Source organism: Streptomyces sp. NPDC037273 (assembly GCF_055603625.1).
Window position 1 is genome coordinate 38,778 of record NZ_JBVJVO010000001.1, and the last position, 111,160, is coordinate 149,937.

A 111,160-nucleotide genomic window follows, 5' to 3' on the forward strand; every position below is an offset into this window, starting at 1 on the left:
GCGGCGGCACCGGCGGGTGCTCGGCCGCGCCCGCCGGTGCCGCCGTGCCCGCCGGTGCCGCCGGGGAGAGGCCGTCCCGCTGGCGGGGCACGCCGGGGGCCGGTGCCGGGGTGGGGCGGCCGGCCTGGTGGGTGGGGAGGGGCGGGTCGGGGTGGTGGCGGTGGACGAGGGAGTGGAGGGCGGAGTCGAGGTCGAGGTGGGCGGCCTGGACCCAGTCGGCGAGCTCCTCGTGGGCGAAGCGGTAGCCGGAGCCCGCGGGGACCAGGAGGCCCTCGGTGAGGACGGCGGAGGCCCAGCCTTCCCGCCACGGGAAGAGCTCCTCGAAGGAGGCCCGGTCGAGGAGGCCGTGCCCCGGGCCGAGACAGCGGCGGGCCGCCTCGTGGACCTGGCCGGTGACCCGGGCGGCGAGCCGGCGTACGGCCGTGCCGCGGAGGAGGGGCCGGGAGCCCGCGGCGATCCGGACGGCGACCCGGAGGCACATCAGGTCCAGATGGGCGGTGAAGATCTCCTCGCGGCCGGGCCGCCCCGGTACGCCTCCGGGCAGCGCCGCGCGGACCTCGGCGAGCAGCCGGAGGGCGAGCGGGTGGCGGGCGTCCGCCTCGGCGAGGTCCGTCTCGCCGATCCCGTACGCCTGCCGTACGGCCCTGGCCTCGGTCTCCGAGTACGGGCCGAGGGTGACGGCGGCGGGCAGTCCGCCCACGGGGCCATCGGCTGGCCGGTGGAGCGCGCCGGGGCCGTAGAGGGCGCCCGCCTGCTCCCAGTGCTCGGGGCGGCAGGCCGTGATGAGGCGGGTCTGATGGGTGCGGAGCCATCGCTCGGTGGCCTCGGTCCAGTCGGCGAGGCGGTGGGCGAGGAGCGGGGGCATCTCCTCGGGGCCGTCGAGGACGACGAGCAGCGGGCGTCCCGCCTCGCGGGCGAGCGCGGCGGCCCGCTCCGGGGTGGCGGTCGTGGTGTCGCCGAGGGCTCCGGAGGCGGCGACGATACGGCCCGCCTGGTGGAGGGCGCGGCCGACGGCGTCGGCGAGGGAGCCGTCGTCGGCGCGCAGGTCCGCGCCGCGAAGCCGGACGGTGGGGGCGGGCGCCTCGCCGCGGGCCCGGTGGGCGCAGAGCGAGGCGAGGGCGGTGGTGCGGCCGGTCCCCGGGCCGCCGACGAGGGCGAGCACGGGTACGTCCCCGGCGGTGAAGCGGGCGAACTCGCGGGCGCAGTCGGGGCGTTCGACGGGTTCGGGCCAGGGTCCCGGTTCGCGTACGGGTCCGGTGGAGGTGGCGGTGAGCTCCAGGATGCCGGCGAGGTTGAGGTCGGGACCGTAGGCGGGGACGGTGGCCGCGTTGCGGCGGAGCAGGGCGGTGAGGGGGCCTTCGGGGCGGAGCGGCACCGCGTATCCGGCGGCCTGGCGGTCGCCGTGCAGGGCGGTGCCGAGGACGGCGAGGACGGTGCCGGTGGCCGTGTCGAGGACGGGCCCGCCGGCGGCCTGGCCGCCGAGCCTCAGCGCCTCGGCGCCCTCGGTGCCGATGGCGAGTTCGAGGGCGTCGTCGAGGGCGTGGAAGCGGTCGGTGGCCGTGTACGTGACGCTGGCGGGGCCGAGGACGCGCGCCTCCCGCCAGCCGTGGGCGGCGATCCGGACGTAGGTGCCGGGTTCGATCGCGGCGCGGGTCGCGAAGGGCAGCGGGCGGCCGCCGAGCCCTTCGGTCCGTACCAGGGCGAGGCCGCTCTCCGGTAGTGGGATGACGGCCTCGGCCTCGGCGAGCCAGGTGCGGTCGCCGGGGGCGTGCAGGACGACACGGCTGAGCCCGTCGACGGCTTCGTGACTGGTGACGACCGTTCCGTGGTGGTCGGCGAGGAATCCGGTGCCGCGCGGCCGGCCCGCCAGATCGCAGATCCGCACCAGCGTCGCCAGGTCCCCGCGTCCCATGGTGACGACGGTAGGTCGCCGGTGATCACCGCACGGCGCTCGCCGGGAAACGCGCCCCCCGGCACTCCCCCGTTCACTCCGAGCGCCTCCCTGATGGGGTGAATTTCCGCGGTCCCGCCGGACAGACACTCCCTGGGGGAAACAGTGGGGGAAAACCGTGGGGGGGGGGGGGGGGGGGGGGCGACACCCCCCCCCCCACCCCCCCCCCCCCCCCCCCCCCCCCCCCCCCCCCCCCCACGACAAGACGTCGGTTCAGCCGAAGACGGCCAGGCTCTTCGCCTTGCCGCGCTGGTCCTCGACCAGCGCGAGCAGCCTGCCGTCCGGCCCGAAGACCGCCACCGCGCCCTTCGGGTACTCGGGCATCTCCAGGCGCACGCCGTTGAGCAGCAGCTTGGCCCGCTTCTCGTCGACGTCCCAGCGGGGGAACGCCGCCGCGGCCGCGTCGGCGACCGGCATGACCGTGAGGTCCTCCTGGAGCTGGTCCAGGGTCTTGGCCGAGTCCAGCTTGTACGGCCCGACCCGGGTGCGCCGCAGCGCGGTCAGGTGACCGCCCACGCCGAGCCCGGCGCCGAGGTCCCGGGCGAGCGCCCGGATGTACGTACCGGAGGAACAGACGACCGAGACGACCAGGTCGACGACCGGGGTGCCGTCCTCGGCGGTCGCCTCGCGGACGTCGTACACCCGGAAGGAGGAGACGGTGACCGGGCGGGCCGGGATCTCGAACTCCTCGCCGCCGCGCACGCGCGCGTACGACCGCTTGCCGTCGATCTTGATCGCGGAGACCTTCGACGGCACCTGCATGATGTCGCCGGTCAGCTCGGCCACGCCCGCGTCGATCTGCTCCCGGGTGACCTTCGAAGCGTCGACCGACGCCGTGATCTCGCCCTCGGCGTCGTCGGTGATCGTCGTCTGGCCCAGCCGGATGGTGCCCAGGTACTCCTTCTCGGTCAGCGCGAGGTGACCGAGGAGCTTGGTCGCCCGCTCCACGCCGAGGACGAGGACGCCGGTGGCCATGGGGTCGAGCGTGCCGGCGTGGCCGACCCGGCGGGTCCTGGCGATCCCGCGCATCTTGGCCACGACGTCGTGCGAAGTGAAGCCCGACGGCTTGTCGACAATGACAAGACCGTCGGGCGTCTTCTGTTCGGTGCTCATTCGGCGGCTTCGTCCTCGCCCGGCTTCTTGTAGGGGTCGGCGTCACCCGCGAAGGTGGCGCCCGAGGAGGACTGCCGCACCTGGGCGTCGGAGGCGCGCGCCTTGTCGAGGAGGTCCTCGATGGTGCGGGCGTTCTCCGGGAGGGCGTCGGCCACGAAGGTCAGGGTGGGGGTGAACTTGGTCCCCGCCGCCCGGCCCACGGCCGAACGGAGGATGCCCTTGGCGCTCTCCAGGCCGGCCGCCGCGCTCGCCCGGTCCTCGTCGTCGCCGTAGACCGTGTAGAAGACCGTGGCCTCCCGCAGGTCACCGGTGACGCGGGTGTCCGTGATGGTCACGTGCGTACCCAGGCGGGGGTCCTTGATGCCGCGCTGCAGCTTCTCGGCGACCACCTCCCGGATGAGGTCCGCCAGCTTCTTCGCCCGCGCGTTGTCGGCCACTGGTCCTTCTCCTTCTTTGCCTTGCTCAATCAGTCTTCATCAGTGTGGAGCCTTCGGCGCACCGAAAGGAGTTCCACCTCGGGACGCGCGGCGACGAGCCGCTCACAGCGGTCGAGCACGTCCGATACGAATCCGTGGTCCCCGGACACCAGCGCCACGCCGAGACGGGCCCTGCGGTGGAGGTCCTGGTCGCCCACCTCGGCCGCGCTCACGGAGAACTTGCGCTGGAGCTCGGCGACGATGGGCCGGACGACGGAGCGTTTTTCCTTCAGCGAGTGGACGTCGCCGAGGAGCAGATCGAAGGACAGAGTCCCCACGTACATGCGGTGCCGGATGTCCCGCCGGTTCGGGTTCGGTGGCCTGCCGGGCCGTCGCTCGGCAGGGACACCAGAACCGTACACGCAACGGCCGGGGCCGATCGACGGAAATAACTTCCGCCGACCGGCCCCGGACGCAGCTCACGCGTTACGCGCGCGGCTTCTCGCGCATCTCGTACGTCGCGATGACGTCGTCGATCTTGATGTCGTTGAAGTTTCCGAGGTTGATACCACCCTCGAAGCCTTCGCGGATCTCGGTGACGTCGTCCTTGAAGCGGCGCAGACCGTGGATCGTGAGGTCCTCGGCGATGACCTTGCCGTCGCGGACCAGACGCGCCTTGGTGTTGCGCTTGACCTCGCCGGAGCGGATGAGGACACCGGCGATGTTGCCCAGCTTGGACGAGCGGAAGACCTCGCGGATCTCCGCCGTACCGAGCTCGACCTCTTCGTACTCCGGCTTGAGGAGGCCCTTGAGCGCCGCCTCGATCTCCTCGATCGCCTGGTAGATGACCGAGTAGTACCGGACGTCGACGCCCTCGCGCTCCGCCATCTGCGCGGCACGGCCGGCCGCACGGACGTTGTAGCCGATGACGATGGCGTCGGAGCCCATGGCCAGGTCGATGTCCGACTCGGTGACCGCACCCACACCGCGGTGCAGGACACGGATGTCGACCTCTTCGCCGACGTCGAGCTGGAGCAGCGAGGCTTCGAGGGCCTCGACCGCACCGGACGCGTCGCCCTTGATGATGAGGTTGAGTTCCTGGACCAGACCGGCCTTGAGCACCTTGTCGAGGTCCTCGAGGGACACCCGGCGGACGCGCTTGGCGAAGGCGGCGTTGCGCTCACGCGCGGCGCGCTTCTCGGCGATCTGACGGGCCGTACGGTCCTCGTCGACAACGATGAGGTTGTCGCCGGCACCCGGCACGTTGGTGAGACCGAGCACCAGGACGGGAGTCGACGGGGTCGCCTCCTCGACGTTGTTGCCCTTGTCGTCGAGCATCGCCCGGACACGGCCGTACGCGTCGCCGACCACCACGGTGTCGCCGATGCGCAGCGTTCCGCGCTGAACGAGGACGGTGGAGACGGCACCGCGACCACGGTCGAGGTGGGACTCGATCGCAATACCCTGCGCGTCCTGGTTCGGGTTGGCCCGCAGGTCGAGCGAGGCGTCGGCGGTGAGGATGACGGCCTCGAGCAGGGAGTCGATGTGCAGACCCTGCTTGGCGGAGATGTCGACGAACATCGTGTCGCCGCCGTACTCCTCGGCCACCAGACCGAACTCGGTCAGCTGACCGCGGACCTTGGTCGGGTCGGCACCCTCGACGTCGATCTTGTTGACCGCGACGACGATCGGGACGCCGGCGGCCTTGGCGTGGTTGAGCGCCTCGATCGTCTGCGGCATGACGCCGTCGTTGGCCGCGACCACGAGGATCGCGATGTCGGTCGACTTCGCACCACGGGCACGCATGGCGGTGAACGCCTCGTGACCCGGGGTGTCGATGAAGGTGATCTTGCGGTCCTCGCCGTTGACCTCGGTGCCCACCTGGTAGGCACCGATGCCCTGCGTGATGCCACCGGCCTCGCCCGCGACGACGTTCGTCTTGCGGATCGCGTCGAGCAGTCGGGTCTTACCGTGGTCGACGTGACCCATGACGGTGACGACCGGCGGACGGGAGACCAGAGCCTCTTCGCCGCCCTCGTCCTCGCCGAACTCGATGTCGAAGGACTCGAGGAGCTCGCGGTCCTCCTCCTCCGGCGAGACGATCTGAACGACGTAGTTCATCTCTTCGCCGAGCATGGTCAGCGTGTCGTCGGAGACCGACTGCGTGGCCGTGACCATCTCACCGAGGTTCATCATCACCGCGACGAGCGACGCCGGGTTGGCGCCGATCTTCTCGGCGAAGTCGGTGAGGGAGGCACCGCGCGACAGGCGAATGGTGTCGCCGTTGCCGCGAGGCAGCATCACGCCGCCCACGGACGGGGCCTGCATGGCCTCGTACTCCTGGCGCCTCTGACGCTTCGACTTGCGGCCACGACGCGCGGGACCACCGGGACGGCCGAAGGCGCCCTGCGTGCCACCACGGGCACCCGGACCACCGGGACGACCGCCGAAGCCACCGGGACGACCGCCGAAGCCGCCGCCACCGCCGGGACCACCCGGACGACCGCCGCCGCCACCGGGACCACCGGGACGACCGGCGAAGCCGCCGCCGCCACCGCCGGGACCGGCCGGACGACCGGCGAAGCCGGGACGACCGCCGCCGCCGCCACCGGGACCACCGGGACGACCGCCGGGGCCACCGGGACCACGGCCGCCAGGACCGGGACGCGGGCCGGCAGCGGGACGCTGCGGCATCATGCCCGGGTTCGGACGGTTACCGCCGGGCGCGCCGCCCGGACGGGGAGCCTGCGGACGCGGCATGCCACCGGGGGTGGGACGCGCGCCGCCCTGGCCCTGCGGGCGCGGGGCGCCACCGGGGCCACCCTGCGGACGCGGGGCGCCCGGAACGGCACCGGGGCCGCCGGGACGCGGGGCACCGCCACCGGGACGGGGCGCCTGCGGGCGCGCCATGCCGGTGGAGCCACCCGAGGTGAACGGGTTGTTGCCCGGACGCGGGCCGGCCGGACGGGCACCGCCCGGACGGGGAGCGCCCTGGCCCTGCGGGCGCGGAGCACCCTGACCCTGCGGGCGCGGGGCACCCTGACCCGGGCGGGCGGGACGCTCGCCAGCGGGACGGGGACCCGGGGCGGCACCGCCGGGGCGCGGACCGGCGGCGGGAGCCGACGGAGGCGCGGTGAACTCGGGCGCGGCCGGAGCCGGGGTGACCGGCTTGGGCGCGGGCTTCGGGCCCGGGCGGGGGCCCGAGGCGGCCGGAGCCGTAGAGGGGGTGCTGCTCGCGGGCGCGGCCGGCGTGACCGGGGCCGGCGCCGCAGGCGCGGCGGGGGCCGGCTTGGGGGCCGGGGCGCCGGGCTTGGGGGCAGCGGGACGAGCCGCGGCGGCCGGAGACGGCGCCGCGGGGGAGGGCGCCGCCTTGCGGGGCGCGCCGGGCTTGGCAGCGGTCTTGCCGGCGTTGCCGCCGGGACCCTGCAAAGCGTCAGTCAACTTGCGCACGACCGGCGCCTCGATCGTCGAGGACGCCGAACGGACGAATTCACCGAGTTCTTGGAGCTTGGCCATGACGACCTTGCTCTCCACGCCGAACTCCTTGGCGAGTTCGTATACCCGGACCTTAGCCACATCGCTCCTTTTAGGTCCGGTTACCGCCGGACCGTCGCTACTTCATGGGCGTACTCATCGCGTACTCATCGAGTGCTCATCGCAATCTCGACCTACTTCCAACTCGCGAGGTACCTGACCGCACGGTGATCCGTGCCGTACTTCTTCATCACTGCGGTGCCGACCGCTCGACGTGGTGACGCAGTTCCGCCGTGTCGAGCGGGCCCTGGACCTTGAAGGCCCTCGGGAACGCCCGGCGGCGGACCGCAAGGTCGAGACAGACCACGGCGGGGTGCACGTACGCACCCCGGCCGGGCAGCGTACCGCGATCATCCGGAACACACTCGTCCTTGATCACCACGATCCGCAGCAGATCGCTCTTGGCCGCTCGCTCCCGACATCCCACACAGGTTCGTTCAGGGCATACGCGGGCTTGCGTCCGGCCAGACACGATTAAGTCTACCTCCCCGTACCGACCCCACCCGTTTGGGGCAAGAATCGAACAGTTGTTGGCCAAAAACGGTCTCAGTCCTGCGGACCGGCCGGCTCCGTGTCGGGACGGATGTCGATGCGCCAGCCGGTGAGGCGGGCGGCGAGGCGGGCGTTCTGGCCCTCCTTGCCGATGGCGAGCGACAGCTGGTAGTCCGGGACCGTCACCCGGGCGGACCGGGCGGCCAGGTCGACGACCTCGACCTTGGAGACCCGCGCCGGGGAGAGCGCGTTCGCCACCATCTCGGCCGGGTCGTCCGACCAGTCGACGATGTCGATCTTCTCGCCGTGCAGCTCCGCCATCACGTTGCGGACGCGGCTGCCCATCGGGCCGATGCAGGCGCCCTTCGGGTTCAGGCCCGAACGGGTGGAACGGACGGCGATCTTGGTGCGGTGACCGGCCTCACGGGCGATCGCCGAGATCTCGACCGAGCCGTCGGCGATCTCCGGCACCTCCAGGGCGAAGAGCTTCTTCACCAGATTGGGGTGGGTGCGCGAAAGGGTGACGGACGGACCGCGGACACCCTTGGCCACCCGGACGACGTACGTCCGCAGGCGCAGACCGTGCGTGTACTCCTCGCCCGGCACCTGCTCCTGGACCGGGAGGATGGCCTCCAGCTTGTCGTCCAGACGGACCAGGACGTTCTTCGGATCCTTGCCCTGCTGCACCACGCCGGCGACGACATCGCCCTCGCGGCGCGCGTACTCGCCGAACGTCACGTCGTTCTCGGCGTCACGCAGTCGCTGCTGGATCACCTGGCGGGCGGTGCTCGCCGCGATCCGGCCGAAGTCCGACGGCGTGTCGTCGAAGTCCTTGGGCTCCTGGCCCTCCTCCAGCTCGGAGGGGTCTTCCTTCGCCCACACCGTCACGTGACCGGTCTGCCGGTTCAGCTCCACGCGCGCGTGGCGACGGGCGTCGGGGGTGCGGTGGTAGGCGATGAGGAGGGCCGACTCGATCGCCTCGACCAGCATCTCGAAGGAGATTTCCTTCTCCTGTGCCAAGCCCTTCAGGAGCTTTACGTCGATGTCCACGGCTACGCCTCCTCTTCCTTCTTGTCCTTGCGGTTGAACTCGATCTCGACACGCGCCTTGACGATCTCGGCGAACTCGACCCGGCGGGCGGTGGGCTTGCGCCCCTTCACGCCCGGAACCTCCATGTCCATGCCGTCCTCGTCCACGGCGAGGATGCGCGCGACCAGGTCGCCGCCCTCGGCGAGCGTGAGCTTGGCCAGCCGGCCGACGGCGCGCACGTAGTGGCGGTGCTCGGTGAGGGGGCGCTCGGCGCCGGGAGAGCTGACTTCGAGGACGTACTCGCCGTCGCCCATCGCGTCGGTCTCGTCGAGCTTCTCGGAGATCTCGCGGCTCAGCTCGGCGCAGACGTCCAGCTCCACGCCCTCGTCCGAATCGACGACGATCCGCAGCAGTCCGCGGCGGCCGGCCCGGGACACCTCGATCTCTTCCAGATCCAGGTCCTTCGCGGCGACGAGCGGCTCCACGAGTCCGCGCAGCCTGTCGCTCTGGGTGGTGCTCATCCGGGTGACTCCTCGGCCGCGTGTGCTGTTGTGGGTTCGTCGCGTGTCAGACCAAAGGGTATCCGGTCCCGGAGGGTGTTGCCGTCCACCGCCCCGGGCCCCGCGGGTACGCTCGCCTGCGGTGATCTCGACGATCTTCGACGACGGACGACAGCCGAGGGAGTTGGCGTGACGACGACGGGCAGGCGCGCGCTCCTGGTGGCGGGCGTGACGGCGGGCGCGGCGGCCCTCGCGGGCTGCGACTCCCCCTCCGGAGGCGGGACGCGCCCGCGTACCGCCGCCGAACTGGAGGCCGAACGGGTGGCCCGCGCCGAGGCCGCCCTGCGGCTGCGCGCCGTGACCTCGGCGCGCGCCCTGCTGGAACGTTACGACGCCGTCCTCGCCGCCCACCCGTCCCTCGCCTCCCGCCTCACGCCCCTCCGCCGCTCGGCGGCGGCCCACGCGACCGCGCTGGGCGAGGGGAGCACGGCGACCGCCCCGCCCACGGGCACGCCCACGGGCACCCCCTCCGGCTCCCTCTCCCCGGCGGCGAGGCCCACGGCGTCGGCCACGGCCCCGCCGGTGCCCGCCGATCCGAAGGCGGCGCTGAAGGAGCTGGCCGCGGTGGTACGGGCGACGGCGGACCGGCACACGGAAGCGCTGGTCACGGCCCCGGCCGAATACGCCAGGCTGCTCGCCTCGGTGGCGGCGGCGGGCGCCGCGCACGCCTATCTGCTGACCGAAGGAGCACGGGCATGACCGCCCTCGCGGCGACCCAGGCCGCCCTGGCCGCCGAGCACGCGGCGGTGTACGGGTATGGGGTCGTCGGCGGCCGGATCGGCGCGGACCGGCGAGCCGAGGCGACGGCGGCGTTCGAGGCGCACCGGGCGCGGCGGGACGCGCTGCGCCGCACCGTCCGTGACCTCGGCGGCACCCCGGTGGCCTCGGGGGCCGCGTACGAGCTGCCGTTCCGGGTCGTCGACGCGGCCGGCGCGGTGCGTCTCGCGGCGATCCTGGAGGACCGGGTGGCCGGGGTGTACTCCGATCTCGTCCGGGCCGCGGAGGGCCCGCTGCGCCGCGAGGGGGCCGCCGCGCTCCGGGAGGCGGCGGTACGGGCGGTCCGCTGGCGCGGCAGCGACGTAACCTTTCCTGGGCTCGCCGAGCGGGTGTGAGTCCGGCACCGACCGAAGGAACAACGTACGCATGGGTTTCGAACCGCCGCAGCGACTGGCCAGGACGCTCGGCGAGACGTACGGGGACGCCAAGGCGGCCGAGTGGCTCGGGAAGCTGCCCGAGCTGGCCGACGAGGCGCTCGGGCACGCCTCCCTTGAAGCCGAACGGGTGATGGCCCCCGGCGGCCGGAGCAGCCTCGTCGCGCTCGTCCGGCGGTCCGACGGCTCCCCCGCCGCGCTGAAGATCGCGCCGCCGTTCGCCCGGCCCGAGCTGGAGCGGGACGCGCTGGCGCACTGGAACGGCTGGGGCGCGGTCCAGCTCCTCGACGAGGCCGGGCAGGGCGCGCTCGTCCTGGAACGGCTGCACCCCGAGGTGTCGCTGCGTTCGCTCCCCGAGGCCAAGTCGCTCCTCGAAGCCGCCGGGACCGTGCGGAAGCTGTGGGTCGAGCCGCCGGCCGGGCACGGCTTCGAGACGGTGGCCGGGCGGACCGGCCTGCAGGCCGAGGCGATGCGCCCCTACCTCTCCGGGGCCGCGACGGCCGAGCTGACGGCGGCGGCGCTCGGCGCCCGCGAGGAGCTGCTGGCCGCGTCCTCCGAGTCCCTGCTCCTGCACGGGAACTTCCGCCAGGGCAAGGTGCTCGCCGGCGACCGGGCGCCCTGGCTCGCCGTCGGCCCCGAGCCGCTGGTCGGCGAGCGGGCCTACGACCTCGCCCGGCTCGTACGGGACCGGGTCGAGGACCTGGTGGCCGCCTCCTCCGGCGCCTCGGCGGCCCGGCGGCGGGTCAACAAGCTGGCCGACTCGCTGGACCTCGACCGGGAGCGGCTGCGGGGCTGGACGCTCTTCCGCGCCGTCGAGTCCGGGACGCGGGCGCTGACCGCGGGGCGGCGGCAGGATGCCGAGCTGCTTCTGGAGTTCGCGAGCTGGCTGTAGGGGAATACCCTTTTTGTACCCTTCGGCTTGACTCCGGGCTCGATTCCAGGGGGCCGTGATGATCCAAGAGCTGCTGATGGCGGCGGCCGGCGCGGGTGCGGCGGTCGCGGTGTACGCGGGCGCGGCGGCGCGGGTGATCAAGCAGTACGAGCGCGGCGTCGTCTTCCGCTTCGGCCGGCTGCGCGACGACGTCCGCTCCCCCGGCTTCACGATGATCGTCCCGCTCGTCGACCGGCTCCACAAGGTCAACATGCAGATCGTCACGATGCCCGTGCCCGCGCAGGAGGGCATCACCCGGGACAACGTCACCGTCCGGGTCGACGCGGTCGTCTACTTCAAGGTCGTCGACGCCGCCGACGCGCTGGTCCGCGTCGAGGACTACAAGTTCGCCGTCTCCCAGATGGCCCAGACCTCGCTCCGGTCCATCATCGGCAAGAGCGACCTCGACGATCTGCTGTCCAACCGCGAGAAGCTCAACCAGGGCCTCGAGCTCATGCTCGACTCCCCCGCCATGGGCTGGGGAGTCGCCATCGACCGGGTCGAGATCAAGGACGTCTCCCTCCCCGAGACCATGAAGCGCTCCATGGCCCGGCAGGCGGAGGCGGACCGCGAGCGGCGCGCGCGGGTCATCAACGCGGACGCCGAGCTCCAGGCCTCCAAGAAGCTCGCCGAGGCGGCGGGGGTCATGTCGGACCAGCCCGCGGCGCTTCAGCTGCGGCTGCTCCAGACGGTGATGGCGGTGTCCGCGGAGAAGAACTCGACGCTGGTCCTGCCGATCCCGGTGGAGCTGCTGCGCTTCCTGGAGCGGGCCACCCCCGCCGAGGCGACCGGGACGAGCGCGGCGACGCCGTCGCCGCCGGCCGTGTCGCAGCCGCTGCCGCCGCCGCTGAGCGAGGCGTACCTGAAGGGCCGGGCGGCCGCCGAGGAGGCGATCGAGGACCTCACGGGCTCCTCGGTGGAGCCCACGCGGCAGGAGACCGAGGCATGACGCGGCGGGGGCACACGGGACACGGTCCCGTGTGCCCCCGCCGGGTGGGTCAGGTCAGGCCGTGAGGCGGGCGATGGCCTCGTCGACCGTCAGCTCCTCGCGCTCGCCGGTCCGGCGGTCCTTCAGCTCCACGACTCCCTCGCCCGCGCGGCGGCCGGCGACGAGGATCTTCGGGACGCCGATGAGCTCGGAGTCGGTGAACTTGACGCCCGGGGAGACGCCCGCGCGGTCGTCGACCAGGACGCGCAGGCCGGCGGCGGACAGCTTGTCGGAGACCTCAAGGGCCAGCTCGGTCTGGAGGGCCTTGCCGGCGGCGACGACGTGGACGTCGGCCGGGGCGACCTCGGAGGCCCAGCAGAGGCCCTTCTCGTCGGCGGTCTGCTCGGCGAGCGCGGCCACGGCGCGGGTGACGCCGATGCCGTACGAGCCCATGGTCACGCGGACCGGCTTGCCGTTCTGGCCGAGGACGTCGAGCTTGAGGGCGTCGGCGTACTTGCGGCCCAGCTGGAAGATGTGGCCGATCTCGATCGCGCGGTCCAGCTTGAGGCCGGTGCCGCACTTGGGGCACGGGTCGCCCTCCTGGACGACGACCACGTCGACGTACTCGGAGACCTCGAAGTCACGGCCCGCGACGACGTTCTTCGTGTGCGTGCCCGCCTTGTTGGCGCCGGTGATCCACGCGGTGCCGGGCGCGACGCGCGGGTCGGCGAGGTACGTGACCTTCTCCAGGCCCTGCGGACCGACGTAGCCGCGGACGAGGTCGGCGCGCTGCGCGAAGTCCTCCTCGGTCACCAGCTCGACCGTGGCGGTGGGGCCGAAGTGATCCTCGACCTTGCCCATGTCGACCTCGCGGTCGCCGGGGACGCCGATGGCGACGATCTCGCCGTCGACCTTCACCAGGAGGTTCTTGAGCGTGGCGGAGGCCGGCACGCCCAGCGAGGCGGCGAGCGTCTCGATGGTGGGGGTGTCGGGGGTCGGGATGTCCTCGGCGGCGGGGACACCGGTGGCGTCGACCGGCTTCACGGCCTGGTAGACGGCCTCGGTGTTCGCGGCGAAGTCGCAGTTCGGGCAGTCGGCGAAGGTGTCCTCGCCGGCGCCGGCCGGGGCGAGGAACTCCTCGGACTTCGAGCCGCCCATCGCGCCGGCGGTGGCGGCGACGATCCGGTAGTCGAGGCCGAGGCGCTCGAAGATCCGCTGGTAGGCCTGGCGGTGCAGGGCGTAGGACTCGGCGAGGCCCTCGTCCTCCGTGTCGAAGGAGTAGGAGTCCTTCATGAGGAACTCGCGGCCGCGCAGGACGCCGGCGCGCGGACGGGCCTCGTCGCGGTACTTGTTCTGGATCTGGTAGAGGATCACCGGCAGGTCCTTGTAGGACGAGCACTGGTCCTTGACCAGGAGGGTGAAGATCTCCTCGTGCGTGGGGCCGAGGAGGTAGTCGGTGCCCTTGCGGTCCTGGAGGCGGAACAGCTCGGCGCCGTACTCCTCCCAGCGGCCGGTCGCCTCGTAGGGCTCGCGGGGCAGCAGGGCGGGGAGCAGGACCTCCTGCGCGCCGATGGCGTCCATCTCCTCGCGGACGACGCGCTCGACGTTGGCGAGAACCTTGAGGCCGAGGGGCAGCCAGCTCCAGATGCCGGCGGCGGTGCGGCGGACGTAGCCCGCGCGGACGAGGAGCTTGTGGCTGAGGACCTCGGCGTCCGCCGGGTCGTCGCGCAGCGTCTTCGCCATCAACTTCGACATGCGCTGGACCGGTGCGTTGGCCATGGTTCTCGTACTCCCGACGGGTAAGGATGGTAGGGCCGAGGTTAGCCGGGCCATCCCTGGCAGGAGAAATCAGTTCCGGCGCTTGAGCGGCAGGGGCGCGCCCATCACCGCGTACGGGCGGGCCGCGCTCGGGAAGTGGACCTGGCGGGCGAGATCCTCGTATCCGAGGGCGCGGTAGAGGCCGCGCGCCGGGGAGTCCGTGTCGATCGCGGAGAGGATCGAGCGCGGTTCGGCGGCGCCGTCGGTGATCGTGGTGATCAGCTGCCGGCCCACCCCGCGGCCCTGGAAGTCCGGGTGGACGTGGAGTTCGGTGATGACGAAGGAGTCGTCGAGCCAGTCGGCGGTGCCGGTGGCGCGCAGATAGGCCTCGACGACGGTGGACCACCAGTGGGTGCGGTCGTTGGGCATGCCGTACACGAAGCCGACGAGCCGCCCGTCGGGCGTGGTGGCGCCGTAGGCGCGGGCGCCCGGGCAGAGCAGGTGGCGCAGCACGATGTGGCGGCGTACGGCGACCTCGCCCGCGTCCAGGCCGAAGGCGACCGCCTGAACGGCGAGGGCCTCGTCCACCCGGGCGGCGAGATTGACCGGTCCGATCACGACCTCTGCGTCATCCATGCGGCGCACCCTACAAGCGGCCGGGGCCTCAGAACAGCACGCTCATGAAGGCGCCCGTCTCCTGGAAGCCGACACGGCGGTACGCGGCCCTGGCGGGGGCGTTGTAGTCGTTCACGTACAGGCTCACCACGGGTGCGACGTCGGCGAGCGCGTACCGGAGCACGGCGGCCATGCCCGTCTCCGACAGGCCCTTGCCGCGGTGCTCGGGCGCGACCCAGACGCCCTGGATCTGGCAGGCCTGCCGGGTCGCGGCGCCGATCTCCGCCTTGAAGAGGACCTTGCCGTCCTCGATGCGGGCGAAGGAGCGGCCCGCTCCGACGAGCTCGGCCACCCGGGCCTGGTAGAGCAGCCCGCCGTCGTTGGCGAGCGGCGAGATGCCGACCTCCTCGGTGAACATGGCCACGCAGGCGGGCATGATCACCTCCATCTCGTCCTTGCGGACGCGGCGCACCAGCGGGTCGGGCGTGACGGTCGCGGAGGGCTCCTCGGTGACCATCAGCGGCTGGTGGGCCCGCACGTCCCGCGCCGGGCCCCAGCTGGGCTCCAGGAGCCGCCACAGTTCGGCGGTGGGCTCGGCCGGGCCGACGATCGACGAGCAGCGGCGGCCGATCCGGCGCGCCCGGTCGGCGAAGGCCCGTACGGCCTCCGGGGTCGCGCAGATCGGCACCAGGTTCGCGCCCGAGTAGCACAGCGACCGCAGTCTGCCCTCGGTGTACCAGCCCCACATCTCGCCGCCGAGACGCCACGGGTCGAGCCCCGCGACCTGGACGCGCGCGGCCACGAAGGCGTTCTCGACGGGTGCGCTCTCCAGGACGGCGAGCGCGGCGCCGAGGTCGGCGGGTTCGAGGACCCGGGTAGTCGTCTGTGTCAACACGAGGGGGCCTCACGGTGCGATTCGCTGGTCTCCGCACTTTACCCCTGTGGTTGTTTTCGGGGCTCTGTTCTTCCCCGGGGCGCTCGCCCCGGTACGCACGCCGAAGCCCCTCCGGCCTCTGGGGCTGGAGGGGCTTCGGGTGGTGCGGGGGGTGTCAGACGCCGATGGCGACGGACGGTTCGCCGCTGGCGACGCCGTCCTTCTCCATCTGCTCGGCGATCTTGAGGGCTTCCTCGATGAGGGTCTCGACGATCTTGGACTCGGGGACGGTCTTGATGACCTCGCCCTTGACGAAGATCTGGCCCTTGCCGTTGCCGGAGGCGACGCCGAGGTCGGCCTCGCGGGCCTCGCCGGGGCCGTTGACGACGCAGCCCATGACGGCGACGCGGAGCGGGACGGTCATGCCGTCGAGGCCGGCGGTGACCTCCTCGGCGAGCTTGTAGACGTCGACCTGGGCGCGGCCGCAGGACGGGCAGGAGACGATCTCCAGGCGGCGCTGGCGCAGGTTGAGCGACTCCAGGATCTGGATGCCGACCTTGATCTCCTCGACCGGCGGGGCGGAGAGCGAGACGCGGATGGTGTCGCCGATGCCCTGGGAGAGCAGCGCGCCGAAGGCGACGGCCGACTTGATGGTGCCCTGGAAAGCGGGGCCGGCCTCGGTGACGCCGAGGTGCAGCGGGTAGTCGGACTGGGCGGCGAGCTGGCGGTAGGCCTCGACCATGACGACCGGGTCGTTGTGCTTGACCGAGATCTTGATGTCGCGGAAGCCGTGCTCCTCGAAGAGGGACGCCTCCCAGAGGGCGGACTCGACGAGCGCCTCGGGGGTGGCCTTGCCGTACTTCTTCAGGAGCCGCGCGTCGAGCGAACCGGCGTTGACGCCGATGCGGATCGGGGTGCCGGCGTCGCCGGCCGCCTTGGCGATCTCCTTGACCTTGTCGTCGAACTGCTTGATGTTGCCCGGGTTGACGCGGACGGCCGCGCAGCCGGCGTCGATCGCGGCGAAGACGTACTTCGGCTGGAAGTGGATGTCGGCGATGACGGGGATCGACGACTTCCGGGCGATGGTGGCGAGCGCGTCGGCGTCGTCCTGGGTCGGGCACGCGACCCGCACGATCTGGCAGCCGGAGGCGGTGAGCTCGGCGATCTGCTGGAGCGTGGCGCCGATGTCGGACGTGCGGGTCGTGGTCATCGACTGCACGGAGACGGGGGCGTCACCGCCGACGGCCACGCTGCCGACCTGGATCTGGCGGCTCTTGCGCCGCTCGGCGAGCCGGGTCGGAACGGTCGGGATACCGAGAGAAATCGCGGTCATCTGAAGTGCAACCTCAAGGTTGTGCGTCGGCGGGCTCAGGTCTCCGAGGTTACCGCCCCGGGGGCGGGAGGCCGGACACGAGCGGGTCCGGCCCCCCTGGGAGCTACGTGATCTTCACCGGGTTGACGATGTCGGCGGCGAGGACGAGCAGCGTGAAGCAGACGAAGACGCCGGCCACCACGTAGGCGGCGGGCATCAGCTTGGCCACGTCGAACGGGCCGGGGTCGGGGCGCTTGAAGAGCCGGGCCGTGTGGCGGCGCACGGACTCCCACAGGGCGCCCGCGATGTGGCCGCCGTCGAGCGGCAGCAGCGGGAGCATGTTGAACAGGAACAGCGAGACGTTGAACATGACCAGCAGGTTCATGAACATCACGAGGATCGTCGTCGGCGGTGCCTCGACGGTCATCAGCTCGCCGGTGATCCTGGCGGCGCCGAGCACGCCCACCGGGGAGTCCTCGGCGCGCTCGCCGTCTCCGAAGGTGGCGTCCCACAGGCCGGGGATCTTGCCGGGGAGGGCGATGACCGACTGGACGCCGTTCTCCATGAGGTCGGTCATGCGTTCGGTGGTCTCGCCGAAGCTGAGCGGCGCGACCACGGACTTCGGCTGGAAGCCGAGGTAGCCGGCATCGACGTATTCGACGGGCCGGACGACGTTGCCGTCGGCGTCCTTCTTCTCGACCTTGTTGGTGACGAGGGTGGGGTGCAGGTCGATCCGCTGGCCGGCCCGCTCGACGGTGAGCGTGGCGGGGCCGATGGGGGCGTTGCGGATGCTGTCGGAGAGGGCGTCCCAGTCGGCGACCGCCTTCCCGTTCAGGGCGAGGATCTTGTCGCCGTCCTTGAGCCCGCCCGCGAACGCCGGGGACACCGGGTCGCCGGCGCGGCACTCCTTGCGCTCGTCGCTCAGCTTGAGGACGCACTTCTGGACGCCGGCGACCTCGGTGGTCGGGCCGGCGACGCCCAGGGTCATCATCGAGCCGAAGAACAGCGCCGCCGCGAGGACCAGGTTCATGAACGGTCCGGCGAACATGACGATGACGCGCTTCCACGGCTTGCGCGTGTAGAAGAGCCGGGTCTCGTCGCCGGGCTGGAGCTCCTCGTACGAGGCCTCGCGGGCGTCCTCGATCATCGAGCGCCACGGCGAGGTCGAGCGGGCCTCGATCTTGCCGTCCTCGCCGGGCGGGAACATGCCGATCATGCGGATGTAGCCGCCGGCCGGGATGGCCTTGATGCCGTACTCGGTCTCGCCGCGCTTCTTCGACCAGATGGTGGGGCCGAAGCCGACCATGTACTGCGGCACGCGGATGCCGAAGAGCTTGGCCGTGGAGAGGTGGCCGAGCTCGTGCCAGGCGATGGAGACGAGGAGGCCGAGGGCGAACAGCACGATGCCCAGGGCGTACAGGAGCATTTCGGTCATGCGCGGGCCTCCGCTGTTGCCTTCGCTGCGAGCTCTCGGGCCCGGGCGCGCGCCCAGGTCTCCGCTTCGAGGACGTCCGACACGGTGAGCGAGGTTCCCGTACGGGGAACCCCATGCTCCGTGACGACCGCAGTGACCGTATCCATGATTCCGTTGAACGGCAGCCGTCCGGCGAGAAACGCCTCGACGCACTCCTCGTTCGCCGCGTTGAAGACGGCGGGGGCCGTGCCGCCCAGCGTGCCGACGTGCCTGGCGAGGCCGACGGACGGGAAGGCCTCGGTGTCGAGCGGGAAGAACTCCCAGGTGGAGGCCTTGCTCCAGTCGAAGGCGGGGGCCGCGTCCGGGACCCGCTCGGGCCAGCCGATGCCGATGGCGATGGGGCCGCGCATGTCCGGCGGGGTGGCCTGGGCGAGCGTGGAGCCGTCCGAGAACTCGACCATCGAGTGGACGTACGACTGAGGGTGGACGACGACCTCGATGCGGTCGAAGGGGATGTCGTAGAGCAGGTGGGCCTCGATGACCTCAAGGCCCTTGTTCACCAGGGTGGCGCTGTTGACCGTGATCACCGGGCCCATCGCCCAGGTGGGGTGGGCGAGCGCGTCCTCGCGGGTCACATGGGCCAGCTGCTCCCTCGTACGGCCGCGGAACGGGCCGCCGGAGGCCGTGACGACCAGCTTGCGGACGTCGGCGCGGGTGCCGGCGGCGAGCGCCTGGAAGAGGGCCGCGTGCTCGGAGTCGACCGGGATGATCTGGCCGGGCTTGGCGAGCGCCTTCACCAGCGGGCCGCCGACGATCAGCGACTCCTTGTTGGCGAGGGCGAGCGTCCGGCCGGCCTCCAGGGCGGCGAGGGTCGGCGCGAGGCCGATGGAGCCCGTGATGCCGTTGAGCACCGTGTGGCACGGGGACGCGGCGAGCTGGGTGGCCGCGTCGGGGCCCGCGAGGAGCTCCGGCAGCGGCTCGGAGCCGTACAGCGCCTTCAGCGCCTCGCGCAGCTCAGGCAGCGCCTCCTCGCGGGCGACGGCGACCGCGGCGACCTGCAGCCGGTGCGCCTGCTCGGCGAGCAGTCCGACCCGGCCGCCGGACGCGGCCAGGGCGGTGACCCGGAAGCGGTCGGGGTTGCGCAGCACCAGGTCGATGGCCTGGGTGCCGATGGACCCGGTCGAGCCGAGGACGACGATGTCCCGGCGTCCTTCGGATACGTCGAAGGCGATGTGCGGGTCGGCGAGAGGAGAGGGGCGGTCGCTCATGCCCCCTATTCTTGCCGCAAACACTGTGGGGTCTTCACGGGGTGTGGACGAACGTGTCGAAGGCCCGGTGGAAATCGGGGAACGTCTTCTTCACGCAGCCGGGGTCGTCGAAGGTGATCCCGGGGGTGCGGAGCGCCGTGACCGCGAAGGACATGACGATCCGGTGGTCGCCGTGGGTGGCGATCTCGACGGGTCCGGCCGGGGTGCCGGGGTGGATCTCGATCCAGTCCGGGCCGGTCTCGACGGTGATGCCGAGACGGCGGAGGTTCTCCGCGCAGGCGTCGAGCCGGTCGCACTCCTTGACCCGGGTGTTCGCCACGTCCTCGATGCGCACCGGGCCGTCGGCGAACGGCGCGATCGCGGCCAGCGTCGGCATGGTGTCCGAGATGTCCCGCATGTTGACCGTGAGCCCGCGCAGGGTGCCCGTCGAGCGGACGGTGGTGCCCTCCGCGGTGATCTCGACGTCGGCGCCCATCCGGCGCAGCACGTCCACGAAGGCCAGGTCGCCCTGGAGCGCCCCGGTGCCCAGGCCGGGGACGGTCACCGAGCGGCCGGGTTCGAGGGCCGCGGCGGCGAAGAAGTAGCTCGCGGTGGAGGCGTCGGGCTCGATGCCGTAGGTGAGGGCGCGGTAGCCGGTGGGAGCGACCTGGTACGTACGGCCCTCCTGGACGACCTCCGCGCCGAACGCCCGCATCATCGCCAGCGTGATCTCGACGTACGGCTCCGACACCAGGTCCGTGACGGTGATGTCGAGGCCCTCGGCGGTCAGCGGGCCCAGCATCAGCAGGGCCGTCAGGTACTGCGAGGACTGCCCCGCGTCCAGCGTCAGCGCGCCGCCCTTCACACCGGAGGCGTGCACGGCGAGCGGGTGGTGGCCCTCCTTCTCCAGGTGCCGCAGATCCACGCCGAGCGTGCGCAGACCCGACGTCAGGGGGCCGAGCGGACGGGCTCGCATCTGCGCGGAGGCGTCGAAGCGGTAGGTGCCGTGGCCGGCGGCGGCGAGCGTCGGCAGGAAGCGGGCGGTGGTGGCGCCGTCCCGGCAGTAGACGTCCGCGGACTCCGCGCCCGGCCCCGCGGGCCGGCCCTCGATGTGCCAGGCGTCGGCCTCGCGGCGGACGCCGTAGCCGAGGGCGGTCAGCCCCTCGGCGAAGCCCTCCGTGTCGTCGGAGACGAGCGGGCGCAGCAGGGTCGTGGTGCCCTCGGCCGCGGCGGCCAGGAACAGCGCGCGAGCGGTGACGGACTTGGAGCCGGGAATGTCGATGACGGTCACGCCCCTATCCTGCCGCCCCGCCCGCCCCGGCGGCCCCGCGTTCCGCATGGCGGAACGCGGCGGATCGGCGGTGGGGGTCGCGGTGGTCAGGGGACGCGGCGGTGGACGTTCGCCTCGGTCGAGGGGCCGGGGGTGGCGTCGGCGATCCAGGGGCCGTCGTCGCCGGGGTCGACGATGCCCGCCTCCAGCCAGGTGTACCGGTCGGCGAGGACGGCGTCGGCGACCCGGCGGTCGAGGTCGTCGGTGTTGGACCAGAGGCGGGTGAAGAGCTCGTCGGCGCGGAGACGGGCCTGCCGGCAGAAGGCGTCGGCGAGCTGGTGGGCCTCGCGGCCGTGGTCGGTGGTGGTGCGCAGGAGTTCGGCCCGTACGCAGACGGCGCTCATCGCGAAGAGCTCGGCGCCGATGTCGACGATCCGTCCGAGGAAGGCCTGCTTGAGCTCCATGCGGCCCTGCCAGCGGGACATGGCGTAGAAGGTGGAGCGGGCGAGCTTGCGGGAGGTGCGCTCGACGTACCTGAGGTGACCGGCGAGCTCGCCGAACTCCCCGTACGCCCCGGGCAGCTGCCCGGGTCCGGTGACGAGTCCCGGCAGCCAGCGGGCGTAGAAGCCGCCGGCCCGCGCGCCGGCCCTGGCCTTGTCGCCGAGCGACTTCCCGGGGTCGATGAGGTCACCGGCGACGGAGAGGTGGGCGTCGACGGCCTCCCGGGCGATGAGCAGGTGCATGATCTCCGTCGAGCCCTCGAAGATCCGGTTGATCCGCAGGTCGCGCAGGAGCTGCTCGGCGGGGACGGCCCGCTCGCCGCGGGCGGCGAGGGAGTCGGCGGTCTCGTAGCCGCGTCCGCCGCGGATCTGGACGAGTTCGTCGGCGATCAGCCAGGCCTTCTCGGAGCCGTACAGCTTGGCGAGGGCGGCTTCGATGCGGATGTCGTTGCGGTCCTCGTCGGCCATCTGGGAGGCGAGGTCGACGACGGCCTCCAGGGCGAAGGCGGTGGCCGCGATGAAGGAGATCTTGGTGGCGACGGCCTCGTGCCGGCCGACGGGCTTGCCCCACTGCTCGCGGACGCCGGACCATTCGCGGGCGATCCGCAGGCACCACTTGGCGGCGCCCGCGCAGGCGGCGGGGAGGGAGAGGCGGCCGGTGTTGAGGGTGGTGAGGGCGATCTTGAGGCCGGCGCCCTCGGGGCCGATGCGGTGGGCCGCCGGGACCCGGACCCCGTGGAAGCGCGTGACGCCGTTCTCCAGGCCGCGCAGGCCCATGAAGGCGTTGCGGTGCTCGACGGTGATGCCGGGGGCGTCCGCCTCCACCACGAAGGCGGTGATGCCGCCGGTGTGGCCCTCGGACGCGGGCACCCGGGCCATGACGACGAGCAGGTCGGCGACGACGCCGTTGGTGGTCCAGAGCTTCACCCCGTCGAGGACGTAGTCGTCGCCGTCGGGGACGGCGGTGGTGGCGAGCCGGGCGGGGTCGGAGCCGACGTCGGGTTCGGTCAGCAGGAACGCCGAGAGGTCGGTACGGGCGAGGCGCGGCAGGAAGGCGTCCTTCTGCTCCTGCGTGCCGAACAGTTTCAGCGGCTGCGGTACGCCGATCGACTGGTGCGCGGAGAGCAGGGCGCCGACGGCGGGGCTCGCGGAGCCGACGAGCGCGAGCGCCCGGTTGTAGTACAGCTGGGTGAGGCCGAGTCCGCCGTACGCGGGGTCGATCTTCATGCCGAGCGCGCCGATCTCCTTGAGGCCGGCGATCGTCTCGTCGGGGATGCGGGCCTCGCGCTCGATGCGGGCGCCGTCGATCCGGGTCTCGCAGAAGTCGCGGAGCACCGCGAGGAAGGCCTCCCCGCGCCGGACGTCCTCGCCGGCGGGGAGCGGGTGGGGGTGGATGAGGTCGAGTCTGAAGCGGCCGAGGAAGAGCTCCTTGGCGAAGCTGGGCTTGTGCCAGTCCCGCTCGCGTGCCGCCTCGGCCGTCTGCCGGGCCTCGTGCTCGGTGACCTTGGGCCGCTGGATGGGTGCGGTCATGGACGCCTCCTGGGGGCTTCCCGTCCCTCGTACCCCCGTCGTACCCGATAACCGCGGGTTCGGAAAGACGGCGGGCGCGGGGTGTCCCCCTGGTGGAATTCCCCGGCGTCGCGGGCGGGGCCCGCGTAGGGTCCGCGCCATGCCGAAGACGATCAAGCTCATCATCCACATCACCACCCTGCCCGGCCGGGGCGCGGAGCAGGTGGCCGCCTTCGAGGCGCTCGCTCCGCTCGTCCGGGCCGAGGAGGGGTGCCTCCAGTACGACCTGCACGCGGTGGCGGACGACTCCGACCGGTTCGTCCTGATCGAGCGCTGGGCCTCGGCCGAGGCGCTCGCCGCGCACGACGCGGCCCCGCACATGGCGGCGGCCGGCGCGGCGAACAAGGCGTTCCGTGCCGGGCCCGCCGAGGTCTTCCGGCTCGTCGACGCGCCCGTGGCATGACGAAAAGGCGGTCCGAGCCCCCGCACAGTGGGCTCGGACCGCCTGGTCCGGTGGGGCGTACCCCTTAGAGGGCGAGGCCCGTCAGGACGAGCACGCGCTCGTACGTGTAGTCGTCCATCGCGTACTTGACGCCCTCGCGGCCGACGCCGGAGCGCTTGGCACCGCCGTACGGCATCTGGTCGGCGCGGTAGGACGGGACGTCGCCGACGATCACGCCGCCGACCTCCAGCGCGCGGTGGGCGCGGAAGGCGGTCTGCAGGTCGTGGGTGAAGACACCGGCCTGGAGGCCGAAGTCCGAGTCGTTGACCGCGGCGAAGGCCTCGGCCTCGCCGTCGACCTTGGTGATGGTCAGGACCGGGCCGAAGACCTCGGCGCGGGCCAGGGTGACGTCCGCCGGGAGCTCGGTGAGGACGGTCGGGGCGTAGGTCGCGCCCTCGCGCTTGCCGCCGGTGAGCAGCTTGGCGCCGGCCGCGACGGCCTCGTCGACCCAGGACTCGACGCGCTGGGCGGCGGCCTCGTCGACGAGCGGGCCGACGTCGGTGGCGTCGCTCGCCGGGTCGCCGGTGACCTGCGCCTCGACGGCCGCGACGATCTTCGGCACCAGGCGGTCGTAGACCGAGGCGTCGGCGATCACGCGCTGCACGGAGATGCAGGACTGGCCGCCCTGGTAGTTGGAGAAGGTCGCGATGCGGGTCGCGGCCCAGTCCAGGTCGGCCTCGGAGGACCAGTCGGGCAGGACGACGGCCGCGGCGTTGCCGCCGAGCTCCAGGGTGCAGTGCTTGTGCGGCACCGACTGCTGGATGGCGTAGCCGACCTTGTCGGAGCCCGTGAAGGAGATGACCGGGAGGCGCTCGTCCTGGACGAGGGCCGGCATGCGGTCGTTCGGCACGGTCAGGATCGACCAGGAGCCGGCCGGCAGGTCCGTCTCGGCCAGGATCTCGCCCAGGATCAGGGAGGAGATCGGGGTCGACGGGGCCGGCTTGAGGATGATCGGGGCGCCGACGGCGATGGCCGGGGCGACCTTGTGGGCGCTGAGGTTCAGCGGGAAGTTGAACGGCGCGATGCCGAGCACGACGCCGGTCGGGATGCGGCGGGTCAGGGCCAGGCGGCCGGCGCCGCCGGCCTCGGTGTCCAGGCGCTGGGCCTCGCCGGCGTTCCAGCGGCGGGCCTCCTCGGCGGCGAAACGGAAGACGGAGACGGCACGGCCGACCTCGCCGCGGGCCCACTTGATCGGCTTGCCGTTCTCGGCGGAGATCAGCAGCGCGATCTCCTCCGTGCGCTCGGCGAGCCGCTTCGACACGTGGTCGAGGGCGGCGGCGCGGACGTGCGCCGGGGTCGCGGCGAACTCGTCGACGACGGCGTGCGCGGCGGCGACGGCCTCCTCGACCTGGGCCTCGGTGGGCACGCTGACCTTGCCGACCAGACGTCCGTCGTACGAGTTCGTGACGTCGAAGGTGGCGTCGCCGGTGGCCTCGCGGCCGGCGAGCCAGAAGGCGTGGGTGGTCGTCATTGCGTCCCGGCCCTTTCCGTTGCGGATGGTGCGAGCGATTGCTCTCGTGACACGTTAGGGCCGGGGCGGCGAGCGTGGGCTTGTCCGGTGTGGAGTGGTGGGACCCGAACTCTGTCCGAATTGGCCGAAGGGGCCCGCGGGGTGCCGGTAGGAGCCCTACGACGCCGGGCCCCCGGCCCCGGGTGTCAGTTTCTGCGTTCGGTGGAGACGATCAGGCAGACGCCGCCGACGACGACCGCGCCGCCGAGCAGCAGCGGCCAGGTCAGGGCCTCGTTCAGGACCAGGGCGCCGAGGAGCACGGCGACGACCGGGTTGACGTAGGCGTAGGTGGCGACGAGGGAGAGCGGGGCGGCCTGGAGGAGCCAGGCGTACGCGGTGAACGCGAGGAGCGAGCCGAAGAGGATCAGATAGGCGAGGGCCACCCACGAGCGGCCCGAGATCGCGGTGACGTCGAGGCCGTGGTGCTCGCCCCGGGCGACGCCGATCACCAGGCCCGCGATGCCGCCGACGACCATCTCGTACGCGCTCGCCGTGAACGGGTTCTTCGGCATCGGCAGCCGCGAGGAGGAGAACGAGCCGACCGACCACAGCAGGGTCGCCGCGACGACCAGCACCACGCCGCCGATCTTCACCTCGCCGCTGATGCCGGGCACCGTGAGGATCGCGAGGCCGCCGAGGCCGAGCAGGACGCCGCCGACCGCGCCGATGCCGGGGCGCTCGCCGGTGGCGGTGCGCAGGATGACGACCCAGGCGGGGACGACGGCGATGAGGAGCGCGGCGAGGCTGGAGGGGATGGAGGTCTCGGCGAGGACCACCAGGCCGTTGCCGCCGGGTATGAGCAGCAGACCGACCAGGACCGCGGAGCCGAGCTGCCTGCGGTCGACCTTGAGGGCGGCGGGGCCCTGGCGCCAGGCGATGATCCCGGCGAGGAGCAGGCCCGCGGTGATGAAGCGGGTGCCCGAGGACAGGAAGGGCGGCATCGTGTCGACGGCGATCCGGATGCCGAGGTAGGTCGACCCCCATACGACGTACACGATGCCGAGCGCCGCCCACACCGCGCCGGTGATCCGGCGGGCGGGCACGGCGGTCGCGGCGGGTGCGGCGGTACGGGATCCGGGGGCGGCCTTGTGTTCCTCGGGTGCCGGTTCGACGGCGGGGCTTGTCATGCTCAGGAGACTAGGGAGTTACGGTCCCCCAGTCCAAGAAAATTGCCCGGATCCGGGCAGGGACACCGGAGCACGGACGCCGCAGGCCCGCGCGACGCCCGTTCCCGCGGCTGACAGGCGGATGACAGGATGACCGGGACCGCGGGACCACAAGGGGGAAGACCATGATCCTTTACGTACTCATCGGCGTCCTGGTGCTCGCCGTCGCCGGCTGCGGCTGCGTGGTGTGGGCCGCCCGCGGCGGCCCCCGCTGGGTCCGCGCGGTGGCCACCGTGACCCTCCTCGGCGGCGAGGTCGTACGCGACGGGCGACGGCGGAGCCTGCGGGGCGGCGGCAACGGGAGCGACAACAGCGACGGCTGACCGCCGCCCGCCCGCCCGGCCACCGGCCCGGCTACTCGGCGTCCTCGCCCGTGGCCTTCAGCGCGAGCCACAGCTCCATGCGGACGTCCGGATCGTCGAGGGAGCGGCCGAGGATCTCCTCCACGCGGCGCATGCGGTAGCGGAGCGTGTGCCGGTGGACGCCCAGGTCCGCCGCGGCCGCGTCCCACTGGCCGTGCCGCGAGAGCCAGGCCCGCAGGGAGGCCACCAGGTCCCCGCGGCCCGTGGCGTCGTGCTCGCGCAGGGCCCGCAGCATTCCGTCGGCGAAGGCGCGCACGGCGTCGTCGGCCAGCAGCGGCAGGACCGAGCCCGCCGCCAGGTCCTCGTGCTCGACGAGCGCACGGCCACGCCGACGGGCCACCGACAGCGCCTGCTCGGCCTGCTTGTACGCGGTCGCCGCCGCGCTCGCCCCGGCCGGCGCCGACAGCCCGATGACGACACCCGCCTCGTCCGCCTCACGGTCCGCGTACCCCTCACAGGCGGCGACGACCGCGCCGCCCTCCCCGGCCAGCACCACGAGCCGCCGCTCCCCCTCGGGCACGGCGAGGACCGCCTCGCCCGCGCGGGCCGCGGCCGCCTCCAGGGCCTCCGCGAGCACCGGCAGCGGGGGCTCGACCGCGGCCTCTCCCCCGGCCGGCTCCGCGACCAGTACGCGGAACGGCGCGTCGAGCAGCCCGCCGTACACCTCGCCCGCCACCGCGCGCGCGTGCTCCTGCTGCCCGGCGAGCATCATGCGCAGCACCGCCGCGCCGAGCCGCTGCTCGGCGGCCTGGAGCGAACGGGAACGTTCCGTCGTGAGGGTGAGCAGGGCGATCGCCGAGTGCACCGCGTACCGCTCGGCCGTCCCGAGCGGCGCGCCCGTCCCGACCGCCAGCGCGCCCCTGACCCGCCGCCCGGTACCCAGCGACTGCAGCTCCACCCGGTCGTCCGTACCGCCGACCACCGCGCTCGCCGGCGCCGGCCGGTCCCGCAGCCGCTCCACGTCCGCCGTCAGCCGCGCGGCCCTGCGCGCCGCCCACTCCGGCGACACCGCGACCACCGTGCCCGACGTGTCGTACAGCGCCACCCAGCCGTCCACATGCGCCGCCAGCCGGGCCACCACCGCCTCCGGCCCCTCCGCCAGCGCCGCCCTCGTCAGCTCCCGCTGGGCCTCGAACCCCGCCGTCACCGCCCGGTACTGATCGGCCGAGATCGCCGCCGACACCGCCTTGCTGATGGCCAGGAACGGCGTCCTGCGCGGCACCTCCAGAAGCGGCAGATGCTCCTCGCGCGCCGCGTCCAGCAGCGCCGGCGGAATCTCCTCGTAGTTCACCCCCACGGCGAACCCCAGCCCCACCACCCCCGCCCCCAGCAACCGCCGCACATACCGGCGCATCGCCTCCAGGTCCTCCGCGTCGAGCGTCAGCGCCGTCGTCAACAACAGCTCCCCGCCCTCCATGTACGGCACCGGATCGGCGAGCTCGCTCACATGAGCCCACCTCACCGGCGTATCGAGCCGGTCCTCACCGGCACGGACGATGAGCTTCAGAGCGGAGTGCTGCACAAGCGAAGCGAGGGTGGGCGGCATCGGCGAACCGTCGGACCTTTGAGCGAGGGGGCACCGCCCAGCCGAGCGGCGCCCCCGATTGTGCCAGGACGAAGGGGTGGCCGCTCAGCCACACGGAGGCGATCACTCCCGGCCGGCACGGCGGCCCCCGCCGCCCGCGCTCCGCGATCAGCCGCGCAGGTCGACCAGGACGGGGGGCGTGTGGGCGCCCCGGACGGTCGTGAGGGAGACGACGGCGTGGCCGGGCGGCACCGAGTGGGCCAGCTCCGAGGCGGACCAGCGCTCGCGCTCGACCTTCCGGGTCGTGACGGCGTCGGTGGTCACGGCCTTGCCCGTGACCCTCTTGCGCAGGGCGTGGATGAAACGGGTCATCGGCTGGTCGGCGAAGACCGTGTGGTGGGCAACCTCGGTGGTCTCCACCCACTCCTTGCCCCAGGTCTCGGCGAAGCCCCGGCCGTCCCAGGTGGTGATCCCGGAGAGCGCCACCCGGCAGCCGACCGCGCCGAACAGCGGGCCGTGCAGGACCTCCGGCACGTCGCCGAGGGTGCGCAGGCCGAGGACCACGCCCGCGTTCTGCGGGCGCAGCCGCTGGAGGGAGCGGACGGTGCCCTGGGTGAGCGTCCCGGTGGCGTCGTCGAGCACCAGGCACACGAAGTGGGTACGGCCTCCGACGGTCCTCGCGGCCGCGAGGAACTGGGCGAGGAGCAGCCGGGCGAGGAGCTTCGAGGCCTCCTCGTGGCCGCGCTCGGGGAGCTTCACGCGGACCCGCAGGGGGTGGTGGACGACGGACTTCAGGGAGAAGGGCCGCAGGGCCCCGGTGTCGGCACCGAAGAACTCGGCGAACGCCGGCCGGTCGAGCAGCGCGAGCCGGTCGGCGAGGAGCGGCCCGGCGTCGGCGGCCGTCCCCGCCTGCCGGATGCGTGCCTCGAGCTCGCGGCGCATCGTCGCCGGGCCGTCGGACGGCAGCCGGTCGAGCAGTGCGGCGAGCGTCTCCGGGCCCGCTTCGAGGAGTTCGCGGAGCACGGGTACGGAGGGGAAGCGGGCGTGCACGGCCCGGTAGGGGCCGATCAGCTGGGCGAGGACGGTGGCGGCGCGGCGGGCGTCGAGGTTCTCGACGTCGCCCGCCAGGCCCTCGGCGAGCAGGGCCGCCGCCTCGTCGGGGTCGGTGAGCCCGGCGTACAGGTCGAGGTCGTACGGCGAGGCCGGGTCGCCCGGGGTGACCACCACGTCGTAGGCGTCGTCGGGGCCGAGCTGGGCGTCCGCGGTGCCGACGGCGACGACCGCGCACCCGCCGGTCAGGGCCTGGAGGGTGAGCGACTCGACGACCGGGCGGGTCAGCCGGGCGGTCTTCCCGGCTCCGGAGGGCCCCACGGCTAGCAGCGAGGTGCCGAGCACGGACGGGTCGAGGGCGAGGCCCGCGCCCCGGTACGCGGCGGGGTTCCGTTCCTCGGCGACACAGCGGCCGATGCGGACCTGTCCGACGAGCAGGTCGTGGGTGGCGGCCCGCTCGGGCAGGTCGCGGGCGCCCGAGGGGTGCGTCCAGGCGGCCCCGCCCTGGCGCAGCACGGTCTCGGCCGACGCGGTGAGGCCGCCGGCGGTCCCGCGGCCCCGCTCGTCGAGGTGCCGGCGCACGCGCGCGCAGTCCACGTCGTTCATGCGTCCGGCGTACACCTCGGCGGCGAGCAGCTCGGCGGCCCGCCGCTCCCCCGCGGCCCGCAGCTCGGGCCACTGCGAGGACGGCACGGGCACGGCCGCGTCGAGCGGTGCGGCGGGGCCTCCGGCGGCGTCGGCGGCGCGCTGGGCGCGGGCCTTGAGCCGGCCCCTGATCAGGCCGGGCCAGTCGCCGAGGCGGGCGAAGGGCCACAGCACGGCCGCGGTGATCACGGTGTAGACGGTGTAGACGAGGAACGGTGAGGCGAGGACGTCGTAGCCGCCGCCGATGAGCACCACGAGGGAGAGCACGGGTCCGACGACCGGCAGCGGCTCCCAGCCGACACCAGGGAAGGCGTCCGGCCAGACGAAGGTGAGGGCGATCAGCGCCGCTCCGGCCGCGAGCGCGGCACGCACCGGGGGCCGCCGGTCGGCGAGCAGGTGGCGGGCGAGTTCCGCCCAGGCGCCGAGGCGGGCGATGGCGTAGAGGAGGCCGGCGAAGAAGACCCCGTCGTAGACGACGTGCGCCTCGGCGCCGTGCCAGTCGCGGGGCGAGGTCCCTCCGGCGTACCACCAGTCGCCCGGGGTGAAGGTGGCGAGCGGGATCCACTGGTAGGGGACGACCCCGCGCCGCCAGGCCGACCACAGCAGCAGCCCCACCACCAGCGGGATCAGCAGGCCGACGACGGTCACGGGCGCGAGCCGCCGCACTTCCCCGGCCACCCGCGGAGCCACGTACCGCAGCCGCCACACCCCCGGCGGCGTCTCGGGCCTCGGCGCGTCGAGCCATGCGACGACGGGGGCACCCGGTGCACCCGGGGCGACCGGGGCCGTGGCGGGCCGGGGCGGGACAGTGGGTGCGGCAGGGTGGGCGGGGCCGGACGGCGGAGCCGGGTGCCCGCCTCCGGGTGGAGGAGCGGTCGGCGGGGCAGGGGTGGTCCGGCGGCTCACGGGTTCGACGGGAGAGGGCGGTGGCCCCGCTGGGCGGGGGACGGTGTTGCCCCGGGTGTTGGGTGAGTCGTGTGTGCCGTCGGTCTCCATGAACCCCTGCCCCCTGACCAGCCAGGTCGCCGCGTCTGTGCAAGCGTCAATCTAGTGGGCGGGGAGGACGGCGGAGGGGTTTCGACCAGCCGTACGGCGAGGAGTGGAAGCGGAGGGGCCATGTCCATCCCGGACAACGACACACCCCCCACCACTCCCGATCGGCGCATGCCTCGCGGGGCCGCGCGGGCCTAGCCTGCGGAGGAAACCCGCAAGTGCGTCCAGAAACACCCCCAGGAGCCCCGCATGAACGCTGTCCCGCAGGAGCGGCGCGTCGTCACCGCCATTCCCGGTCCGAAGTCGCAGGAGCTTCAGGCTCGTCGGCTGGACACCGTCGCCGGGGGCGTCGGCTCCACGCTGCCCGTCTTCACGAAGCGGGCCGGCGGCGGCATCATCGAGGACGTCGACGGCAACCGTCTGATCGACTTCGGCTCCGGCATCGCCGTGACCTCGGTCGGCGCGTCCGCCGAGGCCGTCGTGCGCCGCGCGGCCGCGCAGCTGCAGGACTTCACCCACACCTGTTTCATGGTGACGCCGTACGAGGGTTACGTGGAGGTCTGCGAGGCGCTGGCCGAGCTGACCCCGGGCGACCACGCCAAGAAGTCCGCGCTGTTCAACTCGGGCGCCGAGGCCGTCGAGAACGCGGTGAAGATCGCCCGCTCGTACACCAAGCGCCAGGCCGTCGTCGTCTTCGACCACGGCTACCACGGCCGTACCAACCTCACCATGGGCATGACGGCGAAGAACATGCCGTACAAGCAGGGCTTCGGTCCGTTCGCCCCCGAGGTCTACCGCGTGCCGGTCGCCTACGGCTACCGCTGGGCCACCGGTGCCGAGAACTGCGGCCCCGAGGCCGCCGCCCAGGCGATCGACAACATCACGAAGCAGATCGGCGCCGAGAACGTCGCCGCGATCGTCATCGAGCCGGTCCTCGGCGAGGGTGGCTTCATCGAGCCGGCCAAGGGCTTCCTGCCGGCGATCGTGAAGTTCGCCAACGACAACGGCATCGTCTTCGTCGCCGACGAGATCCAGGCCGGTTTCTGCCGCACGGGCCAGTGGTTCGCGTGTGAGGACGAGGGCATCGTCCCGGACCTGATCACGACCGCCAAGGGCATCGCGGGCGGTCTGCCGCTCGCCGCCGTCACCGGCCGCGCCGAGATCATGGACTCCGTCCACGGCGGTGGCCTGGGCGGCACCTACGGTGGCAACCCGGTCGCCTGCGCCGGTGCGCTCGGTGCCATCGAGACGATGAAGGAGCTCGACCTCAACGGCAAGGCGAAGCGCATCGAGGAGGTCATGAAGGGCCGCCTCACCGCCATGCAGGAGAAGTTCCCGGTCATCGGTGACATCCGCGGCCGCGGCGCCATGATCGCCATCGAGCTCGTCAAGGACCCGGTGACGAAGGAGCCGCACGCCGAGGCCGCCGCCGCGCTCGCGAAGTTCTGCCACAACGAGGGTGTCCTGGTCCTGACCTGCGGCACCTACGGCAACGTGCTGCGTTTCCTGCCGCCGCTGGTCATCGGTGAGGACCTGCTCAACGAGGGTCTGGACGTCATCGAGAGCGCGCTCGCCACGATCTGAGGTCCGATCAGGCACACGGTGTGAAGACTCTGTGGGGGGCCGATGGCGGGATGCGCATCCCGCTGTCGGCCCCCTCTTCTCTGGCGTACGGTTTCTGCAGATGAGAGAAACACCCCGGGCGGAGCCTCCCCAGCCCCGCCCACACCGTGCCTTCTCGCACACCGCCGGTGCCTCGTGCTCCGGGACTCCTCACCGATCGGATGGCCGCACGCCCCATACCCCCCGGGGCGCGCGGCAGCCCGATCCCCTCGGCCGCCCTGGAACCACCCCCCCTGTTCCAGGGCGGCCGGCTCTCCTCTCGGCGCTCGTCGCCCTCGCCGTCGTGACCTGGCAGGTGCTCGTCCACGGCCCCTTGGCCAGGCTCGACGAGCGGGTGTCGCGCGCGGTGGTGGACTCGGTCCCCCGGCGCCTGAGCGAACTCGCCTCCGACCTCGGCAACATGACGGTCGCCCTCCCGGTCCTCGCCTGCGCGATGGGGTACGCCCTGTGGCGGGGCCGGCGTGCCGCCGCCCTCCACGCGGGCCTCGCGATGGCCGCCGTCCCGCTCCTGGTGATCCCGCTGAAGGAGTGGACCGCCCGCCCGGGCCCCCTGGAGCCCTGGGCCCACGGCTACTACCCCTCCGGTCACACCGCGACCGCGATGGTCGCCTACTTCGGCGCCGCCTTCCTCGTCTCGAACCGACTGATCCCCGTCGCCGCCGTGCTGACGGCGGTGACGGGGACCGGTCTGGTGCTGCGGGGGTATCACTGGCCGCTGGACGTGGTGGCCAGTCTGTGTCTTGGGGTGCTGGTCCTGGGGGTCAGTTCCAGGTGTACGCGTCGAAGTTCCGGCTGAACTGCCACTGGTTGTAGCGGTCCCAGTTGATGGACCAGGTCATGAGGCCGCGGAGGGCCGGCCAGGTGCCGTGGGTCTGGTAGCTGCCGCAGTCGGTCTTCTTCGTGAGGCAGTTGAGGGCCTTGTTGACCTCGACGGGGGCCGTGTGGCCGTTGCCGGCCTGGGTGGAGGCCGGGAGGCCGATGGCGACCTGCTCGGGGCGGAGGGCCGGGAAGAAGCGGTCCGTGTTCCCGGCCACCGGGAAGCCGGTGAGGAGCATGTCGGTCATGGCGATGTGGAAGTCGGCGCCGCCCATGGAGTGGTACTGGTTGTCGAGGCCCATGATGGAGCCCGAGTTGTAGTCCTGGACGTGCAGCAGGGTGAGGTCGTCGCGCAGGGCGTGGATGACCGGGAGGTAGGCGCCGGCGCGCGGGTCCTGGCCGCCCCAGGGGCCGGAGCCGTAGTACTGGTAGCCGAGCTGGACGAAGAAGGTCTCCGGGGCCATGGTCAGGACGAAGCCGGGGCCGTACTTGGCCTTGAGGGTCTTCACCGCCTGGATGAGGTTGACGATGACCGGGCTGGTGGGGTTCCGGAAGTCGGTGTCGCCGGTCTGGAGCGAGAGCGAGTGGCCTTCGAAGTCGATGTCGAGGCCGTCGAGGCCGTACTCGTCGATGATCTTCGAGACGGAGGAGACGAAGGTGTCGCGGGCGGCGGTGGTGGAGAGCTGGACCTGGCCGTTCTGGCCGCCGATGGAGATGAGGACCTTCTTGCCGGCGGCCTGCTTGGCCTTGATGGCGGCCTTGAAGTCGGCGGCGGACTCGACGTTCGGGCACTCGGTGGCCGGGCAGAGGCTGAAACGGATGTCGCCCGAGGTCACCGAGGTCGGTTCGCCGAAGGCGAGGTTGATGACGTCCCAGGAGTCGGGGACGTCGGCCATGCGGGTGTAGCCGGATCCGTTGGCGAAGCTCGCGTGGAGGTAGCCGACGAGGGCGTGCGCCGGGAGCCCTCCTCCGCCGCCGCCTCCTGAGGTGGTGCTCGCGGTCAGGGGCGCCGACTTCGGGGACTCGCCCGCGCTGTTCGCGGCGGTCACCTGGAAGGTGTACGGGGTGTTGGGCGCGAGTCCGGAGACGGTGGCCGAGGGGGCGGTGGTCGTGAGGACCTTGGCGGCCCCCACGTAGACGTTGTACGAGGTCGCGCCCGGGACGGCCGCCCAGGTCAGCGGGACGGAGGTGGAGGTCGCGGTGCCGGTCGCGAGGCCGGTGGGGGCCGCCGGGATCTGGACGGGGTCGCCGCCGGGGCCGTACAGCGAGAGGTCGTCGGCCTGGTAGGCGGGGGTGCCGTACCAGCCGTGGGTGTAGATCGTCACCGAGGTGGTGGAGGCGCCGGTGGTGAAGGTGGTGGCGAGGCGCTGCCAGGCGGGGGCGGAGGCCGTCCAGGTGGAGACGTCGGTGGTGCCGGTGCCGGTGGCGCCGAGGTAGACGTAGCTGCCGCGGACCCAACCACTCAGCGTGTACGAGGAGTTGGGCTTGACGGTGACGGTCTGGGAGCAGCGGGCGTTGTCGCTGCCGGCCGGGGTGGCCTGGAGCGCCTTCGCCCCGCTGTGTACGGGTGAGGTGACGGCGGCTCCGCTGCCCGCCGTACAGGTCCAGCCGTCGAGGCCGGCCTCGAAGCCGCCGTTGCGGGCGAGTTCGGCGTCGGCGGCCTGGGCCGCGGGGGTGAGCGCCAGGAGTCCGCCGGCGGCGAGGGCGCTCGCGAGGAGCAGGCTGAGAGGTCTGGTGCGGTCCACAACTGCCTCCGGGTGGGGGGAAATCGAGGGGAGCGCGCCACAGCATGGTCCAGACCAATCAAGTGGTCAAGACCTCTGTTCGTCGTTCGACCGCGACGGGCCGCCACCGACGCCCCCGCACCCGAGGCCGAACGGGCCGCCACCGGCTCCCCTTCACCCGAGGCCGAACGGCCCACCCGAACCCCCTTCACCCCTGGCCAGTTGCCCCGCTGCCTCGTGCATCGCCAGTTCGAGGAGCGAGGTGTCGTTGAGGGTGCCGACCCCGTCCGGGGCCACCAGCCAGCGCACTCCGCCGGTCGACCGGCCAGGGTACGGGACGACGATCCAGGTGCCGGTGCCGGCGCTGCGCACCCCGGTGCCGATCCAGCGGGCGGCGGTGCCGGGCGGGACGAAGAAGCCGATCCGGGAGTCGCCGAAGTCGGCGAGGACCGGTCCTGGCCGGTCGACGAGCCGGGTGAGGACGTCGAGGGTGGGGTAGCCGAGCTCGCCCGGCAGGATCAGCACGTCCCAGCGCCTGCCGGCGGGCAGCAGGGCGACCCCGTGCGGGTTGCGCTCCCACTCCCAGCGGCAGGCGTCGGGATCGGGCGCGACCGAGACCAGCCACTCCACCGCACTCTTGGCGCCAGAAGCCCCCGTACCAGTCATCACGACCGTCTCCTCTCCGTGTGGACGCGAGGTCCGTGGACGCGGTGTCCACACGGGAGAGAGCGGGTACGGGGGCTTCTCTTACGCGGGTTCGGCTACCCGCCGGTTGTGAGCTGCGTCACAACGGTCGTCTCAGCTGTCGAAACCGAGGCCGAGCTTGTCCATCGTCTTCAGCCACAGGTTGCGCCGGCCGCCGTTCTCGTCGGCGCGGGCCAGCGACCACTTGGTGATGCCGATGCCGGCCCAGGCGATCGGCTCGGGCGGGAACGGCAGCGGCTTGGAGCGGACCATGTCCAGCTCGGTGCGCTCGGTGCGCTCCCCCGCGAGCAGGTCGAGCATCACGTCACCGCCGAAGCGGGTGGCGCCGACGCCGAGGCCGGTGAAGCCGGCCGCGTACGCCACCTTGCCCTGGTACGCCGTGCCGAAGAAGGCCGAGAAGCGCGAGCAGGTGTCGATCGCACCGCCCCAGGCGTGGCTGAAGCGGAGCCCCTCCAGCTGCGGGAAGCAGCGGAAGAAGTGCTCGGCGAGCTTCAGGTACGTCTCCGGGCGGTGGTCCATCTCGGCGCTCAGCTTCCCGCCGAAGGGGTAGATCGCGTCGTAGCCGCCCCAGAGGATGCGGTTGTCGGCGGTGATCCGGAAGTAGTGGAACTGGTTGGCGGAGTCGCCGAGTCCCTGCCGGTTCTTCCAGCCCACCGAGGCGAGCTGCTCGGGGCTGAGCGGCTCGGTGACGAGCGCGTAGTCGTAGACCGGGACGGTGTACGGCCGGACGCGCTTGACCAGCGACGGGAAGACGTTGGTGCCGAGCGCGACCCGTTCGGCGACGACCCGGCCGTACGGGGTGCGCACGCCCATGCCGGCGCCGACGGAGACCAGTTCCAGACCGGGGGTGTTCTCGAAGATCCGGACGCCCAGGTCGAGGCAGGCGCGCTTCAGGCCCCAGGCCAGCTTGGCCGGGTGGAGCATGGCGACGCCGCGCTTGTCCCACATGCCGCCGTGGAAGGTCGGCGAGTCGACCTCGGCCCGTACGGCGTCCCGGTCGAGGAGCTCGATGCCGTCCGCGAGACCGAGTTTGTCGATCTCCTCGTACACCTCGTGCAGCTCGTCGACCTGGTACGGCTCGGTGGCCACGTCGATCTCGCCGGTGCGCTCGAAGTCGCAGTCGAGCGCGTATCGGTCGACCGCCGCCTCGATGGCGTCGAGGTTGCGCTCGCCGAGCTCCTCCAGCTTGGGCAGCTCGCCGGGCCAGCGGGCGAGGCCGTTGCCGAAGCCGTGGGTGAGGGAGGCCGCGCAGAAGCCTCCGTTGCGGCCCGAGGCGGCCCAGCCCACCTCGCGGCCTTCGATCAGTACGACATCCCGGGCGGGGTCGCGCTCCTTGGCGAGGAGCGCGGTCCACAGTCCGCTGTATCCGCCGCCGACCACGAGGAGATCGCACTTCTCGGTGCCGGTGAGGGCGGGCAGGGCGCCGGGCTTGCCGGGGTCTTCCAGCCAGAAGGGGACGGGCTGGGCGTCGGAGAGAGATTGTGCAGCGAGACGCATGGCGACTGGGGCCATGGTTTCCAACTCCTTCGGTGCCTGAGCGGCCTTCGCTCAGGCTGTTGCTGTTTTCTTGCGCCGGTTCGCGATGATCTGCCCGGCCACGACCATCAGTACCGCGAGGACGAACATCGCGGTGCCGATGACGTTGATCTGAACGGGGGTTCCGCGCTGCGCCGAGCCCCACACGAACATGGGGAAGGTGACGGTGTCGGGACCCGCGTTGAAGTTGGTGATGATGAAGTCGTCGAACGAGAGCGCGAAGGCGAGCAGCGCACCGGCGGCGATGCCGGGCGCGGCGATCGGCAGGGTCACGCGCAGGAAGGTCTGCGTCGGGCCCGCGTAGAGGTCGCGCGCGGCTTCCTCCAGGCGCGGGTCCATGGACATGACGCGCGCCTTGACCGCCGTCACGACGAACGACAGACAGAACATGATGTGGGCGATGAGGACCGTCCAGAAGCCCAGCTCGATCCCCATGTTGAGGAAGAGGGTGAGCAGCGAGGCGGCCATGACGACCTCGGGCATCGCCATCGGCAGGAAGATCAGCGAGTTGATCGCGCCGCGCGCCCGGAAGCGGTAGCGGACCAGCGCGAAGGCGATCATCGTGCCGAGGGCGACCGCGCCGATGGTGGCCCAGGCGGCGATCTGGAGCGACAGTGACAGCGACTGGCACATGTCGGCGACGCCGCAGGGGTCCTTCCAGGCGTCGAGCGAGAACCGCTGCCAGGAGTAGTTGAAGCGCCCGTTCGGCTTGTTGAACGAGAACACCATGACCACGACGTTCGGCACGATCATGTAGGCGAGCGTGAAGAGGCCCGCCAGGACGACGAGGTTCTTTCGGAGCCAGCGCATCAGACCAGGTCCTCCGTTCCCGCCTTGCGGATGTAGAGGCTGACGATCACCAGGACGATCGCCATGAGGATGAAGGAGAGCGCGGCCGCGGTCGGGTAGTCGAGGACGCGGAGGAACTGCGACTGGATGACGTTTCCGATCATCTTGGTGTCGGTCGAGCCGAGCAGTTCGGCGTTGACGTAGTCGCCGCTCGCCGGGATGAAGGTGAGCAGGGTGCCGGAGACGACGCCCGGCATCGACAGCGGGAACGTCACCTTGCGGAAGGTCGTGGACGGGGACGCGTACAGGTCCTGCGCGGCCTCGTGCAGCCGGCCGTCGATCCGCTCCAGGGAGGTGTAGAGCGGCAGGATCATGAACGGCAGGTAGTTGTACGTGAGACCGCAGACCACCGCCATCGGCGTGGCGAGCACCCGCTCGCCGTCGGTCCAGCCGAGCCAGCTGGTCACGTCGAGGACGTGCAGGGCGTTCAGCAGGTCCACGACGACGCTGTCGTCGGCCAGGATCGTCTTCCAGGCGAGCGTCCTGATCAGGAAGCTGGTGAAGAAGGGCGCGATGACGAGGACGAGGAGCAGGTTGCGCCAGCGGCCGGCCTTGAAGGCGATGAGGTACGCGAGCGGGTAGCCGAGCAGCAGGCAGAGCAGGGTCGCGGTGCCCGAGTAGAGGACCGAGCGGAGCAGCTGCGGCCAGTACTCGGTGAAGGCGTCCACATAGGTCTGGAAGTGCCAGGTGACCTTGAAGCCCTCTTCCAGGCTTCCCTGCTGGACCGAGGTGGAGGCCTGGTAGACCATCGGCAGCGCGAAGAAGACGAGCAGCCAGATGATGCCGGGAAGCAGCAGCAGGTACGGGACGAGCCGCTTGCGGGTGGAGGGCTTGCGCAGAACCGGTTCTTCTATCGGTGCGGCGTCCTGGGTGAGGGTCGCGGTCATGCGGCGTCCTCCACCGTCTCCACGCCCGCGTCGATGTCCTGCGTCGCGTCGAGCCCGAAGGTGTGGGCCGGGTTCCAGTGCAGGACGACCTCGGCGCCGGGGACGAGCCGGGTGTCGCGCTCGATGTTCTGCTCGTACACCTGGAGCTCCGCGCCGGCCGGGCTGTTCACCACGTACTGGGTGGAGACGCCGATGAAGGAGGAGTCGACGATCCGGCCGGTGACGCGGTTGCGGCCGTCGGCGATCGAGCCGGCCTCGTCGGCGTGCGCGAGCGAGATCTTCTCGGGGCGGACGCCGACGAGCACCTTGCCGCCCTGGCGGACGGCGGAGGTACAGCGGTCGCCGGGGACCCGGAGCTTGCCGCCGCCGGCCGTGACGACGACGTCCGCGCCGGTCTCGACGACCTCGGCCTCGATGAGGTTGGAGGTGCCGAGGAAGTTGGCGACGAAGGTGGTCTGCGGGTTCTCGTACAGGTCGGCGGGGGCGCCGAGCTGCTCGACCCGGCCGCCGTTCATCACCGCGACCTGGTCGGCCATCGTCATGGCCTCCTCCTGGTCGTGGGTGACGTGCACGAAGGTGATGCCGACCTCGGTCTGGATCCGCTTGAGCTCCAGCTGCATCTGGCGGCGCAGCTTGAGGTCGAGGGCGCCGAGCGGCTCGTCGAGGAGCAGCACCTGCGGGTGGTTGATGAGCGCGCGGGCCACGGCGACGCGCTGCTGCTGGCCGCCGGAGAGCTGGTGCGGCTTGTGGTGGGCCTTGTCGCCGAGCTGGACGAGCTCCAGCATGTCGTCGACCTGCTTCTTCACCGACTTGATGCCGCGCCGGCGCAGGCCGAAGGCGATGTTCTCGGTGATGTCCATGTGCGGGAAGAGCGCGTAGGACTGGAAGACGGTGTTGACCGGCCGCTTGTAGGGCGGGAGGTCGGTGACGTCCCGGTCGCCGAGGAAGACGGTGCCGGTGGTCGGGTCCTCCAGGCCGGCGATCATGCGCAGGGTGGTGGTCTTGCCGCAGCCGGAGGCGCCGAGCAGGGCGAAGAAGGAGCCCTGCGGGATGGTGAGGTCGAGCGGGTGGACGGCGGTGAAGGAGCCGTACGACTTGCTGATCCCGGTGAGACGGACGTCGCCGCCGGTGGTGTTGTCAGTCATGGGTTGCGGTCCCAGGGGAGTGAGTGAGGTGGACGACGTCGGGCTCAGGCGCCGATGAGCTTGGCGAACTTCTCCTCGTACGCCGTCTCCTCCGCGCTGCTGAGCGAGCGGAAGGCGTGGGACTTCTTGGCCATGGCCTTGTCCGGGAGGATCAGGGTGTTGTTCGCGAGTTCGGGGTCGATCTTGGCGAGCTCGTCCTTCACCCCGTCGACAGGGCAGACGTAGTTGATGTACGCGGCGAGCTGGGCGGCGACGGGAAGCTCGTAGTAGTAGTCGATGAGCTTCTCGGCGTTCGTCTTGTGCCGGGACTGGGCGGGGACGAGCAGGTTGTCGCTGGAGGTGATGTATCCGGCGGCCGGGATGGCGTACCTGATGTCCGGGTTGTCCGCCTGGAGCTGGATGACGTCGCCGGCCCAGGCGAGGCAGGCCGCGAGGTCGCCCTTGTCCAGGTCGGAGGTGTAGTCGTTGCCCGTGAAGCGGCGGATCTGCTTCTTGTCGACGCCCTTCTGGAGGCGCCCGATGGCCGCGTCGTAGTCGGCGTCGGTGAACTTGCCCGGGTCCTTGCCGAGGTCGAGCAGGGTCATGCCGACGCTGTCGCGCATCTCCGTGAGGAAGCCGACCCGGCCCTTGAGCGAGGGGTCGTCCAGGAGCTGGGTGACGGAGTCGACCTTCTTGCCGCCGGTCGCCTTGACGTTGTACGCGATGACGGTCGAGATGCCGGTCCACGGGTACGAGTAGGCGCGGCCCGGGTCCCAGTCGGGGCTGCGGAACTGGGCGGACAGGTTCGCGTACGCGTGGGGCAGGTTCGAGGCGTCGAGCTTCTGCGCCCAGCCGAGCCGGATGATCCGGGCGGCGAGCCAGTCGGTGACGCAGATCAGGTCGCGGCCGGTGTCCTGGCCGGCCGCGAGCTGCGGCTTGATCTTGCCGAAGAACTCGACGTTGTCGTTGATGTCCTCGGTGTACTTGACCTTGATCCCGGTGCGTTTGGCGAACGCCTCCAGGGTCGGGCGGGACTTCTCGTCCTCGCTGACGTCCATGTACTCGGTCCAGTTGGAGAAGGCGACGCTCTTCTCCTTGGCCGACACGTCGATGGACGCGGGGCCCTGGCCCTCCCGCTTGGCCGGCGGGATGCCACAGGCGCTCAGGCCGGCGAGGCCGCCGACCGTGAGCGCGCCGACGCCGCCCGCGCGCAGCATCGAACGACGGCTGAGGGCACCCCGGCCACTCGTCAGGCTCCGCTGTATCGCCGCCAGCTGCGCGGCGGACAGGCTGTCGGGCTCGTACTGCTCCATGCGCTGTGCCCTTTCGGGATGGGTGGGCCGCTGGTCGGGCGGCAGACTTCTATCGGTCCCCGAAGATCGTGCGGTGCCAATCCTTCGCCGCCACCGCGGTGTTGTCGAACATCACGTGCTTGACCTGCGTGTACTCCTCGAAGGAGTACACCGACATGTCCTTTCCGTAGCCGGAGGCCTTGGTGCCGCCGTGCGGCATCTCGCTGATGATCGGGATGTGGTCGTTGACCCACACGCAGCCGGCCTTGATCTCCCGCGTGGCGCGGTTGGCCCGGTAGACATCGCGGCTCCAGGCGGAGGCGGCGAGGCCGTACGGGGTGTCGTTGGCGAGCTCGATGCCCTCGTCGTCGGTGTCGAAGGGCAGGGCCACCAGGACGGGCCCGAAGATCTCCGACTGCACGACCTCGCTGTCCTGCGCGGCGCCGGTGATCAGGGTCGGACGATAGTACGCGCCGTCCTTGAGGTCGCCGCCGGGGACTTCGCCGCCGGTGACGACGGTGGCGTAGCCGCGGGCGCGCTCGACGAAACCGGCGACGCTGTCGCGGTGCCGGTGGCTGACCAGCGGGCCGAGGTCGGTGCCCGGCGCGAAGGGGTCGCCGACCCGGACGGTCTCCATCAGCTCGGCGACCCGGGCGACGAAGGCGTCGAAGAGCGGGCGCTGGACGTACGCGCGGGTGGCCGCGGTGCAGTCCTGGCCGCTGTTGATCAGGGAGGCGGCGACGGCGCCGTGGGCGGCGGCCTCCACGTCGGCGTCGTCGAAGACGACGAAGGGGGCCTTGCCGCCGAGCTCCAGGTGGAGCCGCTTCACGGTGGCGGTGGCCACCTCGGCGACCCGCTTGCCGACCGGCGTGGAGCCGGTGAAGGAGGTCATGACCACGTCGGGGTGGCCGACGAGGTGCTCGCCGACGACCCGGCCGGAGCCGCTGACGATGTTGATCACACCGTCGGGGATGCCGGCCTCCTTCGCCGCCTGCGCGAACATCAGCGAGGTCAGCGGGGTCAGCTCGGCGGGCTTCAGGACGATCGTGTTGCCGGCGGCGATCGCCGGGAGGATCTTCCAGGCGGCCATCTGGAGCGGGTAGTTCCAGGGAGCGATGGAGCCGATGACACCGATCGCCTCGCGCCGGATGTACGAGGTGTGGTCACCCTCGTACTCGGCGGCCGCCTGGCCCTGCAGGTGGCGGGCCGCGCCGGCGAAGAACGCCGTGTTGTCGATGGTGCCGGGCACGTCGAACTCGGTGGTGAGCTTGAGCGGCTTGCCGCACTGGAGGGACTCGACCCGCGCGATGTCGTCCGCCCACTCGGCGAGGACACCGGCGAGGCGGTGCAGCGCGTCGGAGCGCTCGCCCGGCGTCGCGCCGGACCAGCCGGGGAACGCGGCCTTCGCGGCGGCGACCGCCTCGTCCACGTCGTCGGTGGACGCCAGCGCGTAGGTGTACACGCTCTCGCCCGTCGCCGGGTCGATCACGCTGTGTTCCCGACCCGAGGTTCCGGCGCGGAGCCTTCCGCCGATGTACTGCGCGCCGTCCGCGAAGCGGTCCGTCACCTGGAAGCGGTTGCTCATGACGCTCTCCGTTGTCCCAGCTCGAATTGAGTGCCGATCCTGACATGGGGAAAGTGCCCCAACAAGTGATTCCGTTGTTGCCTTTTGGTTACGCGACGGAATCGGTCGACCATGTGTCGAGGCGACCGGAAAATCTCCGTACGGAGTGTCAGTGGCGGCTGCCACACTCCCATGCATGAACAAGATCGACGAGCTGACACAGCAGGTCAACCGGGGTGACCGTGTGAAGTGGCTGCTCTTCTGGGGCCACCGCCCGCACCCGGACGGACGGCTCTCGGCGAGCTGCCTGAGCCAGTGGTGGCCGGCGCCCTTCACGGTCGACGGCGTCGCGTACGCGACGGCGGAACACTGGATGATGGCGGCCAAGGCGCGCCTCTTCGGGGACGCCGAGGCGGAGCGGGCCGCGCTGGCCGCCCGCACCCCGGCGGAGGCCAAGAAGGCGGGCCGGCTGGTGCGCGGCTTCGACGACGCGGTCTGGGAGCGCGAGCGCTTCGGGATCGTCGTCGAGGGCAGCGTCCACAAGTTCGCCGCGGACGAGGCCCTGCGGGCCTACCTCCTGGGCACCGGCGAGCGGGTCCTGGTCGAGGCCAGCCCGGTGGACCGGATCTGGGGCATCGGGCTCGCGGCCGACGACCCCGCCGCCCACGACCCGGCGCGCTGGCGCGGACTCAACCTGCTGGGCTTCGCGCTGATGGAGGCGCGGGCGCGGCTGCGGGAGGGATAGACAGAAGGGGCCCCGCACCGGATGGTGCGGGGCCCCTTGTCCCTGACGGGTGCGCGTCCGGGTGTCAGCGCTCGATCTCGAGGATCTGGCTGGAGAACGGGTCGTCGTCGGAGTCGTAGGACGAGGAGTCCTGCTGGATGGCCCAGATGATGAAGCCGAGGAAGACCGCGCTGACGACGATGCCGATCGAGCCGAGGATGACGCCCGCGAGGGCCATGCCCCGGTTGGTCGCCTCGCCCCGCCCGGCCTTCTTCATGCCGATGATGCCGAAGATCAGCGCGAGGATGCCGAGGATCGCGCCCAGACCGTACATACAGAATCCGGCCACCGCGATGATGCCGAGCACCATCGCGGCCGTCCCCATGCCGTTGGACGGGGACTGCTGCCAGCCCGGCTGGCCGTAGCCGGAGGCGTATCCCGGGTAGCCGTATCCGGACGGAGCCGTCGGGGCGACGGGCTGCGGCGCCGGGGCCGCCGGATAGCCGTAGGCGCCCGGGGTGGCCGGCGGGTAGCCGTACGCGTCGGGCGTGGCCGCCGGGCCGCCGGGGGCGACCGGGGGCGGCGGGACGTCGCCGCCGGGGCCGGGCGCGGCGGGCATGGACGTCACGGTCTGCTGGTCGTGCACGGGCGGTGGCGTCGGGCTCGGCGACTTGCTCAGTTCCACCCCGTCGCGGTTCGGCGGAGCCCACGGGTCCGCCGGGTCGTACCCGCCCTGCGGCTGGTCTCGGTTGTCAGACATGGGCCTCCCCCATCGTGGTCACGCCATGTTACGGCCTCACCCCTGGGAGGGACCCGCCCGGCCTACGATGACCCGATGACCGATCTCCATCCCTTCATCGCCGGCCTGCCCAAGGCCGAGCTGCACGTCCACCACGTGGGCTCCGCCTCCCCGCGGATCGTCTCCGAGCTCGCGGCCCGCCACCCCGACTCCAAGGTCCCGACGGACCCGGAGGCGCTGGCCGACTACTTCACGTTCACCGACTTCGCGCACTTCATCGACGTCTACCTGTCGGTCGTCGACCTGGTCCGCACCCCCGAGGACGTCCGGCTCCTCACCTTCGAGGTCGCCCGGGACATGGCCCGGCAGAACATCCGGTACGCCGAGCTCACCATCACCCCGTACTCCTCCACCCGCCGGGGCATCGACGAGCGCGCCTTCATGGCGGCGATCGAGGACGCCCGCAAGGCGGCCGAGGCGGAGTTCGGCACGATCCTGCGCTGGTGCTTCGACATCCCGGGCGAGGCGGGTCTCGTCTCCGCCGAGGAGACCGCGCGGCTCGCGACCACGGACGGGCTGCGCCCCGAGGGCCTGGTCTCCTTCGGTCTGGGCGGCCCCGAGATCGGGGTGCCGCGTCCGCAGTTCAAGCCGTACTTCGACCGGGCGCGGGCGGCCGGTCTGCACTCCGTCCCGCACGCGGGCGAGACGACCGGCCCCGAGACCGTCTGGGACGCGATCCGGGAGCTGGGCGCCGAGCGCATCGGCCACGGCACGAGCTCCGCCCAGGACCCCGAGCTCCTCGCGTACCTCGCCGAGCACCGGATCGCCCTCGAGGTGTGCCCGACGTCGAACATCGCGACCCGGGCCGTCGCCACCCTGGAGGAGCACCCGATCCGGCAGTTCGTCGACGCCGGCGTCCTCGTCACGATCAACAGCGACGACCCGCCGATGTTCGGCTCGGACCTCAACAACGAGTACGCGGTCGCCGCCCGTCTCCTCGGCCTGGACGAGCGCGGGGTCGCCGCGCTCGCGAAGAACGCGGTGGAGGCCTCGTTCCTCGACGCGGCCGGCAAGGCCCGGATCGCGGCCGAGATCGACACGTACACGAACGACTGGCTGGCGCGCTGACCGCGACGAGAATGGGGCCATGCGCTCCGTCACTGTCGTAGGCCATCGCGGCGACCCGTACCGCGTCCGTGAGAACACGCTCCCCTCGATCGCGTCGGCGATCGAGCGGGGGGCGGACGCCGTGGAGATCGACGTCCGACTCACCAAGGACGACGTGCCCGTCCTCCTCCACGACGACACCCTGAAGCGGCTGTGGGGCCATGACCGGCCGCTCGTCTCGCTCACGCTCGCGGAGCTGCGCGAGCTGACGCACGACGGGGTGCCGACCCTGCGCGAGGCGCTGCTGGTCGCCGGGGACCACCGGCTGATGCTGGACCTGCCGGGTGGGAACGAGGACTCGGTCCGCAGGATCGTCGGCACGGTCCGCGAGTGCGGTGCCGGCGAGCGGGTGTACTACTGCGCGGGCGGCGTCGCCATGCTCCAGGTGCGGGCCGCCGACCCGGCCGCCGAGATCGCGCTGACCTGGACGACGCTCGCCCCGCCGCGCGCGGTGCTGCTCGACGCGGTGCGCCCCCGGTGGCTCAACTACCGCTTCGGCCTGGTGAGTCGGGAGCTGACGGAGCGCGTGCACCGGGACGGGCTGCTCGTCTCCTCCTGGACGGCGGACACCAAGCGCACCATGCGTAAGCTGATCGCCGGCGGGGTCGACGCCATCACCACCAACCGCGTCGACGCCCTCGCCTCCGTCCTGCGAAAGGCGCACGCGTGAACGACCGGACACGGACCGCCCCCGCGCGGTGCGACGCCGCGGACCGCCTGCCGTAATGGGCATACGGGGGGATCTGAGGAACCGCTGGGAGCGGGCACGCGGCTGGGGCGCGGCGAACCCGTGGCGGGTGGACATCGGGATCGCGCTGCTGGTGCAGGCGGCGATGACGATGCCGTTCGTGGTGCCGCGCGGGCCCGAGCTGGAGCCGGCGACCTGGCCGGCGTACGGCCTGACGACGCTCACGGTGCTGCCGCTCGTGTGGCGTCGGCGCGCTCCGCTCGCCGTGCTGTTCGCGATCCTGGCGGCGAGCGCGCTGTACAAGCTGGCGCTGGAGGGGCCGGGGCAGCCGCTGCCGTACACCGGCCTGGTCAGCGTCTACACGATCGCCGCGCTGGCGCCGTCCTGGCAGCGGCTGACGACGGCCGCGCTCCTGGTGGTCGCCGTGCCGGCCTCGGTGTGGCTCAACACCCAGTCGGCGCGCGAACTGACCTTCTCGCTCTTCGTGTTCGGCGCCGCGTACGTCTTCGGGCGGCTCCAGGACGCCCGGCAGCGGGCGCACCGGATCGAGGCGGAGCAGGCCGCCGCGCGCGAACGGGCCCGGATCGCGCGGGAGATGCACGACATCCTGTCGCACGCGGTGAGCCTGATGATCGTGCAGGCCGAGGCGGGGCCGGTGGCGGTACGGGCGGCGCCCGCGCGCGCGGAGGCCGCGTTCGAGGCGATCTCGGAGACCGGCCGCGAGGCGATGGCCCAGCTGCGCCACATGCTGGGGCTGCTGCGCGAGGGCGGGGACGGCGCGGCGCCCCGGGAGCCGCAGCCCGACCTCGGCGGCATCCCGGAGCTGGTGGACCGGGTGCGGGCCAGCGGCCTCGCCGTCGCGTACACGACGGAGGGCGGGGTACGGGCGCTGCCGCCGGCGACCGGCGCGAGCGTGTACCGGATCGTCCAGGAGGCGCTGACGAACGTGGTCAAGCACGCGCGGGCCCGCACGGCGGACGTCCGGCTCGTCCACGGCGACGGCGTGCTGCGGGTCACGGTGACCGACGACGGCCGCGGCCCGCGCCCCGGTTCCGGCGGTCACGGGCTCGTGGGCATCAGGGAGCGGGCCGCCGCGCACGGCGGGACGGCGGCGATGGGCCCGGGCCCGGCGGGCCGGGGCTTCGAGGTGCGGGTGCTGCTTCCCGTACCCCAGGGGACGGAGACGGGGGAGGCGGGGAGATGACGATCCGGGTGGTGGTCGCGGACGACCAGGAACTGGTCCGCAGCGGCTTCGCGATGATCCTGGACGCGCAGCCGGACATCGAGGTGGTCGCGGAGGCCGGGGACGGCGCGGAGGCGGTCGACGCGGTGCGCCGGCTCGCGCCGGACGTGGCGCTGCTCGACATCCGGATGCCGCGGACGGACGGCATCGAGGCGTGCCGGACGATCAGCGCGGAGTCCGCCTGCCGGACGGTGATCCTGACGACCTTCGACACCGACGCGTACGTGTACGAGGCGCTGCACGCGGGCGCGAGCGGCTTCCTCCTCAAGGACGTGCGCCGGGACGACCTGGTGCACGCGGTACGAGTGGTGGCGGCGGGCGATTCGCTGCTGGCGCCTTCGGTGGCCCGGCGGCTGGTGGAGCAGTACACGGCGGGCGGGCCGCGCCCGGCGGTCCCGGGCCCCGATCCGCGGCTCGACGTGCTGACCGGCCGCGAGCGGGAGACGCTGCTGCTCCTCGCGCGCGGCCTGTCCAACGCGGAGATCGCGGCGGAGCTGGTGGTCAGCGACCACACGGTGAAGACGCACGTGGGGAACGTCCTCGCGAAGCTGGGGCTGCGGGACCGGATCCAGGCGGTGATCTGCGCGTACGAGACGGGGCTCGTCTCGGCGGGCTCTCCCCCGCGCGGGGGAGGCGGCTAGCCGGGTACTCCCCCGCGTCGGCGAGGAACCGGTCGCCCGAAGACCGCCGGTGCGGGCGATCCGCCTTCCTGCCCTGGTCAGCAGGATGGAGCCATCGAGAACAACGGCTCACACCACCGGAGTTGACCATGAGGAAGTCCACCCGCACGCTGCTCGCCGCCACCCTGGTCCTGGGCGTCGCGGCCAGCCCGGCGCTCACCCCGGCCTTCGCGAGCGAGCGGCCGGCGGCCTCGGCGGCCCCGAGCGCCCCGACCGCCCCGACCGCCCCGACGGCCGCGGCGACCCCGTCCAGCCCCGACCTGAGCGCGGTGATCGCCGGTCTCCCGCGCGCCGACGCGACGGCGGCGCTGGTCCGGGTGGGCGGCAGCGAGGGCTCGTGGCAGGGCAGCGCGGGCGTCCACGACCTGGAGACGAACGCCCCGGCCGACCCGGCCGCCCGCTTCCGGGCCGGTTCGGTGACGAAGGTTTTCACGGCGGCGACCGTCCTGCAGCTGGCCGCCGAGGGCCGGATCGACCTGGACCGCACGGCCCGCTCGTACCTCCCGGACCTGATCCCCGGCCGGTACGCCCGGGTGACCGTACGCCAGCTCCTGAACCACACCCACGGCATCCCGGCCGCGGACATGCCGGGCGAGACGGTGGAGGAGTGGTACGCGAACCGGTTCGCCGTCCACACCCCGGAGGAGCTGGTCCGTTCGGCGACGGCGCAGCCGCGCGAGTTCCGGCCCGGCACGAAGCAGCACTATCTGAACATCGGCTACACGATCGCCGGACTGCTCGTGGAGCGGGTGACCGGCGACTCCTACGAGCACCAGGTGGAGCGCCGGATCCTGCGGCCGCTCGGTCTGCGCGACACGTACTTCCCCGGCGAGGCGGCCGAGATCTCGGGGCCGTACAACCACGGCTACCAGACCATGCGGCTCGACGACGGCACGACCGGGCTCCGTGACGTGTCGGTGTGGGGGACGACGGACGGCTGGGCGGCGGGCGATCTCGTCTCGACCACCGCCGACCTGGAGCGCTTCACCCGGGCCCTGTTCGCGGGCCGGGTGGTGCGCGGCCCGCTCCTGGAGGAGATGTTCACGCTGCCGAGGGTGGCGGACGTGAAGTCCGGCGACCCGGCCGCGTACTCCGCCGGTCTGTCCATGAAGCGTCTCGGCGGCCGCGAGGTGTGGGGCAAGACGGGTGGCCGCTGGGGGTACAACGCGGCCATCGCCTCCACCCGCGACGGCGCCCGCACCCTCGTCTACAGCGTCAACTCCACCGACGCCAAGGGCCAGGACATGAACCGCACCGCCCTGACCCTGATGGTCTCCGCCTACGGCCTCCCCGACTAGACGGGCACGGCCTCGGGCGCCCCCGCCGCCGCTTCGAGGCGCTTGATCAGCCGGCGGACGTGGAGCAGCGGCAGGATGCCGATCACGCCGAACGACATGTCGATGACCGACCACCAGAAGGGGATGTCCCGGAGGGGGCCGCAGATCAGGGCGAGGGGGATGATGCCGGCGCAGGCGATCATCCCGAACTCGACGACCCAGATGTTGCGGACCGGGTCGCGGTACACGCCGTAGAAGGCGACGGCGATGACCAGGTGCGCGAAGGCCAGCCAGTCGGTGCCGTAGAGGAGGTACGGGGCGTCCCGGTCGGCGGCGGCGACGCCGTCCCGCACCCGGTGGATCCACTCGGCGAGCCCGGGGAAGAGCTCGGCGACGGGCGCGGCCCAGCCGGTCAACGCGGAGTCGAGGAGGCGGAGTTCGGTCACGAGCGGGAAGGCGGTGGCCCCGCTCAGGACCAGGCAGACGACGAAGACGACCAGCCATGCGCGGATGCTCTTGAGAAGGGCTCTCGGCCCGTTCGTGTCGCTCACGGGAACAGCGTACGCCCCTGTTGAACGCGTTCAGAAACGGGGTGCGAGTCTCCGCGCGAGGCCATGCGCGACCACCGTCGCGCCCGCCGCCACCGCGAGCCCCAACGCCACGTCCCCGACTCCCGCGGACCGCAGGACACCGGCCCGGCGCAGCCGGCGGCGGGCCCAGAGGGAGAAGGGGATGACGACGAGCGGCGAGGTGACCGCCCCGGGAGTGGCGTCCCGCACGACGGCGGCCTGCGCGAGGTGGACGAGACCGTGCAGCCCGAAGCCGGTGACCGCGCCCTGGTAGAAGGCGGACCTGCCGCCCGTCCGGGCACCGGCCACGGCGGCCGCGCCGACGATCACCGCCATCGCCCCCACGGCCAGGGCGAATTCACGTTCGTCGACGCCCTCGACCGCCTTCCACACGGACTCCGGGACACCGGGGAAGCGCTCGCGCAGTCCGGGCAGGTTCTCCCGGAGCCAGCGCGGTCCGCGGGCGAGCTCCTCCAGGTCGTGGACGGCCCAGGCGAGGAACAGGCCGTAGGTGGCGAGGGGTTCGATGCGTGTATCGGTCATGCCTGTCCAACTCACAGGCCGACGATGGCGTTCCACCTCTTCGCGAACTCCGGGCGCTCCGAGGCGCTGACGTCCCGGGCGATGGCGAGCCGGCCGCGCATCGCGGAGTCGGGGAAGATCAGCGGGTCCTCGGCGAGGGCCACGAGTTCCTCGTCGCCGGAGTCGGCGAGGACGGTCTGCGCGGCGGGCACCGGGCAGACGTAGTTGACCCAGGCGGCGAGTTCGGCGGCGACCTCGGGCTCGTAGTAGTAGTCGACGAGCTTCTCGGCGTTGCTCTTGTGCTGCGCGAGGTTGGGGACCATCAGCGACTCGGCCCAGAGCTCCGCGCCCTCCTCGGGGACGACGAACTCGATGTCCGGGTTGTCGGCCTGGAGCTGGATGATGTCGCCCGAGTACGCCTGGCAGGCCACCACGTCGCCGGTGGAGAGGTCCTTGATGTAGTCGTTGCCGGTGAAGCGGCGGATGTGCCGGCTGCGGACGAGGCCCTCGATCTGCTCGCACAGCTCGTGGAAGTCGTCGCCGGTCCACTTCGTCACGTCGACGCCGTTGCCCATCATGAGCAGGCTGATGGACTCGTCGAGCCCGGAGAGCAGGGTGACCTTGCCGCGCAGGTCGTCGGCCCACAGCTCCTTGATGGAGCGCAGCTCGCGGCCGAGCTTCTTCCGGTTGTACGCGATGCCGGTGATGCCGGACTGCCAGGGCACGGCGTGCCGGCGGCCGGGGTCGAAGGCGGGCGAGGTCAGCTGGGGGTCGAGGTGCCGGGCGACGTTCGGCTGGGCGGCGCGGTCCATCTCCTGGACCCAGCCGAGGCGGACGAAGCGGGCGGCCATCCAGTCGCTGACGACGATCAGGTCACGGCCGGGCTCCTGGCCGTTCATCAGGGCCGGGCCGATCTTGCCGAAGAACTCGTCGTTGTCGTTGATCTCCTCGGTGTACCGGACGGAGATCCCGGTGCGCGCGCGGAAGGCGTCCAGGGTGGGGCGCTTCGACGTGTCGTCGTCATCGGTGTCGATGTAGAGCGGCCAGTTGGCGAAGTCGACCGTGCGGTCCCGCCGGGACAGGTCGCGCCCGGCGCGGTCGCGCTCGTCGACGTAGGCGGCGGGCACCCCGCAGGCGGCGAGCAGGGCCGCGGCCCCGACACCGCCGGCACCGCGCAGCAGGGACCGGCGGGACACGTTCTTGCTGACAGTCGCTCTCACTCGCCCAGCATCCCCGCGGCCCGTGGCCTGCGGCAATGGACGGTCCGTCGAGCGACGGGCCGCGGCCCCGACACCCTGTCGATCAGGGTGCCGGGGCCGCGGGGACGTGCGTGCGGGGCTCAGCCCAGGGAGGTCATGACGTGCTTGATGCGCGTGTAGTCCTCGAAGCCGTAGGCGGAGAGGTCCTTGCCGTAGCCGGACTTCTTGTAGCCGCCGTGGGGCATCTCGGCGACCAGCGGGATGTGGGTGTTGATCCACACACAGCCGAAGTCGAGGTTCTTGGACATGCGCATCGCGCGCGCGTGGTCCTTGGTCCAGACGGAGGAGGCGAGGGCGTACTCGACGCCGTTCGCGAACTCCAGGGCCTGGGCCTCGTCCGTGAAGGACTGGACGGTGATGACCGGGCCGAAGACCTCGTTCTGGATGATCTCGTCGTCCTGCTTGAGGCCGGAGACGACGGTCGGGGCCCAGAAGTAGCCCTTGTCGCCGACGCGGTGACCGCCGGCCTCGACCTTGGCGTGCGCGGGGAGGCGCTCGATGAAGCCGGCGACCTGCTTCAGCTGGTTGGCGTTGTTCAGCGGGCCGTAGAGCACGTCCTCGTCGTCCGGCTGGCCGGTCTTCGTCTCGGCGGCGGCCTTGGCCAGCGCGGCGACGAACTCGTCGTGGATCGACTCGTGGACGAGGACGCGGGTGGCGGCGGTGCAGTCCTGGCCGGCGTTGAAGAAGCCCGCGACGGAGATGTCGCCGACGGCGGCCTCGATGTCGGTGTCCTCGAAGACCACGACCGGGGCCTTGCCGCCCAGCTCCAGGTGGACGCGCTTGACGTCCTTGGCCGCCGACTCGGCGACCTGCATGCCGGCGCGGACCGAGCCGGTGATGGAGGCCATCGCCGGGGTCGGGTGCTCGACCATGGCCTTGCCGGTCTCGCGGTCGCCGCAGACGACGTTGAAGACGCCCTTGGGCACGATCTGCCCGATGATCTCGGCCATCAGGACGGTCGACGCGGGGGTCGTGTCCGAGGGCTTGAGGACGACGGTGTTGCCCGCCGCGAGGGCCGGGGCGAACTTCCACACGGCCATCATCATCGGGTAGTTCCACGGCGCGACCTGCGCGCAGACGCCGACCGGCTCGCGGCGGACGATGGAGGTCATGCCCTCCATGTACTCGCCGGCCGAGCGGCCCTCCAGGAGGCGGGCGGCACCGGCGAAGAAGCGGATCTGGTCCACCATCGGCGGGATCTCCTCGCTCGCGGTGATCCCGACCGGCTTGCCGGTGTTCTCGACCTCGGCGGCGATGAGCTCCTCGGCGCGCTCCTCGAAGGCGTCCGCGATCTTGAGGAGTACCTTCTGGCGCTCGGACGGGGTGCTGTCGCGCCAGGCGGGGAACGCGGCAGCGGCGGCCTCCATGGCGGCGTCGACGTCGGCCTGCCCGGAGAGCGGGGAGGTGGCGTACACCTCGCCGGTGGCCGGGTTGGTCACCTCGATGGTGCGGCCGTCGGCCGCGTCGCGGAACTCCCCGTTGATGTAGTTACGCAGCCGGCGCAGCTCGGTGGTCACTTGGCCACCCCTCCTGTCACGTTCTGTCGTCGCACGTCCCTGTGCGGTGTCCCGATGGGCGAGACACCTCAGCCTAATCGCTCGACAGACGCTTTCAACAGCCCTGACCCTCCCCAACTTCGGATTCGGTGAGATTCAGAGCTCGTCACAACGAATTTCATCGATCCGGGCTTGCACGACAGACAATCTCGGTGCACAGTGAAGGCGTGGCCAGTCGAAGCACAGACTCCAGAACCGGAACCGGTTCGTCCCCGACGATCGACGCCGTCTCCCTGGCGATCATCGAACAGCTCCAGCAGGACGGTCGCCGTCCGTACGCCTCCATCGGCAAGGCCGTAGGCCTTTCCGAAGCGGCCGTACGACAGCGCGTCCAGAAGCTGCTCGACCAGGGCGTCATGCAGATCGTCGCCGTCACCGACCCCCTCACCGTGGGTTTCCGACGGCAGGCGATGGTCGGCATCAACGTCGAGGGTGACCTGGATCCGGTAGCGGAGGCACTCACGGCCATGGCCGAGTGCGAGTACGTGGTGATGACCGCGGGCTCCTTCGACCTGATGGTGGAGGTCGTCTGCGAGGACGACGACCACCTGCTCGATGTGATCAACAAGCGGATCCGCACCCTCCCCGGCGTGCGGTCCACCGAGAGCTTCGTCTACCTCAAGCTCAAGAAGCAGACCTACATGTGGGGAACCCGATAACCGTGACCCAGGACCTCTCCAAGACTGCCTACGACCACCTGTGGATGCACTTCACCCGCATGTCGTCGTACGAGAACTCGCCCGTTCCCACCATCGTGCGTGGTGAAGGCACCTACATCTTCGACGACAAGGGCAAGCGCTACCTCGACGGTCTCGCGGGTCTCTTCGTCGTCAACGCCGGTCACGGCCGCAAGGAACTCGCCGAGGTCGCGTACAAGCAGGCCCAGGAGCTGGCGTTCTTCCCCGTGTGGTCGTACGCCCACCCGAAGGCCGTCGAGCTCGCCGAGCGCCTCGCGGACTACGCCCCCGGCGACCTCAACAAGGTCTTCTTCACCACCGGTGGCGGCGAGGCCGTCGAGACCGCGTGGAAGCTCGCCAAGCAGTACTTCAAGCTGCAGGGCAAGCACACCAAGTACAAGGTCATCTCGCGTGCGGTCGCCTACCACGGCACCCCGCAGGGCGCCCTGTCCATCACCGGCCTGCCGGCCCTGAAGGCCCCCTTCGAGCCGCTGGTCCCCGGCGCGCACAAGGTGCCGAACACCAACCTCTACCGCGCCCCGATCCACGCCGACGACCCGGAGGCCTTCGGCCGCTGGGCCGCCGACCAGATCGAGCAGCAGATCCTCTTCGAGGGCCCCGAGACCGTCGCGGCCGTCTTCCTGGAGCCGGTGCAGAACGCCGGTGGCTGCTTCCCGCCGCCGCCCGGCTACTTCCAGCGCGTCCGCGAGATCTGCGACCAGTACGACGTGCTGCTCGTCTCCGACGAGACGATCTGCGCCTTCGGCCGCCTCGGCACGATGTTCGCCTGTGACAAGTTCGGCTACGTGCCGGACATGATCACCTGCGCCAAGGGCATGACCTCGGGCTACTCCCCGATCGGCGCCTGCATCGTCTCGGACCGCATCGCGGAGCCGTTCTACAAGGGCGACAACACCTTCCTGCACGGCTACACCTTCGGTGGCCACCCGGTGTCCTCTGCGGTCGCGCTCGCCAACCTCGACATCTTCGACAAGGAAGGCCTCAACCAGCACGTGCTGGACAACGAGGGCGCCTTCTACTCGACCCTGTCGAAGCTGCACGACCTCCCGATCGTCGGCGACGTCCGCGGCAACGGCTTCTTCTACGGCATCGAGCTCGTCAAGGACAAGGCCACCAAGGAGTCCTTCAACGACGAGGAGGTGGAGCGCGTCCTGTACGGCTTCCTCTCCAAGGCGCTGTACGACGCCGGCCTCTACTGCCGCGCCGACGACCGTGGCGACCCGGTCATCCAGCTGGCCCCGCCGCTGATCGCCGACCAGGGCACCTTCGACGAGATCGAAGGCATCCTGCGCTCGGTGCTCACCGAGGCGTGGACCAAGCTGTAGGAACCGGCTGCCAGGACCGACCGACATCGGTCCCCCAGCATCACGCCGCCCTCACGGCGTGACCCCGGCCCGGGCATGCGGCCATCCGAGTGGATGGCGGCGGCCCGGGCCGCGTGCTGTCCGTATGAGCGGATCTGAATCCTTACGGTGCCGAGTGACCCACAGCCCCGTCTCCTCGTTCCCCCGTACGGGGGAACCGATCAGATCCGACATCGAGGTGTACGCGATGGCCCCACCGGACAACGACGTGCTCTGGGCGCGTTCCCTGCACTGCTCCCTGGGCGGCACGGAGGCGCTCACCGGCGTCTCCCTCGGCGTCCGCGAAGGCGAGATCCTCGCCCTCGCCGGCCCCCGCGGCAGCGGCAAGACCACCCTCATGCGCTGCCTCTCCGGCCAGCTCGTCGCCCAGCAGGGCGAGGTCTGGTTCAACAGCGCCCCCGTGCACACCCTGAGCCCGAGCCGGCGCGAACGGCTCCGCCGCGACCGCTTCGGCTGGATCGACCCCGAACCCGGACTCGTCCCCGAACTCACCGGCTGGGAGAACACCGCCCTGCCGCTGCTGCTCCGCGGGGTCTCCCACCGGGCCGCCAAGACCGCCGCGCTGGAGTGGCTCGACCGGCTCGACATCGGCGGCAGCGCCCGCAAACGGCCGCACGCCCTCACCCACTCCCAGCGCCAGCGGATCGCCATCGCCCGCGCGCTCGTCACCACCCCCTCGGTGCTCTTCGCCGACGAGCCCACCGCCTCTCTGCACCAGGCCGACGGCGCCCAGGTCCTGCGCACCCTCACGGCCGCCGCCCGCTCGCACGGCATCACGGTGCTCCTCGCCACCCACGACGGCGAGGTCGCGGCGCTCGCCGACCGCACGGTCGCCCTCCTTGACGGACGCCGGGTCTCCGCCGTACCCCCCGTGTCAGGGGCGGAGGGCGTCGCCGCGTGCTCGCTCTCCGTCTGACCCGGGGAACCCACCCCCTCGTCCTCACCCGGCGGCTGCTCGTCGCCGCGGCGGCCGCGGGGGTCGGCTTCCTCCTGCTCTGCACCCTCGGATACGCCGTCGGGCACCCGGCGCACTCCTCGGCCTCGGCGCTGCGGCTCCTCTGGTGCGTGCTGCCGCTCGCCGCCACCGTCCAGTTCGCCGTCGCGGTGGCCCGGACCGACCCCTCCACCCGGCCGCGCCCCGGCCTCTCGGCGGTCGGCCTCGGCCCCGCCCGGCTCACCGCCATCGCCGCCGCGTCCACGGCCGTCGCCTGCACCCTCGGCTCGATGGTCGCTCTCCTGTTCTACCTGCACCTGCGCGGCGACATCACCGGCCTGCCCTTCGACGGGGCGGCGGCCGACCTGCTCGCCGCCGACCAGCCGATGCCGCTCGCGGCGGCCCTCACCCTGCTCGCCGTCCTGCCGGTCGTCGCCGCCACCGCGGCGGGCCTGGCGCTCCGCCCCCGCGCCGCCGCCACGGGACCCGAGGGCGCGGAGCGGCCGGTCCCGACCGGCCTGCCGTGGGGCATCGCCCTGGTCGCGGTCGGCCTCGCGGTCGAGACGTACGCGGGCCGCGGCGGCGGGGACGGGGTCCCGATGCCCGGCCGCTTCGACGGCAGCCCGGCGGGCGTCCTCGCCGGCTGGGTCCTGACCGCCGTCGGCCTCGCGCTGGCCGGCCCCGGCCTCACCCACCTCAGCGGCCGCCTGCTCCAGGCCTTCCGGCCCGGCGCCACCCGGCTGCTGGCCGGCCGCGTCCTCATGGACGAGTCCCGCCGCATCGGCCGCCCCCTCGGCGTCGTCAGCGCGGTGATCTCAGGAACCCTCGCCGCTGCCACCCTGTACGAGGCGGACGCGGGCAGCGAGGCCTTCGGACCGCTCACCGGGCTCGGCGCGGCCCTCGTCCTCGCCTGCACCAGCGCCACGCTCCTCACGGCGGCCCTGGAGTCCAAGCAGTGCCGCACCCACACCACCGAGGCGCTCCTGCGCATCGGCGCGCCCCCCACGGTCCTGCGCACCGCGGCCCTGCTGCGCGCCGGCGCCCTGCTCGCCGTCTTCCTGCCCCTCACCTGGGCGGTCGCCGAACTCGCCGCCCTGCCGCTGGCCGGCTGACACCTCCTCGCGAGGGGCCGCCCCGCGCGGCGGCCCCTATCGTGGGCCCATGGCGACGCTTCCCCCGGCCCGCCGCCCGCGCGGGCGCGGCCACGAGATCCACACGCTCGACGAGTTCGACGCGGCGCTCGCCGGACCCGGCTCCCTCAGCGGCCTGCGGGTCCAGTCGGTCGACCTGACCGACCGCACCTTCGCCCTGCTCTCCGCCACCACCACGGACGCCGTCTTCCTCGGCTGCCCCATGCAGCCGGAGGCCGCCGCCAAGGTCCGCGCCGACGGCGCGCTCGTCTTCCCACCCGTCCCCGACCTGCCCTTCGATCCCTACCGCGCGCGGCTCTACAGCCCCGACGAGCTGTTCGAGGGCCTTGCGGAGCGGGGTTACGAAGCCACCCCGGACGCGCGCGCGTACGCCTGGTTCGGCCGGACCAGGGCCGACGGCGACATCCTCTCCTCGATGCTCCGCTCGCTCCACGACGACGCCGTCTCCGACGCCCTCGACGAACTCCTCGACGGGGCCCGCGTCGTCGGCGTCATGGGCGGCCACGCGATGGGCCGGGGCACGGAGGCGTACGCGGGCGCCGCCCGCCTCGGCAGGTCCCTCGCCCGCGCCGGTCTCACCGTCGCCACCGGCGGCGGACCGGGCGCGATGGAAGCCGCCAACCTCGGCGCCTACCTGGCCCCGCTCCCCGACCCGGCCCTGCCCGAGGCGCTCGCGCTGCTCGCCGGCGTCCCGTCCTTCGTCCCCTCGGTGACCGACTGGGCCCGCGCCGCCTTCCGCGTACGGGCCCTGCTCCCGCACGGCGGCGACTCGGTCGCCATCCCCACCTGGTTCTACGGCCACGAGCCGCCGAACCCCTTCGCCGCGCACATCGCCAAGTACTTCACCAACGCCCTGCGCGAGGACGGCCTGCTGGCCCGCTCCACCGCCGGCGTCGTCTTCCTCCCCGGCGCCGCGGGCACCGTCCAGGAGATCTTCGCCAACGCCACCCCGAACTACTACGAGTCCCTGGGCACCCCCACCCCCATGGTCCTCGTCGACCGCGACCACTGGACCCGGCACCTCCCCGCCTGGCCGCTCCTGGAGGCGCTCGCCGCCGACCGCCCGATGGCGGCCCGGATCACCCTGGTCGACTCGATCGACGAGGCCCCGGCGGCGCTGGAACAACTGGCGAAGGTCTAGGGCACGTCCGGCGCGGGCAGCCCCTCAGTCCTCCCCGGCCAGCACCACGACGTCCTCCACCCGGAACTCCACGCCCACCTCGGCGCCCTCGTCCGGCGCCTCCCGCGGCGGGAGCTCGACGTCGAGGGCGGGGCCGTCCGCCGGGCGGAGCCGTACGGCCACCCGGTCGCCGCGGAAGGTGCGGGACTCCACCGTCCAGCGCGGCCCCTCCCCCGCGAGCCGCACGCCGCCGGGACGGACGAGGAGCCGCCGCTCGCCCTGCGGCGAGCCGTCCGGGACCGGGACGGTGCCCCAGACGGTCTCGGCGGCCCGCCCTGTCACCCGCGCCGCCACCACGTTGTCGAAGCCGAGGAAGCGGGCGACGAACTCGGAGGCGGGCCGCGACCACACGTCGACGGGGGCGCCGGACTGGGCGATCCGCCCGTCGCGCATCACGACGACCCGGTCGGCGAGGGCGAAGGCCTCGCCCTGGTCGTGGGTGACGGCGAGGACCGTCGTACCGAGCCGCCCGAAGAGCTGCCGCAGCTCGACGACGAGCCGCTCGCGCAGCCCCCGGTCGAGCTGGCCGAGCGGCTCGTCCAGCATCAGCAGCCGGGGCCGGGGCGCGAGCGCGCGGGCGAGCGCCACCCGCTGCTGCTCGCCGCCGGAGAGCGCGGCCACCGAACGGCGCTCCGCCCCGGGAAGGCCCACCAGGTCGAGGAGTTCCGCCACCCGCCGCGCCTGCTCGGCCTTGCCGGCGCCCCGCATCCGCGGACCGAAGGCGACGTTGCCGCCGACGTCCCGCTGCGGGAAGAGCTGGTGGTCCTGGAACATCAGCCCGACGCCCCGCTTGTGCGTCGGCACCCCCGCCTGGTCGGCGCCGGCGAGCAGCACCCGGCCGCCGTCGAGCGCCTGGAGCCCGGCGACGGCCCGCAGCAGCGTGGACTTGCCGCTGCCAGAGGGGCCGAGGACACAGACGGTCTCGTGCTCGGCGACCTCCAGGTCGACGGCGTCGAGCACGGCCCGCTCCCCGAACCGTACGGTCGCGTCCTGGATCGACAGCATCAGAACTCCCCGGAGGTCCGGTCGGTGCGCAGCCGTTCGAGCAGCAGCAGGGACACCGCGCACACCACCATCAGAATCGTCGAGAGGGCCATGGCCTGGCCGTAGTTGAGCTCGCCCGGCCGGCCGAGCAGCCGGGCCACCGCCACCGGCAGCGTCGGGCTGTCGGGCCGGGCGATGAAGACGGTCGCGCCGAACTCGCCGAGCGAGACCGCGAAGGCGAACCCCGCGGCGATCAGCAGCGCCCGCCGCACCAGCGGCAGGTCCACCTCCCGCCAGGCCCGCCACGGCGAAGCCCCGAGCACGGCCGCCGCCTCCCGCAGCCGCTCGTCCACCGCCCGCAGGACCGGCAGCATCGTCCGTACGACGAAGGGCACGCCGACCAGCGCCTGCGCGAGGGGTACGAGGATCCAGCTGGCCCGCAGGTCGAACGGCGGCTCGTCGAGCGTGATGAGGAAACCGAAGCCGACGGTGACCGCCGAGACCCCGAGCGGCAGCATGAGCAGCGCGTCGAAGCCGCGCACCAGCCGTCCGGCCCGCCGGGTGAGGGCCGCCGCGGCGAGCCCGCCGACGAGCACCGCGATGGCGGTCGCGGCCAGCGCGTACCGCAGTGAGTTCCCGATGGCCTCAAGGGGCGGTACGAGGAAGGTGCCGGACTCGTCGAGCGAGCCGAGCGCCCGGTAGTAGCGCAGCCCGTAGCCGTCGGGCCCAGCGAAGGAGCGCTCCACGAGCACGCCGAGCGGAAGCAGGATCAGCAGCGCCACCGAGACGAGGACGCCGCCGAGCAGCGCCCACTGGCCGGCCCCGCGCGGCCTGCGCGCGGTCCGCTCCGGGGGGACGAGCCGCAGCGCGGTCTCCCGCCGCCGTACCGTCCACGCGTGCACGCCGAGGATCGCGCCGACCGCGACGAACTGCACGAGGGTGAGCACGGCGGCCGTGCGCAGGTCGAGCAGCCGGGCGGTCTGCCGGTAGATCTCCGCCTCCAGGGTGGAGTAGGCGTCTCCGCCCAGGATCTGCACGACGCCGAACGAGGTGAAGGTGAAGAGGAAGACCATCAGCGCGGCCGCCGACACCGCCGGCACGAGCGCGGGCAGCGTCACCGTCCGCCAGGCCGTCCAGCGGGAGGCGCCGAGGACCCGGGCGGCCTCCTCCTGGCGCGGGTCGAGCTGGGACCACAGGCCGCCGACGGTCCGCACGACGACGGCGTAGTTGAAGAAGACATGGGCGAGGAGGATCGCCCACACGCTGGTGTCGAGCCGCAGCCCCCACAGCTCGTCGGTGAGCCCGCCCCGCCCGACGACCGCCAGGAACGCGGTGCCGACGAGGACCGTCGGCAGCACGAACGGCACCGTGACCACGGCCCGCAGCACGTTCTTGCCGGGGAAGTCGAAGCGGGCGAAGACGTACGCCCCCGGCAGCGCCACGAGCAGCGTCAGCCCCGTCGACGCGAGGGCCTGCCACACGGTGAAGCCGAGCACGTCGAGGATGTCCGGCCGGCTCAGCGTCCCGCCGATCGGCCCGAGGTCCCAGGCGCCGTCGGGCCGCAGCCCGCGCTCCACGATGGACGCGACGGGCCAGGCGAAGAAGACCCCGAAGAACGCGACGGGCAGGGCCATCAGCCCCAGCCGCGCCGCGCTCCCCTTGAGGCCGCGCCTTACTTCAGGACGAGCGACGACCACTGCTGGATCCACGGGTCACGCTTCTCGGCGATCTTCTCGGGCGCCATGGTCTCGGGCTTGTCGACCACCACACCGTGCTTCGTGAACAGCTCCGGGAGCGCCGCGTCCTTCGCCACCGGGTTCACGAACATCTGCAGCGGCATGTCCTCCTGGAACTTCTTGGAGATCAGGAAGTCGATCAGCGCCTTGCCGCCCTCGGGGTTCTTCGCCCCGTTCAGCAGGCCCGCGAACTCCGTCTGCCGGAAGCAGGTGCCGGTGGAGACGCCGGTGGGCGCCACCTTCGGCTGCGGCTCGCCGTAGAGGACCTCGACCGGCGGGCTCGACGCGTACGAGACGACGAGCGGGCGGTCGCCCTTGGCCTGCTTGCCGCCGGCCGAGCCGGAGAACTCCTGGTTGTAGGCGAGCTCCCAGCTGTCGACGGTCTTCACGCCGTTGGCCTTGAGCTTCTTCCAGTAGTCCTGCCAGCCCTCGTCGCCGTACTTCGCGGCGGTGCCGAGGAGGAAGCCGAGGCCCGGGGAGGAGCGCTCGGGGTTCTCGACGACCAGCAGGTCCTTGTACTCCGGCTTCGCCAGGTCGTCGAAGGTCACCGGCGGCGCCAGCTTCTTGTCGGCGAAGTACTTCTTGTCGTAGTTGACGCAGATGTCACCGGAGTCGATCGGCGTGACCCGGTGCTCCTTGTCCAGCTGGTACGCGGCGGGGATCCGGTCCAGGCCCTTCGCCTCGTACGGGACGAAGATCCCGTTGTCGAGGGCGCGGGAGAGCAGCGTGTTGTCGACGCCGAAGAAGACGTCACCCTGCGGGGAGCCCTTGGTGAGGATCTCCTTGTTGACGGCCTCGCCCGCGTCGCCGCTCTTGAGGACCTTGACCGTGAAGCCGGTCTGCTTGGTGAAGTCGGCCAGCACCTCCTTGGAGGCGTTGAACGAGTCGTGGCTCACCAGCGTCACGGTCTTCGGGGCGGGCCGGTCGGTCTTGCCGGCCGCTTCCCTGGCGTCGTCGGTGCCGCACGCGGCGAGGCTGGTGACGCCGAGCGCCGCGACGAGCGCGACGGCGGCGGCCTTCTTCATGCTCACTGGATTTCCTCCTGGGTGTGACCAGGAAGAGACGCGGCCCCGCCCACGGCCGGCGGACCGGTCGCGGGCAGGGCGCAACAGCTTGAGTTACGACCGAACTTCCTACCCAGAATGACCTGGGCGAGGTTCAGAGGGTCTGCGGTCTACGGTTACCGCACTCTCAGCGCTGTGGCGCTCCCCTGTCGGAATATGGAGATGTGTTCGAGCTCAGACTACAAGGTCAGCGCTCGGCCGCCGCCAGCTGTCCACAGGCGCCGTCGATCTCCTGGCCGCGGGTGTCCCGCACGGTCACCGGCACGCCGTGGCGGGCGATGGCCTCGACGAACGCCTTCTCGTCCTCGGGACGGGAGGCGGTCCACTTCGAGCCGGGCGTCGGGTTCAGCGGGATCAGGTTGACGTGCACCCGCTTGCCCTTGAGCAGCCTGCCGAGCAGGTCGCCACGCCAGGCCTGGTCGTTGATGTCCCGGATCAGGGCGTACTCGATGGAGATCCGGCGCCCGGACTTCTCCGCGTACTCCCAGGCCGCGTCGAGGACCTCGCGGACCTTCCAGCGCGTGTTCACCGGCACCAGGGTGTCGCGCAGCTCGTCGTCCGGCGCGTGCAGCGAGACCGCGAGCCGGCACTTGAAGCCCTCGTCGGCGAAGCGCAGCATCGCCGGCACCAGGCCGACGGTGGACACGGTGATCCCGCGCTGGGAAAGGCCCAGACCGTCCGGCTCGGGGTCGGTGAGGCGGCGGATGGCGCCGACGACCCGCTTGTAGTTGGCCAGCGGCTCGCCCATGCCCATGAAGACGATGTTGGAGAGCCGCGCCGGGCCGCCGGGGACCTCGCCGTCGCGCAGCGACCGCATGCCGTCCACGATCTGGTGCACGATCTCGGCGGTCGACAGGTTCCGGTCCAGGCCCGCCTGCCCGGTCGCGCAGAACGGGCAGTTCATGCCGCAGCCCGCCTGCGAGGAGATGCACATCGTCACCCGGTCCGGGTAGCGCATGAGCACCGACTCGACGAGCGTGCCGTCGTGCAGCCGCCACAGCGTCTTACGGGTGGTGTCGTCGTCGCAGGAGATGTGCCGGACCACCGACATCAGGTCGGGCAGCAGCTCGCCGGCCAGCTTCTCCCGCGAGGCGGCCGGGATGTCGGTCCACTCGGCCGGGTCGTGCGCGTACCGCGCGAAGTAGTGGGTGGAGAGCTGCTTGGCGCGGAACGGCTTCTCGCCGATCGCGGCGACGGCCTCCTTGCGCTCGGCGGGCGACAGGTCGGCCAGGTGGCGCGGCGGCTTCTTGGCTCCGCGCGGGGCGACGAAAGTGAGTTCTCCGGGCACGGGACGGGCCACGATCGGGTGTCTCCTCAGAAAGCACGAGGTCTGGCACCCCCACGGCGGCGGGGACCGCGGCATCACGATGCCGAAGCCAGGAGACCTCACTGGGACATCCCCGCAGCGGCGAGGACGACGGAAGGGCCCGCGGCGCACGCGCCCCAGGCCCTTCCAGAGTACCCGCTGTCCGTCAACCCCTGTCGACGAACGAGACGGACCGGCCGGTCAGCCGGTACCGACGAACAGCGCCATCAGCAACCACACCACCGGCGCCGTCGGCAGCAGGGAGTCGAGCCGGTCCATGATGCCGCCGTGACCGGGCAGCAGCGTGCCCATGTCCTTGATGCCGAGGTCGCGCTTGATCATCGACTCGCCGAGGTCGCCGAGCGTCGCGCTCGCCGCCACCGCGAGACCGAGGACCAGGCCCTGCCACCAGGCGCCGTCGTCGATCATGAACTGCATGCACAGCGCGCCCGCCGCCATCGCGAACGTCACCGCTCCGACCAGACCCTCGCGGGTCTTGCCGGGGCTGATCCGCGGGGCCAGCTTGTGCTTGCCGAAGCGCCAGCCGATCGCGTACGCCCCGGTGTCGCTGACCACGGTCAGGATCAGGAAGGTCAGCACCCGCTGCGGGCCGTCGTCCGCGGTCAGCAGCAGCGCCACGAACGTCGCGAGGAACGGCACGTAGAAGGCGGCGAAGACACCCGCCGTGACGTCCTTCAGATACCCCTCGGGGGGCTCCGTCATCCGCCAGACGAGCACCGCGAGCGCCGTCAGGGCCATCGCCACCCAGGCGCCCTCGGCGCCCCGGACGTAACCGGCGACGACCATCGCCGCGCCACCGACCGCGAGCGGCACCAGCGGGGCCTTGATGGCCTTGCGCTCCTGGAGGCGGGAGGTGAGCTCCCAGAGCCCGACCACCACGGCGACCGCTATCACCCCGACGAACGCCGGCTTCCAGATGAACAGCGAGGCGATGATGACGGCGCCGAGACCGACTCCGACCCCTATGGCCGCGCCCAGGTCACGCCCCGCGCTCTTCTTCTGCCGTGGCGCCGTCGGCGCCGGCGGCGGAGGCGGGGTGGGGCTGGACATGGGCTCCTGCGGGTGCTCGTGCGGCGTCTCGTCACGGAACAGGGGACCGCTCTGGTGAGCGGCCCCCCGGCCGTGACCGTCCTGGAATCCGCCGGCGGGAACGTCGGGCACGATGGGCATGGGCCGAGTCTGCGCCGCCTGCTGCCGATCGTATGCGGGACCCGCCGGGGCGGGCCCCTGGTCGGGTCCGCCGAGGCCGGTGCCGGCCGCGGGCCCCCAGGAAGAGTCGTTCATCAGACCTCGAGGAGCTCGGCTTCCTTGTGCTTGAGCAGCTCGTCGACCTGCGCGACGTACTTCGCCGTGAGGTCGTCCAGCTCCTTCTCGGCGCGGCGGACCTCGTCCTCGCCGGCCTCCTTGTCCTTGACGAGCTTGTCGAGGGCGTCCTTGGCCTTGCGGCGCACGGCGCGGATGGAGACCTTCGAGTCCTCGGCCTTGGTCCGGGCGACCTTGATGTAGTCGCGGCGGCGCTCCTCGGTCAGCTCGGGGAAGTTCACCCGGATGATGCTGCCGTCGTTGCTGGGGTTCACGCCCAGGTCCGAGTCACGGATGGCCTGCTCGATGTTGCGCAGCGCGCTCTTGTCGAACGGCGTCACCACGGCCATGCGCGGCTCCGGCACGGAGAAGGACGCCAGCTGGTTGATGGGGGTGATGGCGCCGTAGTAGTCGGCCACGATCTTGTTGAACATCGCCGGGTGCGCACGGCCGGTGCGGATCGCGGCGAAGTCCTCCTTGGCGACCACGACGGCCTTCTCCATCTTCTCCTCGGCCTCGAGGAGGGTCTCTTCGATCACCACATGCTCCTGCGTGTCGTCGCGTTGTGTCCTGCACGGTGGGTACGACCGGCAGGGCTCTGTCCATCCCCTTGCGGGGCGGTTCCCGGTTCGGGTGTCAGGCCCGGGTGCCCTGGTCGCTCACGAGCGTGCCGATCTTCTCACCCTTCACCGCGCGAGCGATATTGCCCTCGGTGAGCAGTTCGAAGACGAGGATCGGGAGGTTGTTGTCCCGGCAGAGGGTGATGGCGGTGGCGTCGGCGACCTTGAGGTCGCGGGCGAGCACCTCGCCGTACTCGAGCGCGTCGAACTTGACCGCGTCGGGGTTGGCCTTCGGGTCGGAGTCGTAGACGCCGTCCACGCCGTTCTTGCCCATGAGCAGGGCCTCGGCGTCGATCTCCAGGGCACGCTGGGCGGCGGTGGTGTCCGTGGAGAAGTACGGCATGCCCATGCCCGCACCGAAGATGACCACACGGCCCTTCTCCAGGTGGCGCACGGCGCGCAGCGGGATGTACGGCTCGGCGACCTGGCCCATGGTGATGGCGGTCTGGACCCGGGAGTCGATGCCCTCCTTCTCCAGGAAGTCCTGGAGGGCGAGGCAGTTCATCACGGTGCCGAGCATGCCCATGTAGTCGGAGCGGGCCCGGTCCATGCCGCGCTGCTGGAGCTCGGCGCCGCGGAAGAAGTTGCCGCCGCCGATCACCACCGCGATCTCCGCGCCGTCGCGGACGACCGCCGCGATCTCACGCGCGATGGCGTGCACGACGTTGGGGTCGACGCCCAGGCCGGTACCGCCGGAGAACGCTTCTCCGGACAGCTTCAGCATGAAGCGGCCGACCTTTTTGCCGTTGTTGTCGTCGCCCTGTACGGCGCCCTGGTTCATGGAGATCTCCTCGTGCACATACGAAGGAGGCCATTGCCTTGGGTCCTCGCGGTATCCCGTGCGGCAATGGCCTCCTCGTCAGATCTGCGGTCGTCCTGCGCGGGCGCGGACGACTGCCTCAGACCCTACCGGGGTCCGGCGTCCGTCGCGTTCGCGGACGGACTCAGATGCCGACCTTGATGCGGGTGAAGCGCTTCAGGGTGACACCGGCCTCGTCCAGGACCTTCTGGACGGACTTCTTGTTGTCAAGGGCGTACGGCTGGCCGAGCAGCGTGGCGTCCTTGAAGAAGCCGTTGACGCGACCCTCGACGATCTTGGCGATCGCGGCCTCGGGCTTGCCCTCGGCGCGGGTGGTCTCCTCGGCGATGCGACGCTCGGACTCGACGACCTCGGCCGGAATGTCTTCCTTGGTGAGGTACTTCGGCGCGAAGGCGGCGATGTGCTGGGCGATGCCCTTGGCGACATCGGCGTCGGCCTTGTCGAACTCGACGAGGACACCGATCTGCGGGGGCAGGTCGGGCATCGTGCGGTGCATGTACGCGAAGACGAAGCCGTCGGCGTACTGCGCGAAGCGGTCGAGGACGATCTTCTCGCCGAGGTTGGCGTTGGCCTCGTCGACGAACGCCTGGACCGTCTTGCCGGCCTCGATCTCGGAGGCGAGCAGCGCGTCCAGGTCGGCCGGGGAGGTGGCGGCGACGTGCGCGGCCAGCTGGTTGGCGACGGCCTGGAACTTCTCGCCCTTGGCGACGAAGTCCGTCTCGCACTTCAGCTCGACGAGGACGCCGGAGGTGTTGTCGTCGGCGATGAGGGAGACCACGGCGCCGTTCTCGGCAGAGCGGCCCTCGCGCTTGGCGACGCCCTTCTGACCCTTGATACGGAGCGCCTCGACGGCCTTGTCGACGTTGCCGTCGGCCTCGTCCAGGGCCTTCTTGCAGTCCATCATGCCGGCGCCGGTGAGCTCGCGGAGCTTCTTGACGTCAGCGGCGGTGTAGTTCGCCATGAGTCTGTTTCTCTCTCGAAGTCTGAAAGATTCGGGCGGGTCCACGGGTCGACGGCGGGGGCTTCGTAGGCCCCCGCCGTCTCACCCGAAGGTCCTGAAGGGTCAGGCCTGCTCGGCGTCCGCGGCCGGAGCCTCGGTGACCTCGGCAGCGGCCTCGGCGGCGGGGGCCTCGACGGTCTCGTCGGCCTTCTTCTCGCCACCCTCGAGCAGGTCGCGCTCCCACTCGGCGAGGGGCTCGCCGGCGGCCTTCTCGCCCGGCTTCGAGTCGCCGGTCGCGGCGCCGGAGCGGGCGATGAGGCCCTCGGCGACGGCGTCGGCGATCACGCGGGTGAGCAGGGTGACGGAGCGGATCGCGTCGTCGTTGCCCGGGATCTTGTAGTCGACCTCGTCGGGGTCGCAGTTGGTGTCGAGGATCGCGACGACCGGGATGTGGAGCTTGCGCGCCTCACCGACGGCGATGTGCTCCTTCTTGGTGTCGACGATCCAGACGGCGCTCGGCACCTTCTGCATCTCGCGGATACCACCGAGGGTCTTCTCCAGCTTGGCCTTCTCGCGGGAGAGGACCAGGAGCTCCTTCTTGGTGAGGCCGGAGGCGGCCACGTCCTCGAAGTCGATCTGCTCGAGCTCCTTGAGGCGCTGCAGACGCTTGTAGACGGTGGAGAAGTTGGTGAGCATGCCACCGAGCCAACGCTGGTTGACGTACGGCATACCGACGCGGGTCGCCTGCTCGGCGATGGCCTCCTGGGCCTGCTTCTTGGTACCCACGAACATGATGGAGCCGCCGTGCGCGACGGTCTCCTTGACGAACTCGTAGGCGCGGTCGATGTACGACAGCGACTGGAGCAGGTCGATGATGTAGATGCCGTTGCGCTCGGTGAAGATGAAGCGCTTCATCTTCGGGTTCCAGCGACGGGTCTGGTGACCGAAGTGGACGCCGCTCTCCAGCAGCTCCCGCATCGTGACGACGGCCATGGCCATCTCCTTGGTTTTCTCGGTTTTGTATTCCTGACGCCCCGGCGCGCCATGCCCCAGAGGGACCGAAAGGCGCTGCCACGTCCCGTGAGGGTCGTGGCGGGGCGTGCGAAGTCGACCCGGTGACCCGAGTCGCCATAGGAAGTGTACGGGACCCCGGGAGCGACGGGTGACGGCCCTGTCCACAACCGGCGAGTAGTCCACAGAAACCGGCCGGGACCCGTACGAAGCGGGCGGCGCGGGGAGTCTGGCCCCATGCACCTGACGCCATTGATCATCGTCCTCGGGCTGCTCTGGCCGGTGGGTCCCCCGCCGCCGGAGATCCTCCGCGGCTGGCAGCCGCCGCCCGGTCCCTACGCGGCCGGCCACCGGGGCGTCGACCTCGCCGCCGCGCCGGGCGCCCCGGTCCGCGCGCCGACCGCCGGGACGGTCACCTTCGCGGGCCCGGTCGGCGGGCGCGGGGTCCTCACGCTGACCCTGCCGGACTCGGGCTCTCCCCCGCTGCGGACCACCTTCGCGCCGGTCGTGCCCCTGGTGAGGGCCGGCACCCGGGTCAGCGCGGGGACGCCGGTCGCCGAGGTCGCCGCCGGTACGCACTGCGCGGAGTCGTGCCTCCACTGGGGGCTGCTCCGGGGTGACGCCTATCTGAACCCGCTGCTGCTCACGGCCAGGCCGGCGTCGCGGCTGCTGCCGCCGCGGGGCGGGGACGTCCGGGTCAGACCGTGGGGCCGCTGACGCCGTCGGCGCCGTTGACTCCGTGGAGGGCCATCGAGACCGCCGCCTCGGCGATCTCCGTGGGGTCCTCGGCGGCGCCGAGCTCGATGCGGCGGACGGCCGCGTCGACGACGCCCTGGAGGAGCATGGCGCCGAGGCGGGGCTGGGGCTGGCCGAGCGCGGCGAGGGCCTCGACGATCATGGCGACGAGTCCGCCGTGGGCGGCGCGGATCTTCTCGCGGGCGCCGTCGTCGAGCTCGCTCGCCGAGATGGCGACGACGGCCCGGTGGCGCCGGTCGCCGACCAGTTCCAGCTGCTTGCGGACATAGGCCTCGACCTTGCCGCCGGGCGTCTCGGCACCGGCCATGGCGGCCTCGACCTCGGCGGCCCAGAGGGGGAAGTCGACGGCGCACAGCTCTTCGACTACTGCCGCGCGCGATCGGAAGTACTCGTACACCGAGGAACGGGCCAGGCCCGTGCGCTCGGCGAGCGCGGGGAAGGTCAGCGCCTCCGTCCCGCCCTCGGACAGCAGGGATCGCGCGGCGTCCAGGAGGGCGCCGCGCTGCATGGTCCGGTGCTCGGCCACGGAGGCCGCTCGAATCCTGGGCACGGCTCCACTGTACGGCCGGCCCCGGACGCTCAGCGTCCGACGTCGGCCAGCTTGGCCCGGAGCTGCAGCACCGATTTGGTGTGGATCTGGCTGACGCGGCTCTCGGTGACCCCGAGCACGTTGCCGATCTCGGCGAGGGTGAGGCCCTCGTAGTAGTAGAGCGTGACGACGGTCTTCTCCCGCTCGGGGAGGGTGTTGATGGCGCGGGCGAGCAGGCGGCGCAGCTCGCGGTCCTCGGCGACCTCGACGGGGTTGTCGGCGGCCGTGTCCTCCAGGGTGTCCATCAGGGAGAGCCGGTCGCCGCCCTCTCCGCCGACGTGCAGCAGCTCTTCCAGGGCCACCACGTTCGCCAGGGACAACTGGCTGAAAACCGCGTGCAGTTCCTCCAGCGTGACGTCCATCTCGGCGGCCACCTCGCTCTCCGAGGGGGTGCGCCGCAGCTGGGCTTCCAGGGTGGCGTAGGCCCGCTCGACGTTGCGCGCCTTCTGGCGGACGGAGCGGGGGATCCAGTCCAGGGCCCGGAGCTCGTCGATCATCGCGCCGCGGATCCGGGTGATGGCGTACGTCTCGAACTTGATCGCCCGCTCGACGTCGAACTTCTCGATGGCGTCGATGAGGCCGAAGACCCCGGAGGAGACGAAGTCGGCCTGCTCCACATTGGACGGCAGTCCCACACTGACGCGCCCGGCGACGTATTTGACGAGCGGCGAGTAGTGCAGGATCAGCTGCTCCCGCAGCCGCTCGTCGCCCGTGTCCTTGTACGACCGCCACAGTTCGTCGAGCGACGTCGGTGCGGACGGTCGCACGGTGCCCCGGGCTGCTGGGGGCACCGCAGCGCGGTCAGACCCGGAGGTGTGCTGGGGCATGCGTTGCCTTGAGCCGTTCTGCTGGCGGGTGTGTCGGTGTGGGTGTCCTGGGTGTCCTGGCGGGAATCCTGGTGAGCGTAGCGTGAGTGCGCGGTCGCGGTGCGCGTACATCGGCGGATCGCGCCGGTCCGGGTGGACGCCGTCGGTCGCATCTTCGAACCCGGGCCGTGGCGCGTGTCGGCCCCTCGGGTGCGGCCGAGAGAACTCGATTGTTCATCGCCTCAACCCTTTCACCCGAATGCTCCAGGTCAAGCACCGCCTCGCCGCGCGTTCGACGGCGGAGTCGCCGTGTTCGTCAACTGCCAGCCCTCCCCGTGACGTTCGACGAAGCCGAGCGAGTGGAGTTCGTACAGCTTGGCGAGCGTCTCGTCGGGGGTGGTGCCGGCCCGGCCCGCGATGACGCCGAGGGACGTCGGCCCCCCGGCCGGTACGGCTTCCAGGACCTGTGCCGTGGCGGGAGCGAGCAGGTCACGGGGCAGGACCGGGCCTCTGCGGACGGGGGCGAGCTGCCCCATCTCGCCGACGAGTTCGACGATCTCGTCGGCGTCGGTGACCAGGGTGGCGCCGCCGCGCAGCAGTTCGTGGACGCCCGCCGAGAGCGCGCTGGTGACCGGGCCGGGTACCCCCATGGTGTGACGGCCGAGCCGGGCGGCGGCGCGGGCGGTGACGAGCGAGCCGCTGCGGTGCTGGGCCTCGACGACCACGGTCCCCCGGGTGAGGGCGGCGATGACACGGTTGCGGAGGATGAACCGGCTGGGCGTCGGGTGGCTTTCGGGCGGCAGTTCGCCGATCACGAGCCCCTGCTCCGCCACCCGCCGGATGAGCCGGTCGTGCCCCCGGGGATAGGGGGTGTCGACGCCACAGGCGAGCACGGCGGCCGTCGCCCCGCCCGCGGCGAGCGCCCCGCGATGGGCCGCGCCGTCGATCCCGTACGCCGCCCCGGAGACGACGACCCAGCCGTGCCGGGCCAGCCCCGCGGCGAGCCCGGCCGCGGTGTGCGCCCCGTAGGGGGTGCAGGCCCGCGCACCGACCAGGGCGACGGATCGCAGCGCCCAGCTCCGCAGATCGGCCGGCCCTCTGACCCACAGCCCGAGCGGCCTGGCGTCCCCGAGGTCGTCCAGCTGCCGGGGCCATTCGGTGTCGCCCGGGATGACGAACCGCCCGCCGAGCCGGTGCACGGTCTCCAGGTCCCTCGCGGGCTCGGCCGCCCGGGCCCGCCGCCGCCACCCGTCGACCCGTCGCGCCCCTGTCCCCGTGAACAGCCCGTCACCGGGCCCTTCGGGACGCGCGTCCGGCACCTCGTCGGACGCATCCCACAGAGTGTCGTCCGGGTCCCGGCCCCGGCGGGCCCGGCGCCCGCGGTGCTCCTCCGGGTGGAGCAGGCGGTCGAGGAAGCCGGCGGCCCCGTGGTGGCGGATCCATCGGCCGGCGTGCTCGTCGCCGGGTTCGACGGCCCGGGTGAGCGCGGCGCGGGCGAGCCGCTCGTCCGTGGCGGTCATGCGTACTCCCCCGCTCCCACCGGCACACCGCGCGCGATGCCGGTGCGCAGTTCGAGCGCGAGCGCGATGTCCTGGCCGTCCGGCCGGTCGTGTCCGGCGAGGTCGGCGACGCTCCAGGCGACCCGGAGGACCCGGTCGAGCCCGCGGGCGGTGAGCAGTCCGCGCTCGATGTCGCGTTCGGCGGAGGCGAGGGCGCCGGGTGCGGCGAGGTAGCGCGTACGGAGTTCGTGTCCGGGGATCTCGCTGTTGACGTTCCAGGGGGTGTCCGCGAGGCGGGCCGCCGCGCGGGCCCTGGCCTCGCGGACCCGTGCGGCGACGGTGGCGGTCGGCTCGCCCCGCCCGCCCTGGCCGAGGAGGTCGGCGCGGGTGACCGGCTCGGCCTCGACGCGCAGGTCGACGCGGTCGAGCAGGGGTCCGGAGAGCCGTGCCTGGTAGCGGCGGATGACCGCGGAGGGGCATTCGCAGCCGGCGCCCTGGAGGGTGTGCCGGCCGCAGGGGCAGGGGTTGGCGGCGATGGCGAGGAGGAAGCGGGCCGGGAGCCGGACGACGCCGGCGGCGCGGGCGATGACGACGTGCCCTGATTCGAGGGGCTGCCGGAGCGCGTCGAGGACCTTGCCGGAGAACTCGGGCGCCTCGTCCAGGAAGAGGACTCCGCGGTGGGCGAGGGAGACGGCGCCCGGCCTGGGCAGTCCGTTGCTGCCGCCTCCGACGAGGGACTGGGTGGTGGCGGAGTGGTGGGGCGCGCAGTAGGGGGCGCGGCGGACGAGGGGTTCGCCGGGCGGGAGGATGCCGGCGACGGAGTGCACGGCGGTGACTTCGAGGGACTCCTGCCGGGTGAGCGGCGGCAGGATGCCGGGGAGCCGCTCGGCCAGCATGGTCTTTCCGGCGCCCGGCGGGCCGGAGAGCATGAGGTGGTGGCCGCCGGCGGCGGCGATCTCCAGGGCCCGGCGGGCCCGGTGCTGGCCGGCGACGTCGGCGAGGTCGGGGCCGTCGGCGGGGTCGGCGGCGAGTCCGGTGCCGATGCCGGCGCCGGGGACGAGCAGTCCGGCGAGCATGGCGTCGGGCCTGCCCTCCTCCTCGGTCTCCTCCTCGGGTACGGGTTCGTCGGTGAGGACGGCGATCAGCTGGCGCAGGCTGCGGATGCCGAGGACGGAGACGCCGGGGACGAGCGCGGCCTCGCCGGCGGTCCGCTCGGGTACGACGACCTGCTGGTAGCCGGCCTCGGCGGCGGCGAGGACGGCGGGCAGGACGCCTCGGACGGGCCGGACGCGCCCGTCGAGGCCGAGTTCGCCGATGAGGACGAGGTCGGCGATGGCGCGCGGGTCGATGCGCTCGGCGGCGCCCAGCACCGCCGCGGCGACGGCCAAGTCGAATCCGCTGCCGCCCTTGGGGACGGAGGCCGGGCTGAGTCCGACGGTCAGCTTCTTCTGGGGCCATTCGGCGCCGGAGTTGACGACGGCGGCGCGGACGCGGTCGCGGCTCTCGACGAGGCTCTTGTCGGGGAGGCCGACGAGGGCGAAGGCGGCGACCCCGGGTTCGAGGTCGGCCTGGACCTCGACGACGACGCCTTCGACGCCGACGAGGGCGACGGAGCAGGTGCGGGCGAATCCCATCAGGCCACCCCCTGCGCGTGGGTGAGGACGGGGGCGCCCTTGTGCGGCAGGACGATGCCGACGAGGTCGATGCGGACGCCGCCGGCGGGTGCCGGGCCGCCGCTGCGGTCGAGCCAGCAGGCGGCGAGGCGACGGAGCCGCTCGGCCTTGCGGGGTGTGACAGCGGCCATCGGGTGTTCGTACCCGCCGTGGCGACGGGTCTTGACCTCGCAGATGACGAGGGTGTCGCCGTCACGGGCGACGATGTCGATCTCGCCGGTCCGGCCGCAGCGCCAGTTGCGGGCGAGGATATGCATGCCGGTCGCGGTGAGCCGGCGGGTCGCCAGCTCTTCTCCGTACCGTCCGAGGGCTTGGGTCCTGTTCATGCGGTACCACCTCCGTCACCGAATGTGACGGAGTGCGGCGGACCGCGTGCGGCGCTGTGGAGGGACGGGAGCCTGTGGAAAACCCACTCACCCCTTCGGGTGAGGCGCGTCAGCTGCCGGGAAGTTCGAGGTCGCTCTTGTTGAGCTCCTCGATGTTCACGTCCTTGAAGGTGAGGACCCGGACCTGCTTCACGAACCTGGCCGGCCTGTACATGTCCCAGACCCAGGCGTCGGCCATGCTGACTTCGAAGAAGACCTCTCCCTGGACCGAGTGCACCTGCATCTCGTAGTCATTGGTGAGGTAGAAGCGACGCTCGGTCTCGATCACGTATTTGAACAGCCCGACGACGTCGCGGTACTCCCGGTAGAGCTTCAGCTCCATCTCGGTCTCGTACTTCTCGAGGTCCTCGGCGCTCATGGCATGTTCCCCTTCAGCCGTGCGTCCCCCTATTGTGCGCCAGCCGTGCGCGCCCCTAAACGATTTCCGGGGCGAGAACCACCGGTGCACCGGGAGGTCCCTCGTCGAGCAGCGTGTGCAGCAGCTCGGCGAGCCTGGTCGGGTACACCGTCTCACGCGCCGCCGACAGTTCGGCGGAGGTCCACCATCTCAGGCCGGCCAGACTCCGGGTCTCCAGCTCCGTGAGGGCCCGCGGCCGGGGCGCGGACTCGGTCCGGCGGGTGCGGGCGAGGTAGTACCACTCGTCCTGGTCCCACCGGCGCCCGTCGAAGGGGAAGGAGCAGTACCGCTTCCACAGCACCGGGCCGAGCTCGACATCGGTGATGCCGGTCTCCTCGGCGAGCTCGCGCAGCGCCGCCTGCTCCCGCGTCTCCTCGCCCTCCAGGCCGCCGCCCGGGGTGAACCACCAGGTGTCGGCCGGGTCGTCCGGCTCGTAACCCCGCATGAGGAGGATGCGGTCGTCCGGGTCGAGCAGCACGACGCGCGCCACCCGCCGCGGCGCCTCGGCGGCCGGCCCGGCGTCCGTCCCGCGCTCCGTCACGCGTCCACCTTCTCCCGCTTCCCCGGCCGGGACCCGTTCCCGGCTCGCCCCCGGGTCAGCAGCCGTGCCACCGGCCCGTACGCCGCACCCGCGAAGATCAGTACACACCCGGCGACGATCGCCGTGAAGAGCGCGCGGAACGGCCCCGGCTCCGAGGTGCCGCCTGGGAGGGCCGCGAAGCCGGCCGGGGGCTCCAGCAGGCCCTTGGCGGGCCAGACGACCGCGTCGACCCTGCCGACGACGGTGGAGCGGGGCACGGAGCCCTGTCCGGCGTCTTCGAGGTGGGTGCGGGAGTCGAGCGAGGTGTGCCGGTCGTCGCCGAGGAGGAACAGGCTGCCCTCCGGGACCGTCACGGAGAACTCCTTGTCCGAGGCGGTCGTCCGGCCGCCGATCCCCGGCCGCAGGTACGGCTCGTCGACGGGCGTGCCGTTGACGGTGAGCCGCCCGTCCTTGTCGCAGCAGGCGACGGTGTCACCGCCGACCGCGGCGACCCGCTTGACCATGGGCGAGTTCCCCCAGAGCGGGTCCTTGAAGACGACGACGTCACCGCGCCGCACCTCGTCGCCGTCGACGCGCTCGGCGAGGATCCTGGAGCCGACGTCGAGGGTCGGGGTCATCGAGTCGGTGGGCACGGTGTACGGCTGGTAGATCAGCGCGCCTCCGACGAAGCCGCCGAGGAACAGCAGACAGCCGACGGCCACGGCCAGCCCCGACAGCACGCTGCCGAGGCGGCCGTGGCCGCCCTTCGTTCCGGTATTTCCGCTCATGTGCAGCCCCAGAGGTCTCTCGACGTTCCGGGACGGCACCCTACCCGCGGGTCACTACTCGGCGGTATGCCCAGCGGTGCGCTTCTTCCGGCGCCACAGCACCAGCGGGAGCGCTCCGGCCAGGCTCGCCGCGCCGAGCGGGGCGGCGGCCATGGCCTGGTTGAGGCCGGGCTGGTCGAAGATGTCCGGGACGGGGAGCGTGGCCCAGCGGGTGACCGGCCAGGCGATGACGACGGCGCGGCCGACGACCTCGTCGTTGGAGACGGTGCCCGCGCCCGGCAGCTGCTGGTGGAAGCGGGAGTCCAGGGAGTTCTGGCGGTTGTCGCCCATCACCCAGATCCGGTCCTCGGGGACCTTGACCGGCCCGAACGAGTCCTGGCAGGGCACGGAGCCGGGGTAGAGGTACGAGGTCTCGTCGAGCGCGACCCCGTTGACGACGACCTTGGCGCCCTCCTTGCAGGAGACGGTGTCGCCGCCGACCGCGATGACGCGCTTGATGAGGTCCTTCTCCTCGGCGGACGGCATGAGGCCGATGAAGCTGAGGAACTTCTGCACGACGTTCGGCGTGGGCGCCTCCTGGCCCTCGAGCCAGCCGCCCGGGTCGTGGAAGACGACGACCTCGCCGCGCTCGGGCTCGGAGCCGAACCAGGGGGTCAGCTTGTCGACGAGGACGCGGTCGCCCTTCTGGAGGGTGTTCATCATCGACTCCGAGGGAATCGAGAACGCCTGCACCAGGAAGGTCTTGATCAGCAGCGCGAGCACCAGGGCGATACCGACGAGGAGCGGCAGTTCCTTCCAGAAGGAACGCTGCTTCTTCGGGCCCCTGCCGGAGCCGCCCGCCGCTTCGTCGTCGCCCTCGCCCGGCGTACCGCCGCCCGGCGGCTGCGCCTGCTCGTCACCCGTCACGTCGCCACCCGTCGTGTCATCGCCGAAGGCCCCGTCGGCCCTCTTCTCGGGCTCATCGTGTCCGGATCGTGCGCCGACGGCCAAATCCCCCACATCCACTCCTCAATCCGTGCGAACGCCTGCCCCCGAACAGGGACAGGCCCACCACTCCCATAACGAGCAGAAGTTCCGCAGGGGTCGGGAGCCCGGGCAATCCGTTCAGATTCCGCTGGGACACACTATGCGACAGACCGCGCGGGTACTCGGAACTCGCACTGCTGTCCGGTACCGGGTCCGGGACCTTCTCGAACGTGCTCCGCTGCTCCAGCCACCGCGTGTGCCCGAAGGGCCAGATGATCGCCACGGCGCGCCCCACGACCTGCTCCTCGGAGACCGTGCCGTGGCCCTCCTCGTCGAGGTGGAAGCGGGAGTCGGCCGAGTCGGACCGGTGGTCGCCGAGGACGAAGATCCGGCCTTCGGGGACCTTCACCTCGAAGGGGATCTCGGACGGCTGGTTCCCGGGGTGCAGATACGGCTCTTCCAGCGGTACGCCGTTGACGGTGAGCCGGCCGTCCTTGTCGCAGCAGCGGACGGTGTCCCCGCCGACGGCGACGACCCGCTTGATGAGGTCCCGTTCGTCGGCCGAGGGCAGCAGGCCGATGAAGGTCAGGGCCTGCTTGGCCTGCTTGATGCCGATCGGGTCGTCGGCGGGCGGCGCGGTGTCGTGCTGGAGCCAGTTGCCGGGGTCCTTGAAGACGACGACGTCACCGCGCTGCGGCCGGGAGCCGAACCACGGGGTGAGCTTGTCGACGAGGACCCGGTCGTCGATCCGGATCGTCTGCTCCATGGAGCCGGAGGGGATGACGAAGGCCTGGACCAGGAAGGTCTTGAGGACGAGGGCGATGAGTACGGCCACCGTGATCAGGACGGGGATCTCCCGGATCGCGGAGCGCTGCCGGCGCCGCCTGACGCGGCGGGCGAGCCTGCGCCGCTCGGCGCGGCCCGGCAGGGCCGCGGGCTGTGCGGGGTCGGCGCCACGGGCGGAGCCGTGGGCCGGACGGCCGCGGCTACCCATGGGCCCCTGCTCCGTGTCCGCCGGCCGGCGGGGACGGTACGGCCCCGAAGGCGTCCGTGGCGGGCAGGGCGGACCAGCGGCCGAAGGGCCAGGCGATCCAGCCGGCGCGTCCGACGACCTTGTCGACGGGGACCATCCCGCCGCCCGGGCTGCCCAGGTGGTCGCGGGAGTCGCTGGACTGGCTGCGGTGGTCGCCCATCACCCAGAGCCTGCCCGGGGGGACGACGATGTCGAAGGCGACGCTGGAGGGCTGGTCGCCGGGCATCAGGTAGCGCTCCTGGACCGCGACGCCGTTGACGGTGAGCCGTCCGTCCTTGTCGCAGCAGACCACCCGGTCGCCGCCGACGCCGACGACCCGCTTCACGAAATCGGTCTCGGCGGGCTCCGCGAGCCCGAGCGCGGCCCCGGCGCCGCGCAGCAGTCCGGTGACCGGATCGCCCTGCGGCTCCTCCCGCACGAAGGATCCCGTGCCGTCGAAGACGACGACGTCGCCGCGGCGCGGCTCACTGCCGAAACGGTACGCCAGCTTGTTGACCAGGATCCGGTCGCCGACCCGCAGCGTCGGTTCCATGGAGCCGCTGGGGATGAGGAAGGGCTGCATCACGAAGTGGCTCAGGAGCAGCAGGAAGGCCACGCAGGCGACGCCCACGAGGCCCGTACGCCGCCAGGAAACGCGCGCGGAGCGCGACCCCTCCTCCGTGTCGGTGGAGGGGTCGCGCTCCGTGTGCTGTGCTTCGGTGTCCATCGGGGACAGAGCCTATCCGGCCCGTCTGTGCGAGGACCTCAAGCGTCGCGTGAGCGGTGAGCCGGGGCTCAGCGGTCGCGCTTCTCCTTGATCTTGGCAGCCTTGCCGCGCAGCTCACGCAGGTAGTAGAGCTTGGCGCGACGGACGTCACCGCGGGTCACGAGCTCGATCTTCTCGAAGATCGGGGAGTTCACCGGGAAGGTGCGCTCGACGCCGACGGAGAACGAGACCTTGCGGACCGTGAAGGTCTCGCTGACGCCCGAGCCCTGGCGGCGGATGACGACACCCTTGAACTGCTGGATGCGGGAGCGGTTGCCTTCGATGACGCGCACGTGGACGTTCACGGTGTCGCCGGGGCGGAAGGCGGGGAGGTCGGAGCGGAGCGCGGCCGCGTTGACCTGGTCGAGCAGGGAGGCCATGGAGGTCTCTTTCCTCGCTGATGCCACAGGTCATCAGCGGTACGTTCGGATGATCGGGATGCCGTACGTCTCTGGCGGACGTCGTTCCCCCTGTGGCAGGGGCGCGCGCCGGACGGACGACAGCGGCCTATTCTTCCACGTCCTCGACCCTGCGCCAAAATCGGCCGCCGGGCTCGGGCGCCCACCCCATCATCGAGAGGACCTCGCGGTCCTTCTTGTCGAAGGCGGACGGGTCGCAGCGCTCGATGAGGTCGGGCCGGTTGGCGACCGTGCGCCGGAAGGCCTCGTCCCGCCGCCAGCGGGCGATCTTGCCGTGGTGCCCGCTGACCAGGACGTCCGGGATGCCCCGGCCGCGCCACTCCGGGGGCTTGGTGTAGACGGGCCCCTCCAGGAGGTTGGCCATGGCGCCGGGCGCGAAGGAGTCGTCGCGGTGGGACTCGGCGTTGCCGAGGACACCGGGCAGGAGGCGGGCGACGGCCTCGGTGACGACGAGGACGGCGGCCTCCCCGCCGGCGAGCACGTAGTCGCCGATGGAGACCTCGTAGACCGGCATCCGGGTCGCGTACTCGTCCATGACGCGCCGGTCGATGCCCTCGTAACGCGCCGGGGTGAAGATCAGCCAGGGCCGCTCGGAGAGCTCGACGGCGAGTTCCTGGGTGAAGGGGCGGCCGCTGGGGGTCGGGACGACCATGACCGGGCCGTGCGCGCCGGCCTCGTACCCGTCGGCGAGCGTCTGGTCGAGCGCGTCGCCCCAGGGCTCGGTCTTCATGACCATGCCGGGGCCGCCGCCGTAGGGGGTGTCGTCGACCGTGTTGTGCCGGTCGTACGTCCAGTCGCGCAGGTGGTGGACGTGGACGTCGAGCTGTCCGCGCGCGCGTGCCTTGCCGACGAGGGAGACGTTCAGCGGTTCGAGGTACTCGGGGAAGATCGTGACGACGTCGAGCCTCATGCGTCGTCACCCGGCTCTTCGTCGCGGGAGGAGACGATCTCGGCGCGGTCGTCGATGAGGCCGGGCGGCGGGTCGATGACGGCCCGCTGCTCCTCCAGGTCGATCTCGGTGACGATCTCGGAGACGAACGGGATCATCAGCTCGGTGCCGTCGGGGCGCTCGACGATGAAGAGGTCCTGGGACGGCAGGTGGGAGATCTCGGTGATCCGGCCGATCTCGGTGCCGTCGGCGAGGACGACGTCGAGGTCCATGAGCTGGTGGTCGTAGTACTCGTCCTCCTCCTCCGGCAGCTCGGCGGGGTCGATCTCGGCGATGAGGAGGGTGTTGCGGAGGGCCTCGGCGGCGTTGCGGTCGCGGACGCCTTCGAAGCGCAGCAGCAGCTTGCCGCTGTGGACCTTGCCGTACTCGATGGTCAGCGGCCCGGCGGAGGCCGGGTCGGTGAGCAGGACGGCGCCGGGGCCGAGCCGGAGCTCGGGCTCGTCCGTCCGCACCTCGACGGTGACCTCGCCCTTGATGCCGTGGGCGCGGCCGACCCGCGCGACTACCAACTGCACTGCTCCACACTCTCCTGTCACGCAGTCCGGAAGACGAAGAAGACGAAAACGACAACGGGCCGGGGTGGGCTAAAGCCCTCCCCGGCCCGTGCCGGCACATCATTCAACCGATGTGGCCGACTTGTTCAGCGGACCTGGTCCACGTCGACGAGGTCGACTCGGATTCCACGGCCGCCGATGGCGCCCACGACGGTACGCAGCGCACGCGCGGTGCGGCCGTTGCGGCCGATCACCTTGCCGAGGTCGTCGGGGTGCACCCGGACCTCAAGCACGCGGCCACGACGCAGGTTGCGCGAGGCGACCTGCACATCGTCGGGGTTGTCGACGATGCCCTTCACGAGGTGCTCGAGAGCCTCCTCGAGCATGCTCAGGCCTCGGTCGACTCGGTCGACGCGGCCTCGGCCTCGTCAGCCTTCTTGTCGGCCTTCTTGGCCTTGGGGGTGATGGCCTCACCCTTGTCGTCGCCGCCCTCGAGGGCCTTCGCGAACTCGTCGAACGAGGCGCGCTTGGCTTCCTTGGTGGCCGGGACGAGCAGGGCCTTCTCCGGGGCCGGCAGACCCTTGTGCTTCTGCCAGTCGCCGGTGAGCTTCAGGATGGCGAGAACCGGCTCGGTCGGCTGGGCGCCGACGGACAGCCAGTACTGCGCACGCTCGGAGTCGACCTCGATACGCGACGGGTTGTACGTCGGGTGGTAGAGGCCGATCTCCTCGATCGCGCGACCATCGCGGCGGGTGCGCGAGTCGGCGACGACGATGCGGTAGTGCGGCTGGCGGATCTTACCGAGGCGCTTGAGCTTGATCTTGACTGCCACTGGAGTGGTGTCTCCTGGTCTTGACGTGGTTGGGCACTTGAGATGCCACGTGGGGTTGCGGTACTCGGATGCCCGATGGACGCGTCAGCCGGAGGAGAGAGGGGTCCTATGCGACTGTCGAGTACAGCTAGCCATTGTGCCACACGCCGCCGGGTCAGGTGGCGGCGCCCACCGTCTCCGGGATACGGAAGGGCTTGCCGCAGCCGCCGCAGACGATCGGGGCCTGGGCGAGCACCGAAGGCACCACCCGGACGTTCCGCCCGCAGTCGCAGACGGCCTTGACGCGGACGCCGCCGCCGGAGGAGCCGTGCCGGGCGGCCGGTCCGCGGAAGGAGCGCTTGGTGTCGGCGGCCGTGGCGACCGTGTGGGCCTTCAGGGCCCGCTGGAGCCGCTCGATGGTGGGGCGGTAGCGGCGGCGCGCCTCCGGGTTGAGCGTGACCAGGGAGAAGCCGCTGCTGGCGTGCGGCTCCTCGGGGTGGTCGAGGCCCATCTCCTCGGCGATCGCGAGGAATCTGCGGTTGTGATAGCGGCCGGCGCGGGAGGTGTCGCGGACCCCCCGGGCGGCGGCGATGCCGTGGACTGCCTCGTGGAGCAGTCGTTCGAAGGAGAGTTCGGCGCCGCAGGCGGACGAGGACTCTCCGATCAGGGACTCGGGCGCGGCAAGATCCGGCAGCTCGGGGTGGTGCCGCTGAATGTCGGCCCACGCCTGTGCCAGCTCTGCGGCGAGAACAGGTGGTGTCGTGCTCACGTCGCGTACAACGAGCCGAAGTGCCCCCGGGTTCCATTCCGGGGCATCTCAAATATTTTGCACTTACCCGTCAGTTGCCGTTGATGCGTCCTGACGAGGTCCAGTGCGCCGATCTGCGGAGAAGCCGCGCAGGGGGCGTCAACCTGGTGCGTAGTGGCGCATACGCCCCGGCGCGTAGCCGCGGTACGCGCGCCCCCGGGAACCGCTCGTCAGACCCGGGACCCGCCCGGGACCGGAAACACCCGGAAGTGTTGCAGGGACATTACCGGGTCCGGTCGCGGGACCGCGCACCGCCCCTCCCCCGGGCGAATCGGTCCGGCGCGAGCACTGGACGCCGCCCGGGATGCGCAGTTCCCTGACTACGGGGGGCTGTCGTCCAGGCACGGATTGGGGCTCTTTCCATGACACCTACGCTCGTCCCGCACCACCCCGCGCGCGACTGGGCCGAGATCCAGGAACGCATGCTCGTACCGCTCTACGAGACCGTGTACGAGCGCCTCGGCGTGGGAGCCGGCTCCCGGGTCCTCGGCCTCGGCTGCGGCTCCGGCCTCGCGCTGCTCATGGCGGCGGCGAGGGGCGCGCGGGTGGCCGGCGTGGACCGGGACCACGCGCGCGTGGAGCTCGCCAGGGAGCGGCTGCCCGAGGACGTCGCGGTGACCGAGGACGTGCCCGGGGACCTCCCGTACGACGTGTTCACGGCCTTCCACGCGACGGACGGGACGCTTCCCGAGCTCAGGGCGCTCACCCGTTCGGCGCAACCGGGTGCGACGGTCGTGCTCGGCGGCTGGGGGCCCGCCGAGCGGTGCGCCACGGAGCCGGTGCTGCGGATCGCCGCCCGCCTCGCGGACCGCCTGCCGGGGGTGCGCGCGGACCTGGACGGACTGGTGGCCGCCGCGGGTCTCAGGCCCGCCGGGTCCGGCCGGGTGGCCTGCCCCTTCGGGTACGCGAGCGAGGGCAGCGCGGTGCGCGGACTGCTGTCGACGGGCGCCTTCGACGAGGCCGTACGGGCCACCGACCTCTCCCAGGTCGAGAAGGAGATCGGGGAGGCACTCGCGCCCCACGTCCGCGCCGACGGCACCGTGTGGATGCCGAACGTCTTCCGGTACGTCGTCGCCCACGTGCGGTAGCCCTCCCTCGCCCGGGGCGGGGGAGGGCTACCGGGGCCGCCGGGCCGCCGTCTCAGGAGTCCTTGGTCAGCCGCGTGATGCCCGCCGCGCGGTAGGCCGCGGCCTCCTCCAGGGTCTCGTTGGCGAGGAGCGCCTCGGCCAGGGCGTCCAGCTGGTGGCGGTGCTCGCGGAGCTGCCGCACCGCGCTCTCGTAGCACTCGTCGACGATCCGGCGCATCTCCTCGTCGACGGTGTCGAGGGTCGCGGGGGCCGCCGAGAGGCCGTACGCCTGCTGGGCGTCGGACGGAATGGCGGTCAGCCGGCCGACGCGCTCGCTCATGCCCCAGCGGCCCACCATGCCCCGGGCGATGTTGGTGACCTGTTCGAGGTCGCTCTCGGCACCGGTGGTGATGACGCCGAAGACGACCTGCTCGGCCGCCATGCCGCCGAGCGCGCCGATGATCCGGCCGCGCAGGTAGTCCTCGGTGTAGGCGTACTTGTCGGCGTCGGGGGTCGAGAGGGTGACGCCGAGCGCCCGGCCGCGCGGCACGATGGTGATCTTGCGGACCGGGTCGGCGCCCGGCTGGAGCATGCCGAGCAGGGCGTGCCCGCTCTCGTGGTACGCGGTCCTGCGCCGCTCCTCCACCGGCATCACCAGCGGCCGCTCGGCCCCCAGCTGGACCTTCTCCAGGGCGTCCGAGAGGTCGGACTGGGTGACCGCCTTCTGCTCGCGCTTGACCGCGAGGAGCGCGGCCTCGTTGGCCAGGTTGGCGAGTTCGGCGCCGGTCATGCCCGGGGTCGTACGGGCGACGTGCTCCAGGTCGACGTCCTGGGCGAGCGGGATCTCCCGGGTGTGGATCTTGAGGATGGCCTCGCGCCCGCCCCGGTCCGGCGGGTTGACGTGGACGATCCGGTCGAAGCGGCCCGGCCGGGTGAGCGCCGGGTCGAGGACGTCGGCTCGGTTGGTCGCGGCGAGGACGATCACGCCCTCGGAACCGGTGAAGCCGTCCATCTCCGTGAGGATCTGGTTGAGCGTCTGCTCGCGCTCGTCGTGCCCGCCCATCCCCGAGCCGCCGCCGCGGGCCCGGCCGATGGTGTCGATCTCGTCGATGAAGATGATCGCCGGCGCGACCTTCCTGGCCTCGGCGAACAGCTCGCGGACCCGGGAGGCGCCGACGCCCACGATCATCTCGATGAACTCGGAGGCGGAGGCCGAGAAGAACGGCACCCCGGCCTCCCCGGCCACGGCCCGCGCCAGCAGGGTCTTGCCGGTGCCCGGAGGGCCCGCGAGGAGCACACCGCGGGGCATCTTGGCGCCCATCTCGCGGTAGGCCTGCGGGTTCTTGAGGAAGTCGACGACGTCGTTGAGCTCGCCCTCGACCTCGTCGATGCCGGCGACATCGGCGAAGGTCGTGCGCTTGCCGCCCTCCAGCTCCACCGGCTTGGGCGGCGTCTTGCGGCCGAGCATGCCGCCCGCGCCGCCCATGCCCGCGCTCATCCGCCGGGCGATGAACACCCACAGCACGACGAGCAGCAGCATCGGGGCGAGCGAGATGAGCAGGTTGGCCAGGAAGCTGCGCTCCTTGACGACCGGCTCGGCGGTGACCACGACGTTCTGCTTGGTCAGCTGCGCCCACAGGTCGTCGTCGGCGAACGCCGGCCGCTGGGTGGTGAACTTGGTGTAGTCGCCGTCGCCGTCGGGGACGGGCTGCTTGTTCTTCAGCTGCCCCTGGATCGCGTCGCCCTTGGAGTAGATCTTCGTGACGTTCCCGGCCGCGACCTGCTTGTCGAACTCGGTGTACGAGATCGTCGGCCCGTCGCCCTCGTTGAAGAACGACAGCACGATGTTGGCCAGCAGGTACACGACGAGCGCGGTGAGGATGAGGCTGCCCCAGCTCCCCGGCATGCGCTTCTTCGGCGGCGGGGGTGGCGGGGCCCCCTCCGAGCGCCAGGGCTGATCGGTCCGGTCGCGCGGGGGTACGGGGTTGGCCACGTGGCTCTCCTCGGGGCGGCAGTGGCCTCAGTATCGAAGATCGGGACGAACCCGGCATCGCGGACGGTCCGGAGGAGTGAAAAGGGGCCCGGGGGGGGGTTGCCCCCCCCCCGCCCCCCCCCCCCCCCCCCCCCCCCCCCCCCCCCCCCCCCCACCCCCCCCCCCCCCCCCCCCCCCCCCCCCCCCCCCCCCCCCCCCCCCCCCCCCCCCCCCCCCCCCCCCCCCCCCCCCCCCCCCCCCCCCCTCCCCCCCCCGCGGCTTGTCGTGTACGGGGCCGGGGGTGTCCGCTCAGCCCGCGGGGACCGCGACCGGGGGCGCCGCCGCCGGCGGCGCCGGGACGGTCTCGGCCGCTCCGCGGCGCCGGGTGCCGAGCGCGGTCGCGGTCAGGCCCGCCGCCGCCCAGAGGGCGAGGACCAGGAGCGGCCCGCCGGCCGCCGCGCCGTCGAAGGCGGACACCGAGCGGAGGGCGGAGCCCGCGGCGCCCGGGGGCAGCCACTGGCCGAGGGTGCCGATGGCGGAGGGCAGCATCTCGGGTGCGCTGGACATCCCCGAGAAGGCGTTGCCGAGCAGGATCGTGAGGACGGCGGAGAGCCCGAAGCCGGGCTTGCCGAGGAGGGTGGCGAGGCCCGCGAAGGTGGCGCCGATCGCCAGGACGGTCAGTCCGAGGACCCCGGCCTCGGCCCACCAGTCGCCGCCGAGCGCGCCGAGCCAGCTGTGGGCGAGCGTCGCGCCCACGACGCCCGCGAACGCCGCGGCTCCCGTCAGGGCGGTGACGGCCCGGGTGCCGCGCAGGCCGAGCAGGACGGTGGCGACCCCGGCGGCCGCGCCGACGAGGGCGAGGGGCAGCAGGCTCGCGCCGAGCACGGCGCCCCGGGGGTCACCGGGCGGGGTGGCGACCACGTCGGTGACCTGCACCGGAGCCCCGCCGGGGGCCTTCGCGGCGACGGCCTCGCGGAGCAGTCCGGCCACGACGGGGCTCGCGGCCGAGGCGGTCAGCAGCTCCGTACCGCCGGGGGTGACGACCACGGCACCGTATACATCGCGGTTCTCGACGGCGGCCCTCGCGGCCTCGCCGTCCTCGTAGCGGTGGACCTCGAAGGCGCCTTCGTGCCGTCCGAGCTCCCGCTCCACGGCGCCCGCCGCGGCGGCCGGTCCGGCCACGCCGATCGGCAGGTCGCGGGGTGCGACCCGGGCGGCGGGCCAGGCGAAGGCCCACAGGACGAGGGCGGCGACGGTCGGTATCAGGACGAGCACGGCGAGGGTTCTGCGCCACGCGGCGGCTGCGGGGGTGGTGGCGGCGGAGGACATGCCGGCCTCGATTCAAAGAGAAGGATCGTTCGTTTTACGGGTCCTCACTGTCCGCCCGTACGGCGAGCTTGTCAAGAATGAACATTCGTTTTAGATTTCGGGCATGGCCCGTGTCTCGCAGGAACACCTCGACGCCCGCCGCCGTCAGATCCTCGACGGCGCCGCCCGCTGCTTCGCGCGCAACGGCTTCCACGCCACGTCCATGCAGGACGTCCTCGCCGAGGCCGGCCTGTCGGCGGGCGCGGTCTACCGCTACTTCAGCGGCAAGGACGAGCTGATCGCGGCCATCGCGACCGAGGCCTTCAGCACCATCCGCGGCGCGTTCGAGGAGGCCTCCCGCGCCACCCCGCCGCCCACTCCCGACGTCCTGCTCGGGGCCGTGCTCCGACTGTTCCTCGAGGAGCGGATCGCGGGCGCCGACCGGCAGGCCTTCGCGCGCCTGATCATCCAGGTCTGGACCGAGACCCTGCGCAACGAGGAGCTCGCGAAGACCCTGGGCGAGGGCTACGACGGCATGCGCGCCGCCTGGACCCGGCTCGTCACCCTCTACCGCGAGACCGGCATCCTCGCCGCCGACGTCCCCGCCGACCACGTGGCCCGCACCCTCGTCGCCGCCGCCCAGGGCTTCATCGCCCAGCAGGCGCTCTTCGGAGACGTCTCGGCCGAGGTCCTGGAGAACGGACTGCGCGGTCTGATGTCCATGAACGTCGATCCGAGCTGATGATCATGGAAACGCAAAGCCGGAGTTAACGAGCCGGAAAAACTTCCGCCCTAACGTGCAATGTCCGGCCGCAGACCGCTTCTCCGCAGCTCAACAGAGTGTTGACGCCCGGTAAGGTCCGCGGCTGTCCGGGTGCCGTCCCGGTCGACGACTGTGAGGTGGAAGAGTGCAACTGAGCCCGCACGAACAGGAACGCCTGCTCATTCATGTCGCGGCGGACGTGGCCGAGAAGCGCCGGGCCAGAGGCCTGCGCCTCAACCACCCCGAGGCCGTCGCGCTCCTCACCTCCCACATCCTGGAGGGCGCCCGCGACGGCCGGACCGTCGCCGAACTCATGGCCTCCGGCCGCAAGGTGCTCACCCGCGACGAGGTCATGGACGGCATCCCCGAGATGATCCACGACGTCCAGGTCGAGGCCACCTTCCCGGACGGCACCAAGCTCGTCACCGTCCACGACCCCATCGTCTGACGGGCGGCCGCCGATGATCCCCGGAGAGATCCTGTACGCGGACGAGCCCGTCGCCCTCAACGAAGGACGGCCCGTCACCCGCGTCACCGTGCTCAACGCCGCCGACCGGCCCGTCCAGGTCGGCTCCCACTACCACTTCGCCGAGGTCAACCCCGGCCTGGAGTTCGACCGCGCCGCCGCGCACGGCCGCCGTCTCCACATCGCCGCCGGGACCGCCGTCCGCTTCGAACCCGGCATCCCCGTCGAGGTCGAGCTCGTCCCGATCGCGGGCCGCAGGATCGTCCCCGGCCTGCGCGGCGAGACCGCGGGCCCGCTGGACCGGGACCCGTCGAACCAGGCCCCGTCCGAGCAGGCCCCGTCCCACCGGAACCCGTCGGACCCGGACCCCTCGCACCAGAACCGGAACGGAGCCGCTCGTGCCTGACCTCCACCGCGCCGTGTACGCCGATCTGTTCGGCCCGACGACCGGCGACCGCATCCGCCTCGCCGACACCGACCTGCTCGTCGAGATCGAGGAGGACCGCTGCGGCGGCCCGGGCCGCGCCGGCGAGGAGGCCGTGTTCGGCGGCGGCAAGGTCGTCCGCGAGTCGATGGGGCAGTCGCGGACCACCCGGGCCGAAGGCGCCCCGGACACCGTGATCACCGGCGCCGTGGTCATCGACCACTGGGGCGTCGTCAAGGCCGACATCGGCATCCGGGACGGCCGGATCACCGCACTCGGCAAGGCCGGCAACCCCGACACGATGGACGGCGTCCATCCCGAGCTCGTCATCGGGCCCGAGACCGAGGTCATCGTCGGCAACGGGCGGATCGTCACCGCCGGTGCCGTCGACGCCCACGTCCACTTCATCTCCCCGACCGTCGTCGAACAGGCCCTCGCCACCGGCGTCACCACCCTCGTCGGCGGCGGCACCGGACCCGCCGAGGGCACCAAGGCGACCACCATCACGCCCGGCCCCTGGCACACGGCCCGGATGTTCGAGGCCCTGGACACCTTCCCCGTGAACATCGGCCTGCTCGGCAAGGGCAACACGATGTCGCGGGACGCCATGCGCTCCCAGCTCCGCGGCGGCGCCCTCGGCTTCAAGATCCACGAGGACTGGGGCGCCACCCCCGCCGTCATCGACGCCTGTCTGAGCGTCTGCGAGGAGAGCGGCGCCCAGCTCGCCATCCACACCGACACCCTGAACGAAGCGGGTTTCGTCGACTCCACGCTCGCCGCCATCGCGGGCCGGACGGTCCACGCGTACCACACCGAAGGCGCCGGCGGCGGGCACGCGCCCGACATCATCACCGTGGTCTCCGAGCCGTACATCCTGCCCAGCTCGACCAACCCGACCCGGCCGCACACCGTCAACACCATCGAGGAACACCTCGACATGCTGATGGTCTGCCACCACCTCAACCCGGCCGTGCCCGAGGACCTCGCCTTCGCGGAGTCCCGCATCCGGCCCTCGACGATCGCCGCCGAGGACGTCCTGCACGACCTGGGCGCCATCTCGATCATCTCCTCCGACTCCCAGGCCATGGGCCGGATCGGCGAGGTGATCATGCGGACCTGGCAGACCGCCCACGTCATGAAGAAGCGGCGCGGAGCCCTGCCGGGCGACGGCCGCGCCGACAACCACCGGGCCCGCCGTTACGTCGCCAAGTACACGATCAACCCCGCCGTCGCCCAGGGCATGGACCACCTCATCGGCTCGGTCGAGCCCGGCAAACTCGCCGACCTCGTCCTGTGGGACCCCGCCTTCTTCGGCGTGAAGCCGCTCGTCGTCGTCAAGGGCGGCCAGATCGCGTACGCGCAGATGGGCGACGCCAACGCCTCCATCCCGACGCCCCAGCCGGTGCTGCCCCGCCCGATGTTCGGCGCGCTGGGCAAGGCGGCCGCGGCCGGCTCCGTCAACTTCGTGGCCGAGGCGGCCATCGAGGACGACCTGCCGCGACGACTCGGAGTGCACAAGGAGTTCACCGCCATCCGCTCGACCCGGCGGGTCACCAAGGCCGACATGCGCGAGAACGACGCCCTGCCCCGCGTCGAGGTCGACGCCGACACCTTCTCGGTGACCATCGACGGCGAGGCGGTCGAACCCGCACCCGCCGCCGAACTGCCCATGGCCCAGCGCTACTTCCTCTTCTGATGGCGCCCATGTCACGCTCCGCGCTCCTCGTGCTCGCCGACGGGCGGTTCCCCGCCGGCGGGCACGCCCACTCGGGCGGCGCCGAAGCCGCCGTCAAGGCCGGCCGCATCAAGGACGCCGCCGGCCTCGAGACCTTCTGCCGGGGCAGGCTGCACACCACGGGCCTCACCTCCGCCGCGCTCGCCGCCGGGGCCGCGCACGGACTCGACCCGCGTGAACTCGACGCCGCCGCCGACGCCCGCACCCCCTCGCCCGCGCTCCGGGCCGCCGCCCGCAGACTCGGCCGCCAGCTGATGCGGGCCGCCCGCGCCACCTGGCCGAGTCCCGCACTCGACGCGCTGGCAGCCGACTTCCCGCGCGGCGCCCACCAGCCGGTCGTCCTCGGCGTCGCCGCCCGGTCCGCCGGACTCGGCCCGGAGGACGCCGCGCACTGCGTCGCGTACGAGACGGTCGGCGGTCCCGCGACCGCCGTCGTGCGCCTCCTGGGCCTCGACCCCTACCAGGCCACCGCCGTCCTGGCCCGCCTCACACCCGAGATGGACCGCGTCGCCGAGCGCGCGGCCGCCGCCGCCCGGCTGGGCGTCGACGCGCTGCCCGCCGCCTCCGCGCCGCTGCTCGACCTCACCGCCGAACAGCACGCCGCCTGGCCCGTCCGCCTCTTCGCGTCCTGAGCCCCGCCCCCGTCACGTCCAGCACCCCGACCAGGAGCCGCCCCATGCACCTCGACCACGGCCACACCCATCACGGCGCCGTCTCCGCCGACGCGCACCGACCCGACGGCAGCCGCCGCGCCCTGCGGATCGGGCTCGGCGGCCCGGTGGGCTCCGGGAAGACGGCGACGGTCGCCGCGCTCTGCCGGGAGCTGCGCGACACCCTCTCCCTCGCCGTCGTCACCAACGACATCTACACCCGCGAGGACGCCGAGTTCCTGCTCCGCAACGCGGTCCTGCCGCCCGAGCGGATCCAGGCCGTGGAGACCGGCGCCTGCCCGCACACGGCGATCCGGGACGACATCTCCGCCAACCTCGAAGCGGTCGAGGAGCTGGAGGACACGGTCGGACCGCTCGACCTGATCCTGGTCGAGTCCGGCGGCGACAACCTCACCGCCACCTTCTCGAAGGGCCTCGTCGACGCCCAGATCTTCGTGATCGACGTGGCCGGCGGCGACGACATCCCGCGCAAGGGCGGCCCCGGCGTCACCACCGCCGACCTCCTCGTGATCAACAAGACCGACCTCGCCCCCCACGTCGGCTCGGACCTGGAGCGGATGGCCCGCGACGCGAAGGAGCAGCGCGGCGAACTGCCCGTCGCCTTCACCTCGCTGCGCGCCGAGAACGGCGTCGGCCCCGTCGCCGACTGGGTAAAGGCGCGACTCGGGGAATGGACCGCGTGAGCCTGAGCGCCACCGCGCGGATCGCCGCCACCGCCGACGGCGGCCTGCCGCTCCTGGTCGGTGACGGCCCCCTCGCCCTGCGCCGCACCCGGTCGGCGGGGCCGTACACCCGGGTCACCGTCGTCGGGGCGATGAGCGCTCCGCTCGGCGGCGACCGTCTCGCGATCGAGACGGAGGTGCGGGACGGGGCCAGTCTCCTCGTCGACGCGGCCGCCGCCACCCTCGCCCTGCCGGGCCGGAGCGGCGAGCCCGCCGGGTACGACGTCCGGATCTCCGTCGGCGAGGAGGGCGTGCTGCGCTGGCTGCCCGAGCAGGTGGTCTCCGTCGGCGGCTCGGACCTCCGGATGCGGACGACCGTCGAACTCGCCCCCACGGCCCGGCTCGTGCTGCGCGAGGAACAGGTCCTCGGCCGGCACGGCGAACCGCCCGGCACGCTCGTCACCCGGCTGACCGTCCGCCGGGCGGGACGGCCGCTGCTCGACCAGGAACTGGCCTTCGGGCCGGGCGCCCCCGGCGGCTGGGACGGCGGCGCGGTGCTCGGCGACCACCGGGCCACCGGGCAACTCCTCGTCGTCGACCCGGAGTTCGCGGTGAAGCCGGTGGAGCCGCGCCTGCTCGGGGAGTACGCCGTCGTCGCCCCGCTCGCCGGGCCCGCCGTCCTGGCCACGGCCGTCGCCCCGGACGCCCTCGCGCTCCGCCGGGCGCTCGACGCAGCCCTGGAAGAGCTCGCCCCCTTCTGACCGGCACCGACACCTCTCCGCTCAGCGGTACACACCTCTCCGGTTATTGGTTCGGCAAAGAAACACACGTTCGGTCTTTCATCGTGTGCCCCAGGGACGAAAGGATCCACCGGACAACCCGATACGAGGCGCCGCCACGGGGGTGGCGCCCACCCTGGGGGAGGACCATTGAGACGTACAGCCATGCTCGGCTCTGCCGGCACGCTGATAGCGGGCACGCTCGTCGCGGGCGCCATCGCCGCCCCGGTGGCGAACGCCGACAGCCGGCAGCTGCGTGACGCGGAGTCGATCGGCGTCGCCGTCGCCGCGGCCCGCGCCGCCCAGACGGGCATCGACTGGCAGGACTGCCCCGCCGACTGGGGCCTGGAGAAGCCGATCCAGTGCGGTTGGGTCACCGTCCCGGTCGACTACGCCAAGCCCAACGGCAAGACGATCAAGATCGCGGTCGACCGCATCAACGCCACCGGCACACCCGCCGAGCGCCAGGGCGCCCTGCTCTACAACCCGGGCGGCCCCGGCGGCTCCGGCATGCGCTTCCCGCGCCGGGTCACCACCAAGAACAAGATCTGGGCGGGCGCCGCCAAGGCCTACGACTTCGTGGGCTTCGACCCGCGCGGTGTCGGCCACTCGGCCCCCATCTCCTGCGTCGACCCGACCGAGTTCGTCAAGGGCCCCAAGCCCGACCCGGTCCCGGACAGCGAGGCCGACAAGCAGGCGCAGCGCAAGCTCGCCGCCGAGTACGCCAAGGGCTGCGCCGAGAAGAGCGGCGACATGCTGCCCTTCATGACCACGCCCAACACCGCGCGCGACCTCGACGTCATCCGCGCCGCCCTCGGCGAGAAGAAGCTGAACTTCGTCGGCGTCTCGTACGGCACCTACCTCGGCGCGGTCTACGGCACCCTGTTCCCGAGCCACGTCCGCCGCATGGTCCTGGACAGCGTCGTGAACCCGTCGACCCGCTCCATCTGGTACGAGGCCAACCTCGGCCAGGACATCGCCTTCGAGGGCCGGCTGACGGACTGGATGACCTGGGTCGCCCAGCACGACGCCACCTACCACCTCGGCGACACCCTCGAAGAGGTCCGGCAGCAGTGGAACACGCTGCGCGCCGACGCCAAGAAGGCGCCCCTCGGCGGCAAGGTCGGCCCGGCCGAGCTCATCGGCTTCTTCCAGAACGCCCCGTACTACGACTCCATGTGGGCCCCGGTTGCCGAGGCCTGGAGTGCCTACGCCGCCGGCGACCCGCAGCCGCTGATCGACAACGCCGCCGCGGACCTCACGGACACCGCCGGCAACATCGCCTCGGAGAACGGCAACGCCGTCTACACCGCGGTGGAGTGCGCCGACGCCCCCTGGCCGACCAGCTGGAAGAAGTGGGACCGGGACAACTCCCGCCTGCACGAGCAGTACCCGTTCATGACCTGGGCCAACGCCTGGATGAACCTGCCGTGCGCGACCTGGAAGGCCCCGAGCCAGCGCCCGGTCCAGGTCAAGACGGGCAAGGGCCTGCCGCCCGTGCTCATCACCCAGTCGGAGCGTGACGCCGCCACCCCGTACGAGGGCGCCGTCGAGCTGCACAAGCGCTTCAAGGGCTCGCGTCTGATCACGGAGAAGGACGCCGGCTCGCACGGCATCACCGGCCTGGTCAACCCGTGCCTCAACCCCAAGGTCGAGGCCTACCTGCTGACCGGTGAGCTGGACGCCACGGACCAGACCTGCGCCCCGCACGCCACCCCGCAGCCGTAACACCCGGCACGGCGGAATGAGGGAGGGGCGGCCTTTTGCAAGGCCGCCCCTCCCGTCGTACGGGTCCGGGTCCGGGTCCGGGTCTGGTCCGGGCCTAGCGGCCCGAGGAGGCCAGCCAGGCGTCCTCCGCCGCGTAGTCGAAGAAGTCCACGCCGTACTTCGCGAGACCGGGGAAGGCCTCACGCCAGTCCCGGTCCGCGAGGTGATCGGTGAGCCACGCGACCGTCTCCGGCAGCGAGTCGGCGTACGACACCACCGGCCGGTAACCCAACTCCCGCTCGGCCGCCGTCATGTCGTAGACGACGGGGTGCTCGGCGGTCCACGGGGTGAGCCCCACCAGGTCCTCCGGCGGCGCGCCCTCGATCAGCACCGTCTCGCTCTCCACCCCCATCACCGCGTCGATCGCGGCCCCGATCTCCGCCACCGTCGGCGCCTCCGGGTCGGCGCCGTTCAGGACGCGGCTGCCCGGCCGCGCCGCCGCGAGCCGGACCAGCTCCGCCAGGTTGTCGACGTGCGCCGGGTGGAAACGCGAGGTACCGCCGTACGAGAGCGGGCGCACCGGACGTCCGTCGAGCGCCCGCTTCACGAACCACAGCTCGCGCGGGCCCGGGCAGTACGGCCCGTGGATCGCGCCCGCCCGCAGCAGCGTCGCCGGCAGTTCGTCGCCCGCCGCGAGCAACTCCCGCTCCAGGGCGATCTTCCGCGTGCTGTACGTGGTGTCGCCGGGCGCGACCGTACGCCAGTCCTCCGCGACCGGCACCGGGAAGGCGGGGAAGCCGTCCGGCCGGTCCTGGGTGTCGAAACTGCGGCCCTGCCCGTCCTCGTAGACCGCGCCGCTCGACACCACGACCGCCGAACCGATCCGGCCGGCGAGCCCGGTGAGCTGCCGTCCGTGCGCGCCGTCGTAGGCGACGATGTCGACGAGCACGTCACAGCCGTCGCCGAGCGCCGCCGCGAGCGCGCCCTCCTCGGTACGGTCGACCCGCACGGTCCGGACCTCGTCGGGCCACCTCCCGTCCCTGCCGCCGCCCCGCGAGGCGGCCGTCACCTCCCAGCCGTCGGAGACGAGGGCCCGCACGGCCGCCCGCCCCACCTGTCCCGACGCACCCAGCACGAACGCGTTTCCCTTGGTCATGATCGTGACGCTAAGGGCGCCGGGACCGGCCGCCCAAGGGATTGCGCCGTGCGCGGATCCGCCCTCAGCGTTCCCGGCGCGGGAACTTTCGCGGGGCCGGTCCGTCCGCCGCCTCCGCGGCCTTCACGACCGCCGCGTAGTCGTCGACGTACTCCTGCCCCGACAGGCGGAGGATCTCGTACATGATCTCGTCCGTCACGGCGCGGACCACCGCCCGCTCGTCCGCCGAACCCGCGAACCGGGAGAAGTCCAGCGGCGCCCCGAACCGGATGGTGACCCGGCGGATCCGCGGCACGACCTGCCCCGGCGGCTGGATCTCGAAGGTGCCGACCATCGCGCAGGGCACCACGGGCACGCCCGCGGTCAGCGCCATCACCGCCACCCCCACCTTCCCCTTGTACAGCCGCCCGTCGTGCGAGCGGGTGCCCTCCGGATAGATGCCGAGCAGCTCGCCCTTGGCCAGCACGCCGAGCCCCTCGCGGATCGCCGCCTGCCCGGCCTCCTTGCCCGAGCGGTCCACCGGGATCTGCCCGGCCGCGCGGAAGAAGGCGGCCGTCAGCCGCCCCTTGATCCCCGGGCCCGTGAAGTACTCCTGTTTCGCGAGGAACGTGATCCGCCGGTCGAGCACCACCGGCATCAGGAAGTGGTCGGAGAAGGAGAGGTGATTGCCCGCGACGATCGCCGCGCCCTCCTCAGGGATGTGCTCAAGACCCTCGATCCTCGGCCTGAACAGCAGCTTCAGAAGCGGCCCGAGCAGTACGTGCTTCATCAGGTGGTAGAACACCCGCGACCCCCGTTCGTCGTCCGTCAAGCACGTTGTATCGGCGCGCGGGCCCGTGGTCCACTGGTGGGGGAGCGTCACATGACAGGCGAGCGCGGAGCCAGGCGCCCCGGCCGCGTCCTCACCGCGCTGCTGTGCGCGGTGACGGCGGCCGGGCTGTACGGCTGCTCCGACTCGGGCCCGCCGGAGCCGAGCCCCGTGCCGACTCCCGCGCCCGCCACCACCTCACCGACTCCGGCGCCCGCGACCACCTCGCCGGCACCCACCGGCCGGTCGCCCTTCACCGGCCTGCCCGCGCGGCCCGCACCCGTGCTCGCCGTCAAGCTCGACAACGTGCCCGCCGCGCGCCCGCACACCGGGCTCGGCGCCGCCGACCTCGTCTACGTCGAACAGGTCGAGGGCGGCGTCACCCGGCTCCTCGCCGTCTACTCCTCCCGCCTCCCCGAGCTGACCGGACCCGTCCGCAGCGCCCGCGAGTCCGACATCGCCCTGCTCGCCGACTTCGGACGGCCCGCCCTCGCCTACTCCGGCGCCCAGAGCGCGCTGAACCCGCTGCTGCGGGCCGCGCCTCTCGACCTCGTCACCGAGACCACCACGCCCCGGGCCTTCCGGCGCTCCGCCGACCGGCCCGCCCCGCACAACCTCTACCTGCGGCCCGCCCGCGCCCTCGCCGCCGCGCCGGGAGCCGACGACGCCCGGGACATAGGCTTCCGCTTCGGTCCCGCCCCGCCCGGCGGCACCCCGACCGCGAGCTCGACCGTCCGCTACCCGGCGGCCCGCTACACCTTCAGCTGGTCCGCCGCCGACCGCGGCTGGCGGGTGGCGATGGACGGCCGCGAGGCCCGCGCCACCGACACCGGACCGCTCAAGCCGGCCACGGTCGTCATCCAGCGCGTCACCATACGGCCGTCCCGCTTCCACGACCGCTTCGGCTCCGTCTCCCCGTACAGCGAGACCGTCGGCAGCGGCACCGCGCTCGTCCTCCGCGACGGCCGCGCCCACGAGGCCCGCTGGTCCCGTCCCACCGCCGCCTCCGGCACCACCTTCACCACCGCGACCGGGGCCCCGCTCACCTTCGCGCCCGGCCAGGTCTGGATCGTTCTCGCCCCGAAGGCCTAGGGGTGTCTTGCCGCCCCCCCCGGGGGGGGCGAGGCGGGCGGGTCAGTCGCGCTCGCCCAGGTCCAGGCGGTCGGCGAGACCGGCGGCGGCGAACGCGGCCACCAGCTCGTCGCGGCCCTCGGTGAAGTGGGCCCAGCTGTCGTAGTGGACGGGCACGATCCGGCGGGCCCCGAGGATCAGGGCGGCCTCGGCGGCCTGGGCGCTGTCGAGCACGATCGTCTCGCCACCGAAGAGGACGGCGAAGCGAGGGGCGCCGGCGAAGAGAACGGCGGTGTCGACCGGGGCGAAACGCGCGGCGACCTCCTTGACCGCGTCGAGGGAGGCGTTGTCACCGCTGACGTAGACCGTGGGCAGGCCCTCGCCGGTCAGGACGAAGCCCACGACCTGACCGAGGACCGGCTCGATCACTTCGCGCGGTCCGGGGCCGTGCACCGCGGGCACCGCGGTGACCGTGACGGTGCCGCCGCCGGGCCGGTCGAGCTCCACCGACTCCCAGTCGGCCAGGCCCTTGGCCCGCTCCCCGAGGCGGCGGCCGCCGCCGGGAGTGGTGAGGGTGAGCGGGACGTCGGCGAGCAGGGCCCGGCCCGAGGTGTCGAGGTTGTCGGGGTGCTCGTCGTGGGAGAGCAGCACCACGTCGACGCGGCCCAGGTCGGCGGTGGTGCCGGCCGGCGGAGCGGTCTTGACCAGGGAGGCGCCGGGCGCGGGGTACTCGCCGGGGGCGTCGAAGGTCGGGTCGGTCAGGAAGCGCAGGCCGCCGTACTCGAACAGGGCGGTCGGGCCGCCGAAGACGCGGACGGGGAACTGCGTACCGGCGGAGCTGTCGACAGACATCAGTACCTCACGGATAGAGGGCCGTTTATCCGTGAACCGTAGATGCTTCTCACGGATAGGCGCAAGGCTTAACATGAGAGTCATGAAGGAGTCCGTGACCACCGAACCTCCGGCACCCGCGCCCGGCGCCGAGCGGTACCCCTCGCTCGACCTCGCCAACAGCACGGTCGTGCTGCCCCACGGCCACCCCCTGGACCTCCTCGCCACCCCCGCCACCGCCGAACAGTGGCTCGTCGACCGGGACCTCGCCCCCCTCGACACCGGCATGACGGACTACTGCGCCGGCCGGCTGCGCTCCCACCGGGAACAGATCCGCGCCCTGCTCGCCGCCCAGGTCGCAGGAGAGCCGGCGCCCGCGGCGGCGCTGACCGCCGTGAACGAGGCGCTCACCCGCGCACCTTCCGCCGCCCTGCTCCAGTGGGACCCGGCGCGGGGCCTGTACCGCGAGGCGGCGCACCCCGTCGCCCAGATCGTCGAGCACGCCCTCGCGGTCCTCTCCGCCGACGTCGCCGACCTGCTCACCGGACCCGACGCCGAGCGCCTCACCGCCTGCGGCTCGCCCCCCTGCACCCGCTATCTGCTCCGCCACGGCCGCCGGCACTGGTGCTCGGTCCGCTGCGGCGACCGCGCCCGCGCCGCCCGCGCCTACGCCCGCCGCACCCAGGGCGCGCCGGACTGACCGGCCCGCTCGAATCGAACGGCCAGGCTCGGATCCGCGAAGAGCCGGTGTCGCGGCGGTGCCGGCTCAGGGCTGCGAAGGGCCGGTGTCGCAGCGGGCCCGGCTCAGGGCTGCGAAGGGCCGGTGTGGCGCGGTGGACGGGGGCGGGGCGAGGCCGGGACCGAGCTGTCGGCCGCCGCCATGCCGATCGTCGCGATGAGCAGCACCACCAGGCCGAACCAGAGCCAGCCACTGCTGCCGAGCGCCACCGTGTAGGCCGTCGTGAGCACCAGGGCCGCGCAGGTGAGCACCGCCATCGTCTTCGTGGGACCGGACATCAGTCCGCCCTCCTCCCGAGCGAGGTCGCGGAAGCCGTCCAGCCCATCGTGACCCCGCGACAGGGGCGCGCGCTACTCCCTGGACGCTCCGGCGTGCGCCGGTTCCGCGCCGGAACGCGAACCGGGCCCGGTGCCGGAGTCGGCGCCGGGCCCGGAAGGGTCCTGGGGGGCGGGGGAGTGGGGGAGCGGGGGAGCCGGTGTCAGCGGCTCCGGAGCGAGGCGAGGTACGCGTTGTACGCCGCCAGCTCCTTGTCGCCGTCGCGGTCGGCGGCGCGGTCCTTGCGCACGGCCTGGCGCTGCTCGGAGTGGTACCACTGGTAGACCAGCGCGATCAGCACGATCACCGACGGGATCTCGCTGAACGCCCAGGCGATGCCGCCCGCCGCGTTCTGGTCGGCGAGCGCGTCGATCCCGAGCGAGGCCGGCGGGTTCTTGTACGCGTCGACCAGCGGCTGCGTCGCCATCATCATCGCGATGCCGAAGAAGGCGTGGAACGGCATGCCCGCGAACAGCTCCAGCATCCGCATCACGTAACCCGGCCGGTGCGGCCCCGGGTCGACGCCCATGATCGGCCAGAAGAAGACCAGGCCCACCATCAGGAAGTGCACCATCATCCCGATGTGCCCGGCCTTCGACCCCATCAGGGAGTCGAAGAGCGGCGAGAAGTACAGCCCGTACAGGCTCGCGATGAACATCGAGATGGTGAACGCCGGGTGCGTGATCACCTTCATGTACCGGCTGTGCAGCAGCTTCAGGAGCAGCTCGCGCGGCCCCAGCGAACCCCGGGCGGCCACCGGGAGCGCCCGCAGCGCCAGCGTCACGGGAGCGCCGAGCAGCAGCAGGATCGGCGACAGCATGGAGATCACCATGTGCTGCACCATGTGCACGCTGAACATGACCATGCCGTAGTCGTTGAGCTTGGTGCACATCATCAGGCCGACGGACAGCACGCCGATGACGAAGAACACGGTCCGGCTCACCGGCCACGCGTCCCCGCGCCGCCGCAGCCGCGCCACACCCCACCCGTACAGACCGAGTGCCACGAGGCAGCCGGTCAGGAAGAAGAGGTCGGGAGAGAACTCAAGGCCCCGTCCCAGCGTGAACGGCGGCAGATCCGTGGTCATGCCGTGCCCGCTGTGATCCATCGTGTGTACTCCTGGAGCCCGTTTCGCGCTTGTTGTCCGCACCAGACTAGAACCGCCCCCGGTCGCGATCGCGACCGGGGGCGGGTGTCAGGCGGCGGTGTCCGTCAGAGCACGCACTCGGCCTCGGCGTAGCGGTCGGCCGGGACCGTCTTGAGGGTCTCCACGGCCTGGGCCAGCGGCACCATCGTGATCTCGGTGCCGCGCAGCGCGGTCAGCATGCCGAACTCGCCGCGGTGGGCGGCCTCGACCGCGTGCCAGCCGAAGCGGGTCGCGAGGACGCGGTCGTACGCGGTGGGGGTGCCGCCGCGCTGGACGTGGCCGAGGATCACCGGGCGGGCCTCCTTGCCGAGGCGCCGCTCCAGCTCCACGGAGAGCTGGTTGGCGATGCCGGTGAAGCGCTCGTGGCCGTAGATGTCGGTGCCGGCGGTCTTGAAGTCCATCGAGCCCTCGGCGGGCTTCGCGCCCTCGGCTACGACGACGATCGCGAACCGCTTGCCGGCCTCGAAGCGCTCGCCGACCCGGGCGGTCAGCTCGTCGATGTCGAAGGGGCGCTCGGGCACGACCACGGCGTGCGCGCCGGCGGCCATGCCGGAGTGCAGCGCTATCCACCCGGTGTGACGGCCCATGACCTCGACGACCAGGACCCGCTGGTGCGACTCGGCGGTGGTCTTCAGCCGGTCGAGGGCCTCGGTCGCCACCGTGACGGCCGTGTCGAAGCCGAAGGTGACGTCGGTGGAGGCGATGTCGTTGTCGATGGTCTTCGGGACGCCGACGATCGGGAGACCGGCCTCGGAGAGCAGGTTCGCCGCCTTCAGGGTGCCCTCGCCGCCGATCGGGATGATCGCGTCGAGCCCCAGGTCCGCGACGTGGCCCTTGGCGCGCTCGACGCCGTCGACCAGGTGCGCGGGCTGGACCCGCGAGGAACCGAGGATGGTGCCGCCCCGGGCCAGGATGCCGCCGACCGCGTCGAGGTCGAGCTTCCGGTAGTCGCAGTCCAGGAGGCCCCTCCACCCGTCGTGGAAGCCGATGACCTCGTCGCCGTGGTCGACGACGGCGCGGTGCACGACGGAACGGATGACAGCGTTCAGACCGGGGCAGTCTCCGCCGGAGGTGAGCACGCCAATGCGCATAGCCCAAAAACCTTTGCAACGTGGGCCGACTCCCGGACCACGTCGTCCGGCTGGATCCCCGCCACCCTATCGCCGCAGGGTGGCGGGGCCGAACCGGATGTCCGCACAGTGGACAACGTACTTTCGTACGAGGGACCAAGGGCGGTTCCCGTGCTGACTCAGGCGGGCTGCGTCGCCGCCGCGATGCGCTCGGCGCGCAGCGCCTCGTACCACCGGTCGTCGGTCGGCGGCAGCGCGTTGACGTCGAGGGCCAGCTTCAGGAGCAGGTCCGCGATCTGCGGGTTGCGCGCCATGACGGGACCGTGCATGTACGTACCGAAGACGGTGTCGTTGTACGCGCCCTCGGTGCCGTCGCCCGTGCCGTTGCCGTTGCCGAAGACGGTGCGGGCGAACGGGCGGGCCGTCGGGCCGAGGTGGGTGATGCCCTGGTGGTTCTCGAAGCCCGTCAGCTGGGGCAGGTTCAGGCGCGGGTCGATGTCCGCGAGGACGTCGCCGACGCAGCGGGCGCCCTCGCCGCGGGTCGTGGTGACGTCGAGCAGGCCGAGGCCCGGCTGGCGCTCGCCGACGTCGTTGATGAACTCGTGGCCCAGGATCTGGTACCCGGCGCAGACCGAGAAGATGATCGCGCCGTTGGACGCGGCCCGGGACAGGCCGCCGTCGCGGAGCAGCCGCTCGGCCGCGAGCCGCTGCGGACGGTCCTCGCCGCCGCCGATCAGGTAGATGTCGCCCGAGGTCGGGATCGGCTGGTCGCTGCGGACGTCGACGCGCTCGACGTGGAGACCGCGCTGTTCGGCACGGCGCTGGACGACGAGGACGTTGCCCTGGTCGCCGTAGGTGCTGAGCAGGTCCGGGTAGACCCAGACCAGGCGCAGGCTGCTGTCACTCATGCTGCAAGTCCTCTTCGGGTCAGTTGCCGACGCGGCGGCGGACGTCCTGGAACGCGGTGTAGTTGGCGATCAGCTCGATCTGCCCGGGCGGGGCCATCGTGACGGCCTCGTCCAGCGTCTCGCAGACGCGGAAGTCGACACCCGCGACCTCAAGCCGGACCGCCAGGTCGAGCCTGCGGTCACCGATCACCATGATCGGGTGGCCGGCGAGCCGGCCGTAGTCCACGTCCCACAGCCAGGAGGTGTCCGTGCCGTCGGCGCCGCGCGCGTTGACGGAGAGGATCACCGGGGCGGGCGGCCCGTCGATGAGGGAAAACGTTTCGAGCCAGCCGGCCGGGTTCTTCGCGAGCAGCAGACGCAGGTCGCGGCCCTGGAAGGAGACCACGTCGTAGCGTCCGGCGACGGCCTGCACCTGGTACATCCGCTCAAGGGCGACCTGCGGCGGCACGCCGAAGACGGCGGCGACGGCGGCCGACGTGGCGGCGTTCGCCTTGTTGGCGCGGCCGGGCAGCTGGAGGCGGATCGGCCAGGCCGAACCGTGCGGGTCGAGCACGTGGTCGCCGCTGAGCGCCCAGCTCGGCGCGGGACGGCGGAAGCCGCACTCGCCGCAGAACCAGTCGTCGCCCGGGCGCTGCATCACACCGCCGCAGGCGGGGCAGGACCAGGCGTCGTCCTTCCACTCCTGGCCGGCGGCGACCCACACCACGTTCGGCGAGGAGGAGGCGGCCCACACGATCAGCGGGTCGTCGGCGTTGGCGACGACCACGGCCTTGGTGCCGTTGAGGCCCTCGCGCCACTTCTCGGCGAGCATGCGGGTCTCGGCGGCGCGGTCGAGCTGGTCGCGCGAGAGGTTGAGCAGCGCGATCACCTTGGGCGTGGTGTCCCGGGCGACGCCGGCGAGGTACTTCTCGTCGACCTCGATGACGCCGTACTTGGAGTCCGAGCCACCGGCGAGCGCCGAGGTGATGCCGGCGGGCATGTTGGCGCCGAGGGCGTTCGAGACGACGGGGCCGGCGGCGCGCAGGGCCTCCGCGATCAGCCGGGTCGTGGTCGTCTTGCCGTTGGTCGCCGACACCAGGACGACGTCCAGATGCTGCGCGAGCCGGCCGAGGAGATCGGGGTCGAGCTTCAGCGCCACCTTGCCGCCGATCACCGATCCGCTGCCGCGTCCCGCCGCACGCGACACCGCGGCCGCGGCCCTGCCCGCCGTCACGGCCAGCTTGGCGCGCGGCGACAGCGGCTCTGGATTACCGGGGTGTCCTGACATCGTTCTTGTTCCTCCTTGCGTCGGTCCGGGCTCAGCCTATCGAGATCCGGCCAGCAGCCCGAACAGCGGCACCGTCGAGCGCCCGCCCGAAACCGGGAGGTCACAGGGACCGTACCCTTACGGCCATGCGAAACCGGCCCATCCCCGGCAGTTCCGGCCTCGTCCGAGCGATGACCCTGCTCGGCGACCCCGTGCTGCACACTCCCTGCGCGCCCGTCACCGACTTCGGACCCGAACTGGCCCGGCTCGTCGAGGACATGTTCGCCACGATGTACGCGGCGCACGGCGTGGGCCTGGCGGCGAACCAGGTCGGCGTGGGCCTGCGGGTCTTCGTGTACGACTGCCCGGACGACGAGGAGATCCGTCACCTCGGCCATGTGGTGAACCCGCGGCTCGTCGAGGCGGACGGTGACGTGTTCCGCGGCCCGGAGGGCTGTCTCTCGCTGCCGGGTCTCGAAGCGCCGACGCCCCGGTACGACCGTGCGGTGGTCGAGGGCGTACGCCTGGACGGCACCCCGGTACGGATCGAGGGCACCGGATTCTTCGCCCGCTGCCTCCAGCACGAGACCGACCACCTCGACGGCGGGGTCTACGCCGACCACGTCACGGGGTGGCGCAAGTCACGCCTGCTCCGCACGATCCGCAAGCAGCCGTGGGGCGACAAGGCGTCCGTGCTGGAGGGCTAGGGGGGGTTCTGCCGGTCAAGCCGGACACCCCCTAGAACCCCGGGCCGTCCGGGCGGTCGTCGGCCTCGGCCAGGCGGCCCCAGAGCAGGTCGGCGAGGCTTTGGACGAGCTCGGCGCGGGAGCAGGGGCGCTCGCCGAGCCACCAGTCGCCGGCGGCGTGCATCATGCCGACGATGCCGTGGCCCCAGATGCGGGCCTGGGCCTCGGCTGCGGGGCCGAGGTCGACGCGCTCGGCGATGACCTGGCCGAGCTCCTCGCCCATGCGGCGCAGCAGCGGGGCGGAGTGGCGGCCGACGTCGAAGCCCTGCTCGGCCTGGTGCGACTCCTCCGCCGGGTGCATGAGGAAGCGGTAGACCTGGGGCATCGCCTCGATCGAGGCGAGGTAGGTGTCGAGGGTGGACTCGACGCGGCGGCGCCGGTCGGAGGGGGCGTCGAGCGCGGCCCGCAGGGCGGCGAGGAGCGCGTCCGTGTGCCGGGTGGCGAGGGCGCGGTAGAGGCCGCCCTTGTCGCCGAAGTGGCGGTAGAGGATCGGCTTGGTGATGCCGGCCTCGGCCGCGATCGCGTTCATGGACGCCTTGGGGCCGTCGCGGAGCACCACCCGGTCCGCCGCCTCCAGCAGTTCGCGGCGTCGCTGTTCGGCGGGCGTCTGCCGGTCGGTGGTCCGGTGTGCGATGTCCATAAGCGTGTCTCCCCGCCCGTGCGATTCCGTGAGGCTGTCGCAACGTAACACCCGGGCGCGATCCGGTGCGGTCCGGGCCGAAGTGCTCCGCTGCTGGTTGACAGCCTCTACCCACCGGTAACACACTGCTGTTACCGCAAGTAACGTACCGCTGGGAGGGCACATGGGCGAGTTCACGCTCGAACTCAACGAGGACCAGAAGCAGGTCCGCGACTGGCTGCACGGCTTCGCCGCCGATGTGATGCGCCCCGCGGCCGCCGAATGGGACGAGCGTGAGGAGACTCCCTGGCCGATCATCCAGGAAGCGGCCAAGCTCGGCATCTACTCCCTCGACTTCTACGCCCAGCAGTTCTTCGACCCGACCGGCCTCGGCATCCCGATGGCGATGGAGGAGCTCTTCTGGGGCGACGCCGGCATCGCCCTCTCCATCGTCGGCACCGGCCTCGCCGCCGTCGGCGTCCTCGCCAACGGCACCGAGGAGCAGATCGGCACCTGGGTCCCGCAGATGTACGGCGACGCGAACGACGTGAAGGTCGCCGCCTTCTGCTCCTCCGAGCCCGACGCCGGCTCGGACGTCGCCTCCATGCGCACCCGGGCCGTGTACGACGAGGCCAAGGACGAGTGGGTCCTCAACGGCACCAAGACCTGGGCGACCAACGGCGGCATCGCCAACGTCCACGTCGTCGTCGCCGTCGTCGACCCCGAGCTAGGCTCCAAGGGCCACGCCTCCTTCATCGTCCCGCCGAACACCCCCGGCCTCTCCCAGGGGCAGAAGTTCCAGAAGCACGGCATCCGCGCCTCCCACACCGCCGAGGTCGTCCTGGAGGACGTCCGCGTCCCCGGCCACTGCCTCCTCGGCGGCAAGGAGAAGCTGGACGACCGCCTCGCCCGCGCCCGCGAGAAGGCCAAGGCCGGCGGTGAGCGCGTGAAGAACGCCGCCATGGCCACCTTCGAGGCCTCCCGCCCCGCGGTCGGCGCCATGGCCGTCGGCACCGCCCGCGCCGCGTACGAGGTCGCCCTCGACTACGCGAAGACCCGCGTCCAGTTCGGCCGCCCGATCATCGAGAACCAGGGCGTCGCCTTCCAGCTCGCCGACATGGCCACCCAGATCGACGCCGCCCGCCTCCTCGTCTGGCGCGCCTCATGGATGGCGACCGCCGGCAAGCCCTTCACGGCCGCCGAGGGCTCCATGTCCAAGCTGTACGCCTCCGAGGTCGCCAAGTCCGTCACCGCCCAGGCCATCCAGATCCTCGGCGGCAACGGCTACACCCGCGAGTACCCGGTCGAGCGGATGCACCGCGACGCCGCCATCTACACCATCTTCGAGGGCACCAGCGAGATCCAGCGCATGGTGATCAGCCGCGCGCTCGCGAAGTAGCCACCGGCCCGTCCGCCCACCGGTCCCGTGTCCGGTGGGCGGACGGCGTATCGGGCTCAACAGGCCATATTCGGGCGGCTGTTCGACCTCGACCGCCTCCCTGTGCGTTACTGCCTGAGGAACAGTCTCCAGGCCGCTGACGATCAAGGGGGAGCGATCATGGCCATCACCACCGGAACCGGTACCGAAGCACCCGAACTCGCGGGAATCCCGCTTCTCGGCTCCATGTTCGACCTCAAGAACGACGCCCTGGGCACCTTCCTGCGCGCCCAGCGCACCCACGGCGACGTCGTGAAGATCACCGCCGGGCCGCCCGGAATCCGCGCCACCGTCTACGGCGTCTTCTCCGCCGAGGGCGCGCAGCAGGTCCTCGCCGGAGAATCGGCCAACTTCCGCAAGGACAACGCCTTCTACCAGGAGATCCGCGAGTCCTTCGGCAACGGCCTGCTCACCGCCCAGGACGAGGACTACCTCCGCCAGCGCCGGCTCGTCCAGCCCCTCTTCACCAAGCGCCGCGTCGACGGCTACGCCGCGGCCGTGGCTGCCGAGGTCGACACCCTCACCGGCGAATGGCGCGACGGCGCCGCCGGCACCGTCGACGTCCTCCACGAGATGACCCGCCTCGCGCTGCGCGCCGTCGCCCGCATCCTCTTCGGCACGGACGTCGACGCCGCCGTCGACATCGTCGAGCGCAGCTTCCCGGAACTCGGCGCGTACGTGCTGAGCCGCGGCTACGCCCCGCTCAAGGTCCCGCGCAGCTGGCCCACCCCCGCCAACCGCAAGGCCGCCGGCGTCCACGAGGCGCTCTACCAGGTCTGCGACCGCATCATCGCCGAGCGGCGGGCCTCCGGACGGGCCTCCGGCGACGGCGACGACCTGCTCACCCTCCTCGTCGAGGCCGAGAGCGCCGAGGACGGCAGCTTCGACGCCACCGAGCTCCGCGAACAGGTCCTCGTCTTCCTGCTCGCCGGGCACGAGACCACCGCCACCTCCCTCGGCTTCGCCCTCCACCTGCTCGGCAAGCACCCCGAGGTGCGCAAGCGTGCCCACGAGGAGGTCGACCGGGTCCTCGCCGGCCGCACGCCCGGCGCCGACGACCTCGACGCGCTGCCCTACATCACCCGGGTCCTCAAGGAGACCATGCGGCTCTTCCCCGCCGCCCCGGCCATCGGCCGCCGCTCCGTCGCCGACACCGTGGTCGACGGCGTCACCATCCCGGCCGGCTCGGACGTCATCGTCGCCTGCTACGTCACCCACCGGCACCCCGCCTACTGGGACGACGCCGAGCGCTTCGACCCGGACCGCTTCACGCCCGAGGCGGAGGCGGCCCGCCCCCGCTACGCCTGGTACCCCTTCGGCGGCGGCCCGCGCGCCTGCATCGGCCAGCACTTCTCGATGCTGGAGTCGGTCATCGCGCTCGCGATGATGCTCCAGAAGTACGACGTCGAGGCCATCGACGACGACCCGCCCGTCGGCTCCGCGATCACCCTCTTCGCCAAGGGCCCGGTCCGCTGCCGCCTGGTGCCCAGGACCGCCTAGGCACCCCCGGGGCCCGGTCGGGGAGCGGACCCGTGCGGGTCCGCTCCCCGAACCGCCGGCTACGGGCGGGTCGCGACGACGATCGTCGCCCACCACTCCTCGGAGTAGAGGACCCGCGGCGCCAGACCGGCCGAGGACACCACCGCGGCGGCCGCCTCGGCCTGCCGCTCGCTCGTCTCCACGAACAGGTGCCCGCCCGGCGCCAGCCACGCGGGCGCCTCGGCGGCCACCCGCCGCAGCACGTCCAGACCGTCCGAACCGCCGTCGAGCGTGACGTGCGGCTCGTGGTCGCGGGCCTCGGGCGGCAGCAGCCCGATCTCCTCCGTCGGCACGTACGGCACGTTGGCGACCAGGATCTCGACCCGGCCCCGCAGCTCACCGGGCAGCGGTGCGAAGAGGTCACCCTCGTACACCCGGCCGCCGCGCGGCTCGACGTTCCGCCGGGCGCAGCGCACCGCCGCCGGCTCGATGTCCGAGGCGTGCACCTCCGCGCCCGCCACCCGGTCGAGGAGCACGGCGGCCGCCGCGCCCGAGCCACAGCACAGGTCGACGCAGACGGCGCCGGGCCGGGCGAGCTCCACCGCCCGCCCGATCAGGAACTCCGTACGCCGCCGGGGCACGAACACCCCGCCGTCGACCTCGATCCGCAGCCCGGCGAACTCCGCCCAGCCCACGATGTGCTCCAGCGGCAGGCCCTCGGCCCGCCGCTCCACCATCGCGTCCAGCTCCGCCGGACCGGCCGCCGCCGCGAGCAGCATCTCCGCCTCTTCCTCGGCGAACACGCACCCCGCGGCCCGCAGCCGCTCGACGACCCCCGTGCCCGTCCCCGCGTCAGACAAGCTGCGCCTCGATGGCCGCCACGACCTCGGGGGCGTCCGGCTCGGTGCGCGGACGGAACCGGGTCACCGCGCCGTCGCGGCCGATCAGGAACTTCTCGAAGTTCCACTGCACGTCACCGGCCTCGCCCTCGGCGTCGGCGACCTTCACCAGCTCCGAGTACAACGGGTGGCGCCCGTCGCCGTTGACGTCCGTCTTCTCCAGGAGCGGGAAGGACACCCCGTACGTCGCCGAGCAGAACGTCGCGATCTCCTCCGCGTTCCCCGGCTCCTGCCCCGCGAACTGGTTGCACGGCACACCGAGCACCGTGAAGCCGCGCTCCCCGTACTCCTTCTGCAGCCGCTCGAGCCCCGCGTACTGCGGCGTCAGGCCGCACTTCGACGCGACGTTCACCACCAGGACCGCGCGGTCCCGGTAATCGGCCAGCGACACCGGCTCCCCGGCCAGGCTCTTCAGCGGAATGTCGTACAGACTCATGGACTGCTCCTCGTCGAAATAGGGTTTGATCTCAACATGGGAGACGAACCACTGGCAATCGACATCGATTCCACACCACCCGACCGCCCCCGCCGCATCCCTTGCCGCCTCTGCGGCCGCCCCCTCACCGGCCCGCACTCCCGCCGCACCGGCCTCGGCCCCACCTGCGACGCCAAACTCCACCCCGCACCCCCGGACATCCGCACCCGCCGGCACGAGGTCGACCAGGACACGCTCCCCGGCCTGGACCCGTCAGCCGGCTGAGGCGACCAGCTCGGAGTACGCCACCCACCGCTCTTCGGGCGCGAGGGCGAGCAGCGCCACCTTGGCCGCCAGGAGCGGGTCGGCATGCCCGGCGACCCGGTCCACCGCGTGCTCGACGAGCCAGGCCTGGAGGCCTGGCAGGAGCGCCTCGCCGTCCATGTTCCAGGGCAGGACGGAGCGATCGTCCTGGAGCAGTTCGTCGATCCGGTACGCCACCCAGTCGCCGAGGTGCGCGTCCTCGGTCCCGCCCCGGGGCGCGGCCGCCCAGACGTCCAGCAGGGGTCCCGTCGAGCCGTGGATGTCCAGGCACAGCTCCCAGACGGCCCCGACGCCGTACGGGGGCTCCGGGTCGGCGAGCGTCTCCCGCCACCACGCGTCGAGGAAGTCCTCGATCGCCTCCGCCTGCTCGGACGGCCACTCCCGCCAGGCGGTGCGACCGAGCCCGGTGGGCAGGTACCCCATTCCGGAGAAGCGGCCGCCGGCGACGAACGCGAGGAACTCGGGCAGGAGCCGCCGGAGCACGGCGGGATGGTCCGGGAAGTGATCGGGGACCTCGTGGAACAGCGTTCGCACCAGGTCGTCACCGAGAGGCGCGCGAGGGACCGCGAGCAGTGCCAGTTCCCCCTCGCCGTAGCAGTGGAGACACCCGTCGGGACTCGCGGTCATACCGCCGAAGACGGTCTCCACCCGGCGAAGCGCCGCGGCGAGCGGCGGAGAGGGCGGGGCTGAGGAGGACATGGCATCGGTCCTGACAGGGACTCCACCGGATCGGCGCCCGGCGAAGATCACGACGCTACCAGGCCACAATTCGATCGCCCAGGGGAAATCCGGGTCGGCACAGTGGGCCGCGATGAGAGCGAAACCCGAGCGACCGGAGTCCTGAACATGTCGACCCTGCGTGTGACCGCCGAAGTCCTGACCGTCCATCCGCATCCCAACGCCGACGCGCTGGAGCTGGCGCAGGTGGGTCTCTACCGGGCTGTCGTGGCGAAGGGGGTGTACGAGACGGGGGACGCGGCGGTCTACATCCCCGAGCAGGCGGTGCTGCCTCTCGCGCTCGTCGAGGAGTTGGGGCTCACCGGGCGGCTCGCAGGGGGGAACTCGGACCGGGTGAAGGCGGTGCGGCTGAGGGGGGAGTTGTCACAGGGGCTGGTGTGTGTGCCGGGGGCGCTGGCCGGTACGGACCTGGTGCGGGCGGCGGCCGAGGGGACGGACTTCGCGGAGGTGCTCGGGATCACCAAGTGGGTGCCGCCGATACCGCCGACGATGAGCGGTGACGTGGAGGTCGCGCCGGATCTGCTGCCGTGGGTCGACATCGAGAACCTGCAGCGGTATCCGGACATCTTCGAGCCCGGGGAGCCGGTCGTCCTCACCGAGAAGCTCCACGGCACCGCCTGCCTGCTCACCTACGGCACCGAGGACGGCCGCGTGCAGGTGTCGTCGAAGGGGTTCGGGTCCAAGGGCCTCGCCCTCCAGGAGGACCCGCGCAACCTGTACTGGCGCGCCGTCCACGGGCACGGTTTGGCCGCCGTCGCCGAGCGGCTGGCGCAACGCCTCGGCGCGCGCCGGGTCGGCCTCTTCGGCGAGGTGTACGGCTCCGGGGTCCAGGACCTCGCCTACGGCGCCGACGCCCGCTCCGAGACCGTCGGGTACGCGCTCTTCGACGTGTCCGCCGAGATCGACGGCGAGGTCCGCTGGCTGGACCCGGCCGAGGTCCTGGAGCCCGGCGAGGTGCCGCTCGTGCCGAGGCTGTACGAGGGCCCGTACGACCTGGACACGGTCCTCGCGCACGCGAGCGGCCGGGAGACCGTCTCCGGCCGGGAGACGCACCTGCGGGAGGGCGTCGTCATCCGGCCGGCGACCGAGCGGTACAGCCCGGTCACGGGAGGCAGGGCCATCGCCAAGGCGGTCAGCCCGGCCTACCTGACGCGGAAGGGCGGCACCGAGTTCGAGTGACCGGGGAGAGTCACAGCTTCCTGAACAGGCCCTCCTGGACCACCGACACCAGGAGCCGGCCCTCGCGGTCGTAGATCCGGCCGCGTGCGAGTCCCCGGCCGCCCGTGGCGATCGGGGACTCCTGGTCGTAGAGGAACCATTCGTCCGCGCGGAAGGGGCGGTGGAACCACATGGCGTGGTCGAGGGAGGCCATGTCGAAGCCGCGCGGGCCCCAGAGCGGCTCGACGGGGATGCGGACGGCGTCCAGGAGGGTCATGTCCGAGGCGTAGGTGAGGGCGCAGGTGTGGACCAGCGGGTCGTCGCCCAGCGGGCCGACGGCCCGCATCCACACCGCCGAGCGGGGGTCGGCGTCCTTGACCTCCTCCTGGGTCCAGCGCAGCCGGTCGACGTAGCGGATGTCGAAGGGCTGGCGGCGGGCCATCCGCTCCAGGGCCTCGGGCAGGGCGCCGAGGTGCTCGCGGATCTCGTCGGCGAGGTTGGGCAGGCTCTCCGGGTCGGTGAGGTGCCGGGGCGGGAGCTGGTGCTCGAAGGCGCCGTCCTCCGGCTGGTGGAAGGAGGCCGTCAGGTTGAAGATCGTCCGTCCTTCCTGGACGGCCGTGACCCGCCGGGTGGTGAAGGAGCGGCCGTCCCGCACCCGCTCCACCTGGTAGACGATCGGGACGCCGGGGCGGCCGGGCCGCAGGAAGTAGGCGTGCAGGGAGTGCACGGGCCGGTCGCCCTCGGTGGTGCGGCCGGCCGCGACCAGGGCCTGCCCGGCGACCTGCCCGCCGAAGACCCGCTGGAGCGACTCCTGCGGGCTGCGCCCGC

107 protein-coding genes and 3 pseudogenes (2 of these 110 only partly in view) are annotated in these 111,160 nt (G+C 72.3%); 36 read left to right on the forward strand and 74 right to left on the reverse strand.

All coding sequences use genetic code 11. The features are described from left to right. The 8 genes and pseudogenes from ACZ7G1_RS00160 to rimP form a co-directional block, all read right to left on the reverse strand. Positions 1-1,912: pseudogene (locus ACZ7G1_RS00160) on the reverse strand (trypsin-like peptidase domain-containing protein); its annotated part reaches 315 nt to the left of the window's first position; the annotation flags it as partial. 252 nt (positions 1,913-2,164) lie between these two features. Next, on the reverse strand, positions 2,165-3,064 hold the full coding sequence (truB, locus tag ACZ7G1_RS00165; RefSeq protein WP_470881883.1) for a tRNA pseudouridine(55) synthase TruB: 900 nt from the start codon (positions 3,062-3,064) through the stop codon (positions 2,165-2,167). Next, positions 3,061-3,501 carry a 30S ribosome-binding factor RbfA gene (gene rbfA / locus ACZ7G1_RS00170; RefSeq protein WP_470881885.1) on the reverse strand — a complete coding sequence of 147 codons (441 nt, stop codon included), beginning with the start codon at positions 3,499-3,501 and terminating at the stop codon, positions 3,061-3,063. The genes truB and rbfA overlap by 4 nt, the downstream gene beginning before the upstream one ends. Positions 3,502-3,530: 29 nt before the next feature. Next, positions 3,531-3,824 (reverse strand): DUF503 domain-containing protein, encoded by a 294-nt coding sequence (locus tag ACZ7G1_RS00175; RefSeq protein ID WP_017235865.1) that lies wholly within the window; start codon positions 3,822-3,824, stop codon positions 3,531-3,533. Between the two features lie 142 nt (positions 3,825-3,966). Next, positions 3,967-7,056, reverse strand: a complete 3,090-nt coding sequence (infB, locus tag ACZ7G1_RS00180; protein WP_470881887.1) for a translation initiation factor IF-2 — start codon at positions 7,054-7,056, stop codon at positions 3,967-3,969. Between the two features lie 148 nt (positions 7,057-7,204). Next, on the reverse strand, positions 7,205-7,486 hold the full coding sequence (locus tag ACZ7G1_RS00185) for a YlxR family protein (protein WP_078905268.1): 282 nt from the start codon (positions 7,484-7,486) through the stop codon (positions 7,205-7,207). A 74-nt stretch (positions 7,487-7,560) separates the two neighbouring features. Next, positions 7,561-8,556 (reverse strand): transcription termination factor NusA, encoded by a 996-nt coding sequence (nusA, locus tag ACZ7G1_RS00190; protein ID WP_470881889.1) that lies wholly within the window; start codon positions 8,554-8,556, stop codon positions 7,561-7,563. A gap of 2 nt (positions 8,557-8,558) precedes the next feature. Next, positions 8,559-9,056: a ribosome maturation factor RimP gene (gene rimP / locus ACZ7G1_RS00195; RefSeq protein ID WP_470881891.1), complete on the reverse strand. Its 498-nt coding sequence runs from the start codon at positions 9,054-9,056 to the stop codon at positions 8,559-8,561. Positions 9,057-9,224: 168 nt separating this feature from the next. On the opposite strand from rimP, the gene ACZ7G1_RS00200 reads away from it, so the two are divergent. Genes ACZ7G1_RS00200 through ACZ7G1_RS00215 form a run of 4 tightly spaced genes read left to right on the forward strand, consistent with a single transcriptional unit; the run spans position 9,225 to position 12,126 of the window. Further along, positions 9,225-9,794 carry a hypothetical protein gene (locus tag ACZ7G1_RS00200; protein ID WP_470881892.1) on the forward strand — a complete coding sequence of 190 codons (570 nt, stop codon included), beginning with the start codon at positions 9,225-9,227 and terminating at the stop codon, positions 9,792-9,794. Beyond that, on the forward strand, positions 9,791-10,207 hold the full coding sequence (locus ACZ7G1_RS00205) for a ferritin-like domain-containing protein (protein ID WP_470881894.1): 417 nt from the start codon (positions 9,791-9,793) through the stop codon (positions 10,205-10,207). Before ACZ7G1_RS00200 ends, ACZ7G1_RS00205 begins: the two co-directional genes overlap by 4 nt. 31 nt (positions 10,208-10,238) lie before the next feature. Beyond that, entirely contained in the window at positions 10,239-11,138 is a 900-nt protein-coding gene (locus ACZ7G1_RS00210) for an aminoglycoside phosphotransferase family protein (RefSeq protein ID WP_470881896.1), read from the forward strand. A 58-nt stretch (positions 11,139-11,196) separates the two neighbouring features. Beyond that, positions 11,197-12,126, forward strand: coding sequence for a slipin family protein (locus tag ACZ7G1_RS00215; RefSeq protein ID WP_470881898.1), 930 nt, complete (start codon positions 11,197-11,199; stop codon positions 12,124-12,126). A 54-nt stretch (positions 12,127-12,180) separates the two neighbouring features. Here ACZ7G1_RS00215 and ACZ7G1_RS00220 read toward each other — a convergent pair whose 3' ends face one another. The 8 genes from ACZ7G1_RS00220 to ACZ7G1_RS00255 form a co-directional block, all read right to left on the reverse strand. Continuing rightward, positions 12,181-13,884: a proline--tRNA ligase gene (locus ACZ7G1_RS00220; RefSeq protein WP_470880846.1), complete on the reverse strand. Its 1,704-nt coding sequence runs from the start codon at positions 13,882-13,884 to the stop codon at positions 12,181-12,183. Positions 13,885-13,953: 69 nt separating this feature from the next. After that, positions 13,954-14,499, reverse strand: coding sequence for a GNAT family N-acetyltransferase (locus tag ACZ7G1_RS00225; protein ID WP_470880848.1), 546 nt, complete (start codon positions 14,497-14,499; stop codon positions 13,954-13,956). Between the two features lie 28 nt (positions 14,500-14,527). Further along, positions 14,528-15,373 (reverse strand): GNAT family N-acetyltransferase, encoded by an 846-nt coding sequence (locus tag ACZ7G1_RS00230; RefSeq protein ID WP_470880850.1) that lies wholly within the window; start codon positions 15,371-15,373, stop codon positions 14,528-14,530. Positions 15,374-15,527: 154 nt separating this feature from the next. Then, positions 15,528-16,685 (reverse strand): flavodoxin-dependent (E)-4-hydroxy-3-methylbut-2-enyl-diphosphate synthase, encoded by a 1,158-nt coding sequence (ispG, locus tag ACZ7G1_RS00235; RefSeq protein ID WP_470880852.1) that lies wholly within the window; start codon positions 16,683-16,685, stop codon positions 15,528-15,530. A 103-nt stretch (positions 16,686-16,788) separates the two neighbouring features. Continuing rightward, positions 16,789-18,099: a M50 family metallopeptidase gene (locus tag ACZ7G1_RS00240; RefSeq protein WP_470880854.1), complete on the reverse strand. Its 1,311-nt coding sequence runs from the start codon at positions 18,097-18,099 to the stop codon at positions 16,789-16,791. Then, positions 18,096-19,346, reverse strand: coding sequence for a 1-deoxy-D-xylulose-5-phosphate reductoisomerase (dxr, locus tag ACZ7G1_RS00245; RefSeq protein ID WP_470880855.1), 1,251 nt, complete (start codon positions 19,344-19,346; stop codon positions 18,096-18,098). Before dxr ends, ACZ7G1_RS00240 begins: the two co-directional genes overlap by 4 nt. Positions 19,347-19,380: 34 nt before the next feature. After that, positions 19,381-20,616 (reverse strand): 3-phosphoshikimate 1-carboxyvinyltransferase, encoded by a 1,236-nt coding sequence (gene aroA, locus ACZ7G1_RS00250; RefSeq protein ID WP_470880857.1) that lies wholly within the window; start codon positions 20,614-20,616, stop codon positions 19,381-19,383. An 86-nt stretch (positions 20,617-20,702) separates the two neighbouring features. Beyond that, positions 20,703-22,625: an acyl-CoA dehydrogenase family protein gene (locus ACZ7G1_RS00255; protein ID WP_470880859.1), complete on the reverse strand. Its 1,923-nt coding sequence runs from the start codon at positions 22,623-22,625 to the stop codon at positions 20,703-20,705. Positions 22,626-22,764: 139 nt separating this feature from the next. Here ACZ7G1_RS00255 and ACZ7G1_RS00260 point away from each other — a divergent pair, with 139 nt between their 5' ends. Continuing rightward, positions 22,765-23,067 carry a putative quinol monooxygenase gene (locus tag ACZ7G1_RS00260; RefSeq protein WP_470880861.1) on the forward strand — a complete coding sequence of 101 codons (303 nt, stop codon included), beginning with the start codon at positions 22,765-22,767 and terminating at the stop codon, positions 23,065-23,067. A gap of 64 nt (positions 23,068-23,131) precedes the next feature. Here the strand turns inward: ACZ7G1_RS00260 and ACZ7G1_RS00265 are convergent, their stop codons facing one another. Together ACZ7G1_RS00265 and ACZ7G1_RS00270 are read right to left on the reverse strand one after the other, a co-directional pair. Further along, positions 23,132-24,577 carry an aldehyde dehydrogenase family protein gene (locus tag ACZ7G1_RS00265; protein ID WP_470880863.1) on the reverse strand — a complete coding sequence of 482 codons (1,446 nt, stop codon included), beginning with the start codon at positions 24,575-24,577 and terminating at the stop codon, positions 23,132-23,134. A 185-nt stretch (positions 24,578-24,762) separates the two neighbouring features. Next, positions 24,763-25,743, reverse strand: coding sequence for an EamA family transporter (locus tag ACZ7G1_RS00270; protein ID WP_470880865.1), 981 nt, complete (start codon positions 25,741-25,743; stop codon positions 24,763-24,765). 164 nt (positions 25,744-25,907) lie between these two features. Between ACZ7G1_RS00270 and ACZ7G1_RS00275 the strand changes: the two genes are divergently transcribed. Beyond that, complete coding sequence (locus ACZ7G1_RS00275) at positions 25,908-26,105, forward strand: hypothetical protein (RefSeq protein ID WP_470880867.1); 198 nt, start codon at positions 25,908-25,910, stop codon at positions 26,103-26,105. 31 nt (positions 26,106-26,136) lie between these two features. Here ACZ7G1_RS00275 and ACZ7G1_RS00280 read toward each other — a convergent pair whose 3' ends face one another. Beyond that, the gene (locus ACZ7G1_RS00280) at positions 26,137-27,690 is read right to left on the reverse strand and encodes a PucR family transcriptional regulator (RefSeq protein WP_470880869.1); all 1,554 of its coding nucleotides are present in this window, start codon (positions 27,688-27,690) and stop codon (positions 26,137-26,139) included. Positions 27,691-27,837: 147 nt separating this feature from the next. Then, positions 27,838-30,360: an ATP/GTP-binding protein gene (locus ACZ7G1_RS00285; RefSeq protein ID WP_470880870.1), complete on the reverse strand. Its 2,523-nt coding sequence runs from the start codon at positions 30,358-30,360 to the stop codon at positions 27,838-27,840. Positions 30,361-30,606: 246 nt separating this feature from the next. On the opposite strand from ACZ7G1_RS00285, the gene gabT reads away from it, so the two are divergent. Both gabT and ACZ7G1_RS00295 read left to right on the forward strand, forming a co-directional pair. After that, complete coding sequence (gabT, locus tag ACZ7G1_RS00290) at positions 30,607-31,941, forward strand: 4-aminobutyrate--2-oxoglutarate transaminase (protein WP_470880872.1); 1,335 nt, start codon at positions 30,607-30,609, stop codon at positions 31,939-31,941. A 100-nt stretch (positions 31,942-32,041) separates the two neighbouring features. After that, entirely contained in the window at positions 32,042-32,776 is a 735-nt protein-coding gene (locus ACZ7G1_RS00295) for a phosphatase PAP2 family protein (RefSeq protein ID WP_470880874.1), read from the forward strand. On the opposite strand, the gene ACZ7G1_RS00300 is transcribed toward ACZ7G1_RS00295, so the two are convergent. The 8 genes from ACZ7G1_RS00300 to ACZ7G1_RS00335 form a co-directional block, all read right to left on the reverse strand. Continuing rightward, complete coding sequence (locus ACZ7G1_RS00300; protein ID WP_470880876.1) at positions 32,742-34,541, reverse strand: chitinase; 1,800 nt, start codon at positions 34,539-34,541, stop codon at positions 32,742-32,744. The two genes, ACZ7G1_RS00295 and ACZ7G1_RS00300, sit on opposite strands and share 35 nt — an antisense overlap. Before the next feature lie 153 nt (positions 34,542-34,694). Continuing rightward, positions 34,695-35,186 (reverse strand): bifunctional DNA primase/polymerase, encoded by a 492-nt coding sequence (locus tag ACZ7G1_RS00305; RefSeq protein ID WP_470880951.1) that lies wholly within the window; start codon positions 35,184-35,186, stop codon positions 34,695-34,697. A gap of 132 nt (positions 35,187-35,318) precedes the next feature. Then, positions 35,319-36,737, reverse strand: a complete 1,419-nt coding sequence (locus ACZ7G1_RS00310; protein ID WP_470880878.1) for an NAD(P)/FAD-dependent oxidoreductase — start codon at positions 36,735-36,737, stop codon at positions 35,319-35,321. Positions 36,738-36,773: 36 nt separating this feature from the next. Beyond that, on the reverse strand, positions 36,774-37,571 hold the full coding sequence (locus ACZ7G1_RS00315) for an ABC transporter permease (RefSeq protein WP_470880880.1): 798 nt from the start codon (positions 37,569-37,571) through the stop codon (positions 36,774-36,776). Continuing rightward, entirely contained in the window at positions 37,571-38,497 is a 927-nt protein-coding gene (locus ACZ7G1_RS00320) for an ABC transporter permease (protein ID WP_470880882.1), read from the reverse strand. The genes ACZ7G1_RS00315 and ACZ7G1_RS00320 overlap by 1 nt, the downstream gene beginning before the upstream one ends. Then, positions 38,494-39,642 (reverse strand): ABC transporter ATP-binding protein, encoded by a 1,149-nt coding sequence (locus ACZ7G1_RS00325; RefSeq protein WP_470880884.1) that lies wholly within the window; start codon positions 39,640-39,642, stop codon positions 38,494-38,496. Before ACZ7G1_RS00325 ends, ACZ7G1_RS00320 begins: the two co-directional genes overlap by 4 nt. Positions 39,643-39,686: 44 nt before the next feature. Then, positions 39,687-40,934, reverse strand: a complete 1,248-nt coding sequence (locus tag ACZ7G1_RS00330) for an ABC transporter substrate-binding protein (protein WP_470880886.1) — start codon at positions 40,932-40,934, stop codon at positions 39,687-39,689. 49 nt (positions 40,935-40,983) lie between these two features. After that, complete coding sequence (locus ACZ7G1_RS00335; RefSeq protein ID WP_470880888.1) at positions 40,984-42,498, reverse strand: gamma-aminobutyraldehyde dehydrogenase; 1,515 nt, start codon at positions 42,496-42,498, stop codon at positions 40,984-40,986. A gap of 175 nt (positions 42,499-42,673) precedes the next feature. Between ACZ7G1_RS00335 and ACZ7G1_RS00340 the strand changes: the two genes are divergently transcribed. Continuing rightward, a complete protein-coding gene (locus ACZ7G1_RS00340) occupies positions 42,674-43,222 on the forward strand; it encodes an NADAR family protein (RefSeq protein WP_470880890.1) in 549 nt (182 codons plus the stop codon). A 64-nt stretch (positions 43,223-43,286) separates the two neighbouring features. On the opposite strand, the gene ACZ7G1_RS00345 is transcribed toward ACZ7G1_RS00340, so the two are convergent. Then, a complete protein-coding gene (locus ACZ7G1_RS00345) occupies positions 43,287-43,961 on the reverse strand; it encodes a DUF4190 domain-containing protein (protein ID WP_470880892.1) in 675 nt (224 codons plus the stop codon). A gap of 75 nt (positions 43,962-44,036) precedes the next feature. Here ACZ7G1_RS00345 and ACZ7G1_RS00350 point away from each other — a divergent pair, with 75 nt between their 5' ends. From ACZ7G1_RS00350 to ACZ7G1_RS00370, 5 genes and pseudogenes are all read left to right on the forward strand, one after another. Beyond that, positions 44,037-45,068, forward strand: a complete 1,032-nt coding sequence (locus ACZ7G1_RS00350) for an adenosine deaminase (protein WP_470880894.1) — start codon at positions 44,037-44,039, stop codon at positions 45,066-45,068. A 19-nt stretch (positions 45,069-45,087) separates the two neighbouring features. Beyond that, entirely contained in the window at positions 45,088-45,777 is a 690-nt protein-coding gene (locus ACZ7G1_RS00355) for a glycerophosphodiester phosphodiesterase (RefSeq protein WP_470880896.1), read from the forward strand. Between the two features lie 55 nt (positions 45,778-45,832). After that, positions 45,833-46,999, forward strand: a complete 1,167-nt coding sequence (locus tag ACZ7G1_RS00360; RefSeq protein WP_470880898.1) for a sensor histidine kinase — start codon at positions 45,833-45,835, stop codon at positions 46,997-46,999. Beyond that, a pseudogene (locus ACZ7G1_RS00365) lies at positions 46,996-47,708 on the forward strand (response regulator transcription factor); the annotation flags it as partial. The gene ACZ7G1_RS00360 and the pseudogene ACZ7G1_RS00365, both read left to right, overlap by 4 nt. 99 nt (positions 47,709-47,807) lie before the next feature. Beyond that, the gene (locus ACZ7G1_RS00370; protein WP_470880953.1) at positions 47,808-49,016 is read left to right on the forward strand and encodes a serine hydrolase domain-containing protein; all 1,209 of its coding nucleotides are present in this window, start codon (positions 47,808-47,810) and stop codon (positions 49,014-49,016) included. On the opposite strand, the gene ACZ7G1_RS00375 is transcribed toward ACZ7G1_RS00370, so the two are convergent. From ACZ7G1_RS00375 to ACZ7G1_RS00390, 4 genes are all read right to left on the reverse strand, one after another. After that, a complete protein-coding gene (locus tag ACZ7G1_RS00375) occupies positions 49,013-49,546 on the reverse strand; it encodes a hypothetical protein (RefSeq protein WP_470880900.1) in 534 nt (177 codons plus the stop codon). The two genes, ACZ7G1_RS00370 and ACZ7G1_RS00375, sit on opposite strands and share 4 nt — an antisense overlap. 30 nt (positions 49,547-49,576) lie before the next feature. After that, positions 49,577-50,107 carry an HXXEE domain-containing protein gene (locus ACZ7G1_RS00380; RefSeq protein WP_470880902.1) on the reverse strand — a complete coding sequence of 177 codons (531 nt, stop codon included), beginning with the start codon at positions 50,105-50,107 and terminating at the stop codon, positions 49,577-49,579. Positions 50,108-50,118: 11 nt separating this feature from the next. Then, positions 50,119-51,282 carry a polyamine ABC transporter substrate-binding protein gene (locus ACZ7G1_RS00385; protein ID WP_470880955.1) on the reverse strand — a complete coding sequence of 388 codons (1,164 nt, stop codon included), beginning with the start codon at positions 51,280-51,282 and terminating at the stop codon, positions 50,119-50,121. Positions 51,283-51,425: 143 nt separating this feature from the next. Further along, positions 51,426-52,862, reverse strand: coding sequence for a gamma-aminobutyraldehyde dehydrogenase (locus tag ACZ7G1_RS00390; protein WP_470880904.1), 1,437 nt, complete (start codon positions 52,860-52,862; stop codon positions 51,426-51,428). Between the two features lie 191 nt (positions 52,863-53,053). Here ACZ7G1_RS00390 and ACZ7G1_RS00395 point away from each other — a divergent pair, with 191 nt between their 5' ends. The 5 genes from ACZ7G1_RS00395 (at position 53,054) to ACZ7G1_RS00415 (ending at position 58,189) form a co-directional block, all read left to right on the forward strand. Then, complete coding sequence (locus ACZ7G1_RS00395) at positions 53,054-53,560, forward strand: Lrp/AsnC family transcriptional regulator (protein WP_470880906.1); 507 nt, start codon at positions 53,054-53,056, stop codon at positions 53,558-53,560. Continuing rightward, the gene (locus ACZ7G1_RS00400; protein ID WP_470880908.1) at positions 53,545-54,924 is read left to right on the forward strand and encodes an aspartate aminotransferase family protein; all 1,380 of its coding nucleotides are present in this window, start codon (positions 53,545-53,547) and stop codon (positions 54,922-54,924) included. The genes ACZ7G1_RS00395 and ACZ7G1_RS00400 overlap by 16 nt, the downstream gene beginning before the upstream one ends. Before the next feature lie 226 nt (positions 54,925-55,150). Continuing rightward, a complete protein-coding gene (locus tag ACZ7G1_RS00405) occupies positions 55,151-55,879 on the forward strand; it encodes an ABC transporter ATP-binding protein (protein ID WP_470880957.1) in 729 nt (242 codons plus the stop codon). After that, positions 55,861-57,009, forward strand: coding sequence for a hypothetical protein (locus ACZ7G1_RS00410; protein ID WP_470880910.1), 1,149 nt, complete (start codon positions 55,861-55,863; stop codon positions 57,007-57,009). Before ACZ7G1_RS00405 ends, ACZ7G1_RS00410 begins: the two co-directional genes overlap by 19 nt. A 49-nt stretch (positions 57,010-57,058) precedes the next feature. Then, positions 57,059-58,189 carry an LOG family protein gene (locus ACZ7G1_RS00415; RefSeq protein WP_470880912.1) on the forward strand — a complete coding sequence of 377 codons (1,131 nt, stop codon included), beginning with the start codon at positions 57,059-57,061 and terminating at the stop codon, positions 58,187-58,189. 24 nt (positions 58,190-58,213) lie between these two features. On the opposite strand, the gene ACZ7G1_RS00420 is transcribed toward ACZ7G1_RS00415, so the two are convergent. The 9 genes from ACZ7G1_RS00420 to rpsB all read right to left on the reverse strand — a co-directional run bounded on the left by ACZ7G1_RS00420 (position 58,214) and on the right by rpsB (position 68,014). Further along, positions 58,214-59,233 carry an ABC transporter ATP-binding protein gene (locus ACZ7G1_RS00420; RefSeq protein WP_470880914.1) on the reverse strand — a complete coding sequence of 340 codons (1,020 nt, stop codon included), beginning with the start codon at positions 59,231-59,233 and terminating at the stop codon, positions 58,214-58,216. Next, positions 59,233-60,846 (reverse strand): ABC transporter permease, encoded by a 1,614-nt coding sequence (locus ACZ7G1_RS00425; RefSeq protein WP_470880959.1) that lies wholly within the window; start codon positions 60,844-60,846, stop codon positions 59,233-59,235. The genes ACZ7G1_RS00420 and ACZ7G1_RS00425 overlap by 1 nt, the downstream gene beginning before the upstream one ends. Positions 60,847-60,884: 38 nt before the next feature. After that, positions 60,885-61,973: a thiamine ABC transporter substrate-binding protein gene (locus tag ACZ7G1_RS00430; RefSeq protein ID WP_470880961.1), complete on the reverse strand. Its 1,089-nt coding sequence runs from the start codon at positions 61,971-61,973 to the stop codon at positions 60,885-60,887. Between the two features lie 226 nt (positions 61,974-62,199). Continuing rightward, positions 62,200-63,312, reverse strand: a complete 1,113-nt coding sequence (gene rlmN / locus ACZ7G1_RS00435; protein ID WP_030690627.1) for a dual-specificity RNA methyltransferase RlmN — start codon at positions 63,310-63,312, stop codon at positions 62,200-62,202. A gap of 207 nt (positions 63,313-63,519) precedes the next feature. Beyond that, on the reverse strand, positions 63,520-64,623 hold the full coding sequence (locus ACZ7G1_RS00440; RefSeq protein ID WP_470880916.1) for a phosphatidate cytidylyltransferase: 1,104 nt from the start codon (positions 64,621-64,623) through the stop codon (positions 63,520-63,522). Beyond that, complete coding sequence (gene frr / locus ACZ7G1_RS00445) at positions 64,623-65,180, reverse strand: ribosome recycling factor (protein ID WP_470880917.1); 558 nt, start codon at positions 65,178-65,180, stop codon at positions 64,623-64,625. The genes ACZ7G1_RS00440 and frr overlap by 1 nt, the downstream gene beginning before the upstream one ends. A 97-nt stretch (positions 65,181-65,277) precedes the next feature. Further along, complete coding sequence (pyrH, locus tag ACZ7G1_RS00450; RefSeq protein WP_470880919.1) at positions 65,278-66,042, reverse strand: UMP kinase; 765 nt, start codon at positions 66,040-66,042, stop codon at positions 65,278-65,280. A 163-nt stretch (positions 66,043-66,205) separates the two neighbouring features. Next, a complete protein-coding gene (gene tsf, locus ACZ7G1_RS00455) occupies positions 66,206-67,042 on the reverse strand; it encodes a translation elongation factor Ts (RefSeq protein ID WP_470880921.1) in 837 nt (278 codons plus the stop codon). 102 nt (positions 67,043-67,144) lie between these two features. Then, complete coding sequence (rpsB, locus tag ACZ7G1_RS00460; RefSeq protein ID WP_470880922.1) at positions 67,145-68,014, reverse strand: 30S ribosomal protein S2; 870 nt, start codon at positions 68,012-68,014, stop codon at positions 67,145-67,147. 255 nt (positions 68,015-68,269) lie between these two features. Between rpsB and ACZ7G1_RS00465 the strand changes: the two genes are divergently transcribed. Next, on the forward strand, positions 68,270-68,749 hold the full coding sequence (locus ACZ7G1_RS00465) for a murein hydrolase activator EnvC family protein (RefSeq protein ID WP_470880924.1): 480 nt from the start codon (positions 68,270-68,272) through the stop codon (positions 68,747-68,749). On the opposite strand, the gene ACZ7G1_RS00470 is transcribed toward ACZ7G1_RS00465, so the two are convergent. The 17 genes from ACZ7G1_RS00470 to ACZ7G1_RS00550 form a co-directional block, all read right to left on the reverse strand. After that, positions 68,730-69,296, reverse strand: coding sequence for a TetR/AcrR family transcriptional regulator (locus tag ACZ7G1_RS00470; RefSeq protein WP_470880963.1), 567 nt, complete (start codon positions 69,294-69,296; stop codon positions 68,730-68,732). The genes ACZ7G1_RS00465 and ACZ7G1_RS00470 overlap by 20 nt on opposite strands. Before the next feature lie 71 nt (positions 69,297-69,367). Continuing rightward, the gene (whiG, locus tag ACZ7G1_RS00475; protein ID WP_470880925.1) at positions 69,368-70,204 is read right to left on the reverse strand and encodes an RNA polymerase sigma factor WhiG; all 837 of its coding nucleotides are present in this window, start codon (positions 70,202-70,204) and stop codon (positions 69,368-69,370) included. A 248-nt stretch (positions 70,205-70,452) separates the two neighbouring features. Beyond that, positions 70,453-71,703 (reverse strand): DNA-processing protein DprA, encoded by a 1,251-nt coding sequence (gene dprA / locus ACZ7G1_RS00480; protein ID WP_470880927.1) that lies wholly within the window; start codon positions 71,701-71,703, stop codon positions 70,453-70,455. Then, a complete protein-coding gene (locus ACZ7G1_RS00485) occupies positions 71,700-73,316 on the reverse strand; it encodes a YifB family Mg chelatase-like AAA ATPase (protein WP_470880929.1) in 1,617 nt (538 codons plus the stop codon). Before ACZ7G1_RS00485 ends, dprA begins: the two co-directional genes overlap by 4 nt. Next, entirely contained in the window at positions 73,316-73,681 is a 366-nt protein-coding gene (locus tag ACZ7G1_RS00490) for a YraN family protein (protein ID WP_470880931.1), read from the reverse strand. Before ACZ7G1_RS00490 ends, ACZ7G1_RS00485 begins: the two co-directional genes overlap by 1 nt. 109 nt (positions 73,682-73,790) lie before the next feature. After that, a complete protein-coding gene (locus ACZ7G1_RS00495; protein WP_005311352.1) occupies positions 73,791-74,099 on the reverse strand; it encodes a DUF2469 domain-containing protein in 309 nt (102 codons plus the stop codon). A 55-nt stretch (positions 74,100-74,154) separates the two neighbouring features. After that, positions 74,155-74,679 (reverse strand): NUDIX hydrolase, encoded by a 525-nt coding sequence (locus tag ACZ7G1_RS00500; RefSeq protein WP_470880933.1) that lies wholly within the window; start codon positions 74,677-74,679, stop codon positions 74,155-74,157. Next, a complete protein-coding gene (gene lepB / locus ACZ7G1_RS00505) occupies positions 74,676-75,446 on the reverse strand; it encodes a signal peptidase I (protein ID WP_470880936.1) in 771 nt (256 codons plus the stop codon). The genes ACZ7G1_RS00500 and lepB (ACZ7G1_RS00505) overlap by 4 nt, the downstream gene beginning before the upstream one ends. Positions 75,447-75,500: 54 nt before the next feature. Next, entirely contained in the window at positions 75,501-76,436 is a 936-nt protein-coding gene (gene lepB, locus ACZ7G1_RS00510) for a signal peptidase I (protein ID WP_470880965.1), read from the reverse strand. Further along, on the reverse strand, positions 76,405-77,406 hold the full coding sequence (gene lepB, locus ACZ7G1_RS00515) for a signal peptidase I (RefSeq protein ID WP_470880938.1): 1,002 nt from the start codon (positions 77,404-77,406) through the stop codon (positions 76,405-76,407). Before lepB (ACZ7G1_RS00515) ends, lepB (ACZ7G1_RS00510) begins: the two co-directional genes overlap by 32 nt. Beyond that, a complete protein-coding gene (gene lepB / locus ACZ7G1_RS00520; RefSeq protein ID WP_470880940.1) occupies positions 77,399-78,151 on the reverse strand; it encodes a signal peptidase I in 753 nt (250 codons plus the stop codon). The genes lepB (ACZ7G1_RS00515) and lepB (ACZ7G1_RS00520) overlap by 8 nt, the downstream gene beginning before the upstream one ends. Positions 78,152-78,219: 68 nt before the next feature. Further along, positions 78,220-78,570: a 50S ribosomal protein L19 gene (rplS, locus tag ACZ7G1_RS00525; protein ID WP_317874030.1), complete on the reverse strand. Its 351-nt coding sequence runs from the start codon at positions 78,568-78,570 to the stop codon at positions 78,220-78,222. A 127-nt stretch (positions 78,571-78,697) separates the two neighbouring features. Then, the gene (gene trmD, locus ACZ7G1_RS00530; RefSeq protein WP_470880942.1) at positions 78,698-79,519 is read right to left on the reverse strand and encodes a tRNA (guanosine(37)-N1)-methyltransferase TrmD; all 822 of its coding nucleotides are present in this window, start codon (positions 79,517-79,519) and stop codon (positions 78,698-78,700) included. After that, a complete protein-coding gene (gene rimM, locus ACZ7G1_RS00535; RefSeq protein WP_470880944.1) occupies positions 79,516-80,073 on the reverse strand; it encodes a ribosome maturation factor RimM in 558 nt (185 codons plus the stop codon). The genes trmD and rimM overlap by 4 nt, the downstream gene beginning before the upstream one ends. A gap of 125 nt (positions 80,074-80,198) precedes the next feature. Further along, entirely contained in the window at positions 80,199-80,438 is a 240-nt protein-coding gene (locus tag ACZ7G1_RS00540) for an RNA-binding protein (RefSeq protein WP_005311361.1), read from the reverse strand. Positions 80,439-80,440: 2 nt separating this feature from the next. After that, positions 80,441-80,884, reverse strand: a complete 444-nt coding sequence (gene rpsP / locus ACZ7G1_RS00545) for a 30S ribosomal protein S16 (RefSeq protein ID WP_030325634.1) — start codon at positions 80,882-80,884, stop codon at positions 80,441-80,443. Between the two features lie 154 nt (positions 80,885-81,038). Further along, the gene (locus ACZ7G1_RS00550; RefSeq protein WP_033204778.1) at positions 81,039-81,632 is read right to left on the reverse strand and encodes a hypothetical protein; all 594 of its coding nucleotides are present in this window, start codon (positions 81,630-81,632) and stop codon (positions 81,039-81,041) included. Between the two features lie 401 nt (positions 81,633-82,033). Here ACZ7G1_RS00550 and ACZ7G1_RS00555 point away from each other — a divergent pair, with 401 nt between their 5' ends. Continuing rightward, on the forward strand, positions 82,034-82,759 hold the full coding sequence (locus tag ACZ7G1_RS00555) for a class I SAM-dependent methyltransferase (RefSeq protein ID WP_470880947.1): 726 nt from the start codon (positions 82,034-82,036) through the stop codon (positions 82,757-82,759). A 52-nt stretch (positions 82,760-82,811) separates the two neighbouring features. On the opposite strand, the gene ftsH is transcribed toward ACZ7G1_RS00555, so the two are convergent. After that, complete coding sequence (gene ftsH, locus ACZ7G1_RS00560; protein ID WP_470880949.1) at positions 82,812-84,731, reverse strand: ATP-dependent zinc metalloprotease FtsH; 1,920 nt, start codon at positions 84,729-84,731, stop codon at positions 82,812-82,814. 288 nt (positions 84,732-85,019) lie between these two features. Beyond that, positions 85,020-86,039: an ABC transporter permease gene (locus ACZ7G1_RS00565; RefSeq protein WP_470882307.1), complete on the reverse strand. Its 1,020-nt coding sequence runs from the start codon at positions 86,037-86,039 to the stop codon at positions 85,020-85,022. A gap of 103 nt (positions 86,040-86,142) precedes the next feature. On the opposite strand from ACZ7G1_RS00565, the gene ACZ7G1_RS00570 reads away from it, so the two are divergent. The 8 genes and pseudogenes from ACZ7G1_RS00570 (at position 86,143) to ACZ7G1_RS00605 (ending at position 93,246) form a co-directional block, all read left to right on the forward strand. Beyond that, a complete protein-coding gene (locus ACZ7G1_RS00570; protein ID WP_470882305.1) occupies positions 86,143-86,760 on the forward strand; it encodes a TetR/AcrR family transcriptional regulator in 618 nt (205 codons plus the stop codon). Positions 86,761-86,926: 166 nt separating this feature from the next. Continuing rightward, a complete protein-coding gene (locus tag ACZ7G1_RS00575) occupies positions 86,927-87,229 on the forward strand; it encodes an urease subunit gamma (RefSeq protein ID WP_376435000.1) in 303 nt (100 codons plus the stop codon). Between the two features lie 13 nt (positions 87,230-87,242). Further along, a pseudogene (locus tag ACZ7G1_RS00580) lies at positions 87,243-87,548 on the forward strand (urease subunit beta); the annotation flags it as partial. A 97-nt stretch (positions 87,549-87,645) separates the two neighbouring features. Then, on the forward strand, positions 87,646-89,367 hold the full coding sequence (locus ACZ7G1_RS00585) for an urease subunit alpha (RefSeq protein ID WP_470882304.1): 1,722 nt from the start codon (positions 87,646-87,648) through the stop codon (positions 89,365-89,367). A gap of 8 nt (positions 89,368-89,375) precedes the next feature. Continuing rightward, positions 89,376-90,038 carry an urease accessory protein UreF gene (locus tag ACZ7G1_RS00590; RefSeq protein ID WP_470882302.1) on the forward strand — a complete coding sequence of 221 codons (663 nt, stop codon included), beginning with the start codon at positions 89,376-89,378 and terminating at the stop codon, positions 90,036-90,038. A 44-nt stretch (positions 90,039-90,082) separates the two neighbouring features. After that, a complete protein-coding gene (gene ureG / locus ACZ7G1_RS00595; protein ID WP_470882301.1) occupies positions 90,083-90,760 on the forward strand; it encodes an urease accessory protein UreG in 678 nt (225 codons plus the stop codon). Beyond that, positions 90,757-91,500 (forward strand): urease accessory protein UreD, encoded by a 744-nt coding sequence (locus tag ACZ7G1_RS00600; protein WP_470882299.1) that lies wholly within the window; start codon positions 90,757-90,759, stop codon positions 91,498-91,500. The genes ureG and ACZ7G1_RS00600 overlap by 4 nt, the downstream gene beginning before the upstream one ends. 183 nt (positions 91,501-91,683) lie before the next feature. After that, on the forward strand, positions 91,684-93,246 hold the full coding sequence (locus ACZ7G1_RS00605; protein ID WP_470882298.1) for an alpha/beta hydrolase: 1,563 nt from the start codon (positions 91,684-91,686) through the stop codon (positions 93,244-93,246). Between the two features lie 94 nt (positions 93,247-93,340). On the opposite strand, the gene ACZ7G1_RS00610 is transcribed toward ACZ7G1_RS00605, so the two are convergent. Together ACZ7G1_RS00610 and ACZ7G1_RS00615 are read right to left on the reverse strand one after the other, a co-directional pair. Beyond that, positions 93,341-94,381, reverse strand: a complete 1,041-nt coding sequence (locus ACZ7G1_RS00610; protein ID WP_470882297.1) for an NAD-dependent epimerase/dehydratase family protein — start codon at positions 94,379-94,381, stop codon at positions 93,341-93,343. Positions 94,382-94,445: 64 nt separating this feature from the next. Next, positions 94,446-95,165, reverse strand: coding sequence for a lysophospholipid acyltransferase family protein (locus ACZ7G1_RS00615; RefSeq protein WP_470882309.1), 720 nt, complete (start codon positions 95,163-95,165; stop codon positions 94,446-94,448). Positions 95,166-95,243: 78 nt separating this feature from the next. Between ACZ7G1_RS00615 and ACZ7G1_RS00620 the strand changes: the two genes are divergently transcribed. Further along, entirely contained in the window at positions 95,244-96,281 is a 1,038-nt protein-coding gene (locus ACZ7G1_RS00620; RefSeq protein ID WP_470882296.1) for a DUF3048 domain-containing protein, read from the forward strand. A gap of 42 nt (positions 96,282-96,323) precedes the next feature. On the opposite strand, the gene ACZ7G1_RS00625 is transcribed toward ACZ7G1_RS00620, so the two are convergent. Then, entirely contained in the window at positions 96,324-97,112 is a 789-nt protein-coding gene (locus ACZ7G1_RS00625) for an MBL fold metallo-hydrolase (RefSeq protein ID WP_470882295.1), read from the reverse strand. Between the two features lie 73 nt (positions 97,113-97,185). Between ACZ7G1_RS00625 and ACZ7G1_RS00630 the strand changes: the two genes are divergently transcribed. Continuing rightward, positions 97,186-97,791 carry a CGNR zinc finger domain-containing protein gene (locus ACZ7G1_RS00630; RefSeq protein WP_470882293.1) on the forward strand — a complete coding sequence of 202 codons (606 nt, stop codon included), beginning with the start codon at positions 97,186-97,188 and terminating at the stop codon, positions 97,789-97,791. 104 nt (positions 97,792-97,895) lie between these two features. Here ACZ7G1_RS00630 and ACZ7G1_RS00635 read toward each other — a convergent pair whose 3' ends face one another. The 5 genes from ACZ7G1_RS00635 to ACZ7G1_RS00655 form a co-directional block, all read right to left on the reverse strand. Then, a complete protein-coding gene (locus ACZ7G1_RS00635) occupies positions 97,896-98,108 on the reverse strand; it encodes a hypothetical protein (protein ID WP_470882311.1) in 213 nt (70 codons plus the stop codon). Between the two features lie 200 nt (positions 98,109-98,308). Beyond that, entirely contained in the window at positions 98,309-99,253 is a 945-nt protein-coding gene (locus tag ACZ7G1_RS00640) for a cytochrome c oxidase assembly protein (RefSeq protein ID WP_470882292.1), read from the reverse strand. 104 nt (positions 99,254-99,357) lie between these two features. Further along, positions 99,358-100,383 carry a 6-phosphofructokinase gene (locus tag ACZ7G1_RS00645; RefSeq protein ID WP_470882291.1) on the reverse strand — a complete coding sequence of 342 codons (1,026 nt, stop codon included), beginning with the start codon at positions 100,381-100,383 and terminating at the stop codon, positions 99,358-99,360. A 158-nt stretch (positions 100,384-100,541) separates the two neighbouring features. Beyond that, positions 100,542-101,270 (reverse strand): type 1 glutamine amidotransferase, encoded by a 729-nt coding sequence (locus tag ACZ7G1_RS00650; RefSeq protein ID WP_470882290.1) that lies wholly within the window; start codon positions 101,268-101,270, stop codon positions 100,542-100,544. A 19-nt stretch (positions 101,271-101,289) separates the two neighbouring features. Then, positions 101,290-102,537 carry a MurT ligase domain-containing protein gene (locus tag ACZ7G1_RS00655; RefSeq protein WP_470882289.1) on the reverse strand — a complete coding sequence of 416 codons (1,248 nt, stop codon included), beginning with the start codon at positions 102,535-102,537 and terminating at the stop codon, positions 101,290-101,292. A gap of 125 nt (positions 102,538-102,662) precedes the next feature. Between ACZ7G1_RS00655 and def the strand changes: the two genes are divergently transcribed. Next, the gene (gene def / locus ACZ7G1_RS00660) at positions 102,663-103,223 is read left to right on the forward strand and encodes a peptide deformylase (protein ID WP_470882288.1); all 561 of its coding nucleotides are present in this window, start codon (positions 102,663-102,665) and stop codon (positions 103,221-103,223) included. A 31-nt stretch (positions 103,224-103,254) separates the two neighbouring features. On the opposite strand, the gene ACZ7G1_RS00665 is transcribed toward def, so the two are convergent. Further along, positions 103,255-103,902 carry a TetR/AcrR family transcriptional regulator gene (locus tag ACZ7G1_RS00665; protein WP_470882287.1) on the reverse strand — a complete coding sequence of 216 codons (648 nt, stop codon included), beginning with the start codon at positions 103,900-103,902 and terminating at the stop codon, positions 103,255-103,257. A gap of 163 nt (positions 103,903-104,065) precedes the next feature. Between ACZ7G1_RS00665 and ACZ7G1_RS00670 the strand changes: the two genes are divergently transcribed. Continuing rightward, entirely contained in the window at positions 104,066-105,280 is a 1,215-nt protein-coding gene (locus ACZ7G1_RS00670; protein WP_470882286.1) for an acyl-CoA dehydrogenase family protein, read from the forward strand. A gap of 159 nt (positions 105,281-105,439) precedes the next feature. Next, on the forward strand, positions 105,440-106,819 hold the full coding sequence (locus tag ACZ7G1_RS00675) for a cytochrome P450 (protein WP_470882284.1): 1,380 nt from the start codon (positions 105,440-105,442) through the stop codon (positions 106,817-106,819). A gap of 59 nt (positions 106,820-106,878) precedes the next feature. On the opposite strand, the gene ACZ7G1_RS00680 is transcribed toward ACZ7G1_RS00675, so the two are convergent. Continuing rightward, positions 106,879-107,658, reverse strand: coding sequence for a putative protein N(5)-glutamine methyltransferase (locus ACZ7G1_RS00680; protein WP_470882282.1), 780 nt, complete (start codon positions 107,656-107,658; stop codon positions 106,879-106,881). Then, positions 107,651-108,133, reverse strand: a complete 483-nt coding sequence (locus ACZ7G1_RS00685) for a glutathione peroxidase (protein WP_470882280.1) — start codon at positions 108,131-108,133, stop codon at positions 107,651-107,653. The genes ACZ7G1_RS00680 and ACZ7G1_RS00685 overlap by 8 nt, the downstream gene beginning before the upstream one ends. A 36-nt stretch (positions 108,134-108,169) precedes the next feature. Here ACZ7G1_RS00685 and ACZ7G1_RS00690 point away from each other — a divergent pair, with 36 nt between their 5' ends. After that, positions 108,170-108,397, forward strand: a complete 228-nt coding sequence (locus tag ACZ7G1_RS00690; RefSeq protein ID WP_470882278.1) for a DUF6011 domain-containing protein — start codon at positions 108,170-108,172, stop codon at positions 108,395-108,397. On the opposite strand, the gene ACZ7G1_RS00695 is transcribed toward ACZ7G1_RS00690, so the two are convergent. Next, on the reverse strand, positions 108,386-109,135 hold the full coding sequence (locus ACZ7G1_RS00695; RefSeq protein WP_470882277.1) for a hypothetical protein: 750 nt from the start codon (positions 109,133-109,135) through the stop codon (positions 108,386-108,388). The genes ACZ7G1_RS00690 and ACZ7G1_RS00695 overlap by 12 nt on opposite strands. Before the next feature lie 147 nt (positions 109,136-109,282). Between ACZ7G1_RS00695 and ACZ7G1_RS00700 the strand changes: the two genes are divergently transcribed. Continuing rightward, entirely contained in the window at positions 109,283-110,353 is a 1,071-nt protein-coding gene (locus ACZ7G1_RS00700; RefSeq protein WP_470882276.1) for an RNA ligase (ATP), read from the forward strand. A gap of 10 nt (positions 110,354-110,363) precedes the next feature. Here the strand turns inward: ACZ7G1_RS00700 and ACZ7G1_RS00705 are convergent, their stop codons facing one another. Next, positions 110,364-111,160, reverse strand: the 3' portion of a protein-coding gene (locus ACZ7G1_RS00705; RefSeq protein ID WP_470882275.1) for an acyl-CoA thioesterase. The gene runs 70 nt beyond the window's last position; the window shows 797 of its 867 coding nt (coding positions 71-867); its start codon lies off the right edge, out of view; it ends in the stop codon at positions 110,364-110,366.

What these genes read in the sequence shown, in the direction of transcription:
- ACZ7G1_RS00265 (WP_470880863.1), bottom strand. Translation starts at nt 24,577, where the DNA reads ATGACGACCACCCACGCCTTCTGGCTCGCCGGCCGCGAGGCCACCGGC.
- ACZ7G1_RS00370 (WP_470880953.1), top strand. Translation starts at nt 47,808, where the DNA reads ATGAGGAAGTCCACCCGCACGCTGCTCGCCGCCACCCTGGTCCTGGGC.
- ACZ7G1_RS00285 (WP_470880870.1), bottom strand. Translation starts at nt 30,360, where the DNA reads ATGGAGACCGACGGCACACACGACTCACCCAACACCCGGGGCAACACC.
- pyrH (WP_470880919.1), bottom strand. Translation starts at nt 66,042, where the DNA reads ATGAACCAGGGCGCCGTACAGGGCGACGACAACAACGGCAAAAAGGTC.
- ispG (WP_470880852.1), bottom strand. Translation starts at nt 16,685, where the DNA reads ATGACCGCGATTTCTCTCGGTATCCCGACCGTTCCGACCCGGCTCGCC.
- ACZ7G1_RS00465 (WP_470880924.1), top strand. Translation starts at nt 68,270, where the DNA reads ATGCACCTGACGCCATTGATCATCGTCCTCGGGCTGCTCTGGCCGGTG.
- ACZ7G1_RS00175 (WP_017235865.1), bottom strand. Translation starts at nt 3,824, where the DNA reads ATGTACGTGGGGACTCTGTCCTTCGATCTGCTCCTCGGCGACGTCCAC.
- dxr (WP_470880855.1), bottom strand. Translation starts at nt 19,346, where the DNA reads ATGAGCGACCGCCCCTCTCCTCTCGCCGACCCGCACATCGCCTTCGAC.
- ACZ7G1_RS00270 (WP_470880865.1), bottom strand. Translation starts at nt 25,743, where the DNA reads ATGACAAGCCCCGCCGTCGAACCGGCACCCGAGGAACACAAGGCCGCC.
- ACZ7G1_RS00635 (WP_470882311.1), bottom strand. Translation starts at nt 98,108, where the DNA reads ATGTCCGGTCCCACGAAGACGATGGCGGTGCTCACCTGCGCGGCCCTG.
- ACZ7G1_RS00655 (WP_470882289.1), bottom strand. Translation starts at nt 102,537, where the DNA reads ATGTCAGGACACCCCGGTAATCCAGAGCCGCTGTCGCCGCGCGCCAAG.
- ACZ7G1_RS00610 (WP_470882297.1), bottom strand. Translation starts at nt 94,381, where the DNA reads ATGACCAAGGGAAACGCGTTCGTGCTGGGTGCGTCGGGACAGGTGGGG.
- ACZ7G1_RS00640 (WP_470882292.1), bottom strand. Translation starts at nt 99,253, where the DNA reads ATGGATCACAGCGGGCACGGCATGACCACGGATCTGCCGCCGTTCACG.
- ACZ7G1_RS00240 (WP_470880854.1), bottom strand. Translation starts at nt 18,099, where the DNA reads ATGACCGAAATGCTCCTGTACGCCCTGGGCATCGTGCTGTTCGCCCTC.
- ACZ7G1_RS00320 (WP_470880882.1), bottom strand. Translation starts at nt 38,497, where the DNA reads ATGACCGCGACCCTCACCCAGGACGCCGCACCGATAGAAGAACCGGTT.
- ACZ7G1_RS00210 (WP_470881896.1), top strand. Translation starts at nt 10,239, where the DNA reads ATGGGTTTCGAACCGCCGCAGCGACTGGCCAGGACGCTCGGCGAGACG.
- ACZ7G1_RS00220 (WP_470880846.1), bottom strand. Translation starts at nt 13,884, where the DNA reads ATGGCCAACGCACCGGTCCAGCGCATGTCGAAGTTGATGGCGAAGACG.
- tsf (WP_470880921.1), bottom strand. Translation starts at nt 67,042, where the DNA reads ATGGCGAACTACACCGCCGCTGACGTCAAGAAGCTCCGCGAGCTCACC.
- ACZ7G1_RS00355 (WP_470880896.1), top strand. Translation starts at nt 45,088, where the DNA reads ATGCGCTCCGTCACTGTCGTAGGCCATCGCGGCGACCCGTACCGCGTC.
- def (WP_470882288.1), top strand. Translation starts at nt 102,663, where the DNA reads ATGCGAAACCGGCCCATCCCCGGCAGTTCCGGCCTCGTCCGAGCGATG.
- ACZ7G1_RS00215 (WP_470881898.1), top strand. Translation starts at nt 11,197, where the DNA reads ATGATCCAAGAGCTGCTGATGGCGGCGGCCGGCGCGGGTGCGGCGGTC.
- ACZ7G1_RS00470 (WP_470880963.1), bottom strand. Translation starts at nt 69,296, where the DNA reads ATGCAGCGCGGCGCCCTCCTGGACGCCGCGCGATCCCTGCTGTCCGAG.
- ACZ7G1_RS00690 (WP_470882278.1), top strand. Translation starts at nt 108,170, where the DNA reads ATGGGAGACGAACCACTGGCAATCGACATCGATTCCACACCACCCGAC.
- lepB (WP_470880936.1), bottom strand. Translation starts at nt 75,446, where the DNA reads ATGAGCGGAAATACCGGAACGAAGGGCGGCCACGGCCGCCTCGGCAGC.
- ACZ7G1_RS00590 (WP_470882302.1), top strand. Translation starts at nt 89,376, where the DNA reads ATGTCACGCTCCGCGCTCCTCGTGCTCGCCGACGGGCGGTTCCCCGCC.
- ACZ7G1_RS00625 (WP_470882295.1), bottom strand. Translation starts at nt 97,112, where the DNA reads ATGTCTGTCGACAGCTCCGCCGGTACGCAGTTCCCCGTCCGCGTCTTC.
- ACZ7G1_RS00345 (WP_470880892.1), bottom strand. Translation starts at nt 43,961, where the DNA reads ATGTCTGACAACCGAGACCAGCCGCAGGGCGGGTACGACCCGGCGGAC.
- ACZ7G1_RS00205 (WP_470881894.1), top strand. Translation starts at nt 9,791, where the DNA reads ATGACCGCCCTCGCGGCGACCCAGGCCGCCCTGGCCGCCGAGCACGCG.
- ACZ7G1_RS00665 (WP_470882287.1), bottom strand. Translation starts at nt 103,902, where the DNA reads ATGGACATCGCACACCGGACCACCGACCGGCAGACGCCCGCCGAACAG.
- rimP (WP_470881891.1), bottom strand. Translation starts at nt 9,056, where the DNA reads ATGAGCACCACCCAGAGCGACAGGCTGCGCGGACTCGTGGAGCCGCTC.
- ACZ7G1_RS00495 (WP_005311352.1), bottom strand. Translation starts at nt 74,099, where the DNA reads ATGAGCGCCGAGGACCTCGAGAAGTACGAGACCGAGATGGAGCTGAAG.
- lepB (WP_470880938.1), bottom strand. Translation starts at nt 77,406, where the DNA reads ATGGGTAGCCGCGGCCGTCCGGCCCACGGCTCCGCCCGTGGCGCCGAC.
- ACZ7G1_RS00295 (WP_470880874.1), top strand. Translation starts at nt 32,042, where the DNA reads ATGAGAGAAACACCCCGGGCGGAGCCTCCCCAGCCCCGCCCACACCGT.
- lepB (WP_470880940.1), bottom strand. Translation starts at nt 78,151, where the DNA reads ATGGACACCGAAGCACAGCACACGGAGCGCGACCCCTCCACCGACACG.
- ACZ7G1_RS00700 (WP_470882276.1), top strand. Translation starts at nt 109,283, where the DNA reads ATGTCGACCCTGCGTGTGACCGCCGAAGTCCTGACCGTCCATCCGCAT.
- ACZ7G1_RS00620 (WP_470882296.1), top strand. Translation starts at nt 95,244, where the DNA reads ATGACAGGCGAGCGCGGAGCCAGGCGCCCCGGCCGCGTCCTCACCGCG.
- ACZ7G1_RS00485 (WP_470880929.1), bottom strand. Translation starts at nt 73,316, where the DNA reads ATGGGATTCGCCCGCACCTGCTCCGTCGCCCTCGTCGGCGTCGAAGGC.
- ACZ7G1_RS00490 (WP_470880931.1), bottom strand. Translation starts at nt 73,681, where the DNA reads ATGAACAGGACCCAAGCCCTCGGACGGTACGGAGAAGAGCTGGCGACC.
- ACZ7G1_RS00380 (WP_470880902.1), bottom strand. Translation starts at nt 50,107, where the DNA reads ATGACCGATACACGCATCGAACCCCTCGCCACCTACGGCCTGTTCCTC.
- ACZ7G1_RS00275 (WP_470880867.1), top strand. Translation starts at nt 25,908, where the DNA reads ATGATCCTTTACGTACTCATCGGCGTCCTGGTGCTCGCCGTCGCCGGC.
- ACZ7G1_RS00255 (WP_470880859.1), bottom strand. Translation starts at nt 22,625, where the DNA reads ATGACCGCACCCATCCAGCGGCCCAAGGTCACCGAGCACGAGGCCCGG.
- whiG (WP_470880925.1), bottom strand. Translation starts at nt 70,204, where the DNA reads ATGCCCCAGCACACCTCCGGGTCTGACCGCGCTGCGGTGCCCCCAGCA.
- ACZ7G1_RS00630 (WP_470882293.1), top strand. Translation starts at nt 97,186, where the DNA reads ATGAGAGTCATGAAGGAGTCCGTGACCACCGAACCTCCGGCACCCGCG.
- ACZ7G1_RS00360 (WP_470880898.1), top strand. Translation starts at nt 45,833, where the DNA reads ATGGGCATACGGGGGGATCTGAGGAACCGCTGGGAGCGGGCACGCGGC.
- ACZ7G1_RS00540 (WP_005311361.1), bottom strand. Translation starts at nt 80,438, where the DNA reads ATGCTCGAGGAGGCTCTCGAGCACCTCGTGAAGGGCATCGTCGACAAC.
- ACZ7G1_RS00430 (WP_470880961.1), bottom strand. Translation starts at nt 61,973, where the DNA reads ATGAAGAAGGCCGCCGCCGTCGCGCTCGTCGCGGCGCTCGGCGTCACC.
- ACZ7G1_RS00405 (WP_470880957.1), top strand. Translation starts at nt 55,151, where the DNA reads ATGGCCCCACCGGACAACGACGTGCTCTGGGCGCGTTCCCTGCACTGC.
- ACZ7G1_RS00315 (WP_470880880.1), bottom strand. Translation starts at nt 37,571, where the DNA reads ATGCGCTGGCTCCGAAAGAACCTCGTCGTCCTGGCGGGCCTCTTCACG.
- ACZ7G1_RS00330 (WP_470880886.1), bottom strand. Translation starts at nt 40,934, where the DNA reads ATGGAGCAGTACGAGCCCGACAGCCTGTCCGCCGCGCAGCTGGCGGCG.
- ACZ7G1_RS00425 (WP_470880959.1), bottom strand. Translation starts at nt 60,846, where the DNA reads ATGGCCCTGCCCGTCGCGTTCTTCGGGGTCTTCTTCGCCTGGCCCGTC.
- ACZ7G1_RS00565 (WP_470882307.1), bottom strand. Translation starts at nt 86,039, where the DNA reads ATGTCCTCCGCCGCCACCACCCCCGCAGCCGCCGCGTGGCGCAGAACC.
- ACZ7G1_RS00605 (WP_470882298.1), top strand. Translation starts at nt 91,684, where the DNA reads ATGCTCGGCTCTGCCGGCACGCTGATAGCGGGCACGCTCGTCGCGGGC.
- rplS (WP_317874030.1), bottom strand. Translation starts at nt 78,570, where the DNA reads ATGGCCTCCCTGCTCGACCAGGTCAACGCGGCCGCGCTCCGCTCCGAC.
- ACZ7G1_RS00340 (WP_470880890.1), top strand. Translation starts at nt 42,674, where the DNA reads ATGAACAAGATCGACGAGCTGACACAGCAGGTCAACCGGGGTGACCGT.
- ACZ7G1_RS00310 (WP_470880878.1), bottom strand. Translation starts at nt 36,737, where the DNA reads ATGGCCCCAGTCGCCATGCGTCTCGCTGCACAATCTCTCTCCGACGCC.
- ACZ7G1_RS00555 (WP_470880947.1), top strand. Translation starts at nt 82,034, where the DNA reads ATGACACCTACGCTCGTCCCGCACCACCCCGCGCGCGACTGGGCCGAG.
- ACZ7G1_RS00335 (WP_470880888.1), bottom strand. Translation starts at nt 42,498, where the DNA reads ATGAGCAACCGCTTCCAGGTGACGGACCGCTTCGCGGACGGCGCGCAG.
- ACZ7G1_RS00695 (WP_470882277.1), bottom strand. Translation starts at nt 109,135, where the DNA reads ATGTCCTCCTCAGCCCCGCCCTCTCCGCCGCTCGCCGCGGCGCTTCGC.
- trmD (WP_470880942.1), bottom strand. Translation starts at nt 79,519, where the DNA reads ATGAGGCTCGACGTCGTCACGATCTTCCCCGAGTACCTCGAACCGCTG.
- ACZ7G1_RS00325 (WP_470880884.1), bottom strand. Translation starts at nt 39,642, where the DNA reads ATGACTGACAACACCACCGGCGGCGACGTCCGTCTCACCGGGATCAGC.
- ACZ7G1_RS00570 (WP_470882305.1), top strand. Translation starts at nt 86,143, where the DNA reads ATGGCCCGTGTCTCGCAGGAACACCTCGACGCCCGCCGCCGTCAGATC.
- ureG (WP_470882301.1), top strand. Translation starts at nt 90,083, where the DNA reads ATGCACCTCGACCACGGCCACACCCATCACGGCGCCGTCTCCGCCGAC.
- ACZ7G1_RS00675 (WP_470882284.1), top strand. Translation starts at nt 105,440, where the DNA reads ATGGCCATCACCACCGGAACCGGTACCGAAGCACCCGAACTCGCGGGA.
- ACZ7G1_RS00650 (WP_470882290.1), bottom strand. Translation starts at nt 101,270, where the DNA reads ATGAGTGACAGCAGCCTGCGCCTGGTCTGGGTCTACCCGGACCTGCTC.
- ACZ7G1_RS00440 (WP_470880916.1), bottom strand. Translation starts at nt 64,623, where the DNA reads ATGAACGACTCTTCCTGGGGGCCCGCGGCCGGCACCGGCCTCGGCGGA.
- ACZ7G1_RS00305 (WP_470880951.1), bottom strand. Translation starts at nt 35,186, where the DNA reads ATGACTGGTACGGGGGCTTCTGGCGCCAAGAGTGCGGTGGAGTGGCTG.
- truB (WP_470881883.1), bottom strand. Translation starts at nt 3,064, where the DNA reads ATGAGCACCGAACAGAAGACGCCCGACGGTCTTGTCATTGTCGACAAG.
- gabT (WP_470880872.1), top strand. Translation starts at nt 30,607, where the DNA reads ATGAACGCTGTCCCGCAGGAGCGGCGCGTCGTCACCGCCATTCCCGGT.
- ACZ7G1_RS00280 (WP_470880869.1), bottom strand. Translation starts at nt 27,690, where the DNA reads ATGCCGCCCACCCTCGCTTCGCTTGTGCAGCACTCCGCTCTGAAGCTC.
- ACZ7G1_RS00260 (WP_470880861.1), top strand. Translation starts at nt 22,765, where the DNA reads ATGCCGAAGACGATCAAGCTCATCATCCACATCACCACCCTGCCCGGC.
- dprA (WP_470880927.1), bottom strand. Translation starts at nt 71,703, where the DNA reads ATGACCGCCACGGACGAGCGGCTCGCCCGCGCCGCGCTCACCCGGGCC.
- rpsB (WP_470880922.1), bottom strand. Translation starts at nt 68,014, where the DNA reads ATGGCCGTCGTCACGATGCGGGAGCTGCTGGAGAGCGGCGTCCACTTC.
- ACZ7G1_RS00670 (WP_470882286.1), top strand. Translation starts at nt 104,066, where the DNA reads ATGGGCGAGTTCACGCTCGAACTCAACGAGGACCAGAAGCAGGTCCGC.
- ACZ7G1_RS00225 (WP_470880848.1), bottom strand. Translation starts at nt 14,499, where the DNA reads ATGGATGACGCAGAGGTCGTGATCGGACCGGTCAATCTCGCCGCCCGG.
- ACZ7G1_RS00685 (WP_470882280.1), bottom strand. Translation starts at nt 108,133, where the DNA reads ATGAGTCTGTACGACATTCCGCTGAAGAGCCTGGCCGGGGAGCCGGTG.
- ACZ7G1_RS00420 (WP_470880914.1), bottom strand. Translation starts at nt 59,233, where the DNA reads ATGCTGTCGATCCAGGACGCGACCGTACGGTTCGGGGAGCGGGCCGTG.
- ACZ7G1_RS00415 (WP_470880912.1), top strand. Translation starts at nt 57,059, where the DNA reads ATGGCGACGCTTCCCCCGGCCCGCCGCCCGCGCGGGCGCGGCCACGAG.
- ACZ7G1_RS00645 (WP_470882291.1), bottom strand. Translation starts at nt 100,383, where the DNA reads ATGCGCATTGGCGTGCTCACCTCCGGCGGAGACTGCCCCGGTCTGAAC.
- ACZ7G1_RS00350 (WP_470880894.1), top strand. Translation starts at nt 44,037, where the DNA reads ATGACCGATCTCCATCCCTTCATCGCCGGCCTGCCCAAGGCCGAGCTG.